104 protein-coding genes, 6 pseudogenes and 2 CRISPR repeat arrays (2 of these 112 only partly in view) are annotated in these 115,343 nt (G+C 67.2%); of the genes and pseudogenes, 38 read left to right on the top strand and 72 right to left on the bottom strand.

Annotated features, from left to right (window positions below):
- Positions 1 to 130: the final stretch of an erythromycin esterase family protein gene (locus OG405_RS04300; RefSeq protein WP_327150342.1), read on the top strand. 809 nt of this gene lie to the left of the window's left edge; 130 of the gene's 939 nt are visible here — the last part of the coding sequence; its start codon lies off the left edge, out of view; it ends in the stop codon at positions 128 to 130.
- A 33-nt stretch (positions 131 to 163) separates the two neighbouring features.
- On the opposite strand, the gene OG405_RS04295 is transcribed toward OG405_RS04300, so the two are convergent.
- The 4 genes from OG405_RS04295 to OG405_RS04280 all read right to left on the bottom strand — a co-directional run bounded on the left by OG405_RS04295 (position 164) and on the right by OG405_RS04280 (position 3,633).
- Positions 164 to 1,435 (bottom strand): MFS transporter, encoded by a 1,272-nt coding sequence (locus OG405_RS04295; RefSeq protein WP_327150341.1) that lies wholly within the window; start codon positions 1,433 to 1,435, stop codon positions 164 to 166.
- On the bottom strand, positions 1,432 to 1,623 hold the full coding sequence (locus tag OG405_RS04290; protein ID WP_327150340.1) for a hypothetical protein: 192 nt from the start codon (positions 1,621 to 1,623) through the stop codon (positions 1,432 to 1,434). The genes OG405_RS04295 and OG405_RS04290 overlap by 4 nt, the downstream gene beginning before the upstream one ends.
- Before the next feature lie 374 nt (positions 1,624 to 1,997).
- Complete coding sequence (locus OG405_RS04285; RefSeq protein WP_327150339.1) at positions 1,998 to 2,657, bottom strand: hypothetical protein; 660 nt, start codon at positions 2,655 to 2,657, stop codon at positions 1,998 to 2,000.
- A gap of 325 nt (positions 2,658 to 2,982) precedes the next feature.
- On the bottom strand, positions 2,983 to 3,633 hold the full coding sequence (locus OG405_RS04280) for a DsbA family oxidoreductase (protein ID WP_327152197.1): 651 nt from the start codon (positions 3,631 to 3,633) through the stop codon (positions 2,983 to 2,985).
- Positions 3,634 to 3,696: 63 nt separating this feature from the next.
- On the opposite strand from OG405_RS04280, the gene OG405_RS04275 reads away from it, so the two are divergent.
- From OG405_RS04275 to OG405_RS04250, 6 genes and pseudogenes are all read left to right on the top strand, one after another.
- Positions 3,697 to 4,092, top strand: a complete 396-nt coding sequence (locus tag OG405_RS04275) for a winged helix-turn-helix transcriptional regulator (protein WP_327150338.1) — start codon at positions 3,697 to 3,699, stop codon at positions 4,090 to 4,092.
- 94 nt (positions 4,093 to 4,186) lie between these two features.
- A complete protein-coding gene (locus OG405_RS04270) occupies positions 4,187 to 4,726 on the top strand; it encodes a hypothetical protein (RefSeq protein ID WP_327150337.1) in 540 nt (179 codons plus the stop codon).
- A gap of 541 nt (positions 4,727 to 5,267) precedes the next feature.
- Positions 5,268 to 5,582 (top strand): hypothetical protein, encoded by a 315-nt coding sequence (locus tag OG405_RS04265; RefSeq protein WP_327150336.1) that lies wholly within the window; start codon positions 5,268 to 5,270, stop codon positions 5,580 to 5,582.
- 179 nt (positions 5,583 to 5,761) lie between these two features.
- A pseudogene (locus tag OG405_RS29120) lies at positions 5,762 to 6,424 on the top strand (IS982 family transposase); the annotation flags it as partial.
- Between the two features lie 38 nt (positions 6,425 to 6,462).
- The gene (locus OG405_RS04255) at positions 6,463 to 6,876 is read left to right on the top strand and encodes an Imm10 family immunity protein (protein WP_327150334.1); all 414 of its coding nucleotides are present in this window, start codon (positions 6,463 to 6,465) and stop codon (positions 6,874 to 6,876) included.
- A 576-nt stretch (positions 6,877 to 7,452) separates the two neighbouring features.
- Positions 7,453 to 8,034, top strand: coding sequence for a TetR/AcrR family transcriptional regulator (locus OG405_RS04250; RefSeq protein ID WP_327150333.1), 582 nt, complete (start codon positions 7,453 to 7,455; stop codon positions 8,032 to 8,034).
- Between the two features lie 11 nt (positions 8,035 to 8,045).
- Here OG405_RS04250 and OG405_RS04245 read toward each other — a convergent pair.
- Positions 8,046 to 8,578: pseudogene (locus tag OG405_RS04245) on the bottom strand (dihydrofolate reductase family protein); the annotation flags it as partial.
- A gap of 325 nt (positions 8,579 to 8,903) precedes the next feature.
- Between OG405_RS04245 and OG405_RS04240 the strand changes: the two are divergent.
- A complete protein-coding gene (locus OG405_RS04240) occupies positions 8,904 to 10,373 on the top strand; it encodes a glycosyltransferase family 39 protein (RefSeq protein WP_327150332.1) in 1,470 nt (489 codons plus the stop codon).
- Positions 10,374 to 10,586: 213 nt separating this feature from the next.
- Here OG405_RS04240 and ilvC read toward each other — a convergent pair whose 3' ends face one another.
- From ilvC to OG405_RS04225, 3 genes are all read right to left on the bottom strand, one after another.
- The gene (gene ilvC / locus OG405_RS04235) at positions 10,587 to 11,588 is read right to left on the bottom strand and encodes a ketol-acid reductoisomerase (RefSeq protein WP_327150331.1); all 1,002 of its coding nucleotides are present in this window, start codon (positions 11,586 to 11,588) and stop codon (positions 10,587 to 10,589) included.
- Between the two features lie 114 nt (positions 11,589 to 11,702).
- Complete coding sequence (ilvN, locus tag OG405_RS04230) at positions 11,703 to 12,206, bottom strand: acetolactate synthase small subunit (RefSeq protein WP_058856806.1); 504 nt, start codon at positions 12,204 to 12,206, stop codon at positions 11,703 to 11,705.
- A complete protein-coding gene (locus OG405_RS04225) occupies positions 12,203 to 14,122 on the bottom strand; it encodes an acetolactate synthase large subunit (RefSeq protein ID WP_327150330.1) in 1,920 nt (639 codons plus the stop codon). Before OG405_RS04225 ends, ilvN begins: the two co-directional genes overlap by 4 nt.
- Positions 14,123 to 14,513: 391 nt before the next feature.
- Between OG405_RS04225 and OG405_RS04220 the strand changes: the two genes are divergently transcribed.
- Both OG405_RS04220 and ilvD read left to right on the top strand, forming a co-directional pair.
- Positions 14,514 to 15,104: a PH domain-containing protein gene (locus tag OG405_RS04220; RefSeq protein ID WP_327150329.1), complete on the top strand. Its 591-nt coding sequence runs from the start codon at positions 14,514 to 14,516 to the stop codon at positions 15,102 to 15,104.
- A gap of 97 nt (positions 15,105 to 15,201) precedes the next feature.
- Positions 15,202 to 17,043 (top strand): dihydroxy-acid dehydratase, encoded by a 1,842-nt coding sequence (gene ilvD, locus OG405_RS04215; protein ID WP_327150328.1) that lies wholly within the window; start codon positions 15,202 to 15,204, stop codon positions 17,041 to 17,043.
- 76 nt (positions 17,044 to 17,119) lie between these two features.
- Here ilvD and OG405_RS04210 read toward each other — a convergent pair whose 3' ends face one another.
- A complete protein-coding gene (locus OG405_RS04210) occupies positions 17,120 to 17,983 on the bottom strand; it encodes a DoxX family protein (RefSeq protein ID WP_327150327.1) in 864 nt (287 codons plus the stop codon).
- A gap of 169 nt (positions 17,984 to 18,152) precedes the next feature.
- On the opposite strand from OG405_RS04210, the gene OG405_RS04205 reads away from it, so the two are divergent.
- Positions 18,153 to 19,259: a PQQ-dependent sugar dehydrogenase gene (locus OG405_RS04205; protein WP_327150326.1), complete on the top strand. Its 1,107-nt coding sequence runs from the start codon at positions 18,153 to 18,155 to the stop codon at positions 19,257 to 19,259.
- 332 nt (positions 19,260 to 19,591) lie between these two features.
- Here OG405_RS04205 and OG405_RS04200 read toward each other — a convergent pair whose 3' ends face one another.
- Positions 19,592 to 20,275 carry a class I SAM-dependent methyltransferase gene (locus tag OG405_RS04200; RefSeq protein WP_327150325.1) on the bottom strand — a complete coding sequence of 228 codons (684 nt, stop codon included), beginning with the start codon at positions 20,273 to 20,275 and terminating at the stop codon, positions 19,592 to 19,594.
- A gap of 61 nt (positions 20,276 to 20,336) precedes the next feature.
- On the opposite strand from OG405_RS04200, the gene OG405_RS04195 reads away from it, so the two are divergent.
- A complete protein-coding gene (locus OG405_RS04195; protein WP_327150324.1) occupies positions 20,337 to 20,972 on the top strand; it encodes a TetR/AcrR family transcriptional regulator in 636 nt (211 codons plus the stop codon).
- A gap of 351 nt (positions 20,973 to 21,323) precedes the next feature.
- On the opposite strand, the pseudogene OG405_RS04190 reads toward OG405_RS04195, so the two are convergent.
- The 9 genes and pseudogenes from OG405_RS04190 to OG405_RS04150 form a co-directional block, all read right to left on the bottom strand.
- Positions 21,324 to 21,964: pseudogene (locus OG405_RS04190) on the bottom strand (GyrI-like domain-containing protein).
- Positions 21,942 to 22,481 (bottom strand): PadR family transcriptional regulator, encoded by a 540-nt coding sequence (locus OG405_RS04185; RefSeq protein ID WP_327150323.1) that lies wholly within the window; start codon positions 22,479 to 22,481, stop codon positions 21,942 to 21,944. Before OG405_RS04185 ends, OG405_RS04190 begins: the two are co-directional and overlap by 23 nt.
- A 128-nt stretch (positions 22,482 to 22,609) precedes the next feature.
- Positions 22,610 to 24,118 carry an Asp-tRNA(Asn)/Glu-tRNA(Gln) amidotransferase subunit GatB gene (gatB, locus tag OG405_RS04180; protein WP_327150322.1) on the bottom strand — a complete coding sequence of 503 codons (1,509 nt, stop codon included), beginning with the start codon at positions 24,116 to 24,118 and terminating at the stop codon, positions 22,610 to 22,612.
- A 43-nt stretch (positions 24,119 to 24,161) separates the two neighbouring features.
- The gene (locus OG405_RS04175) at positions 24,162 to 25,547 is read right to left on the bottom strand and encodes an alpha/beta hydrolase family protein (RefSeq protein WP_327150321.1); all 1,386 of its coding nucleotides are present in this window, start codon (positions 25,545 to 25,547) and stop codon (positions 24,162 to 24,164) included.
- A 120-nt stretch (positions 25,548 to 25,667) separates the two neighbouring features.
- The gene (locus OG405_RS04170) at positions 25,668 to 26,702 is read right to left on the bottom strand and encodes an ATP-dependent 6-phosphofructokinase (protein WP_327150320.1); all 1,035 of its coding nucleotides are present in this window, start codon (positions 26,700 to 26,702) and stop codon (positions 25,668 to 25,670) included.
- 88 nt (positions 26,703 to 26,790) lie between these two features.
- A complete protein-coding gene (locus OG405_RS04165; RefSeq protein ID WP_327150319.1) occupies positions 26,791 to 27,705 on the bottom strand; it encodes a hypothetical protein in 915 nt (304 codons plus the stop codon).
- A 134-nt stretch (positions 27,706 to 27,839) separates the two neighbouring features.
- Positions 27,840 to 29,999: a protein kinase domain-containing protein gene (locus OG405_RS29115; RefSeq protein ID WP_442790658.1), complete on the bottom strand. Its 2,160-nt coding sequence runs from the start codon at positions 29,997 to 29,999 to the stop codon at positions 27,840 to 27,842.
- A 63-nt stretch (positions 30,000 to 30,062) separates the two neighbouring features.
- The gene (locus OG405_RS04155; RefSeq protein ID WP_327152196.1) at positions 30,063 to 30,713 is read right to left on the bottom strand and encodes a response regulator transcription factor; all 651 of its coding nucleotides are present in this window, start codon (positions 30,711 to 30,713) and stop codon (positions 30,063 to 30,065) included.
- A gap of 195 nt (positions 30,714 to 30,908) precedes the next feature.
- Positions 30,909 to 32,399, bottom strand: a complete 1,491-nt coding sequence (locus OG405_RS04150) for a sensor histidine kinase (protein WP_327150318.1) — start codon at positions 32,397 to 32,399, stop codon at positions 30,909 to 30,911.
- A 192-nt stretch (positions 32,400 to 32,591) separates the two neighbouring features.
- Here OG405_RS04150 and OG405_RS04145 point away from each other — a divergent pair, with 192 nt between their 5' ends.
- Positions 32,592 to 32,897: a hypothetical protein gene (locus OG405_RS04145; RefSeq protein ID WP_327150317.1), complete on the top strand. Its 306-nt coding sequence runs from the start codon at positions 32,592 to 32,594 to the stop codon at positions 32,895 to 32,897.
- Positions 32,898 to 32,971: 74 nt separating this feature from the next.
- On the opposite strand, the gene OG405_RS04140 is transcribed toward OG405_RS04145, so the two are convergent.
- From OG405_RS04140 to OG405_RS04130, 3 genes are all read right to left on the bottom strand, one after another.
- A complete protein-coding gene (locus OG405_RS04140; RefSeq protein ID WP_327150316.1) occupies positions 32,972 to 34,984 on the bottom strand; it encodes a serine/threonine-protein kinase in 2,013 nt (670 codons plus the stop codon).
- Positions 34,985 to 35,091: 107 nt separating this feature from the next.
- Positions 35,092 to 35,754: a response regulator gene (locus OG405_RS04135; RefSeq protein WP_039825978.1), complete on the bottom strand. Its 663-nt coding sequence runs from the start codon at positions 35,752 to 35,754 to the stop codon at positions 35,092 to 35,094.
- Positions 35,755 to 35,875: 121 nt separating this feature from the next.
- Entirely contained in the window at positions 35,876 to 37,117 is a 1,242-nt protein-coding gene (locus OG405_RS04130; RefSeq protein ID WP_327150315.1) for a sensor histidine kinase, read from the bottom strand.
- A gap of 166 nt (positions 37,118 to 37,283) precedes the next feature.
- On the opposite strand from OG405_RS04130, the gene OG405_RS04125 reads away from it, so the two are divergent.
- The 4 genes from OG405_RS04125 (at position 37,284) to OG405_RS04110 (ending at position 41,047) form a co-directional block, all read left to right on the top strand.
- Positions 37,284 to 38,018, top strand: a complete 735-nt coding sequence (locus OG405_RS04125) for a hypothetical protein (RefSeq protein ID WP_327150314.1) — start codon at positions 37,284 to 37,286, stop codon at positions 38,016 to 38,018.
- Entirely contained in the window at positions 38,011 to 39,450 is a 1,440-nt protein-coding gene (locus OG405_RS04120) for an alpha/beta-hydrolase family protein (RefSeq protein ID WP_327150313.1), read from the top strand. Before OG405_RS04125 ends, OG405_RS04120 begins: the two co-directional genes overlap by 8 nt.
- 125 nt (positions 39,451 to 39,575) lie before the next feature.
- Positions 39,576 to 40,562, top strand: coding sequence for a hypothetical protein (locus tag OG405_RS04115; protein ID WP_327150312.1), 987 nt, complete (start codon positions 39,576 to 39,578; stop codon positions 40,560 to 40,562).
- A gap of 41 nt (positions 40,563 to 40,603) precedes the next feature.
- Positions 40,604 to 41,047, top strand: coding sequence for an SRPBCC domain-containing protein (locus OG405_RS04110; protein ID WP_327150311.1), 444 nt, complete (start codon positions 40,604 to 40,606; stop codon positions 41,045 to 41,047).
- A gap of 159 nt (positions 41,048 to 41,206) precedes the next feature.
- Here OG405_RS04110 and gatA read toward each other — a convergent pair whose 3' ends face one another.
- Together gatA and gatC are read right to left on the bottom strand one after the other, a co-directional pair.
- Positions 41,207 to 42,685, bottom strand: a complete 1,479-nt coding sequence (gene gatA, locus OG405_RS04105; RefSeq protein ID WP_327150310.1) for an Asp-tRNA(Asn)/Glu-tRNA(Gln) amidotransferase subunit GatA — start codon at positions 42,683 to 42,685, stop codon at positions 41,207 to 41,209.
- Positions 42,682 to 42,981 carry an Asp-tRNA(Asn)/Glu-tRNA(Gln) amidotransferase subunit GatC gene (gene gatC, locus OG405_RS04100; protein WP_327150309.1) on the bottom strand — a complete coding sequence of 100 codons (300 nt, stop codon included), beginning with the start codon at positions 42,979 to 42,981 and terminating at the stop codon, positions 42,682 to 42,684. The genes gatA and gatC overlap by 4 nt, the downstream gene beginning before the upstream one ends.
- 326 nt (positions 42,982 to 43,307) lie before the next feature.
- Between gatC and OG405_RS04095 the strand changes: the two genes are divergently transcribed.
- Positions 43,308 to 43,958 carry an amino acid-binding protein gene (locus OG405_RS04095; protein WP_327150308.1) on the top strand — a complete coding sequence of 217 codons (651 nt, stop codon included), beginning with the start codon at positions 43,308 to 43,310 and terminating at the stop codon, positions 43,956 to 43,958.
- Positions 43,959 to 44,013: 55 nt separating this feature from the next.
- Here the strand turns inward: OG405_RS04095 and OG405_RS04090 are convergent, their stop codons facing one another.
- The gene (locus tag OG405_RS04090) at positions 44,014 to 44,349 is read right to left on the bottom strand and encodes a hypothetical protein (protein ID WP_327150307.1); all 336 of its coding nucleotides are present in this window, start codon (positions 44,347 to 44,349) and stop codon (positions 44,014 to 44,016) included.
- A gap of 289 nt (positions 44,350 to 44,638) precedes the next feature.
- On the opposite strand from OG405_RS04090, the gene OG405_RS04085 reads away from it, so the two are divergent.
- Positions 44,639 to 44,842: a hypothetical protein gene (locus OG405_RS04085; protein WP_327150306.1), complete on the top strand. Its 204-nt coding sequence runs from the start codon at positions 44,639 to 44,641 to the stop codon at positions 44,840 to 44,842.
- A 46-nt stretch (positions 44,843 to 44,888) separates the two neighbouring features.
- On the opposite strand, the gene OG405_RS04080 is transcribed toward OG405_RS04085, so the two are convergent.
- The 13 genes from OG405_RS04080 to cas3 all read right to left on the bottom strand — a co-directional run bounded on the left by OG405_RS04080 (position 44,889) and on the right by cas3 (position 65,233).
- A complete protein-coding gene (locus OG405_RS04080; protein WP_327150305.1) occupies positions 44,889 to 46,136 on the bottom strand; it encodes an AAA family ATPase in 1,248 nt (415 codons plus the stop codon).
- A gap of 70 nt (positions 46,137 to 46,206) precedes the next feature.
- Entirely contained in the window at positions 46,207 to 48,351 is a 2,145-nt protein-coding gene (ligA, locus tag OG405_RS04075; RefSeq protein WP_327150304.1) for an NAD-dependent DNA ligase LigA, read from the bottom strand.
- A gap of 261 nt (positions 48,352 to 48,612) precedes the next feature.
- Positions 48,613 to 49,644, bottom strand: coding sequence for a methionine synthase (locus OG405_RS04070; protein WP_327152195.1), 1,032 nt, complete (start codon positions 49,642 to 49,644; stop codon positions 48,613 to 48,615).
- A complete protein-coding gene (gene mnmA, locus OG405_RS04065) occupies positions 49,644 to 50,744 on the bottom strand; it encodes a tRNA 2-thiouridine(34) synthase MnmA (protein WP_327150303.1) in 1,101 nt (366 codons plus the stop codon). The genes OG405_RS04070 and mnmA overlap by 1 nt, the downstream gene beginning before the upstream one ends.
- A gap of 3 nt (positions 50,745 to 50,747) precedes the next feature.
- The gene (locus OG405_RS04060) at positions 50,748 to 51,974 is read right to left on the bottom strand and encodes a cysteine desulfurase family protein (RefSeq protein WP_327150302.1); all 1,227 of its coding nucleotides are present in this window, start codon (positions 51,972 to 51,974) and stop codon (positions 50,748 to 50,750) included.
- A gap of 565 nt (positions 51,975 to 52,539) precedes the next feature.
- Positions 52,540 to 52,885: a CRISPR direct-repeat array (repeat unit 28 nt; unit sequence GGACCATCCCCGCGCGTGCGGGGCCGAC).
- A gap of 75 nt (positions 52,886 to 52,960) precedes the next feature.
- Positions 52,961 to 55,917: a CRISPR direct-repeat array (repeat unit 28 nt; unit sequence GGACCATCCCCGCGCGTGCGGGGCCGAC).
- Between the two features lie 6 nt (positions 55,918 to 55,923).
- The gene (cas2e, locus tag OG405_RS04055; protein WP_327152194.1) at positions 55,924 to 56,271 is read right to left on the bottom strand and encodes a type I-E CRISPR-associated endoribonuclease Cas2e; all 348 of its coding nucleotides are present in this window, start codon (positions 56,269 to 56,271) and stop codon (positions 55,924 to 55,926) included.
- Positions 56,272 to 56,335: 64 nt separating this feature from the next.
- On the bottom strand, positions 56,336 to 57,340 hold the full coding sequence (gene cas1e / locus OG405_RS04050) for a type I-E CRISPR-associated endonuclease Cas1e (RefSeq protein WP_327150301.1): 1,005 nt from the start codon (positions 57,338 to 57,340) through the stop codon (positions 56,336 to 56,338).
- Between the two features lies 1 nt (position 57,341).
- Positions 57,342 to 58,124 (bottom strand): type I-E CRISPR-associated protein Cas6/Cse3/CasE, encoded by a 783-nt coding sequence (gene cas6e, locus OG405_RS04045; RefSeq protein ID WP_327150300.1) that lies wholly within the window; start codon positions 58,122 to 58,124, stop codon positions 57,342 to 57,344.
- 10 nt (positions 58,125 to 58,134) lie between these two features.
- Positions 58,135 to 58,941: a type I-E CRISPR-associated protein Cas5/CasD gene (gene cas5e, locus OG405_RS04040; RefSeq protein WP_327150299.1), complete on the bottom strand. Its 807-nt coding sequence runs from the start codon at positions 58,939 to 58,941 to the stop codon at positions 58,135 to 58,137.
- Entirely contained in the window at positions 58,938 to 60,071 is a 1,134-nt protein-coding gene (gene cas7e / locus OG405_RS04035; RefSeq protein WP_327150298.1) for a type I-E CRISPR-associated protein Cas7/Cse4/CasC, read from the bottom strand. Before cas7e ends, cas5e begins: the two co-directional genes overlap by 4 nt.
- A gap of 49 nt (positions 60,072 to 60,120) precedes the next feature.
- On the bottom strand, positions 60,121 to 60,684 hold the full coding sequence (gene casB / locus OG405_RS04030; RefSeq protein WP_327150297.1) for a type I-E CRISPR-associated protein Cse2/CasB: 564 nt from the start codon (positions 60,682 to 60,684) through the stop codon (positions 60,121 to 60,123).
- A 4-nt stretch (positions 60,685 to 60,688) separates the two neighbouring features.
- Positions 60,689 to 62,416, bottom strand: a complete 1,728-nt coding sequence (casA, locus tag OG405_RS04025; RefSeq protein ID WP_327150296.1) for a type I-E CRISPR-associated protein Cse1/CasA — start codon at positions 62,414 to 62,416, stop codon at positions 60,689 to 60,691.
- Between the two features lie 108 nt (positions 62,417 to 62,524).
- Positions 62,525 to 65,233 (bottom strand): CRISPR-associated helicase Cas3', encoded by a 2,709-nt coding sequence (gene cas3 / locus OG405_RS04020; protein ID WP_327150295.1) that lies wholly within the window; start codon positions 65,231 to 65,233, stop codon positions 62,525 to 62,527.
- 562 nt (positions 65,234 to 65,795) lie between these two features.
- Here cas3 and OG405_RS04015 point away from each other — a divergent pair.
- From OG405_RS04015 to OG405_RS04005, 3 genes are all read left to right on the top strand, one after another.
- Entirely contained in the window at positions 65,796 to 66,116 is a 321-nt protein-coding gene (locus OG405_RS04015) for a transposase (RefSeq protein ID WP_327150294.1), read from the top strand.
- The gene (locus OG405_RS04010) at positions 66,116 to 66,964 is read left to right on the top strand and encodes an IS3 family transposase (RefSeq protein WP_327150293.1); all 849 of its coding nucleotides are present in this window, start codon (positions 66,116 to 66,118) and stop codon (positions 66,962 to 66,964) included. The genes OG405_RS04015 and OG405_RS04010 overlap by 1 nt, the downstream gene beginning before the upstream one ends.
- A 213-nt stretch (positions 66,965 to 67,177) precedes the next feature.
- Positions 67,178 to 68,266: an IS630 family transposase gene (locus OG405_RS04005; protein ID WP_327150292.1), complete on the top strand. Its 1,089-nt coding sequence runs from the start codon at positions 67,178 to 67,180 to the stop codon at positions 68,264 to 68,266.
- On the opposite strand, the gene OG405_RS04000 is transcribed toward OG405_RS04005, so the two are convergent.
- From OG405_RS04000 to OG405_RS03990, 4 genes and pseudogenes are all read right to left on the bottom strand, one after another.
- Complete coding sequence (locus OG405_RS04000; RefSeq protein ID WP_327150291.1) at positions 68,249 to 68,500, bottom strand: IS3 family transposase; 252 nt, start codon at positions 68,498 to 68,500, stop codon at positions 68,249 to 68,251. The two genes, OG405_RS04005 and OG405_RS04000, sit on opposite strands and share 18 nt — an antisense overlap.
- 31 nt (positions 68,501 to 68,531) lie before the next feature.
- Positions 68,532 to 68,855 carry a DDE-type integrase/transposase/recombinase gene (locus OG405_RS03995; RefSeq protein ID WP_327150290.1) on the bottom strand — a complete coding sequence of 108 codons (324 nt, stop codon included), beginning with the start codon at positions 68,853 to 68,855 and terminating at the stop codon, positions 68,532 to 68,534.
- Positions 68,856 to 68,914: 59 nt separating this feature from the next.
- Positions 68,915 to 69,049 (bottom strand): annotated as a pseudogene (locus OG405_RS29110) (IS3 family transposase); the annotation flags it as partial.
- A 101-nt stretch (positions 69,050 to 69,150) separates the two neighbouring features.
- Positions 69,151 to 69,453, bottom strand: a complete 303-nt coding sequence (locus OG405_RS03990; RefSeq protein ID WP_327150289.1) for a transposase — start codon at positions 69,451 to 69,453, stop codon at positions 69,151 to 69,153.
- A 706-nt stretch (positions 69,454 to 70,159) separates the two neighbouring features.
- On the opposite strand from OG405_RS03990, the gene OG405_RS03985 reads away from it, so the two are divergent.
- Together OG405_RS03985 and OG405_RS03980 are read left to right on the top strand one after the other, a co-directional pair.
- Positions 70,160 to 71,497, top strand: a complete 1,338-nt coding sequence (locus tag OG405_RS03985) for a competence protein CoiA family protein (protein WP_327150288.1) — start codon at positions 70,160 to 70,162, stop codon at positions 71,495 to 71,497.
- Positions 71,498 to 73,873: 2,376 nt separating this feature from the next.
- On the top strand, positions 73,874 to 74,401 hold the full coding sequence (locus tag OG405_RS03980; RefSeq protein WP_327150287.1) for a CAP family protein: 528 nt from the start codon (positions 73,874 to 73,876) through the stop codon (positions 74,399 to 74,401).
- 91 nt (positions 74,402 to 74,492) lie between these two features.
- Here the strand turns inward: OG405_RS03980 and OG405_RS03975 are convergent, their stop codons facing one another.
- The 6 genes from OG405_RS03975 to OG405_RS03950 all read right to left on the bottom strand — a co-directional run bounded on the left by OG405_RS03975 (position 74,493) and on the right by OG405_RS03950 (position 79,194).
- On the bottom strand, positions 74,493 to 74,894 hold the full coding sequence (locus OG405_RS03975; protein ID WP_327150286.1) for a hypothetical protein: 402 nt from the start codon (positions 74,892 to 74,894) through the stop codon (positions 74,493 to 74,495).
- Entirely contained in the window at positions 74,894 to 75,667 is a 774-nt protein-coding gene (locus tag OG405_RS03970; protein WP_327150285.1) for an SDR family oxidoreductase, read from the bottom strand. Before OG405_RS03970 ends, OG405_RS03975 begins: the two co-directional genes overlap by 1 nt.
- A 32-nt stretch (positions 75,668 to 75,699) precedes the next feature.
- On the bottom strand, positions 75,700 to 77,196 hold the full coding sequence (locus tag OG405_RS03965; protein WP_327150284.1) for an RNA polymerase sigma-70 factor: 1,497 nt from the start codon (positions 77,194 to 77,196) through the stop codon (positions 75,700 to 75,702).
- A gap of 28 nt (positions 77,197 to 77,224) precedes the next feature.
- A complete protein-coding gene (locus OG405_RS03960) occupies positions 77,225 to 77,572 on the bottom strand; it encodes a response regulator transcription factor (protein WP_327150283.1) in 348 nt (115 codons plus the stop codon).
- A 123-nt stretch (positions 77,573 to 77,695) separates the two neighbouring features.
- Positions 77,696 to 78,439, bottom strand: coding sequence for a hypothetical protein (locus tag OG405_RS03955; protein WP_327150282.1), 744 nt, complete (start codon positions 78,437 to 78,439; stop codon positions 77,696 to 77,698).
- Entirely contained in the window at positions 78,436 to 79,194 is a 759-nt protein-coding gene (locus tag OG405_RS03950) for a FadR/GntR family transcriptional regulator (RefSeq protein WP_327150281.1), read from the bottom strand. Before OG405_RS03950 ends, OG405_RS03955 begins: the two co-directional genes overlap by 4 nt.
- A gap of 341 nt (positions 79,195 to 79,535) precedes the next feature.
- Here OG405_RS03950 and OG405_RS03945 point away from each other — a divergent pair, with 341 nt between their 5' ends.
- The gene (locus tag OG405_RS03945; RefSeq protein ID WP_327150280.1) at positions 79,536 to 79,769 is read left to right on the top strand and encodes a hypothetical protein; all 234 of its coding nucleotides are present in this window, start codon (positions 79,536 to 79,538) and stop codon (positions 79,767 to 79,769) included.
- 323 nt (positions 79,770 to 80,092) lie between these two features.
- Here the strand turns inward: OG405_RS03945 and OG405_RS03940 are convergent, their stop codons facing one another.
- The 4 genes and pseudogenes from OG405_RS03940 to OG405_RS03925 form a co-directional block, all read right to left on the bottom strand.
- Positions 80,093 to 80,479: a hypothetical protein gene (locus OG405_RS03940; protein WP_327150279.1), complete on the bottom strand. Its 387-nt coding sequence runs from the start codon at positions 80,477 to 80,479 to the stop codon at positions 80,093 to 80,095.
- 153 nt (positions 80,480 to 80,632) lie between these two features.
- Positions 80,633 to 80,821, bottom strand: a pseudogene (locus OG405_RS29105) (hypothetical protein); the annotation flags it as partial.
- A 130-nt stretch (positions 80,822 to 80,951) separates the two neighbouring features.
- Positions 80,952 to 81,821 (bottom strand): phosphatidylinositol mannoside acyltransferase, encoded by an 870-nt coding sequence (locus OG405_RS03930; RefSeq protein WP_327152193.1) that lies wholly within the window; start codon positions 81,819 to 81,821, stop codon positions 80,952 to 80,954.
- Complete coding sequence (locus tag OG405_RS03925) at positions 81,818 to 81,964, bottom strand: hypothetical protein (protein ID WP_327150277.1); 147 nt, start codon at positions 81,962 to 81,964, stop codon at positions 81,818 to 81,820. Before OG405_RS03925 ends, OG405_RS03930 begins: the two co-directional genes overlap by 4 nt.
- A 516-nt stretch (positions 81,965 to 82,480) precedes the next feature.
- Between OG405_RS03925 and OG405_RS03920 the strand changes: the two genes are divergently transcribed.
- Positions 82,481 to 83,062, top strand: a complete 582-nt coding sequence (locus OG405_RS03920) for a hypothetical protein (protein ID WP_327150276.1) — start codon at positions 82,481 to 82,483, stop codon at positions 83,060 to 83,062.
- 107 nt (positions 83,063 to 83,169) lie between these two features.
- Here OG405_RS03920 and OG405_RS03915 read toward each other — a convergent pair whose 3' ends face one another.
- From OG405_RS03915 to OG405_RS03905, 3 genes are all read right to left on the bottom strand, one after another.
- Positions 83,170 to 84,108 carry a lysophospholipid acyltransferase family protein gene (locus OG405_RS03915; RefSeq protein ID WP_327150275.1) on the bottom strand — a complete coding sequence of 313 codons (939 nt, stop codon included), beginning with the start codon at positions 84,106 to 84,108 and terminating at the stop codon, positions 83,170 to 83,172.
- A gap of 4 nt (positions 84,109 to 84,112) precedes the next feature.
- Positions 84,113 to 84,940, bottom strand: a complete 828-nt coding sequence (locus tag OG405_RS03910) for a GNAT family N-acetyltransferase (RefSeq protein ID WP_327150274.1) — start codon at positions 84,938 to 84,940, stop codon at positions 84,113 to 84,115.
- 297 nt (positions 84,941 to 85,237) lie between these two features.
- Positions 85,238 to 86,542, bottom strand: coding sequence for an NAD(P)/FAD-dependent oxidoreductase (locus OG405_RS03905; protein WP_327150273.1), 1,305 nt, complete (start codon positions 86,540 to 86,542; stop codon positions 85,238 to 85,240).
- A gap of 111 nt (positions 86,543 to 86,653) precedes the next feature.
- Here OG405_RS03905 and OG405_RS03900 point away from each other — a divergent pair, with 111 nt between their 5' ends.
- The gene (locus OG405_RS03900) at positions 86,654 to 87,511 is read left to right on the top strand and encodes a LysR family transcriptional regulator (RefSeq protein WP_327150272.1); all 858 of its coding nucleotides are present in this window, start codon (positions 86,654 to 86,656) and stop codon (positions 87,509 to 87,511) included.
- Between the two features lie 37 nt (positions 87,512 to 87,548).
- On the opposite strand, the gene OG405_RS03895 is transcribed toward OG405_RS03900, so the two are convergent.
- The 3 genes and pseudogenes from OG405_RS03895 to OG405_RS03885 form a co-directional block, all read right to left on the bottom strand.
- Positions 87,549 to 87,872 (bottom strand): hypothetical protein, encoded by a 324-nt coding sequence (locus OG405_RS03895; protein ID WP_327150271.1) that lies wholly within the window; start codon positions 87,870 to 87,872, stop codon positions 87,549 to 87,551.
- A gap of 144 nt (positions 87,873 to 88,016) precedes the next feature.
- Positions 88,017 to 88,523 carry a hypothetical protein gene (locus OG405_RS03890; RefSeq protein ID WP_327150270.1) on the bottom strand — a complete coding sequence of 169 codons (507 nt, stop codon included), beginning with the start codon at positions 88,521 to 88,523 and terminating at the stop codon, positions 88,017 to 88,019.
- Positions 88,524 to 88,821: 298 nt separating this feature from the next.
- Positions 88,822 to 89,547 (bottom strand): annotated as a pseudogene (locus OG405_RS03885) (AraC family transcriptional regulator); the annotation flags it as partial.
- 139 nt (positions 89,548 to 89,686) lie between these two features.
- Here OG405_RS03885 and OG405_RS03880 point away from each other — a divergent pair.
- Positions 89,687 to 90,808: an MFS transporter gene (locus tag OG405_RS03880; RefSeq protein WP_442790720.1), complete on the top strand. Its 1,122-nt coding sequence runs from the start codon at positions 89,687 to 89,689 to the stop codon at positions 90,806 to 90,808.
- 56 nt (positions 90,809 to 90,864) lie between these two features.
- A complete protein-coding gene (locus tag OG405_RS03875; protein WP_327150269.1) occupies positions 90,865 to 91,659 on the top strand; it encodes an alpha/beta fold hydrolase in 795 nt (264 codons plus the stop codon).
- Positions 91,660 to 91,730: 71 nt separating this feature from the next.
- Here the strand turns inward: OG405_RS03875 and OG405_RS03870 are convergent, their stop codons facing one another.
- From OG405_RS03870 to OG405_RS03855, 4 genes are all read right to left on the bottom strand, one after another.
- On the bottom strand, positions 91,731 to 92,042 hold the full coding sequence (locus tag OG405_RS03870; RefSeq protein WP_327150268.1) for a helix-turn-helix domain-containing protein: 312 nt from the start codon (positions 92,040 to 92,042) through the stop codon (positions 91,731 to 91,733).
- Positions 92,035 to 92,406, bottom strand: a complete 372-nt coding sequence (locus OG405_RS03865) for a type II toxin-antitoxin system RelE/ParE family toxin (RefSeq protein ID WP_327150267.1) — start codon at positions 92,404 to 92,406, stop codon at positions 92,035 to 92,037. Before OG405_RS03865 ends, OG405_RS03870 begins: the two co-directional genes overlap by 8 nt.
- Before the next feature lie 133 nt (positions 92,407 to 92,539).
- Positions 92,540 to 93,496 (bottom strand): electron transfer flavoprotein subunit alpha/FixB family protein, encoded by a 957-nt coding sequence (locus tag OG405_RS03860; protein WP_327150266.1) that lies wholly within the window; start codon positions 93,494 to 93,496, stop codon positions 92,540 to 92,542.
- Positions 93,497 to 93,533: 37 nt separating this feature from the next.
- Positions 93,534 to 94,319 (bottom strand): electron transfer flavoprotein subunit beta/FixA family protein, encoded by a 786-nt coding sequence (locus OG405_RS03855; RefSeq protein WP_327150265.1) that lies wholly within the window; start codon positions 94,317 to 94,319, stop codon positions 93,534 to 93,536.
- A 195-nt stretch (positions 94,320 to 94,514) separates the two neighbouring features.
- Here OG405_RS03855 and OG405_RS03850 point away from each other — a divergent pair, with 195 nt between their 5' ends.
- From OG405_RS03850 to OG405_RS03840, 3 genes are read left to right on the top strand one after another with little or no spacing between them, the layout of a single operon-like run.
- Entirely contained in the window at positions 94,515 to 95,300 is a 786-nt protein-coding gene (locus tag OG405_RS03850) for a class I SAM-dependent methyltransferase (protein ID WP_327150264.1), read from the top strand.
- Complete coding sequence (locus OG405_RS03845) at positions 95,297 to 96,835, top strand: glycoside hydrolase family 57 protein (protein WP_327150263.1); 1,539 nt, start codon at positions 95,297 to 95,299, stop codon at positions 96,833 to 96,835. The genes OG405_RS03850 and OG405_RS03845 overlap by 4 nt, the downstream gene beginning before the upstream one ends.
- The gene (locus OG405_RS03840) at positions 96,832 to 98,085 is read left to right on the top strand and encodes a glycosyltransferase family 4 protein (RefSeq protein ID WP_327150262.1); all 1,254 of its coding nucleotides are present in this window, start codon (positions 96,832 to 96,834) and stop codon (positions 98,083 to 98,085) included. Before OG405_RS03845 ends, OG405_RS03840 begins: the two co-directional genes overlap by 4 nt.
- 116 nt (positions 98,086 to 98,201) lie before the next feature.
- On the opposite strand, the gene OG405_RS03835 is transcribed toward OG405_RS03840, so the two are convergent.
- Entirely contained in the window at positions 98,202 to 99,512 is a 1,311-nt protein-coding gene (locus tag OG405_RS03835) for an outer membrane protein assembly factor BamB family protein (RefSeq protein WP_327150261.1), read from the bottom strand.
- A 139-nt stretch (positions 99,513 to 99,651) separates the two neighbouring features.
- On the opposite strand from OG405_RS03835, the gene OG405_RS03830 reads away from it, so the two are divergent.
- A complete protein-coding gene (locus tag OG405_RS03830; protein WP_327150260.1) occupies positions 99,652 to 100,401 on the top strand; it encodes an acyltransferase in 750 nt (249 codons plus the stop codon).
- A 9-nt stretch (positions 100,402 to 100,410) separates the two neighbouring features.
- Here OG405_RS03830 and OG405_RS03825 read toward each other — a convergent pair whose 3' ends face one another.
- On the bottom strand, positions 100,411 to 100,959 hold the full coding sequence (locus OG405_RS03825) for a DUF1697 domain-containing protein (RefSeq protein ID WP_327150259.1): 549 nt from the start codon (positions 100,957 to 100,959) through the stop codon (positions 100,411 to 100,413).
- 176 nt (positions 100,960 to 101,135) lie between these two features.
- On the opposite strand from OG405_RS03825, the gene OG405_RS03820 reads away from it, so the two are divergent.
- Positions 101,136 to 101,351, top strand: coding sequence for a hypothetical protein (locus OG405_RS03820; RefSeq protein WP_327150258.1), 216 nt, complete (start codon positions 101,136 to 101,138; stop codon positions 101,349 to 101,351).
- Positions 101,352 to 102,010: 659 nt separating this feature from the next.
- Positions 102,011 to 102,754, top strand: coding sequence for a hypothetical protein (locus OG405_RS03815; protein ID WP_327150257.1), 744 nt, complete (start codon positions 102,011 to 102,013; stop codon positions 102,752 to 102,754).
- Between the two features lie 85 nt (positions 102,755 to 102,839).
- Here the strand turns inward: OG405_RS03815 and OG405_RS03810 are convergent, their stop codons facing one another.
- The 8 genes from OG405_RS03810 to ctaD form a co-directional block, all read right to left on the bottom strand.
- Positions 102,840 to 104,111 (bottom strand): class I SAM-dependent methyltransferase, encoded by a 1,272-nt coding sequence (locus OG405_RS03810; RefSeq protein WP_327150256.1) that lies wholly within the window; start codon positions 104,109 to 104,111, stop codon positions 102,840 to 102,842.
- A complete protein-coding gene (locus tag OG405_RS03805; protein ID WP_327150255.1) occupies positions 104,111 to 105,091 on the bottom strand; it encodes a class I SAM-dependent methyltransferase in 981 nt (326 codons plus the stop codon). The genes OG405_RS03810 and OG405_RS03805 overlap by 1 nt, the downstream gene beginning before the upstream one ends.
- A 72-nt stretch (positions 105,092 to 105,163) precedes the next feature.
- A complete protein-coding gene (locus OG405_RS03800; protein ID WP_327150254.1) occupies positions 105,164 to 105,952 on the bottom strand; it encodes an enoyl-CoA hydratase-related protein in 789 nt (262 codons plus the stop codon).
- 11 nt (positions 105,953 to 105,963) lie between these two features.
- Positions 105,964 to 106,863, bottom strand: coding sequence for an NUDIX hydrolase (locus tag OG405_RS03795; RefSeq protein ID WP_442790657.1), 900 nt, complete (start codon positions 106,861 to 106,863; stop codon positions 105,964 to 105,966).
- A gap of 317 nt (positions 106,864 to 107,180) precedes the next feature.
- Positions 107,181 to 108,014: an ABC transporter ATP-binding protein gene (locus tag OG405_RS03790; RefSeq protein ID WP_327150253.1), complete on the bottom strand. Its 834-nt coding sequence runs from the start codon at positions 108,012 to 108,014 to the stop codon at positions 107,181 to 107,183.
- A 257-nt stretch (positions 108,015 to 108,271) separates the two neighbouring features.
- Positions 108,272 to 109,033, bottom strand: coding sequence for an aminoacyl-tRNA hydrolase (locus tag OG405_RS03785; protein ID WP_327152190.1), 762 nt, complete (start codon positions 109,031 to 109,033; stop codon positions 108,272 to 108,274).
- Between the two features lie 165 nt (positions 109,034 to 109,198).
- Positions 109,199 to 110,416, bottom strand: coding sequence for a phosphoserine phosphatase SerB (gene serB / locus OG405_RS03780; protein ID WP_327150252.1), 1,218 nt, complete (start codon positions 110,414 to 110,416; stop codon positions 109,199 to 109,201).
- Between the two features lie 766 nt (positions 110,417 to 111,182).
- Positions 111,183 to 112,922 (bottom strand): aa3-type cytochrome oxidase subunit I, encoded by a 1,740-nt coding sequence (gene ctaD / locus OG405_RS03775; protein WP_327150251.1) that lies wholly within the window; start codon positions 112,920 to 112,922, stop codon positions 111,183 to 111,185.
- Between the two features lie 302 nt (positions 112,923 to 113,224).
- On the opposite strand from ctaD, the gene OG405_RS03770 reads away from it, so the two are divergent.
- The 3 genes from OG405_RS03770 to nrdF all read left to right on the top strand — a co-directional run.
- Positions 113,225 to 114,316, top strand: a complete 1,092-nt coding sequence (locus OG405_RS03770; protein WP_327150250.1) for an ABC transporter substrate-binding protein — start codon at positions 113,225 to 113,227, stop codon at positions 114,314 to 114,316.
- 434 nt (positions 114,317 to 114,750) lie between these two features.
- Positions 114,751 to 114,972 carry a hypothetical protein gene (locus OG405_RS03760; protein ID WP_327150249.1) on the top strand — a complete coding sequence of 74 codons (222 nt, stop codon included), beginning with the start codon at positions 114,751 to 114,753 and terminating at the stop codon, positions 114,970 to 114,972.
- Between the two features lie 168 nt (positions 114,973 to 115,140).
- Positions 115,141 to 115,343 carry the beginning of a class 1b ribonucleoside-diphosphate reductase subunit beta gene (nrdF, locus tag OG405_RS03755; protein WP_327150248.1) on the top strand. The gene runs 760 nt beyond the window's last position, so the window shows 203 of its 963 coding nt (coding positions 1-203); its start codon is at positions 115,141 to 115,143; its stop codon lies beyond the right edge, outside the window.

The raw sequence follows: 115,343 nt of genomic DNA, 5'->3' as shown, positions 1-115,343 counted from the left end.
GCTGGTCGGCCCCGGCTACGACCCCGCCGATGACGCCGACCAATATCTGGCGGGCGGTTCGCTGGCGGAGTGGTTCGACGGTGTCGTTCACTGCCGGAAAGTGACCGGCGCTCACTGGCTTCATCAGTGACCTGGCCGATCATCTGCCCGCGTCGCAAGGCGATCAGCCACCGGCACACAGCCACTCGGGGGGTGCGGGACGGGGCGTCGTCGCGGCACGGCCCTCGACCCGCAGTAGCGGGGCGAGCAGGGCCGTCGCCACGGCGAGCACGGGAAGTATCAGCAGCGCGGCGCGCACACTACTGTGCTCGGCGACGAAGCCGACGAGGGGTGGGCCCGCCAGGAAGGCGAAGTAGCCGGTCGTGGAGACCGTGGCCACCGCGGTACCGGGCGAACCGGTGTGGAGCCGGCTGGCCGCGCTGACGACCAAGGGGAAGGACGCCGCGATCCCGAGGCCGACCAGCGCGAAGAAGACCACCGCCACCACCGGTTGGCCCGTCGCAAGCGTGACCACGGAACCCGCGGCGGTCAGCAGCGCGCCGACCCGGACGACCCGGACGGGGCCGGAGCGGTTGGCCGCCCGGTCGCCGCTCAGCCGTCCCACCGTCATGGCCAGGGCGAAGGCCACGTATCCCGCGCCCGCCAGGCCGGGCTCCGCGTCGAGCGAGTCGGCCAGATACACGCTGCCCCAGTCGGTCACCACCCCTTCGATGAGCAGCACACACAGGCCCAGGATGCTGAGCAGCAGCAGCCTGGGCGTGAAGCGGGAGGGGCGGGCGCGCGCAGGTTCCCGCTTCTGCCCGGGTTCGTGCTGGTGTGCGGAAGGCCGCAGTGCCGCCGCAGCCACCCCGGCCGCGAGCAGGGAGACCACAGCTGTGGCGGCGAACTGGGCGCGCGGCGTCACACCCCCTGCCGCCGCGAGCGTGCCGAGCAGTGCCCCGGCCAGAGCGCCCGCGCTGAACAGGGCGTGGAACGAGGAGATCCGCGTCCTGCCGCTGCTCCGCTCCAGGTCCACCGCGTGCGCGTTCATGGCCACGTCCAGCGCGCCGACCGCGCCGCCGAGCACGGCCAGGCTCACCAGGAGTTCGGGCAGCGAACGCGCCAGCCCCGGCAGCGCGATAGCCGCCGCGTACACCAGGACCGCGCTTCGAGCCACCGCCCGGCTGCCGAACCGGTTCACCAGCGCTCCGGCCGTGGGCATGGCGGGCACGGAACCCAGCGCGACACCGAGCAGGGCGAGTCCGAGCTGCCCGTCGGAGAGCTGGAGCTGCTCCTTGACCTGCGGGATGCGGGGCGCCCAACTCGCCAGGACGAGACCGTTGAGGAAGAACACCGCGTAGAGCGAGACGGCGCCGCTGCCTCGTCCGCTCTTCGGCGACGAGGTCTGCGGAGTCGACGGGGTCTGCGGAGTCGACGGGGTCTGCGGGGCGCTCACTGCGGCGAGGTGGATACGGGGGGTCGTACGCCGGCCCCTTCCGGCACCAGCTCCGGTGCCGAGGTCGCCGGGTGGGAGGGGGCGCAGTTGAACGCCTCCGCGTAGCGAACCCTCACCTGTTGTCCGCGATGCGCCGCCTGCTGCTTCGTCAGATTCCAGCCGGCCGCATTGAAGAAGATCAGGTGCATGTCCTGGACCGTATGAGTGCAACACGCAAAAGTGCAAGAGATATCGGGGGTCGAAGAAGTGGGCATGGGAGCGCTTCTCTATAGCTTGCTCGCCGAAGATCGTGCGTGTTCACCGTGAATGAAACGTTCTCGACTGGAACCCGACTGGGTTCGCGTGCTGGCGCGGTGAATAGCGACGGGTTCCAGCGAACTGGGGACTGCAACGCCGCCGAGGACGACGGCGGGACTGTGGGGCCGCTTCAGTCTCCGGTGCAAGATCCCAAACCGCGGCCATGGTCAGTAAGCGAACGACCCCTACTTCACGCCCAGCCCGCGCCGACAGAAGAGTTTCCGATTCTGACCTGCCCGCGGACGCGTCTCTGCCTTGACGGCGGCTAGCGCGATGTCATTGGGTGGTCTGGCACTCGAACCAGTCCGCCATCGAGGCAGAAGTGGTACCAGTCACCGCCGAGGTGGTGACCGTATTGGCCCACCTCGGGCGGTCCGCCGGGGAGATGAGCGAATCCTCCGCTCCCGTCCATACAGTTGTCCGAGCTGGGGCCGGTCATGAAGTAGATGCCATCGTTGTCGCGTTCCACCCTGTGGATGCGGTAGAGCCCGAGCCAGTCACCGTCGAACGTCCGCGGAGCGACACCACCACGCACCTGCCGTGCGGAATCGTCGAATGCGTGCGCCGAAACAGACCAACGCACAACCATCGGCAGGTTTGTGCTCCACGCGACCGCCGTGAGTGCGACCACCAGCGAGGGCGCAAGCAGGAGGCAGAGCTCACGTACTCCAAACCGCCGGGACCGGAACGACAGAGTCAAGTAGACGATGCCGCGGACGAGGTAGCAGAGCGCAACCACGAGAATTGCCAGCACGCTGATCAAGAACAATCTCAGCCCGGGCTCGGTGCCGCCAGGATTACTCGACCAGACGAGTATGCCCAGAGAGGGCACGACGATGCAGGAGAGCAGTAGATACCCGGGTGGCCGTGACCAGAATCGCCGCTTGTCCGGTCCGCCTGGAAGCTCGGGGTGAGTCGCGACCATGCCGGAAGCCTAACCAGTGCCCCCTTGCCGAATCCTCGACGGCGATCAACGGCCTGCGCGGAGGCCAGGGAAACCCCAGTCCCGCAATCCGCAACCCAACTCCGAACAATCGGAGCCACAGACCGTGGCGAGTCAGATTTCGGGCCGCAGGTCACCCGTTTCATCGACCGCAAAGTGCATGCGGAACAGACAGCGGTCGTCGGCAGCTTCTATGGGCCGCTGCATGAGGTTTCGGGCGAGCACGCTGTAGTCGACTGCGGTCTTTTCGCTGAGCCCGAACGCGATCCCGTTCCGCAGGGGCGAAGAAGGCAGCGTGGAGCTCGTGTCAGGCCTTGGCCGGCAGCACGGCGTCCTGTAGCCGCCCGAGGATGTCGGCGACGGAGAGAGCGCCGGAGACGGCTCGCCGTCCGGTGAAGGAGAAGCTGGGAACGCCGGTGACTCCGAGCCGGGCGGCGCGCCGCTCGTCGGCGCGCACGGAGTCGCCGAACCGGTCGCCGTCCAGCAGCGCCTTCACCTCCTCGGTGTCGAGCCCGGCCTCGCTGCCGAGCCGGACCAGCGTCTGCCGGTCGCCCAGGTAGGCCCCTTCGGCCGCGTATCCCCGCAGCAGTCGCTCGCGTACCGGCTCTCCGAGCGAGCGGTGCTCGCCGAAGTGGATGAGTCGGTGCGCATCGAAGGTGTTGACCGGCACCGCGTTCTCCAGGTGGTACTCCAGCCCCACCTCGGCGGCGAGCTGGGTGACCATCGCCATGCCCGCGGCGGCCTGCTCGGGAGACATGCCGAGGTCGCGCTGCATGCATTGGGGAATCGTCAGCCTGCCGTCCCGGGGCCCGTCGGGGTCCAGCTCGAAGCTCCGCCAGGTGACCGTGACGGAGTCGCGGTGCTCGAACCGCTCCAGGGCGGCCTCGAAGCGACGCTTGCCGATGTAGCACCAGGGGCAGACGACGTCGGACCAGATCTCCACAGTAATTTCGATCATGGACACCACGGTAGAGGGTCGGCTTTCTTTTCGTAAGGGCATACCTTGCGGTAAGCTACGGATGTGGACGCCAAAGCTGAGGTCAAGGACGGCAAAGCCGTCGCGATGAGCGACGCATTCACGGCGGACTGCCCGGCCCGCACGGTGCTGAACCATGTCAGCAGCCGCTGGGGCGTGCTGATTCTGGCCTCGTTGCAGGAGGGGCCGATGCGCTTCTACGTGCTGCGGGACAGGATCGGCGGCATCAGCGAGAAGATGCTGTCCCAGAATCTGCAGGTCTTCGTGCGGGACGGACTGATCGCCCGTGAGGTCGAACCCACGGTGCCGCCCCAGGTGACCTACTCGCTCACCCCCATCGGGCGTGAGCTGGCGATGACGCTCGGCGGTCTGGTCGAGTGGATCACGCACCGGATCGGGGACATCGTCGCCGCGCGCGAGCGTCACGACGAGGAGGAGTGAACCCGCCATGCGCCGCTCCGACTGGAACAGCGGCGCGCCGGGCAGAGACGATCGATGACCGGGCCGCATCCCGTATCTGGGTACGGCCCTTACCGTGAGGTCAGGCATCCTGGTCGGCATGCACGACTGGCCCGCACCCGACTCCGGCGAGGTACCGACACCGGAGTTGGTCGCCGCATGGGTGGCGCTCGACACTATCCGGTCCGAACGGATCCCGGTCTGGGCAGCGCACTGGCTCGTTCAGGGCCATGACGGTGAAGCGCTCAGGACCTTGGCTGGGTTGACCGGCACTGATACGCATGAGGTGCACGACACGCTTCCTGCGGCGTTGGCCGACTGCGCTGTAGTTGTCCCGGACTCGGATGCGGCCGCGGCCCGAGTGGCGTTCACCAAACTCGCGCGCATGCATGCCGATAACCGAGCCACCGAAAGATGGGTACTCGACAAAGTGTGCGAGATCGTCGACCGGTCCGGCTATGCCGACAGTGTCACCGCACTTCCGCTGGGCCAGATCTTTCATCTCCAGGACGAGTGGGGAGCGGGCTGGGGACGAACGGAACAGCAACTCACGTATGAGATCCAGAGGGCCTGCAGAGCTCAACTTGCCCCTGGTGACCAGACCAGCGATCACTGATCGACCGCTGTGTCGAATGCCGCGAAGTTTCAGCGGGGCGCTGCATCAGCGACCGCGCGATGGTTGCGTAGGCGAGCGCGGTCTTGTCGCTGAGTCCGAAAGTGTGCGCCAGATGTAGTGGATCGGCGCGAGACGCGAGTGACTCGCGAAGGACGCGGTCGGCGCGGATGTGTTCGAGCGCGATACCGAGCAATCCGAGGTGCCAGGTGAGGCAGTAGGCAGGTGATTGCTCCCTGTCGCTGGGCCGTTTCGGGCGGCCCGGGGTGCCGCGGTGGGTGGATCCGGTGCTCGTCGGTGTATGTGTCCGGGCCGGAGGAGATGGATATGGCCGGGGTCGCTGAGAATCGGCCCACCGTGAAGCTGGTCGCGCACTGCCGCCGGTGCCACGGCTGGTTGTTGTCGCCGCGCACGTCGGGCCTATCCATTCCGCGATCGAACGCGGTGAGAGAAGCCACCGTGACAGCGGCGGCAATGTGCCACGACGTTCGATCTGGGGGACGCGAATCGAACGAGGGCTGCTGACCGTGTCACGATCTCCGGCATGTTCGAAGAGAAACTCGATACGCTCTCAGAGATGTTGGCCGAGCACATGGCCAGGCCGTTTCCGCCCGGCTTCCGCGGCCTGAGCATCGAGGGCTGGGACATGGTGCTGCTCGACTCGGATGCCTACAGCTATGCCGCACGCGTCCTTGAAGGCCCACTCAACGAGCCTTATCACACGGGTCTGATGCGGATGACGGCGGTGTTCGAGAAGGTTCTCCCGGCGATCGAAGACGAGTACGCGACCACGTATTACACCCACGTCCGCGACATGGCCGTGCTGGCCGCCGAAGTCGCGACTTTGCGCGCGAAGTAGCCACCTGCCCGGAGGTTTCGGCAGGCTGAACGTCAGGGCCGAGGACCATCTGCGTGAAATGTTCCGGCAGCACCCGGTTGGGCTTCCGAGAGGCCGAGTGCCACGCCGACCGAGACGCTACCGCACATAGTTTCGTGAGTCGCCCGTGAAATCGGGGCAGTTGCGCCAGTTCAGAGGTTGAGTCCGCACATAACAAGCGACTCCGGAACGCGCTGGGTCTGGTCAAGCGGGTGATCCGGGTGCTGGCGCGGTCGAGTGATTTCTGGCTCGATGACTGCTGGATCGTGGACTCCACCCCGGTGCCGTGCGGGGCGTGCCGGCCCACGGTGAAGCGTTCGGAGGTGGTGCGGCTACTGCGCGTCGCACTCGCGGTTCTACTGGGGGCTGAAACTGTATCTGGTGTGCACCCCGACCGGGATGCCGATCCTGTGGGCTCTGGCCGGCCCTGAAATCGGTGAGCGCGAAGTGCTTTCGGCGATGCTGGAGGCCGATGCCGCGGTGCCGGGTGAGGGATGAGGGCATTCTGCTGATCTGTGACAAGGGTTGCGCGGGCCGGGAGTTCGAGACCCCGGTGGGTGAGTACGGGATCACCACGCTGCGGCCCTCGCGCAAGGACGAGAAGGCCCGCTACGGTGAACCGCTGTTGAAGAAGGTGCGTCAGCTGATCGAGTCGGTCGACGACACCCTCAAAGGCCAACTCGACCTGGAAGACCAGCGGACCCTCGTTTCAGGGTGTCGCGATCCGCGTCGCCCAGCGCGTGTTGGCGATGGCCACCGCGATCTGGCGCAACCACACCACCGGCGCACCCGTCACCCGGTCACTGATCGCCTACGGCCACTGACCGACCCTCGGATCAGGCGAGCATGCTAGAACACGTGCATGGTGTACAGGTTCACGGCGCTGGTTGTGTGCGGGCTCGATGATCCAGATATAGACGATTGCATGATGGCGGGCGTGGCGGAGTCGAATGACGAAGAGGGGTTCTCCTTGTTGTTCATGTGCGACTTCGATGAGCCCGACGAACAGGACGTGTCGCTGGGCATGGACACGCATTGCCTTGTTACGCCCGATCAGGGCACTGCCTACGGCTGCGTACGCGACGTGGAGCTGACCGACGACGTGCTTCGGGTGACCTTGGATCCCGAGTCGCTGGACGATCTCGGCCTGACCGATCCCGTTGTCGAGGCGTTGCTGCGTGCGCCGGCAGCGGACGTGGCACGCTTGCGGGAAGTGCTGCCGCGCATCCTGGTCTACGGACGCCCAGATACCCGGCCGCGACTGATCACTTCGTAGCAATTCGGCAGCGGAGATAGCGCCTCGATCTGCGACAATCGCACCACCGGCCAAACCCTCACCCGGTCACTCATCTCCTACAAACACTGACCGGACTTCGGACTTACTCATCTAGTTGGGGTCCCCGACTGGTGAGCTCGCGTATTCAACCGTCGCGCGAATTCTCGGACATCGGTCGGCGGCCGAGGCCCGTCCGTATCGGTGGATAGTCAGCATCCCGAACCATGGCCCGCGCGGCCGCTCAACGCACTGCCGATGCCGATGCCGATGCCGATGCGCGTGCATATCTGGTCCAGCGGTACCCCTCCGATGATTCGACAGGGTTCCATTTCAGCGTAAAACGGGTGCTTCGTGGACTACCGGCAGTTGTTCGTTGAGGTCAGCAAGAGGCCGGGCATGTATGGCCTCGACGGCTCCTTCGGACAGTTCGTTGCTTTCCTCAACTGTGACAAGGCAGGCTGGTGAGGGCTCGTCTCGGGTTGTCGACGGTTTCCAACCAGGGACTGTATCCATATCCGCCCGATTCTCGGCGGTTACCACCGGAACCCCCGCAACGTTGCGTTGTAATCTGAGCTCATGGACCAGTCAGCGGATCCGGGCGCAATCGGCCGGCCCCGGCGTGCCGAGGAGATCTTCGCGGCGGCCCTCGGACTTCTCGCCACCGAGGGATACGAGGGACTGACCATGGAGTCGGTCGCACTTCACGCAGGCGTCAACAAGACCACGCTCTACCGGTGGTGGAAGTCCAAGGACGAGGTACTCGCCGCTGCCCTGGCCGGCTCGGAACTGCTCGCTTTCCGGGTGCCCGATACCGGCAGTCTGCGCGGCGACCTGATCGAGACGACCCGCAGTATTCGCGACCTCCTCACCGATACTTCGACCGCCCCCATCGCGACCGCGGTGCTGGCGGCCTCGCCTCGGCGACCGTCACTGGCCGCGGTCGGGCGAATGTTCTTCGCGGACCGCGCCGCCCGCGAACATCCGATATTCCAGCGGGCGGTGGAACGCGGTGAACTCGACGCCGCGACCGACCCGCGGCTGGTCATGGATATGCTCGCGGGCGCGATCTGGTTCCGCCTGTTCCTGCGCGCCGAACCTGTCGAGGCAGCAGATATCGACGCAGCGGTGGATATGGTGCTCGGCGGCGTCACCCCGTAGCGCGGCGACGGCAGTGTCCGGCTCTCGATCAGCTCGAGATCGAAATCGTCGACACCCCGCAGGACGGGCTCCGCTCCGGTCCGCCCGGTGATCACCGGGAAGATCGTCACCTGCACCCGGTCGACCAGGCCGGCGGCCATCAGCGCCCAGTTCAGCGACAGGCTGCCGTGCGACCGCAACGGCACCTCGGACTCCGCCTCGAGCAGGGCGACGATATCGACAGCGTCCCCACTCGCGACGGTAGCGTCCGGCCAGTCGAGCGGTTCTTCCAAGGTGCTCGACACCACCGTCGCGGGCAGGTTCCGCATCCGGGTGACCCAGGGGTCGCCCCGGACTCCTTATCGACCGCGCCGAGCATTTCGACGAACTGCCGAAAGGTATCGGCGCCGAATACCATCCGCTGCTCGGCACCGAACAGTGCGAAACGGTGGCCGAGCAGTTCCGGGCCCTGTTTGCCCCAGTAGCCACCCCAGTCGCCGCCTTCGCCGTAAGAGCCGTAGCCGTAGAGGCTGGAGAAGACGTCGAAGGTGTAGGTAGCGGGCATGATGCTCTCCTCGGGTGCGGTTATCGGCTGTACCGACCGGGGACCGCGAAGAATCTCAACAGCGCCGGACTTCCGGAGTCCGCCCGCAATGCCAATCCGGAGAGGGCATCGCATCAGGATTTTTATCGGTATAGGCGTCGATTACACGCGGGCCCGACAGTAACCACCGAATTCGGCGGTGTCGGATTCCGGTCTTCATCCCAACGGATGAGAGCGGCGCGGCGGCGTCCCTCCCCGGTCGCGCCCGGAGCACACGCTACGGAGGATGCGCCGGACCTCGTCATGGCTCAGAATCTCAGGTGGTAGTTCAACAACGGAGGTCGATGTGCGCGCAGCGATACAGTCCCGGCCGGCCACCTCGGTGGTCTCCGAGTTCGCGGGCAAACCGGTGGGAATCGTCGCGGTCGTCGTCGCGCTCGCCCAGCTTGCCTGCAGCGCCATCGGCGGATATTGGTTCGACGAGGCCTACATGCTGGCGATCGGCCGGCACCACCTGGATTGGGGATCGGCCGACCAACCGCCTGTGGCCCCGGCGCTCGCCGCGCTGGCCGACTGGCTCGCCCCGGGTTCGCTGGTGGCGCTCCGCTTGCCCGCGGTGCTCGCGACCGCCGGCGCGGTCGTCGTCGTCGCCCTCATTGCCAGGGAATTCGGTGGTGACCGGCGCGCGCAGACGCTCGCCGCACTCGCCCAGGCCACGGCACTGTGGGTGACCATGGCCGGCCACTGGCTCACCCCGTACACCTTGGAGCCGGTGCAGTGGCTGCTGCTCATCTGGTTGCTGGTGCGATGGATTCGCGTACGCGAGGACCGATTGTTGCTCGCGATGGGGGTTGTCGCCGGTGTGGCCGCCGAAACCAAATTCCAGGTACTGCTGCTGTGCGTGGTTCTGCTGGTGACGGTGGCTGTCTTCGGGCCGCGTGATCTGCTGCGCCGGCCGCTGCTGTGGGTGGGTGCCGGGGTAGGCCTGCTCATCGCACTACCAACACTCTGGTGGCAGGCCGTCCACGGCTGGCCCCAGTTGCGTATGGGGACGGTGGTGGCCGCCGAGGCCGAGGCCCTGTACGCCGGCCGGCCGGGGGTGGCCGTATCGCTCATCGCCCTGGCCGGGTTCGCGGGCATGGTACCGGCCCTGTACGGGGTGTGGCGGCTGCTGCGCGCCGAAGAACTGCGGGCCTACCGTTTTCTGGGTGTGACCGCGGTAGTGCTCTACCTCGTCTTCGTCGTCACGATCGGCCGCCCCTACTACCTCGGCGGGCTCTACGGAGTGCTGTTCGCCGCGGGGACAGTGGGACTCCAGCAGCGCCAGGCGGCCGGTGGCCGCCTGGGCTGGGGACCCCGGATCGCCTACGGACTCGGAATCGCCACGGGCGTGGGCATGCTGGTCCTCTCGGCCGGTGCCGTGACACCCGACGTTCCTCGAGCGATCACCCACCGCACCGTTACCGCCTACGACACGCTACCGGCCGGCGAGCGCGAGACCACAGTCGTCCTCGGGCAGTCCTATATCTACGCCGCGTACCTCGACGTGCACTCCCCGGCCGGTGCGCTCCCGGCGGTCTACAGCACCAACCGCAGCTACGGCTATTTTCCGCCGCCGCCGGATTCCGCGCGCAACGTGCTCTACCTCGGTACGGCACCTGACGAACTCCGCGACCATTTCGAGTTGTGCGATGAACTGATCGACACCGACGCGGATCAGGACGACGAGGCGGACTACACGGTGTGGCTGTGCCGCGACCGGCGGGATTCGTGGCAGGAGCTGTGGCCGCGACTACGCCATCTCGATCTGTCGTGACGTCGATTCGGCATCACATACTGCGATCCGGCCGCCGCCGGGGACCGATTCTCTGGCGGCGGCGAGAGAATCGAGTGCGCCGGGTGTGACGCCGGACAGCACATCGCGTACCGCAGAGCTGCACAGGGCCGAGGACAAACCGACTCTGTCGGGACAATGCAGAAGGGTCCGTTCCTACTGTCGCGAACGGACCCTTCTGTGTGGTGGTGCAGGCTAGGCGGTTTCGGTGATCGGCCGGTCCACCCAGCTCATCAGATCGCGCAGCTTCTTACCGGTGACCTCGATCGGGTGCTCGGCGTTCTGCTTGCGCAGGCCCTCGAGCTCCTTGTTGCCACCCTCGACATTGGCGACCAGGCGCTTGACGAAGGTGCCGTCCTGGATGTCCTTGAGAATGTCCTGCATCCGCTTCTTGGTGTCGGCGTCGATAACCCGCGGACCCGACAGGTAGCCACCGAACTCAGCCGTGTCGGAGACCGAGTAGTTCATCCGGGCGATACCGCCCTCGTACATCAGGTCGACGATCAGCTTCAGCTCGTGCAGCACCTCGAAGTAGGCCATCTCCGGGGCGTAACCGGCCTCGACCATGACCTCGAAACCGGTCTTGACCAGTTCCTCGGTGCCGCCGCAGAGCACGGCCTGCTCACCGAAGAGGTCGGTTTCGGTCTCTTCCTTGAAGGTGGTCTTGATGACGCCGGCGCGGGTGCCGCCGATGCCCTTGGCGTACGACAGTGCCAGGGCCTGGCCCTCGCCCTTCGGGTCCTGCTCGATGGCGATCAGGGCGGGGACACCCTTGCCGTCGACGAACTGGCGGCGCACCAGGTGGCCGGGGCCCTTGGGGGCGACCATGCCGATGGTGATCTCGGCAGCCGGCTTGATCAGGCCGAAGTGGATATTGAGGCCGTGGCCGAAGAACAGGGCGTCGCCGTCCTTCAGGTTGGGCTCGATGTCATTGGTGAAGATCGACGCCTGGGCGGTGTCGGGGGCGAGCAGCATGATGAGGTCGGCCCACTCGGAAACCTCGGCGGGCGTACCGACGGTCAGCCCGGCCTCTTCGGCCTTGGCCCGCGACTTGGAGCCTTCCTTGAGGCCGATGCGGACCTCGACGCCGGAGTCGCGCAAGCTCAGCGAATGCGCGTGCCCCTGGCTGCCGTAACCGATCACCGCGACCTTGCGGCCCTGGATGATCGACAGGTCGGCATCGTCGTCATAGAACATCTCGACTGCCACTTGGTGGTATCCCTTCTGACTATTTCGTTACCCGCAACGCGCGGGAAACGGTAAAACGAGGCACGGAAGACGGGCCGGACGCGGGTGCGCCCGGCCGCGGGTTCAGCGGGTGGCGGTGATGGACTTCGGTCCGCGGCCCACGGCCACCACCCCGGATTGCACGATCTCCCGGATGCCGTACGGCTCGAGCATCCGCAGCAGCGCGTCGAGCTTGGACCGGGTGCCGGTCGCCTCGACGGTGAGCGCGTCGGGCGAGACGTCGATGACCTTGGCGCGGAACAGGTTGACCGATTCGATCACCTGGGTGCGCACACTGGCGTCGGCACGGACCTTCACCAGGATCAGTTCGCGGGCCACGGAGGTGTCCGGGTCCTGCTCGACGATCTTGATCACGTTCACCAGCTTGTTCAGCTGTTTGGTGACCTGTTCCAGCGGCAGATCGTCCACGGTGACCACGATGGTCATCCGAGAGATCTCCTTGACCTCGGTCGCCCCGACCGCGAGGGATTCGATATTGAAACCGCGGCGGGAGAACAGGCTGGCCACCCGGGCGAGCACGCCGGGCTTGTCCTCGACCAGGACGCTGAGGGTGTGGGTGGTGCTCATGATGGGTTCCCCTCGGCCTGCTCACGGTTCATGGCTTCGTGGATGACGGCGGGTTCGGCGGCCTGCTCATCCTCGTCGAACAGCGGCCGGATACCTCGGGCCGCCATGATCTCGTCGTTGCTGGTGCCGGAGGCGACCATCGGCCACACCTGGGCGTCCTTACCGACGATGAAATCGATCACCACGGGACGGTCGTCGATCGACTGGGCCTCACGGATCGCGGCCTCGACGTCTTCTTCCCTCTCCACCCGGATCCCGTGGCAGCCCAGCGCCTCCGCGAGCTTCACGAAATCGGGGATGCGCAGACCGTGGGTCTTGAGGTCGGTATTGGAGTAGCGCTGGTCGTAGAACAGGGTCTGCCACTGGCGGACCATGCCCAGGTTGCCGTTGTTGATCAGCGCGACCTTGATCGGCACACCCTCCACCGCGCAGGTGGCGAGTTCCTGATTGGTCATCTGGAAGCAGCCGTCACCGTCGACCGCCCACACCTCACGGTCGGGCTGACCCATCTTGGCGCCCATGGCGGCCGGCACCGCGTAACCCATGGTTCCAGCGCCGCCGGAGTTCAGCCAGGTGCGCGGCTTCTCGTACTTGATGAACTGGGCGGCCCACATCTGGTGCTGGCCGACGCCCGCGCAGTAGATCGCATCGGGCCCGGCCAGCCGCCCCAGGGTCTCGATGACGAATTCCGGCGACACCGATCCGTCGGCCGGCTTGGTCCAGCCGAGCGGGTAGGACTCACGGACACCGTCGAGGTAGACCCGCCAGGCGGTCAGGTCGAGTTCGAAACCGGCCGGGTCGGCGCGCAGGGTTTCGATGAGTTCGGTGATCACCTCGCGGCAGTCGCCGACGATCGGCACATCGGCGTGCCGGTTCTTGCCGATCTCGGCCGGGTCGATATCGGCATGGATGATCTTGGCGCTCGGTGCGAACGAATCCAGCCGACCGGTGACACGGTCGTCGAACCGGGCGCCGAGGGTGATCAGCAGATCCGACTTCTGCAGGGCGGCCACCGCGGCCACGGTGCCGTGCATACCCGGCATACCCATATTGAGTTCGTGGCTGTCGGGGAACGCACCGCGCGCCATCAGAGTGGTGACCACCGGGATACCGGTGAGTTCGGCGAGCTCGAGCAGTTCGGCCGACGCGTCCGACTTGATCACACCACCGCCGACGTAGAGCACGGGCTGAGCGGATTCGGCGATCAACCGGGCGGCCTCGCGCACCTGCTTACCGTGCGGTTTGGTGACCGGACGGTAGCCGGGCAGCCGCATCTCCGGCGGCCAGCTGAAGGTCGTCTGCTCCTGCAGCACATCTTTCGGGATATCGACCAGCACCACACCGGGTCTTCCGCTCGACGCCAGATAGAAGGCCTCGGCGAGGATGCGCGGGATATCGGCGGCGTCTTTGATCAGGAAGTTGTGCTTGGTGATCGGCATGGTGATGCCGGAGATATCGGCTTCCTGAAACGCGTCGGTACCGATCAGGCTGCGGCCGACCTGACCGGTGATCGCGACCATCGGCACCGAGTCCATCTGGGCGTCCGCGATCGGGGTCACCAGGTTGGTCGCGCCGGGGCCGGAAGTGGCCATACAGACGCCGACCTTGCCGGTGGCCTGGGCATACCCGGTGGCCGCGTGGCCCGCGCCCTGCTCGTGCCGCACGAGCACATGGCGCACTTTGGTGGAATCGAAGAGCGGATCGTAGAGCGGAAGGACAGCGCCACCCGGAATGCCGAATACGGTGTCGACGCCGAGCTCCTCGAGGGAGCGGACGACGGACTGCGCGCCGATGACCCGCTCGGGCGGGACCTGGCGGCGGTTCGCCGGGGTGGTCGGAGCGCCGGCGGGGGCCGGCGTATTCGAAGGCGCGGGCCTGCGGGCCGCGGGCCCGGGCCGGGTAGTTGGTGCGCTCACCGTCTTGGTTCCTTACTGCTTGTCGTTCACTGGTCCCGACATAAAAAAGCCCCCGACAGCCGGCGGCTGTTCGAGGGTGGCGCGTCGCAGTGCGAGCTGACGTATTCGACTCCGGATCGTCTGGCTCAGCGCTGGACGCGCCGGCCGATTACGAGCATCTCGTTTCGATTCACGCGCATGACGGTATGTGTGCGTGTGGTGCGGAGTCAAACAGCTGACCGCCGACTTCCCATTATGTGGGAAGGTAGCGGGTGCTCACGCCGGTCCACCATGATGCGAGGATGGTGAGGTGTCATCACCGCATCAGTCCGTGCCACCACCTGAATCGTCCCACAACCCCGCCGCCGCGGAGGTAACGGGTAGGGATTCGGCGCCGCCGGGACCGACGCGTGTGATCCGCACGACACGGCTGTCCTTCCTCGGCGTGTTCCTCCTGGCGATGTGCGTGTTCTTCCCCATCGTCGGCTGGCCCGGCGGACTTTTCTGGCTGGCGATCATCCCGATCGCGGCACTGGTCTGGATCGTGCGGACCCAGACCACCGTCTCCCCGCGCGGGCTGGATCTCCGGTCGGTGTTCTCGTCCCGGCATATCGACTGGGCACAGGTGCGGGGCCTCAGCATTCCCAAGCGCGGATTCGTACGGGCACACCTCGACGACGACACCGAGGTATCCCTGCCGGCCGTGAGCTACGACCGTTTGCGTGATCTGGTGGACGCCTCGGGTGGGCGTATCCCGGACCCGTTCGCGATTCCCGATCCGACCACAGCAGATTCTCCGGCCGCCGATTCCGCTGTCGGGGATTCCGCTGCCGGGGAAGCCGTCACCGACGATGCCGAAACCGGCGACTCCGCACCCGGCGCGGCCACGGCGAACACCGCCACCGATCGATCCGAGTCCGGCGACTCCGCCGCAACAGGCGCCAGCGCCCCGGCTCCGCGAGCTCCCGATACCGAAACCGGGTCCACTTCCGGGCGGGAGTAGCCTGAGGAATCGCCGATCGCACCGCACGCGCGGTCATCTGCTCGGGCGATACGGCGCAGTCGCATTCGTTCCGCCCGCGACCAGACCGAGGACACTCATGCCACCGCTTCGTTCCCGAACAACCACCATCGGCCGCAATGCCGCCGGCGCCCGCGCCCTGTGGCGGGCCACCGGTATGACCGACTCCGATTTCGGTAAGCCGATCGTCGCGATCGCCAACTCCTACACCCAGTTCGTGCCCGGGCACGTACACCTGAAGAACGTGGGCGACATCGTGGCCGCCGCGGTACGGGAAGCGGGTGGGGTACCGCGCGAATTCCACACCATCGCGGTGGACGACGGTATCGCCATGGGTCACGGCGGCATGCTCTACTCGCTGCCCAGCCGCGAGATCATCGCCGACTCGGTGGAATACATGGCGAACGCGCACACCGCCGACGCGCTGGTGTGCATCTCCAACTGCGACAAGATCACCCCCGGCATGCTGAATGCCGCCATGCGGTTGAACATCCCCGCGGTGTTCGTCTCCGGTGGACCGATGGAAGCCGGCAAGGCCGTGGTGGTGGGTGGTGTGGCCCAAGCACCCACCGACCTGATCACCGCCATATCGGCGAGCGCGAACTCCGCCGTGACCGACGAAGGGCTCGACGAGGTCGAGCGCAGTGCCTGCCCGACCTGCGGATCCTGCTCCGGCATGTTCACCGCGAACTCCATGAACTGCCTCACCGAGGCGCTGGGTCTGGCCCTGCCGGGCAACGGTTCCACGCTGGCCACCCACGCCGCGCGACGGGCGCTGTTCGAGCGGGCCGGCCGGGTGATCGTCGATATCGCGACCCGTTGGTACCGCGACGACGACGCGACGGTGCTGCCGCGCAATGTGGCGAACGACAAAGCCTTCCGCAATGCGATGGCCCTGGACGTCGCGATGGGCGGTTCGACCAATACCGTGCTGCACACCCTGGCCGCGGCCCAGGAGGGTGAGATCGACTTCGATCTGCACACCATCGAAACCATCAGCCGCAACGTGCCGACCCTGTCGAAGGTGGCGCCGAACTCCGACTATCACATGGAGGATGTGCACCGGGCCGGCGGGATTCCCGCCATCCTCGGTGAGCTGCGCCGGGCCGGGCTGTTGGAAACCGATGTGACGACGGTGCACAGCGCCACGGTGGACGAATGGCTCGATGCCTGGGATATCCGTTCGGGTAAGGCGTCGGCGGAAGCGCTCGAACTCTTCCACGCGGCGCCGGGCGGGGTGCGCACCACCGAACCGTTCTCGACCGATAACCGCTGGTCGTCACTGGATACCGATGCGGCGGGCGGTTGCATCCGCGATAGCGAACACGCCTATACCGTCGAAGGCGGGCTGGTGGTATTGCGCGGCAATATCGCGGTGGACGGCGCGGTGCTCAAGACCGCCGGTATCGACGAGGAACTGTTCTCCTTCGAGGGCCCGGCCGTCGTAGTGGAGTCCCAGGAGGAAGCCGTGTCGGTGATCCTGGGCAAGAAGATCCAGCCCGGCGATGTGCTCGTGGTGCGTTACGAGGGTCCGGCGGGTGGCCCGGGCATGCAGGAGATGCTGCACCCGACCGCGTTCCTCAAGGGCGCGGGTCTGGGTAAACAGTGCGCCCTGATCACCGACGGACGGTTCTCCGGTGGCACCTCGGGTCTGTCGATCGGCCATATCTCGCCGGAAGCGGCCAGTGGCGGCGTGATCGGCCTGGTGGAGAACGGTGACCGGATCCGCATCGATGTCGCGACCCGGGCTCTGGAGGTCCTCGTCGACGACACGGTTCTGGCGGAGCGCCGGTCCAAGATGGAAGCCCGCGAACGTCCGTGGCAGCCGCAGAACCGGGAACGGCCGGTCACCACCGCACTGCGTGCCTACGCCGCGCTGGCGACCTCGGCCGATAAGGGCGCGGTCCGGCACGTGCCGTGACCCCAGACGAAAAGGCGCCCCCTCGAATCCAAGATCTTCGGGATCCGAGGGGGCGCCTTCGCGGCTACCGGGCAGATCAGTCGAACGGACCGATACCGGTCAGCGGATTACCATCCTTGAGCCACCAATACGTGAGCACCGCGGCGGCTACGGCCAGCACGAATACCACGAACGAACCGACCCCCGGTCGCGTCGCCCAGCCACGCCCCCGGTCCAACGACCAGCGCCCCGGCCCCGTGAAGATTACGGCGACGGCCGCACCGGCGAGGATGCTCTCCATCTCCACCGCGCCCGGACCGGCCTTGTATTGGAAACCCGGATGCATACCCTGCTTCCAGAACCAGGCGTCCAGGATCACCGCGAGCACCGCGCCCGCGGCAAGCGGTGTGGCCAGGCCCAGGATCAGCAGTGCGCCACCGCCGACCTCGCCGGCGGTCACCATGGCGGCGGCGAGCGAGGGATGCTTCCAGCCGCTGCTCTCCATCATGGTCTTGGTGCCGTCGAGGCCGGGGCCGTGGAACCAGCCGGTCAGCTTCTGCAGGCCGTGGTAGAGGAAGGTGGCACCGACGACCAACCGGAGGATGAAGAGCCCGAAGTCGAGGGTGCCGCGGCGGCCGTCGCCGTCGCGGCGGCGCAGGCCCCTACTGGGCGGATTTCCGGCCGGCGGGATGCTGGCGTATTCGTAGGTGCTGTCGCGGCTCCCGGGGCCGCCGGACCCGACGGGTCCGGGAGTATCGGCCGGTGTGCCGCCTGTGGTCGCCGATGCGTTCACCGGGATCTCCTTGGTCATGGCCACTTTGGGGAACTGGCCGGTCGGGGAATCGTAGGGACTCCCGACCCCGCCCGCGGTAGTCGATACCGCGCGCTGCTCTCCGGTAGACAGATTCCCGGGCCCCGCGGCCTCGGGGGACGCGGACCCGTTTCTCGCCTTGGCACTCACTCCTCAACCCTAAGCCGCCGACCCTCCTGGCACCTGCTGAATCAGCGGCGTGTCCGCGCCACACCCGACCCATGTGTCACACACGGACAGGCCCGGACCGAACCGGCGCTTCCACTCACGGCGGGCCTCTGGGGCACGGCCGGCGCCATTTCCACTACGTTGGACGATTATGAGGTCGGTTGGCGCGCGGCGCGTGACGGTGGGGCTGGTACTCGGGGCGTTGGCGCTGAGTGGATGCGCCCGATTCGACGATTCCGCATCCAGTCCGTTCACCGAGGAGCCGACGCTGGACGGCGCGGAATTGGAGCCGACCAAACCCAAGCAGTCCGAGAGTTCCACCACCCGACCCAGCGGTCCGTGTATCGACCCCGATCCGGCCGTGGTGGTCAGCTGCCTCGACACCACCGGCGGGCTGATCGAAATGGGCGGATACGCGCTGGTGGCCGAACGCCGCACCGGGCGGATCCTGCAGGTCGCGCCGGAGCAGCAGCCGATCGAGGTGGCCAAGGTCGATGTCGATCCCGCGGGTGACGGCGGGTTGAGCGATATCGCGGTCTCCCCCACCTATCCCGAGGACGGGCTGATCTACGCCTATGTCACCACCGGCAGCGACAACCGGGTGGTGCGGGTCGCCGAGGGTGGCCCGGCGAAACCGGTCTTGACGGGAATCCCCAAGGGCACCACCGGTAATCGCGGCGCGATCGACTGGTCGAAACCCGATCAGATGCTGGTACTCACCGGCGATGCCGGCGATCCCGCGGCGGCATCCGATCCCGGGAGCAAGGCCGGGAAACTGTTGCGGGTGAACAACCCGAGCTCCAACGGCAACGCTCCTACGGAGGTCGCGGTGTCGGGAATCGGCTCGGCCGGCGATATCTGCCTCGGCGACGATCAGATCTGGATCACCGACCGCACCCCCACTATGGACCGCCTCCAGCGGCTGGGCCCAGACGGTGTGGTCACCACGGCGTGGACCTGGCCCGACCGTCCAGGAGCGGCCGGTTGTGCGGTGACGCCCGAGGGCGTGGCGATCGCGCTGACCGACGCGAAGGCACTCGCCATGGCCACACCGGACCCCAAGACTTTCGCGGTCACCGCACCTCCCAGCGTTTTCGTCGCGAACAAATACGGCCGCCTGCTCGGTGCGACACCCTCGATGGACGGGACGATCTGGGTGTCGACGGCGAACAAATCCGACGGCGGCCAGCCCACTCCGAACGACGACCGTGTAGTGCGCATCCCGCCTCCCACCGCCGGCGGTGGCGGCCCGGACTAGCGTTTCGCCGACCGGAGTGATGGAACGCCGAATCACGAAACCCGCGTTCCATTCGCACGCCAGGATCCTGCTCCGCAGGTCACCACCCCGGACCACCTGCACACGCCACGGCGTCAACCGCAGGATGCGTAGCTGCGGATCCTCGATTCCCTTCCAGAACTGGCCAAGCGAATATCCTGCCCCGGCGGGACTTGTCCGGGCAAGGCTGTTGAGCGCTGCGTGGCTCGCCACCGCGACTGCCTTCGCGCCACTGAACCTCATCCAACCGACCGAGCGAATCCACCCGAGCCGGCGCCGAGGGTTGATGGCGAGCCACTCACGCCTCCAACCGATTAGGAATCACTCGTCTCAGGTGCACGGCCCAGCGTAAACCAGAAGGTCGGGACCGGATTGGTACCCGGTATGACGTCGAGTAGTTCCCAGCCGGGGAACTTGGTGCGGAGCTCATCGGCGGTGACGCCCTCCGCCCATGAGGTGACCTCGGGCATCGGGTTGCCGACCGGCTCAGGACCGTAGCCGAACATCAGCAGTCGCGCTCCGGGGGCGGCGCGATCGGTGAGTCCGGCGGCGTAGGCGTCGCGGCGGTGCGGCGGGATCCCGCAGTAACAGCTCAGGTCGAAGAACAGGTCGAAGGGGCCGGGCACGTCCAGCTCGTCGAGGCGGGTGGCGTCGCCGTGCAGGACGCGTACCGCCGCTCCCGCTGCCGAGGCCTTTTCTCTGGCTTGAGCGACGGCGCTGTCGATCAGGTCGACGGCCGTCACTTCCCAGCCGTGCCGTGCGAGGTAGGTGGCGTTGGTGCCTGTGCCGCAACCGAGTTCGAGGGCGCGGCCCAGCGGCAGAGTGTCGTTTCCTTCTACCAGGGCGACCAGTTCCGGCGGCGTCACGCCGGTATCCCAGGGTGCCTTACCGGCGCTGTAGTACCTCTCCAATGCGTGGTAGACGGACTCCTCTTCCCGGTCTCGCTGCGTTGTGTTCGCGCCGAAGCCGGGCTTGCGGGTGGTGCCGGAATGGTCCATTGCTTCCTCCAACAAATTAGAGTCAAACTCTAGTGACTATATCTAGAGATACACTTGCAAGATGGAAAGCGTCAAGCCGGACAAGCGAGGCGAGCGTTCCCGACGCACGCGCGAAAAGATCGTCGACGCGGCTCGTGAGCTGTTCGTCGCGCAGGGCTACGGGGCGACGAACCTGCAGGAAATAGCGGATCGAGCGGGCGTAGCGGTTCAGACGGTGTACTTCGTCTTCCACAACAAGCGCACGCTGTTCAAGGACGTCGTCGATACGGCGATCGCCGGGGATGCCGAGCCGGTCGCGACTATGGATCGGGAGTGGTTTCGTGCCGCGTGCGCCGAGCCCACTGCGGCCGGGCAACTACGCGTGCACGTCCACGGCACCCGTGAGATCTTGGGCCGGGTCGCCCCGATCATGCCGCTGATCGCGGCTGCCGCGGCCACCGACCCGGAGATCGCCGCGCAATGGCCGGATGGCCCCGACCCGCGTTACACCGTGCAGTACTCAGCGGCCGAAGCCCTGGTCAGCAAGCCCGACGCCCGCCCCGGCCTCTCCGCCGGGATGGCGGCGGACCTGCTATTCGGCCTGCTCAGTCCGCAGCTCTACCTGATCTTCGTCCGCGACCGCGACTGGTCATCGCAGACGTGGGAAGAGTGGGCCGGCACCACCTTGATCTCCCAACTCTGCGCCGATCTCGGCTGATCGGGCGATCGTCCTGCGAATATCGACATCCAGAAACCGCCGCACCCCTGCTGCTGCGTGCCCTGGGAACCAAGCAGCATTCGACAGAGCCTCAGCACTCAGCGAGCCAGCCGGTGTCGGATGTAAGCCGGATGGGCCGCACCGACCTCGATGCGGCTCTCATCAAGACCGTTTGACGATCCGCGGACAGTCCCCAGCGAAGGCGAACTCCACAGCCACTGTCCCCGCTGCCAGGTCACGGCCCGCCGGCCGCCGCTCGAGCAGCGCGACCCTCGCAGTTCCCGGCCGACGGACGGTTCGGGGCGTTCATCACTGTGACGTCGCCGGCGGCAGCCGGCCGAGGCGATTGACTCAGGAAATCCGCGGGGCGACCGGTTGCCGGAGGATCGTGCGGAGTTTCTCCGGCGCGACCTTGCGAGGATCGCCGAGATAGATCTCGTGATGCCGGCCGGCCATCCGGAATCCGTTGTCCGGAACGAACTCGTGATGCATCCGGGCGAGCAGCTCGGCCTCGTCGTCGTAGGAGCCGATGTGCAGGGTCTGCACGCAGCGACCCTCCGACAACGTGGCCAGGCGTACCTCGAGCAGGCGTTGGGGATGGTCCTTGTCCGCGATCTGCGCGACCGCGGCCGCGAACATCTCCGGGCCGATCCAGTCGGGCACCATGATCATCAGAGTCCAGTCCCACGCGATTTATCACGTGACGCGGTGAAAGCATCCATATCCTCGGCCCACCACAGGCCTTCCAGCGGCATGACGACGTAGTCGCGGCCGAGATCGCGTTTGCTGGCGAACTTGAGTTTGTAGGCCAATGGGTAGAGCGCCTCGGTGGCGTGCGCGAAATCCGGATCGGTGTTCGGGTCGCCGTGCCCGTCGATCATGAGGTATCGCAGATCGGGCACGTCCACTACCTCGAACCGGCCCCGCGGGGCGCGGTATGCCGCGATCTGCTTCTTGAAGTCGGCCTTGTCAGTCGACGTGTCGTTCGCCATCGGATACCTGGGCCCGCTGCGCGAGCCACGACCTCTCTGCCTCCAGGAGGCTCAGGGAATAGGAGAAGACCTCGCGCGCCGGTAGCGGGAGAGGTGATTGTGCCGTCGCGGCGGCCTCGACCGCGGCGATACGCGCTTCGACCTGCTGCAGGCGACCGCGCAGTGCGCGCGCGTAGTCGGATGCGGCGAGCAACGGCAGGTTCGCGACGCCCACCAGGAAGGGGTTCGGCACCGGACGCAACTCCGTCACGAGCGCCAGCGCACCGCGCACCGCGGCCTCCTGCCCGGTGGCCGTGGCGTGGAATACCCGCCGGCCCTTCGCGGCCGCGGGTTCGTCGGGAACGTGGAGGAGGCCGCGTTTCTCCAGTTTGGTGAGCAGGTAGTAGATCGAGGAGAAACCGATCTCGGTCCATTGCCGTACGCCGCGCCGTTCGATGGCCTGCTCCAGGTCGTAGCCGTGCTGCGGGCGTTCGATGAGCAGACCCAGGACGATCAGTTCGGAGGGCGTGAGTTCCACGCCGCTATTCTAGCGCTAGAATAGCCGCGATGAACAGTCCGGCCGGTACACGAAGAAGAGCCGGAGTCACAAGGACTCCGGCTCTCTCCCGCCACCGGCGGGCAATCGAAGAGCTGGGCGAACTACCGCTACTCCGCGCAGGCGGCGAGTACCAGTTCCCGCACCCGGGCCGCGTCGGCCTGGCCACGCGTGGCCTTCATGACATCACCGACGATCTTGCCCGCGGCCTGCACCTTGCCGGACCGGATCTTGTCCGCGATATCGGGGTTGGTGGCCAGCGCCTTGTCGACCTCGGCCTGCAGGGCGCTGTCATCGCTGACCATGCCGAGACCCTTGGTCTCCACGATATGGGTCGGATCGCCCGCACCGTCGAGCACGAGATCGACCACCTGCTTGGCGACCTTGTTGTTCACCGTCTTGTTCTCGACCAGACCGATCACCTCCGCCACCTGCGCCGGCGTGATCGGCAGATCTTCGAGCTCGACACCGCGTTCATTGGCCTTCTCGGTGAGATAAGCGACCCACCAGGAACGTGCCTCCTTGGCGGGGGCGCCGGCGTCGACCGTGGCGATGATCAGGTCCAGCGCACCGGCGTTCACCAGATCGCGCATGACCTCGTCGGAAACACCCCAATCCGACTGGATACGCGCGCGGCGCAACCACGGATATTCGGGGAGGGTGCCGCGCAGCTGTTCCACCCACGCGGTATCCGGCGCGACCGGTTCCAGGTCGGGTTCGGGGAAATACCGGTAGTCCTCGGCGGTCTCCTTACGGCGGCCCGGCGAAGTGGAACCGCCGGCCTCGTGGAAGTGCCGGGTCTCCTGGATGATCTCACCGCCGCCTGCCAGCACCGCGGCCTGGCGGCGCATCTCGAACCGCACCGCGACCTCGACGCTCTTGAGCGAGTTCACGTTCTTGGTCTCGGTACGGGTACCGAAGACATCGGCACCGATCGGCATGAGCGAGACGTTGGCATCGCAGCGCAGCGAACCGTGTTCCATCCGGACATCGGAGACGTTCAGGGATTTCAGCAGATCGCGCAGCGCGGTCACATACGCGCGGGCGACCTCGGGCGCGCGGTCACCGGCGCCGGTGATGGGTTTGGTGACGATCTCGATGAGCGGCACCCCGGCCCGGTTGTAATCGAGCAGTGAATGACTCGCGCCGTGGATACGGCCGGTCGCACCGCCGACGTGCACCGATTTCCCGGTGTCCTCTTCCATATGAGCACGTTCGATCTCGACCCGGAAAATGGTGCCGTCGTCGAGCGGGACCTCGAGATAGCCTTCGGTCGCGATGGGCTCGTCGTATTGACTGATCTGGTAGTTCTTCGGCTGATCCGGGTAGAAGTAGTTCTTACGCGCGAACCGGCCCCACGGGGTGATGGAACAGTTGAGCGCCAGGCCGATCCGGATCGCCGATTCGACGGCCTGCTGATTGACCACCGGCAGCGAACCGGGCATGCCCAGGCATACCGGGCAGACCTGAGTGTTGGGATCCGCGCCGAACGTGGTCGGGCAACCGCAGAACATCTTGGTCGCGGTGTTCAGCTCGACATGGACCTCCATGCCCAGCACCGGCTCGTACCGGGTGAGGACCTCGGCGTAATCCATGAGTTCGACGGTGGGTGCGCTCATGGCCCACAGTGTATGCGTGCAGGTGCCACCCTTCGGTGGGCGGTCAGTCCACCGGAATCCGGTCTCCCAGCCAGCCGGTGATCGCATCGAGTGCCACCGGGTCGATGGTGGTCTCGATGGACTCGTACTCGGCCGGCAGACCGCTTCCCGCGGGTTGCATCAGATGGTTGAGTCCCTCCAGCACCGTGACCGTGGCCTCGGGATCGGCGCCCAGCAGATCGCGCATGGGTTGCTCGTTCTGCGCGGGCGGGACCTGGACATCCTTCGACCCGAAGAGCGCGAGCACCGGCATCCGCAGCGCCGACAACGCAGGAGCCGGATCGTAGGAGACCAGCGCGGCCATGTACGGAGTGTTCTGGCCGGTGATCTCCTCGGACGTGGCGCGCAGGTCCTTCGGCAACGTCCTGTTGTAGGTCTCCGACAGCCGCGCCGCCTTGGTGAGCTGACCGGCACGCAGCGCCGCGGTCCAGTCCCGCAGGAAGCCGAGATGGCGGTCGAGTTGTTCGGGAGAGGCTCCGGCACCGGCGAAAGTACGGCGGCCCTGCTCCAGGATGATATCGGTGCCCGGTACAGCGGGTCCGGCCATGAGGATAGTGAAGGCGACCCCGTTCTCCGGCCGGGCGGCGACGAGCGGGGCCAGATAGCCGCCCTCGGAATGCCCGAGCAGGCCGATCCGGTCCGGGTCGATCTCCGGGCGCTCACGCAGGAAACGCAGCCCGGCCTCGATGTCGCCGGCCAGATCTGCGTAGCTCGCCTGGTTCAGGTTTCCCCCGGTACCGCCGACCCCGCGATCGTCGGTGCGCAGGACCGCGTACCCCGCGCGGGTGAGCGTATCGGCCAGTAGCGAGAAGGGCTGATGCCCGGCGATCTCCTCGTTGCGGTCATGCGGCCCGCTGCCACCGATGAGTACGACGGTGGGTAGCGGTCCCGGCACGTCCGCGGGCCGGGTCAGGGTACCCGCCACCGTGACAGTGCCGCTCGGGTACGAAACATCCTCGGAAAGGTAGGGATACGGTGGCACCGGGAGTTGTGGGCGAGCCGGGGGGCCGACCGGCCGACGGTTGAGCCGCAGCCCGAAACTCCGCCCGGACTGGCGGAAATCGCCGACGATGGCATCGGCCGATTCGTCGAGCCGACCGGCGAATCGCGCGTCGCCAGGCACCTCCGGCACACCGAACTCCACCCGCTCGGGTTCGGCCACCACATCGTCGAGCACCCGCCCGGCAACCTGTTCCGCCGGGATATCTATGACCCCACTGCGCCGGCCGGTGAAATTCACCGCGACCACCAGCGGCGCCCCGGGGACCTCGATGGACCCGTGCCATTGCCCGCGCACCCGATCGTCGGCGGCGCCACCCGCGCAGCCGAAGACGACCGGGACGAGCACCGAAAGAACCGCAACCAGCAACACTCCCCTGCCATGGCGCATGGTCCGACTGTATCTCCGGGCTGTCGCCGGAACGGGGCGAAGCACCGTGGTAACGGTCGATTTCACCGAACGCGGGGCCCGAGAGCCCGCTGTCGCGCTGCCGACGAACCGGTGTGGTGCTCAGCCGAAGAAGGCCCGGGCCTCGTCGTAGCGGTCGGCCGGGACCCGTTTGAGCTGCTTCGTCGCCTCGTGCAATGGAACCAGCCCGATCTCGGTGCCGCGCAAGGCCACCATCTGACCGAAGTGCCCGGCGTGCACCGCTTCGGCGGCATGCAGGCCGAACCGGGTAGCCAGCACCCGGTCGTACGGGGAGGGGCTCCCACCGCGCTGCACATGCCCGAGCACCGTGGTCCGCACCTCTTTCCCGATCCGGCGCTCGATCTCCATGCCGAGTTGCTGGGCGACACCGGTGAACCGTTCGTGCCCGAATTCGTCGACCCCGCCCTCGCGCAGGGTGAACCCGGACTCCGGGGCGGGATGCGACCCTTCGGCGACCACACAGATGAAATGTTTGTCCCCGCGCTGGAAACGGCTCTTGATCAGGGCACAGACATCGGTCACGTCGAAGGGCTGTTCGGGGACCAGGGTCAGATGCGCGCCCGCCGCCATCCCGGCGTGCACGGCGATCCAGCCGGCATGGCGGCCCATGACCTCGATGAGCATCACCCGCTGATGCGATTCCGCCGTGGTGTGCAGGCGGTCGATGGCCTCGGTCGCGATGGACAGGGCGGTGTCGTGCCCGAAGGTGACATCGGTGCAGTCGATATCGTTGTCGATCGTCTTCGGGACGCCGACCACCGGGACGCCTTCTTCGGACAGCCAGCTGGCCGCGGTCAGCGTGCCCTCACCGCCGATCGGGATGAGCGCTTCGATGCCGTTGTCGTCGAGCGTCCGGCGGATCTGCCCGAGACCCGCGCGCAGCACATCCGGGTTGGTGCGCGCCGTACCGAGCATGGTGCCGCCCTTGGCGAGCAACCGGTCGGTGCGATCGTCGTTCTGGATCCGGACCTTGCGATCTTCCAGTAACCCGCGCCAGCCGTCCTCGAAGCCCACGATCGCGTCCCCGTAGCGGCCGTTCGCGGTGCGAACCACAGCACGGATCACCGCGTTCAGTCCCGGGCAGTCCCCACCTCCGGTCAGGATTCCGATGCGCATGGCGCCCATCTTGCCCGCTGTGGGACACCTTTGCCGCGTCGGGCCCGTGAATGTCCGGTAACGTCCGCGAACCGTACGCGGGGTGGCGCTACCGGGCCGGGCAGGAACCGCCGGTGAACTCGCCCAGATGCTGCGAGATCAGGCCCGCCATATCGTCGAGCAGGTTCATCCCATCGGAAAAGGTGCCCGAATCCGGTTGCGCGGCAAGCGCTATCGCGACCGATCCGCCGTTGGCGGGTACCAGGCCGAACTGCCGCACCAGGTAGGCGCCGCCGGCATCCGGACCCCATCCGCCCTTGAACTCGGCCGCCTCGAATACCGACCCCAGGCCCCACTGCTGGTTCGCGCTCACCGAACCCATCAGCTTCACGACCTTGTCCGACCCCGGAATACAAGGCAATTCGGCGGCGAACCGCACCTGATCGGCGAGCGACCAGTCGGACTGACCGAACGACGAATACTCCGAGCGCTTCGGTTTCTCCTCGACAACGGTGACGCTGTCACCGCCGTCACGCAAGACATCCTGTACCGACCGGGCGGCTTCCTGCGGGGTACCCAACGAGGACCAGAGACTGTCGGCAGCCGAGTTGTCCGAGGCGGTGATGGCGGCTGATGCCGCGTAGGTCTGGGCGCCGGGGCTCTTCCGCTCGGCGGCCAGCACCAGCGGGACCTTCATCGTCGACCAGGCAGGACCGGTGGTCCACTCACCGAAACCGACGAGCTGACGACCACCGACGGGCATGATCGCCAGACCCAGTTCCCCCCTCGCCGACTGTTCCAGCACCTGGAAATCCGCGGCCAGCGTGCCGGGAATTGTGATCGAGACATTGCCGCCCGGACCCTCGGCCGCCGCCTGGGTGATCGAGGTGGTCAGCGGACGTTTCTCGGGTTCGGAGCCGCAGGCCGGGACAAGTGCCGCCACGAGCAGACAGGCGGCGGCCGCGAGCACACGACGAACCAGTGAGAGTTCCCGTTTCTTATCGGCCGATACTTCTCTCCACATGGCTTTTGAGATCTCCCACAGTCCCGATGATTCGTACCCGGTCGGAAAACCGTACTCCATCGGCAACACCGGCCCGACCCGGATGAGCCCGCGAAATATCCGACCGGTGGCCGATTCCGGGGCTGGTCAGCAGATCAGTAGAGGTAGATGATCGCGTTGTTCCCACCCCGGCAGGTGACCAGACCGTCCTCGGCGACGCATTCGAGGGTGTAGGCCTGGCCGGTCACCGGGCTGGTGGCCTCCACGGAGACCGGATCGCCTTCGGCCGAGACCACGGAGGGGTCCAGGTAGGCCTGCCGGACCGCTTCGGCGAATTCACAACTGGTCACCGCGCTACCGGTTGCCGCCGAACCGTAGTCGTTGCGGCCGGTGGTCGACCCCGTGCAGGGTTGCGCGCCCGCGGGTAGATCCGAACGGGCGGTGGTGGTGGTCGGCGACGCGGAAGTAGTGGTGCGCGACGATGTGGTGGCAGACGGCCCGGTGCTCCGGTCGGCCGCGGAGTTCTGTTCGGCCGCCGTGGTGGTGGCGATATCGGCGGCTGCGGCGGATTCGCGGCCGCCGGAATCGCCGAGGAACTTGATACCCAGCACAGCGATGATGACCACCAGCGCGAACACCCCGCTGCCGATCAATATCGGTACGACCCTGGAACGTTCACCGGCGGAGGTGGCCTCGCGCTCTCGCGTGGTCGCGGCGTAACTGTCGCGATAGCCGGCCTCGTAGGCGGCCTCGTACGGGTCGGGCTGAGGCGAACCGGACTCGTCGGCCCGGTAACCGTACTGCTCGGAACCGTACTGCTCGGAACCGTACTGCTCGGAACCGTACTGCTCGGAACCGTACTGCTCGACGGGCGGCGCCTGGGGCGTGGGGGCGTCGTAGTGGGCGCCGGGCTCGTACACCGGGTATTGCTGGGCCGGCTGATAGGTACGGGTCGCCGCGTCCGCGGAATAAGCGACGGCCGGGGGCTCTTGATCCACCGGCTGGAAGACCCGGGTGGTCTCCTCGGCCTCCGGTATCGGGTACCCGGTGGTTCCACCGTAGATACGGGTCGCCTGATCGTGCGGGTAGAAATCCGCGGCCGGCATTCCCCCGGTCGCGGGCGCCGGATCCTCGTACTGTGACGGATCGGCGGCGGGGTGCAACTGCTCGTTCTGGTAGAGGTGTGCGTCCGGGAACGGCCGGATACCGCTGGACGGAGCCTCGGGATCCGCCGCCATCGTGGGATCGTCGGCCGAGAGCGGAGTGAACTCGAATTCGTCGGGCCGGACCGAGGTGGGGTCGCCGGGAATGATCGCGGGCAAGATGGTGGTGGAGTCCGGGGCATTGCCCTCGTCCTGCGGCATCCGGACGACCAGGGTGGGGATTCCACCGGTCGGCGGCCCGGACGGACCAGCACCACCTGGAATAGCGGCAGGTTCGCCGGAGTGCGGCTCGGGGCCGGCGGAGTGCGGCAGACGCGCCGGGGAGTTCAGGGCGGTGCGGGTGGCTACAGCTAGTTCACCTGCAGTAGCGAAACGCTCGTGCGGATCCTTGGCCATACCCCATGCGATCACATCGTCGAGCGCTGCCGGTAATCCGGTTCGCTGCACACTTGCCCGCGGTGGGGTTTCGGTCAGATGCGACCGGATCAGCACGCCCACACTGGTTGTCGCGAACGGGGTCGCTCCGGTGAGGCATTCGTGCAGCACACAGGCCAGCGAATAGATATCGGCGCGCGGGGTCACCGGACCGGTATCGAAGCGCTCCGGCGCCATATACGTATAGGAGCCGACCGCCACACCCGCCTGCGTGACTCCGGTATCGCTCTCGTGCCGGGCGATACCGAAATCGGCGAGATAGGCGAAATCGGCCGGAGTGACCAGGATATTCGCGGGTTTCACATCGCGGTGCACGAGCCCGCCCTCGTGCGCGGCGTCCAGCGCGGCGGCGATCTGCTCGACCACCGCGACCGCGCGCTGCGGACTCAGCGGACCGTCCGCCTGCAGGATCGCCCGCAGATCGGTGCCCTGCACCAGCCTCATATCGATGAACAACCGGCCCTCGATCACACCCCAGTCGTGGATGGGGATGATGTGCGGTTCGGCGAGCCGGGCGGCGGCCTGCGATTCCCGACGGAACCGGATCTGGTACTCGGGGTCACCGGCGAGCGCGTCGGAGAGCAACTTGAGCGCGACCACCCGCTCCTTGACGGTGTCGTAGGCCTCGTAGACCTCGCCCATCCCACCGCGACCCAGCAGCGAACGCAGCTCGTAGGGACCGAACCACCTACCGACTTCGGAGCCAGGCGCCTGCACCCGTCCATCCTCTCCACGTCGGGCACCGTCTCACCTGGGCGCGGATCGCACTCGGGCAGCCCGTCAAACCCTGGATTGTCCAGGGGAGACCACACCGTGGTCAAACGCGTAGACGATGGCCGCCGCGCGGTCGCGGACCCCCAGCTTCACGAAGATATGACCCACATGGGATTTCACGGTCACCTCGGAGATTCCGAGCGCGTGGGCTATCTCACTGTTGGCCCGGCCTCGGCCGATCAGCACCAGGACCTCGCGTTCCCGGGAGGTCAGTTCAGCGGCCGCGGTGGGCGCGGCCGGGGCGGCGGCCGTCCTGCGGTACGTGGACAGCACCCGGCCGGTGACGGCGGGATCGAGCCAGGCACCACCCGCGGCGACGGTGCGCACGGCACGGATCAGATCCTCGGCAGGTGAATCCTTGAGCAGGAATCCGGCCGCGCCCGCACGCAATGCGCCGGACAGGAGCTGATCGTCGTCGAAGGTGGTGAGTACGAGGACCGGCGGTTCGGGGGCGCGGGCGCGCAGCATGCGGGTGGCCTCGATACCACCGACCCGTTTCATCCGCAGGTCCATCAGCACGATGTCGGGGTTCTGCGCGGCAACCGCCGCGAGCACCTCGTCGCCGTCGGCGCATTCACTGATCCGGAACCCGTCACGGCGGCGCAGAATGCGTCGCAGCCCCCCGCGTACGAGTTCCTGATCGTCGGCGATCAGCACCTCGACCGCCCCCGGATCCGCACCGGCCCCCCCAATCAAGATTTCTCCCTCGGAGCGGGTTCATGCGGTCCGCGGAGGCCGCAGCGAAGGCGGAGGTATCGCATCATGATTTCTCCTCAGGCCGATGGTCGTCGTAGCACAGACTTGCCACGGGCCTGCCGGTTCGACACGACCGGCCCGCCCGTGCGGAGCCCCTCATATGGCGGGACGCGGTTCGTCGCCGGGGCTCGGATACGTAGGCGGGTCGTGGTCGGCGATGATCTCCGAAATCGGACAACGCAGCCGTTCCGGCCCGCCGGTGTCGGCGCGTTCCGGCCGATCGCCGAGAGGGAATTCGGCCCGCACGAGCCATCCGCCGGCTTCCGGGCCGATCCGGATACGGCCGCCCAGCCCGTCGGCGCGATGCCGCATCCCCGCGACCCCGGTACCGCGGCCGAGTTGTGTGGGCAGACCGCGCGGGACGGTGTTGCGCACACGTACGAGAGCCGATCCTTCGTCCATGGCCACACTCAGCTCCACCTCCGCACCCGGGGCGTGTTTGGCGATATTGGCCAGGGATTCCTGGCAGATGCGGTAGAGCGCCAGCCCGACCGCCGCCGACGCGATGGCCAGGTCACCGCTGAACCGCCGGTTCACCGTGAGACCGGCGTTGACGAAGTCGTCGACCAGCGCCGGAATATCGTCGGCGCCCGGTTCCACCCCGGCCGCCGCCGGCCCCGAATCCAGCAGGCCGACTGTGCGCCGGATATCGGCCATGGCCTGGCGGCCGAGCCGTTCGGCGTCGACGAGCGCGTCCGCCGCCTCGTCCACATCACGATCGGAGGTCAACGCGTGCCGGGCCGCCGTCACATGCAGCAGGGTCACGGTGAGCGAATGGGCGATCACATCGTGGACCTCCCGCGCGATCCGGTTGCGTTCGGCGGCCGCGGCCTGCGCGGCCCGCGCGCTCTGGTTCTCCCGTTCCTGGTAAAGGAACAGCCGCTGGTACTGCAGCATCACCCCGACCAGCCAGCCGAGGAGGATACCGAGCGCGTACATGGGGAACCCGGTGCGCAGGGAATGGTCACCCCACAGGGCCTGGCCGAGCAGGGAGAACGCGAGCAGTTCGGCCGCGGCCAGTACGGCCAGCGCGATACTCACCCGTTTCGGCGCGATCGCCGCGATTTCGGCGATCACCACCATCAGCACGAAGGGCGCGAAATCGGAGTCGACCGGCTGCACGAAGAACAGCGCCGCCGCGACCATGGTGGCGGCGACCAGCGGCAGCGGGCGCGGCACGATTCCGAACAGGATATAGGTCGGTACGGAGGCGAACAGCAGCGCCAGAGCGATCAACGGTAGCGCGGTCGGGAAGTACTCGTGCCGCTGCAGGCAGGCGACGACCCCGATGACCAGAAACGCCAGATCGGTGAACAGCACGACCTTGGGCGGATAGTCGAAGGGAAGTTCACGCAGCGGATAGGGCGCTCCGGGGAGCAACTTGCCCGCCCGATGCCACAGCCGCGCCCACCGCCCCGGCTCCGCCGGAACCGCGCCGGGTCCTCGAACCGCCGAATCCGTCGTGAACCGCGCGCTCGACTCGGCGGTACGCGGATCGGATCCGTCGCCGGACTCCCACGTACCGCCGTTCACCGACGGCGTACGGCCCGCCGCGGCGGCACCGACTGTGAGGTGGCTCTCAGTCACCTGTCCAGGGTAAGCACCCCGGGGGCCGGTCGGCATCCTGCTGTGGCCGGTTCCGGGCTCCGACCACGGTATGACCGTGATTCACGTCCACGGCACGACGATTTACCGGTCCCGGATTCGTAGCGTTGAACCCGAGGTCGCCGCACCATCAGGCCGGCGATTACCAGGCCCCGACCGGAAAGGGCTCGGATCATGTCTTGGGAAGATCAACATCTGCGCACCGAGATTCTGCACACCGTCCTCGGCCGTGCCGCCGGCGATCCGGCGCGCCCGGACCTCTTCGACGACATTCCCCACCTCGACCGTCTGTTCGGCGGCCCGCAGGGAGTACTCGCGGCGCTGCGCTATAGGTGGAACATTCATCTGGACGCCAAACTCGAGCTCGACCCGGGCCGCTGCTGGACCATCGAGGATGCCCGGCTCGAGCTGGCGACCGAGCAGCCCGTGCTGTACGCGGTGCTCTACGCGCGCACGGCGTCGCCGGTGCCGGTGTCCTGAACCGGACCGCGCGTACCGAACGAACATCCGTGGAAAGACGAACATCCGTGGAAAGACACGGGTGGCGACTGGGTTCACAGCGGGGCGTCCGACCACCACTGTTCGATATCGTTGCGGGCCTCGGTACCCCAGTAACGTACGAACAATAGCGAATTGCTGCGGGGCGAGTCGGTCCGGGAACCGAAGCCCACCACCATGTTCGCGGTGGACCGGCCGCGATCTCCGGGCTCCTCCCACAGATGGGCGGTATACGGTTCTCCGCTCTTGGCACCGGAGACCGAATCATGCGGGGGCAGACTCTCGATCACCTCCATGGTGTCCTCGACACCGGGGTAGGTGATGATCGTGTAATCGAGCTGGGTGGCTTCCAACGACCGCTGCCGGCAATCCCAGATCGATTCCCACGGACGGGTTTCCAGGACATCGTCGAACACCGGGACGACCTCCAGGATCGGAATCCGGTCGCCCGGCTCGTACCGGCTGCACATCGCTTCCTGGTAACCGAACCCGTCCAGCTCCGACCCCTGCGGTAGCAACGTGGAGAACAATCGCCGGGTCCGATCACCGGGTTCACCACCCGCCTGCTCGCCGGTACCGGATTCGCCCGCGCCGGAGGTACCGGCCGAGCCCCGCTCGAGGGTCGAGGGTCGCGTCGCGGCGGGTGCGCTGTCCGAAGCGGAATCGTGGTTACCCACGATCACCAGGACGGCCGCCACGATCACGGCCAGCACGATGAGCGGGACCAGGATCGCCACCGCGATCCACGGCGCCCGGCTGTGCTTCCGCAACTGCGCGCCCGGCACCGGATGGTAGCCCTGGTACTGCCCCGGCGCCGGATGCCGCGGCGCCGGGGTCCCCCCGGCCTGCTCGACCCCCACGCCCTGCACCACCCCGGACGTCCCGGTCTGTTCCACCCCCGGCCCGGGCCGGGTCGGGGCCCCGGATGCCACGACCGGCTGGGCTCCGGTGTGCGCGATATCCCCCGGGCCGACGGTCGCCCCGACCGGCGCGACACTCGCAGCACCCGTCCGTTCCACGGCCGGCCCGGCACCACCGGCCGACCGGCTCGGCGCACCCGGATACCCGCTGCCGGTATAGCCTCCGGTCACGCCTGCGTATGCGCCCGGTGGCGGCCCTGCGGGTGGCGGCGGGGATCCGGGTGCGACGGCCGGATAACCACCCGCCGCACCCGGATACACCGGGCCCGGGCCGCTCGCCTCGGTCGGCGGCGAATAGGTCTGAGTGGGTGCCGGTGCGGTGAGCGCCTGTGCGGCCGCCTTCGCGAACTCGACACAGGTGCGATATCGGTGGGCCGGATTCTTGGCCATCGCCTTCGCCAGTACCGGATCCAATCCCGGTGGCAGGCCACGTCGTTTCACCGCGAGCGGGGGCGGCGGCAGCTGCAGATTGCCGTGGATGATATCGGCGGGATTGGGCGAATCGAACGGTGCCATTCCGGTGAGCAGCCAATACAGCGCGCAGGCCAGCGAATACTGATCCGAACGACCGTCCATGTCGCCACCGGTCATCTGTTCCGGCGAGGCGAACGCGAGGGTGGCGGTGAACATACCGGTCTGGGTCAACCGGACCGTTTCCGCGCGCAATCGGGCCAGCCCGAAATCGGTGAGGAAAACGCGTTCACCCTGCCCGGGATTGGCGCGGGCGAGCAGAATATTGGACGGTTTCACATCGCGATGCAGAACCCCCATACCGTGCGCGTAATCGAGCGCGTCGGCCACACCGGCGATGATCTGCACCGCTTTCTCCGGTGCCAGCGCCAGTGGATTGACCGTACCGGCGTCGGCACCGTCGATGTACTGCATGCACATCCACAGATGGTCGCCCTCGGCGCCGCGGTCGTACACCGTGACGATGCTCGGATGGTCGAGGGCGGCGGCGAGATCGGCTTCCCGCTCGAACCGCGTGCGAATCGCGTCGTCGGCGAACAATTCCGGCTTGAGCAGCTTCAACGCGGTCTGTTTCCCCAGCCGGGGATGCCGGGCCAGATATACGGCGCCCATTCCGCCTTCACCGAGCAACCGCTCGACGATGAACCCGGCGAACACGTCACCGTTGTTGAGCAACACGACCCCCTTCAGGCGACCGACAGACTCGTGAGCCTACCGGGCACAGCCCGCCATTTCCCCCGTGACAACGGGAATCAGAGCACATCATGGAATGCCCGGCAGTCCGTTCAGCCGGGGGTGACCAACCCGGATTCGTAGGCCAGGACCACCGCCTGCGCGCGGTCGCGCAGATCCAATTTGGTGAAGACCTTGGACACATGTGTTTTCACCGTCTGTTCGGCAATGAACAACGCTGTGGCGATTTCGGTATTCGACATACCGCGGGCGACGAGTTCCAGGATCTCGCGCTCGCGCGGGGTCAGCGAGGCCAGTGCGGGTGCCGGAGCGCGCCGCGCGGCACGACGAGTGGTCACTTCCGCGATGAGCCGGCGGGTGACGGTCGGCGCGAGCAGTGCCTCCCCCGCGGCGACCACCCGCACCGCCCGCACCAGTTCCTCGGCCGGGGCGTCCTTGAGCAGGAACCCACTGGCGCCGATCCCGAGCGCCTCGTACACGTAGTCGTCGATATCGAAGGTGGTGAGCATGAGCACACGCACCGGCGGATCGAACCCGGCGCCCAGGATCGAACGTGCGGCGTCCAGCCCGTTCATCTCCGGCATACGAACATCCATCAGCACCACATCGGGCCGCAACCGCGCCGATTCGGCGACCGCCACTTTTCCGTTGGGCGCGTCGCCGACCACGCTGATATCGGGTTGGGCGGCGAGCAATGCGCCGAAGCCCTGCCGCACCATGGCCTGATCGTCGGCGATCAACACGGTTATTGCCACGGGCCCAGCTTAATTCCCGATCGAAACCTGAGTGCGTCGAGCGCCGGTCCGTGGAGTTCCACACCGGAGCCGGCGTCTTCGGTGGTGGTCTCCGGCACCGGCGCCGGGGCGCCGGTGCAGGTCAGCGGACGACCGAAGCTGCGGCGAGCGGCAGCGTCGATTCCGCGGCCGGTGTGAGCGGCAGGCGTGCGTGAACGCGGAAACCCCCGTCGGAGGTGGGAGCGGCGTCGAGCCGGCCGCCGACCGCGAGCGCACGCGCCTGCATTCCCGGGATACCGTGCCCGCCCGAACCTCCGGTTACCGCGCCGGTGCCCGCGCTGTTGGCCACGATGAGTTCGATGTCTCCGGCACAGGCGATCGTCACGCGCACCGGCGCGCCAGGGGCGTGCCGCCCGGTGTTGGCCAGTGATTCCTGGACGATCCGGTACAGCGCGGAACCGACGGTATCCGAGACCGCGGCCAGGGTCCCCTCGACCGACCAAGTGAGGTCCACTCCGGCGCGAGCCGCGCCGACGAACAACGCCTCCAGGTCGGTGGCGGTCGGCTGGGGCGTGTGCTCGGCCAGCTGACCGTCGCTGCGCAACACCCCCAGCAGGCCGCGGATCTCGTTGAGCGCCTCACGGGCGGTGGCCCCGATCGATTCGAATTCCGCGCGCGCCGCGTCGTTGACGCCCTCCACCCGGTAGGGCGCGGTCTGCGCCTGAACGACGACCAGCGACATATGGTGGGCGACCACATCGTGCAGGTCACGTGCGATCCGCGCCTTCTCCTCGAGGATGGTGCGGCGCGCCCGTTCCAGATCGCTCAGTTCGGTCTGCCGGTTCAGTTCGGACCGCGAGCGGATCAGCGACCGCACCAGCAGCGCGACGAAGACCAGCCCGCCCAGCGATACCGGCCAGGCCCACGGATCGGCGTCGATGCCCTCGGCCCCCAGCCCCGCGCCCAGCAGCAGCGCGGTGGCGCCCCACACCACCGCCACCAGTTGGAGCGGCGAGCGCAAGGACACCGCGAACACCAGGAAGTACAGCGCGACGATATGCACCACCTGGAACGGGATCTCCTCACCGGGCAGATTCGGAACGGCCAGCGCGATGAAAAGCGCCGACGCCGCCGATACCGCCCAGCCGAGTAGCGCGTTCACCCGCATCAGCAGAACCGGGAGCGCGGCGAACGCCGCGATCAGCGGTGCGATCGGCCAGGGCACATCGTGGGTGAGATGCAGGGTCGGCCACGCCACCGAGAACAGTGTCACCGCTGTGAGGACCGAGGCGGCGTCGAGCCACCAGCGCAGCCCCGGCCGGACGATCAGGCCCCAGATGCCCGGCCGCCGGCCCACCGGCTTCGCGATGCTCGTGTCGTTCATTCCCACGACACTAGGAACTCCGAGCCCGGCGCACCTCATACCGTGGGGTGAATTACGGTCGGTACCCCAGGGGTGGGCCCCTACCGCGGTAGGTTCCGGGGCGGGGGCCGAAACCCCTCCTGAGCGGGACGGCTGCGGCCGTCTCCCGTTCATAACGTCCTCGGACATGGCTGTCTCGAACAATGCCGTGCGCCACCGGGCCCGGACGTCACTGCAGACCGCGCGGCGCGCGGCGATCACCGCTGCCGGGCTCGCCGCGGCCGTATCGCTGTTGCCGGCGCCCGCCGCCGACGCCGCCGGGCCGGCGCATCGGCCCGCCCCCGCCGCGGCCGCGGTACGGGCGCTCACCGCACCGGGAACGAGTGCCGAGATCCCGGCGGATTTCCGGGCCGTCGCCGGATACATCCCGGCCCGCGCGGACGGAATGCTGGTCGCCCCGCACGGTTCGTGTTCCTCCCCGGTGCCGCTACCTGCCGAGTTCGACAGTGCCTGCAAAGCCCACGACCTCGGCTACGACCTGCTGCGTTACGCCGACCACACCGGCGCCCCGCTCGGCCCGTGGGCCCGGCGAGACCTGGACCACGCGCTCGCCGAACGGATGCGCACTGCCTGCGGCGGGCGGCCCGATCCACTACCCCGCACCCGTTGCGCCGCGATGGCCGAGGTGGCCGCGGCCGCCGTCGCTCTCAACTCGATGCGCCAGGACTACGGCGTGCCGGTCGTCGAGGATTTCCCGCTGGCCGACACCGTCACCGGGTGGCTACCGCGGCTCTGCGGCCTGCTCCTGCTCGCCCTCGCCTTGCTCGTACTGCTGCGCGGTCCGGTGGCCGCACCGCTGCTCCCGTCGGCACGGCGTCCGCTCCTCTCGTTCGCCACGATCCCCGGGGGTTCCCATGCCTGACAGCGTCACTGCCACCGCGCCCGGCCCGGTGACGGCGCGATCCCGAATGCGTACCCGGCTCGCTGCCGCCATCCGGTCCCGGTGGCCGGGGCACCTGCCACCCGTAGGGATCACCCTCGCCGTCACCGCGGGGACGATGGTCTCGCTGGCACCCGGTCTGCTACCCCGAACCGCCACCGCGCAATCCGTCCTCACCGCGCTGACCGTGGTCGTGACCCTGGGCTTCGCGTGGTCTGCCCGGTTCGTGGTCCGGCACACCGCCGGCCGCATCCCCCGGACGACGGTACGAACCCGCGCAGTGGTGTGCGGGACCGCTGCCGCCGGTGTCCTCGGCGCGGTGGTCTACGCCGGTCGCTGGCAGGACACGCTGCGGACCGCCATGGATGTCGCCCCGGCCGGACCGGGGTACTGGGCGTCGTGGGCATTCGGCGCGAGCCTGCTGTCCGCGGTGATCGTGACGGTCGTCCGCGGGTGCGGCCGGTTGCTGCGGCGGGCCGGTTGGTCCCGTGCCCTGGTGATGGCCGTGGTCGCGGGTCTGCCGATGGCGCTGTTCGCGGTGCCCGCCGCGGTGAGCTGGGGTGACCGGACCTATGCCGCCGCGAACGCCACCGCCGACCCGGGTCTGGTCCGGCCGGTCACGGTCACCCGGTCCGGCAGCGCCGAATCGATGGTGGGCTGGTCGACGCTGGGACGTGAGGGACAGCGATTCGTCACTGCCGGGCCGCCGGGCGCGGTCCGGGTCTACGTCGGGCTGCGCTCGGCGCCGGATCCGGCGGCGCGCGCCGCGCTGGCCGTCCGGGAACTGGACCGGGCCGGCGGGTTCGACCGCGCCCATCTGGTGATCGCGGTACCCACCGGATCGGGCTGGGTGGACGCGCGGGCGCTGCGCGGTTTCGGCGGGCGGTTCGGCGGGGACGTCGCGGTGGTCGCGTTGCAATATTCCTACGCGCCGAGCTGGGCCACTTTCGTATTCGGCCGCGACTCCGCGTCGACGTCGGCGCGCGTGCTGCTGGCCGCCGTCGAACAGCACATCGCCACCATGGCGGATCCGCCACGTCTGCATCTGTACGGCCAGAGCCTCGGCGCGATCGGCGGTAGCGCGGTGTTCGCCGGCGCGGCCGAGCAGAATCGCCGGGTGTGCTCGGCGCTATGGGCCGGGATGCCCGGCGGCGGGGGCCCCGAACCGGGCGCACGGACCGCGGTACTGGCCAATGCCTCCGATCCCGTCGTGCACTGGTCACTCGACCTGCTGTGGCGGCCGCCGGACCTCACCGCCGCCCGCCCCGACGCGCCGACCCCGCCCTGGCTGCCCGTGGCGAGTTTCGTGCAGACCACCGCGGACCTGCTCGGCGCTCTCGGCGCACCGCCGGGACACGGGCACCGCTACGACACCGACCAGGGCACAGCACTCCCCGGCTGCGACTCCGCGTAGGCGGCGGCGCCCTTTCCCGGCCGGTTTGCCGGTCGGATGCGGGCGGCGGTCCCGGTGACGCCGGGCACCGGGACCGATACCTGCCGTGCGTACCCACAGCCATCTACCGCTTAAGGTTTCCCACCATGGCTTCACCCCGTAATGACCACCCACGCCGGCCGCGGCGCCGGTTCCGGCGCGTATCGCTGCCGGCGTTCACCGGCGCCGCACTGTTCGGTCTGGTGATCACCGCAGTGCCGGCGCCGACTTCCGAGGCCGTCGGTATCGACGGTTCGGTCGCGGCGCCCGCCGGTCTGGCGGTGGTGGATCTGACCTCGGGTGACACGGTGGCGGACGCGGCGGGGGCCATACCCCGGGATTTCGTGACCTATATCGGTTACGAGCCGGTCGTCCGGCAGGGAGTGCTCGTTGCCCCCGACGGCAGTTGTTCGTCCCCGGTCGAGTTGCCGCCCGAGTTCGAAACGGCCTGTATGGCACACGACCTGGGATACGACCTGCTCCGTTACGCTGACCGCACCGGTGCCCCGCTCGGGCCGTGGGCCCGCCAGGCGCTGGACCGGACCCTGAGCACCAGGATGCATCGGGCCTGTGAAACGCATACCGAACCGGTGGTGCGCACCCGCTGCGAGACACTGGCCGGAATCGCGGCGACCGCGGTGGACCTGAATTCCCGGCGGCAACACTTCGGGGTCCCGGTGGTGGAGACGTTCAGCCAGGTGGCGGCCCATGCGGCGACCGAGCATCCGACCCGGCCGTGGTTGTTGCGCGCGACGGCACTCGGGGTGGCGGCGCTGGTCGCACTCGTCTTCGGTATCCGGCGGGTGCATCGGCGTATCCGGCGCACCACCGGCCCGGGTGGCCCCGTCCCGGCCGGGCCGGTCCGAGCCGGACGCGTACCGGCTCTACCTCGCCCGGTGATACCGGCTCTACCTCGCCCGGTGGTACCGGGTCTGCCCCGCCCGATGGTGGTACCGGGTCTGTTCTTGCCGCCTGCTCGGTGGTTGCCCGGTCTCGTGAACCGGGTGACGGGCGCCCCGGCCGAACCGGCATTACCGGTGGGCCCGCATTTGTCGCCGACGACCCCGCCGGCCCAGCCGACGCGCTCCGGCTGACCGCGGTTGACCCCAGGTGAAACACGTTCTAATTTGGGGATGTGCTTGTTGTGGACGATGTGGTCGAGGTGGACGCCCCCGCCGAGGTGCTGTGGTCGGTACTCACCGATTTCGACCGGTACGGCGACTGGAATCCGTTCATCAGCCGATGCCGGGCCGAACTCACGGTGGGCGCGCCGATCGATATGACGGTCCAGCAGCTCGCGCCCCGGCCGATCCGGATGCGCGAATGGATCCGCAGTGTGACCCCGGGTCAGGAGTTCAGCTACTCCATGAAGCCCATCCCGCTCTGCGCGCTCCGTAGCAAACGCGTACACACCCTGACTCCGCTGAGCGGTGACCGCACCCGCTACGAGTCCCATTTCGAACTCGACGGCTGGCTGTCCCCCGTGGTCGGGCTGCTGTTCGGCCGCGGCTTCGAACGAGGATTCCCCGGAATGACAACTGCGGTCGAGCGGAAAGCCGAGCGCCTGCACTCGCACTGATCCGAGGCCGACGGCGACGGCCGTTCCGGCTCGGCGGCCGGCCGCCCCCGCACGCACCTCACAGCGCAGGAACACCGATGGCGGTGACCCGGTCCCGGATCACCGCCATCGAATGTTTCGCACCGAACCCGCCGACTCACCGGCGGGCCCACGTTCGCGTCAGGCGATATCGCCGCGCGCCGCCTCGTAGGCCGCCCCGACCCGGTACAACCGGTCATCGGCCAGCGCGGGCGCCATGATCTGCAGACCGACCGGCATCCCGTCGTCCCCGCTCAGCCCGGACGGTACCGACATGGCCGGATGCCCGGCCAGGTTGGTGGGCAAGGTGCACAGGTCCGACAGGTACATGGCCAGCGGATCGTCGACCTTCTCACCCAGCTTCCACGGGGTGAACGGGCTCGTCGGCGAGACCAGCACGTCGACCTGCTCGTAGGCCTTGTCGAAATCACGCGCGATCAGAGTACGCACCTTGAGCGCCTGACCGTAGTACTCGTCGTAGTACCCCGCCGAGAGGGCGTAGGTGCCGATCATGATCCGCCGTTTGACCTCCGGACCGAATCCGGCGGCCCGGGTCGCGGCCATGACCTGCTCGGCGCTGTGGTTGCCGTCGTCGCCGACCCGCAGGCCGTAGCGCATGGCATCGAAACGGGCCAGGTTGGACGAGACCTCGCTGGGCAGGATCAGATAGTAGGAGGCCAGCGCGTATTCGAAATGCGGGCAGGACACCTCGACCACCTCGGCGCCGAGATCCTTCAGGACACCCACAGCGGCATCGAACGACGCGAGCACACCCTGCTGATAGCTGTCGGAATGCAGTTCCTTGACCACGCCGATCTTCACCCCGCGCAGATCACCGGATGCGCCCAGGCGCGCGGCATCGACCACCGCCGGCACCGCCACATCGCGGGAGGTGGAATCGCGCGGATCATGTCCGGCGATCACCTCGTGCAGCAGCGCGGTGTCCAGTACCGTCCGCCCGCACGGACCGCCCTGATCGAGCGAGGACGCGCAGGCGACGAGTCCGTACCGGGATACGGTCCCGTAGGTGGGTTTCGTACCGACGGTCGCGGTGACCGCGGCCGGTTGCCGGATCGAACCGCCGGTGTCGGTACCGATGGCCAGCGGCGCCTGGTAAGACGCGAGAGCCGCCGCCGAACCGCCGCCGGAGCCACCGGGGATACGAGTGGTGTCCCACGGGTTGCGGGTGGGCCCGTACGCGGAGTTCTCGGTGGACGAGCCCATCGCGAACTCGTCCATATTGGTCTTGCCCAGAATCGGGATACCGGCGGCGCGCAGACGAGTGGTCAGGGTGGCGTCGTAGGGCGCCACCCAGTCCTCGAGGATCTTCGACGCGCAGGTGGTGGGCATATCGGTCGTGGTGAACACGTCCTTGAGAGCCAGCGGCACCCCGGCCAGCGGTGAGGCCGGCGTTTTCCCGGCGGCGAGCGCGGTGTCCACCTCAGCCGCGGCTGCGAGCGCCTGCTCCCCCGCGACGTGCAGGAAGGCATGGTATTCGCCGTCCACCTCGGCGATCCGGTCCAGATGCGCCCGGGTCACCTCCACCGAGGACACCTCGCCGCCGTGGATCCGGGCCGCGAGATCGGCCGCGCCGAGCCGGGTCAGTTCGCTCGCGCTCATTCGCCCTCTCCCAGGATCTGCGGGACCAGGAAACGCTGGTCCTCGGCGGCGGGTGCCCCGGACAATGCCTGGCCCGGGGTGAGCCCGGGACGTACCTCGTCGGCGCGGGTCACGTTCGTCACCGGATCCGGCGACGAAGTGGCCGGAACATCGGCGGCGGCCACCTCGGAGATGGTCCGCACATGGCTGAGGATCGAATCCAGCTGTCCGGCGAACTGATCGAGTTCGTCCTCGGACAGGGCGAGCCGGGACAGCCGGGCGAGGTGTGCGACCTCGTCGCGGGAGATGGCGGTCACCGCGAACTCCTTTCGGCGATAGTGTGGACTGCGGATCACAAGCACCGAACAGCCTAATGGTGTGGCCGGACCGGCTCGCCCGGCAGCCCGTGCGGGCGGCCACCGAGACTCGGTGGACCGGTCCGCGGCACCCTGCCCCCGGCGTCGTGGCAGACCTCCCGCAAACTCACAGACAATTAGAAAGTTACGCATTTCACACCATTCGCCACCTGTGCGGGCCCGGCGGCGCGCACAATTCGAGTCGATAACCCTCGACAATGGGTGTAAGGATGGGCAGACCGGGTATCCGTTGATAGCCTCGGCCGCAGAAGGAAAGGGAAACGCACGTGTCTTATCTGCTCCGCGTGCAACTTCCGGATCGTCCGGGAAGCCTCGGGTCGCTAGCTGTAGCCCTGGGAACCGTCGGCGCCGACATCCTTTCACTGGATGTGGTCGAGCGCGGCGCGGGATTCGCGGTCGACGATCTGGTGGTGGAAATCGCCCCGAACGCACTTCCCGACACCCTGATCACCGCCGCGGAATCACTCGGCGACGTGCGTGTCGATTCCATCCGGCCCTACTCGGGGGTGCTCGACACCCATCGGGAACTCGAACTCATCGACAATGTCGCCAACGCCCGCGACGACCGGCTCCAGGTGCTGGTCGACGGTGCGCCGCGGGTTCTCCGGGTCGGCTGGAGCACGGTCCTCGATATGGGCGCCCAGGGCGCCTACCGGGTGGTCGGCAGTCCGAGCGCACCGCAGACCCAAGCGGCGTCGGTGCCATGGATGCCTCTGCAGAAACCGATCGCCCTCGACGGGAATGCCGGCTGGGTCCCCGAGATCTGGCGCGATATGGATACCAAACTGGCGGCAGCACCACTGGGACCGTCCAGTAAGGCCCTGCTGCTCGGCCGTCCCGGCGGACCGGATTTCCGCCCTTCGGAGATCGCGCGCCTGGGCTATCTCGCCGGGATCGTCGCCACCGTCCTGGGCTGACCGTCTTCGATCGGGCAGTAGTCCATGCTTCGCAAGTCCATGCTCCGCGCCGGGACTACTGCCGCGTACCCGGCTCCAGGATCCGCCACCTGTCCGGTTTACCCGGCGGGTAGGCGACGGTGAGCGTATCCCCGATCGACGGCCAGTACGCGGCATCCCAGACCATCCGCCCGTAGACCACCTTCCCCGGCTCGGACGGCCCGGACAGATTCCCGGTGACGGTGACGAACTGTTCGCCCAATGCCTCCGGTCGCGGGCTCACCCCTGTCAGGTAGAGCGAACCGATCTCCGCGTCTGCGGGCATGCGTCCACCCCGCCGCCCCCGGAACACCAGGACGAGCATTCCCGCGAGTGCGGCCACCATGATCGCCAGCATCGCCAGTTCGAACATTCCTCCATGCTAGGCCCCGGCGATACCGCAGTCGCCGAGACTCTCGGCAGCGGCGGTTCCCGGGCCGGGCGGCCCGCCGTGACGGGCCCACCGTGTACGGCGATCTCCCGGTGACTTCTACGCCCCGAATAGCCCTGCGGCGATGAAAATTCGGTCCTCGCCGCCGGTAACCATCACTTCTGCGAGACCGGACACCCCGCGCATGAGTCGTGCGGGACGGGGTATTTCACATCCACCGACATGGAAGGAAGCGAACGTCATGCCGGAATCTTCGATTCGAGCAGGTGCAATGGGTAGCCGAATAGCAAGCCTCGTAGTACTGGTCTGGTTCGTGGCGGGGATCATCGCCGCGTGGCAACGGGGATACTTCAATGATCCACCGGAGCAGTGCTCCCACTTCGCGACGCTGGCGGTGACCGTGGTGGCCGGTCCGCTCAACTACGTCGGCCTCAACCCGAAGATGGGATGTGCCCTTCCGGAACCCAGCAAGTAGACCGGTGACCCGGCCGCCGCGCCGCCGACGGCCGGGTTCCGCACACTCAGGACACCGTGAGTGTGCTGGTACCGGCCTCGGAGCGCCGGACTGCCCAGACACTGCTGCGGGTCCGCGCGGAACGGCCGTTACCACGATCCACCAACGCCCGGTCCCCGGTGGTGTACACCAGTTGCGCACCACGCGTATTGGTTTCCGGGTTCTGGAACAGCTGCACGAGACGGTCGGTCTCCTCCACCGTCGATCGCGCACCGATATCGTCGACCACGAGCACTTTCCCCGCGTCGAGAGCGTCGAGCAGTACCGGTAGCAACCGCAGCAGGGCCCGAGTCGCCGAGGATTCCTCGGCGAGGGTGAAAACCGGCTCCACACCGGTGTGCACCAGCCGCAGACCGACACCGCGCCGCGCCACCATGCGCGCGTAGAGCGCGTCGCGGGCATTGCGCATATTGGTCAGTTCGCGGCCGAGCTGAGTGGCGTTCACACCGCTGTCCTGTTCCAGTTGCGCGGCATAGGCCGCCGACCCGGCCGCCCGATCGATCTGTTCGCCCAGTACGGCGATATCGGCGTCGAGGTCGCGCAGATAGTCTGCGTAGCCCGGATCGTTCTGCGCGATGAGCAGATCGGTGATCCCCAGATCCGCGGATTGCAGCAGGGTCAGCAGGCGGGCGGCGTTCTCGGTGGAGCGCGACAGATGCGAGCCCAATCGCAGCTCCGTCGATTCGATATCACCGGTATCGGCCGGCACCTCGAGCATGGTCTCGAACCATCGGTAGGCCGGAACCAGCGCCTCCGAATACATCTGGCCCGCAAGACTCAGCAGCAGCGCGTTGGGTCGCACCAGCGGTACCAGCGCGGTGATCCCGAACCGCGCCGGTTCGAACATCGGCCCGACCCGGACGGTCTCCCCCTCACGTTCGAAGACGATCCGCTTACGGGACCGCGGATGGCAGTAGAGCCATTCGGCCGCGACATCGGCGGCGTCCAACCGGAAACCATAGGTGTAGGGAATACCTTCGGCGACGAATACCGCCTCGAAGTCGGTGGGTTGCCCGGGCAGCGCCAGGTGCGGGAACCGCACCGGACCGGCGTAGGGGTCCCAGCCGGTCACCGAGTTCAGTACCGCGTCCCGCATATGCCTCAGGGCGTCGACCAGATTCGATTTACCGGCGGCCGGACCACCGTGTATCGCGGTCACCGGCACAGCCACCGGCGTGGCCGCGCCGCGGGTCAACCGCAACTCCTGCAGATCGGCCAGCGATTTGTGGTTGGACACCCGAAAACTGCGCAACATTCCGCCATCCTGCCGTGTACGGTCCCGATGGCGCAGGACCGGGACTCCCCGGTCGTGTCCCGGCCGCGCGTTACTCCTCCGCTTCGCCCGCCACCGCGGCCGACGTCCGGACCGCCTCCGGACCGGATTCGAGCAGAACTCGGAAACCGTCCTCGTCCAGGATGGGAACGCCCAGTTCCTCGGCCTTGGCCGCCTTGGAACCGGGTGCGTCGCCGATCACCACGAACGCGGTCTTCTTCGAGACCGATCCGGCGGCCTTCCCGCCGCGCAACAGGATCGCCTCCTTGGCACCGTCGCGCGAGAAACCTTCCAGCGATCCGGTCACCACGATGGACAGGCCTTCCAGCGTGCGCGGGATGGATTCGTCGCGTTCGTCTTCCATCCGCACCCCGGCCGCACGCCATTTGTCCACGATGGCGCGATGCCAGTCGACGGCGAACCATTCGGCGACCGCGGTGGCGATGGTCGGCCCGACCCCCTCTGCATCGGCCAGCTCGTCCAGCGACGCGTGTTCGATCCGTTCCAGACTGCCGAATTCGGCCGCCAGCGCCCGGGCGGCGGTCGGCCCGACATGCCGGATCGACAGCCCGACCAGCACCCGCCACAGCGGCCGATCCTTCGCGGCGGCGAGATTGCCGATCAGCCGGCTACCGTTCGCCGAGAGGCTGCCGTTCTTGTTGACGAACAGCGCGACATCGCGCAACCGGTCGGCGTCGAGATCGAACAGATCGCCCTCGTCGGTGATCGCCCCGGCGTTCAACAGCGCGGCCGCCGCCTCGTACCCCAGCGCCTCGATATCGAAGGCGCCGCGACCGGCCACATGGAACACCCGCTCCCGCAACTGCGCGGGGCAGGTGCGCTGATTCGGGCAGCGGATATCGGCGTCGCCCTCTTTCTCATAGGCGAGTTCGGTCCCGCATTCGGGGCAGTGCGTCGGCATCACGAAGGCCCGCTCGTCGCCGGTGCGGGCGTCCACCACCGGACCCAGCACCTCCGGGATCACATCCCCGGCCTTACGGATGGTGACCGTATCCCCGATCAGCACCCCCTTGCGTACGACCTCGGCCGCGTTGTGCAGGGTCGCCATGGACACGGTCGAGCCGGCGATGGTGACCGGCTCCATCACCGCGAACGGGGTCACCCGGCCGGTCCGGCCGACGTTCACCGCGATATCACGCAGTTTCGTGGTGGCTTCCGCGGGCGGATACTTGTAGGCGATCGCCCACCGCGGTGCCCGCGAAGTCGAACCCAGCCGCCGCTGCAACGCCAGTTCGTCGACCTTCACCACCAGACCGTCGATCTCGTGCTCGATATCGTGGCGGTGCTCGGCCCAGTAGGAGATCCGTTCGAGTACGGCGTCGACACCCTGCACCAGCCGGGTGTGCGCGGAGACCGGTAGACCCCACGCCGCCAGCGCCCGATAGGCGTCGTGCTGGGATCTGGGCGTGAACCCCTCGGTACGACCGAGTCCGTGACAGATCATCCGCAACCGCCGCCGCGCGGTGACCGCCGGGTCCTTCTGCCGCAGCGACCCGGCCGCGGTATTGCGCGGGTTGGCGTAGGGCGGTTTGCCCTCGGCCACGATGGCCGCGTTCAGCGTTTCGAAATCCTCCAGCCGGAAGTACACCTCACCGCGCACTTCCAACAGGTCCGGTATCGGGAACTCGGTATCGGCGTTCAACTCCCGTGGGACGTCCTCGATGGTGCGGGCGTTGAGGGTGACGTCCTCACCGGTCCGCCCGTCGCCCCGGGTCGCGCCGCGCTCCAGTTTCCCGTCGCGGTACACCAGGTTCAACGCCACCCCGTCGATCTTCACCTCGCACAGATAGTGCAGATCCGGCCCGGTCTCCTCTTCGACCCGGGCCGCCCAGGCCCGCATATCCGGGGCGGAGAACGCGTTGTCCAGCGAGAGCATCCGCTCGAGATGGTCCACCGCCGTGAAATCGGTGGCGAACCCACCACCCACCAGCTGTGTCGGCGAATCCGGGGTACGCAGATCCGGGTACTGCTCCTCCAGCGCCAGCAACTGCTGGAAGAGTTCGTCGAATTCACCGTCGGAGACGATCGGCGCGTCCCGCACGTAGTAGCGGAACTGATGCTCGCGCACCGTATCGGCGAGCTCCTGCCAGCGCACCCGTTCCTCGCCGGCGGCCGGGGGCGGGGCGGCTTCGCCGGCTGCGTCGTCCCGTTCGGTGGGGCTCACGGTCTCACTCACATCTCGCACAGTAGTCCAGCCCACCGACACCCCAGGAGCACTGTAACCGCACGTCGCCCGGTATTCCCGGCGCTCCCGGACGAGCTTCGGACGGTCGGCGGAGCTCCGAACCGAGCCTTTCGGTCGCGCCGCAACGGGCGGGTCCTCAGCGTGACAGCCGTCGGTTACGCGGATGTCCATGACGGCGTGCTGACGGAAATATCCGCTCCGCGCGCGGCGCGCTTCTCGGTTGCCCGGACATTGCCGCCGAACCGACCTGCCTCACCCCGCGACAAGCGACTCCGGATCCTGCGCGAAGGCCTGCGCGGTCTGGTTGGCCAGACGCAGGGCATCGCGTGCCCAGCTCGCCGGGGCGCCGGCCAATCCGCACGCGGGGCTGACCGTCACCCGTCGCGCCAGTTCGGCGCGGGAAAATCCGAGTCGATCGACCAGGCGCGCGCCCGGTTCGGCGATCTCACGCCACGTCACCGGGGTGGCCGGTGCGGTGGTGGGAACGAGTCCGAGGATCAGGTGTTTGCCGTGGTCCAGCGCCTCGCCCAGTGCGTCCAGGCCCGCGGTGCCGGAGACCGTGGCGAGATCGAACCCCAGCGCGACCGCCGAGGTGCGGCCCAGGAAGGCCAGTGGCGGCGGGCTCGCACAACTGTGCACCACCGCGGGCACTCGCTGATGTCCGAGCACCGTATCGAGGATCGCCAGCGCTTCGGGCTCCGGTACCGCCGCGATCGTGTTCAGCACGCTCGCCCCGCGTAGCGAACCGGACAGCACCGCGCTCAGCGACGGTTCGTCGAGTTGCAGCACGACCTCGGCTTCGAGCCGCGCCGCGACCTCCGCGATATGGGTCGCCAAACCCTCGGCCAGCGATTCCGCCAGATCCCGAACAGCGCCCCGGTCGGTCAGTACCCGGTGCCCACCGGCCAGCTCCACCTGGGCGGCGAGTGTCAGCGGCCCGGCGGCCTGGACCTTCACCGTCCGCCCGGCTCCGCGCAGTCCGGCGTTCTCCCAGGCTTCCTGCAGCGCGTCCAGATCGGTGCGCAGCAGGTCGTTCGCGCGTCGTGAGGCCGAGCCGGGTCGGTCGGCCAGTCGGTATCCGCGCGGAGTGGTGTCCAAGCGCATATCCACAAGCAGTGCCGACGCGCGCCCGACCATATCCGCGCCCACCCCGCGGGCCGGCAGCTCCACCAGATGCGGCAGTTCGGTCAGTTCGCCCACGATCACGGCCGCGGCTTCCCGGGGATCGGTCCCCGGCCACGACCCGACCCCCGTCGCCGCCCCGGCCGGAAATCCGGCCGACATCATCGTGACGCGCCCGCCGGAGCAGTGCGCGCGGTCGCGGTGATGGTGCCGCTGCCGAGCACCGCGTCCCCGGCGGATTCGGGACGGTACAGGACCACGGCCTGGCCCCGCGCGACACCGCTGAGCGGTTCGTGCAGCCGTACCGTGAGCCCGTCGCCCACCGCCGCGGCGGTCGCGGGTGCGGTTCCACCGTGCGCCCGGACCTGCACGACACAATCGATCGGCTCCTCGGGAGCCGCGCCGCTGGTCCAGACCGCCCGATCGGCCTCGATCGACCACACCTGCAGATCGTCGGCGGACCCGACTCGGACCGTGCCCGAGTTCGGATCGATATCGGTGACGTAGCGGGGTTTGCCGTCGGGGCCGGGGCCCGGCAGGCCCAGACCCTTGCGCTGTCCGATGGTGAACCCGTGCACGCCCTCGTGCCGGCCCAGTTCCGCACCCGCGGAGTCCACGATGGCGCCGGGCCGGATACCGATCTTGGCGCCGAGGAAGGCGCGGGTGTCCCCGGAGGGGATGAAGCAGATGTCGTGGCTGTCCGGCTTGTCGGCGACGGCCAGACCACGGTCGGCGGCTTCGGCCCGGATCTGCGGCTTCGGGGTATCGCCCACTGGGAACATCGCCCGCGACAACTGTTCGGCGGTCAGCACCGCCAGGACATAGGACTGGTCCTTGTCCGCGTCCACCGCCCGGCGCAGCACACCGTCGGCCAGCCGGGCGTAGTGCCCGGTGACGACCGCGTCGAAGCCGAGCGCCACGGCACGATCGGCCAGAGCCGAGAACTTGATCTTCTCGTTACAACGCAGGCAGGGGTTGGGTGTCTCACCGGCCGCGTAGGACTCGACGAAATCGTCGATCACGTCCTCTTTGAAGCGATCCGCGAAGTCCCAGACGTAGAAGGGGATCCCGAGAACATCGGCCGCCCGGCGGGCGTCGCCCGCGTCCTCTTTCGAACAGCAGCCGCGCGATCCGGTGCGCAGGGCGCCGGGTGCGGTCGACAGTGCCAGATGCACTCCGACCACCTCGTGCCCGGCGTCGACGGCCCGCGCCGCCGCCACCGCGGAATCGACTCCACCACTCATCGCGGCGAGCACTCGCATACGCTACGCACCTCCTCTCGCATCGGCCAGACCCGCGGCCCTGGCTCGTTCCACCACCTGCGGCAACACTTCCAGTAATGCATTGATATCGGACCGCTGCGACGTATGTCCAAGGGAAAACCGGAGCGACCCGCGCGCCTCCCTGGCCCCCACGCCCATCGCGATCAGTACATGACTCGGCGAGGCCACTCCGGCGGTGCACGCCGAGCCGGTGGAACATTCGATTCCCGCGGCGTCCAGCAGCATCAGCAGCGAATCGCCCTCACAACCGGGGAACGTGAAATGGGCGTTACCCGGCAAGCGTCGTTCGTCGTGCGGGCCGTTGAGTACCGAGTCCGGGACCGCCTGCCGAACCCCTGCGATCAGTTCGTCGCGCAACGCGGCCAGCTCCCCGGCCCGGGCCGGCATCTCCAGCACGGTCTGCCGCAGCGCGGCGGCCAGCCCGGCCGCCGCCGCGACGTCGGAGGTGCCCGAGCGCAGGTCCCGCTCGTGACCGCCGCCGTGCAGCAGCGGCACACAGCCCACCTGCCGACCGAGCAGCAGAACGCCCACACCGTGCGGCCCACCCAGTTTGTGGGCAGCGAAACTCGCCGCCGCGAGCCCGCTGGCGGCGAAATCGATGGGTAACTGCGCCGCCGCCTGGACCGCGTCGCTGTGCATCGGCACTCCCGCGACCCGCGCGATCTCCGCGAGTTCCCGGATCGGCTGGATGGCACCGATCTCGTTGTTGGCCCACATCACGGTGACCAGTGCGACCTCGTCGGCGTGCTCGGCCAGCGCCTCGCGCAGTACCTCCGGAGGCACGATTCCGGCGGCGTCCACCGGCAACCAGGTGACCCGGGCGCCCTCGTGTCGCTCCAGCCACTCCACCGCGTCGAGGACCGCGTGATGTTCGGTGGCACCGGCCAGGATCCGGTTACATCGCGGGTCCGCGTCCCGACGGGCCCAATAGATGCCCTTGATCGCGAGGTTGTCGCTCTCGGTTCCGCCGGAGGCCAGGATGACCTCGGAGGGGCGCGCGCCCAGATCCGCGGCGATCGATTCCCGCGATTCCTCCAGCCGCCGTCGGGCCACCCGGCCCGATCCGTGCAGCGAGGACGCGTTTCCGGACAGCGCGAAGGCAGCGTTCATCGCCTCGATCGCGACGGGAAGTATCGGTGTGGTCGCCGCATGATCGAGGTAGACCGTCGTGGGCACACCGCTGACAGCACCCGGGAAAGCCGACTTCATGACCGACAAAGCCTATCCCACCGTTGACCTGGGCATCTTTGGGGTCTCCCCCCTCTTTCTACAATTTTTCTACAAATTCCACACGATTCATAACAGTGCAGGCACCACCGACATTCCTGGATTTACTTGCCCGGATGACAGAGATGGCGCCGGCATAACCGTGGCCTTGGACGCCACAGACTGTGCCGTCGGGCCAGATGGGCCCACCCCGGGAGCAGCGAGGTTGGAGCCGACTGACCAAGTGGGGTTTCCCATCCCGCTGGTGGAAGGGAAATGGCGTCTGTCACTCCGCACACCACGCCACGCGGAATACCCGGGGGGCACTGCCGGGGTTTATATGACCGGTGCCCACGGGGCGTCCTGGCCCTGTTCTGATTCCACCCTGGACGGATGCCGCCGTGGGTTTGGACCGGGCCGAACAGACCAAGGAGTGAATGAGCTTGGCACAGGCGCCAGAGACCCGGGCGGGCGTCCGCCGCTGGTAGTCCTCATGGTCGTTCGAGGTCCATACACGGAGTCGTCTCGTTGCGGTAGGTTCGCCGAGTAGTCACGTGTCACCGATGTCGGACCCTCCCCGCGCGTGCGGGGCCAACTACCTTCCGCGAACCTGGTCCGCCGGTAGAAGACGATCCAATGCTGGGACCATCCCCGCGCGTGCGGGGCCGACGAGCTCAGGCCGCAGCCGTCGCACCGGTGCCGCGGACCATCCCCGCGCGTGCGGGGCCGACACCAGGCCGTACTTCATCTTGTTCGGATCGGTAGGACCATCCCCGCCCGTGCGGGGCCGACGTGCACGACGACAAGATGCCCGGCGTCGACCGAGGACCATCCCCGCGCGTGCCGGGCCGACATCCTGCTCGGCGCGATGCTGGTCTACTCGGGTGGACCATCCCCGCGCGTACGGAGCCGACAAAATCAGACGACCCCGAACGTAACGCCAGTGCGGACCATCCCCGCGCGTGCGGGGCCGACGCCGTCTCCTCGTCCGGACCATCCCCGCGCGTGCGGAGCCGACTGGTGGACGGAGACGCGGGTCATGCGCCAGTAGGGACCATCCCCGCGCGTGCGGGGCCGACATCGGACTCGACGAAGAAGAACACTCCAAGTCGGGACCATCCCCGCGCGTGCGGGGCCGACCTGATCGCCGATCGTGCTGTCCATGGTCTGCCCGGACCATCCCCGCGCGTGCGGGGCCGACCACTCCGTTGCCGCGGCGTAGGCGATATCGGCCGGACCATCCCCGCGCGTGCGGGGCCGACTACTTGCCGATGCCGACACTCTTGTCGACAGGCGGACCATCCCCGCGCGTGCGGGGCCGACGGCCGAGGCGACGCAATCCGCGACGCGGTCTCTGGACCATCCCCGCGCGTGCGGGGCCGACTGCACCTCGTCTATTACACGAAGCTGCCAAGCCGGACCATCCCCGCGCGTGCGGGGCCGACTGCCTGCCCGCTCTCACCCTCACCACATTTCGAGGACCATCCCCGCGCGTGCGGGGCCGACGAGTCCAGCAGGGCCTCGCGCAAGCTTGGGGAAGGACCATCCCCGCGCGTGCGGGGCCGACTGGTGAGAACAGCGGTCTCATAAGCCGTATGTGGGACCATCCCCGCGCGTGCGGGGCCGACTTCTTCTCCCGATACCGCGCCAGCGCACGGCATGGACCATCCCCGCGCGTGCGGGGCCGACCGCGCCGACTGACCTTGCCGGGTATCGGAGTTCGGACCATCCCCGCGCGTGCGGGGCCGACGACTTAAGTGGGACGTGTCGCTCGTTGCGGGCTGGACCATCCCCGCGCGTGCGGGGCCGACGCGTCACGCAAACGCGAGTTCGGCGCACTGAAAGGACCATCCCCGCGCGTGCGGGGCCGACGACCCGGAGAACCGGCGCGGCTGGATCCCGTGCGGACCATCCCCGCGCGTGCGGGGCCGACGACGTTGGCCGCCGACCACATCGCCTGCATCGCGGACCATCCCCGCGCGTGCGGGGCCGACGAGACCGTGCGCCCGCTTCCTGGGCTCGCCGAAGGACCATCCCCGCGCGTGCGGGGCCGACCAACGGCAGCATGCCGACGCACTGCCAGGTGTCGGACCATCCCCGCGCGTGCGGGGCCGACCTCTACCCCGGGATGCGGGACCGCACACCGCCGGGACCATCCCCGCGCGTGCGGGGCCGACCACCGTGGACGAGGCGGGTACCGCCTATATCGAGGACCATCCCCGCGCGTGCGGGGCCGACGCCACCGGGCAAACCGCCGGTCAAGTGCACATAGGACCATCCCCGCGCGTGCGGGGCCGACGAGCACCCCCGCCCGGCGAGTGGCTGTGAGAGGGGACCATCCCCGCGCGTGCGGGGCCGACTACCCCCTGACTGACCGCGGCAACGTCGAGCGAGGACCATCCCCGCGCGTGCGGGGCCGACCAGGGTGCGCTTGATGATGTCCTCGCGGACCTCGGACCATCCCCGCGCGTGCGGGGCCGACCCCGGCGTGCGAGAGTTCGCCGGTATCACTCGTGGACCATCCCCGCGCGTGCGGGGCCGACACCGCTCCCATCACCCTGGCGCAGTTGCCCGACGGACCATCCCCGCGCGTGCGGGGCCGACCTGGCAACCCAAATTGCCAGTCGCACAAGGCATGGACCATCCCCGCGCGTGCGGGGCCGACACTCTGTCGCAACAGCAGATCGGCGAGTACCTGGGACCATCCCCGCGCGTGCGGGGCCGACCACACTGGCCGAGCAGGGTCGCCGCGTGCTGGCGGACCATCCCCGCGCGTGCGGGGCCGACACCCTGCGGGACGCTCGGGCCGAGGCCATCGAAGGACCATCCCCGCGCGTGCGGGGCCGACGCACCCTGTCACCCAATACATGCGCGCCAGCAGGGACCATCCCCGCGCGTGCGGGGCCGACGGTGCCCGCGCTGGTGCGGCCACGCTCGACGAGGGACCATCCCCGCGCGTGCGGGGCCGACATCCCCAGCTAAGAAACCAAGGGCACCGGCCAGGGACCATCCCCGCGCGTGCGGGGCCGACCGGCGGCGGGCGGTGCGGAATCAGCGGCCCGCCGGACCATCCCCGCGCGTGCGGGGCCGACATGGCGTGCTCGCGGTAGGCGACGTCAAATGGCGGACCATCCCCGCGCGTGCGGGGCCGACTCGAGGTAGTCGACCTTGAGCCAGTGCTGCGGAGGACCATCCCCGCGCGTGCGGGGCCGACGAAAAAGGGTCCTGACCTGGGGCGGCCTGTAACGGACCATCCCCGCGCGTGCGGGGCCGACGCAGTACGGGGACCGGAGCCGGGTGAATCCAGCGGACCATCCCCGCGCGTGCGGGGCCGACGCCGGGGCAGTCGGCGCAGGACTGGCATGAGCGGGACCATCCCCGCGCGTGCGGGGCCGACGGCCCAGTAGATGAGCCGGTTGTCGAGGTCCTGGGACCATCCCCGCGCGTGCGGGGCCGACTGCCTCGTCGATGACCACGATGACGAGTGGCCAGGACCATCCCCGCGCGTGCGGGGCCGACTGCCGAGCCAGACGTCGCCAGGTACGGCGGATCGGACCATCCCCGCGCGTGCGGGGCCGACGCCCTGGCTGTCCACGTACACAGGCTCGGCACCGGACCATCCCCGCGCGTGCGGGGCCGACATCGGGGAGGGCTCTTCCCATAAGCCCTGGTCGGGACCATCCCCGCGCGTGCGGGGCCGACTCGGTATCTCCGGGATGTCTCTGATAAGTGGGGGGACCATCCCCGCGCGTGCGGGGCCGACCGGCCCACGTCCCATCTCTCGGCTGCCCCGCATGGACCATCCCCGCGCGTGCGGGGCCGACTCGCTGAAAAAGGCCGAGGTCGACACCACTAACGGACCATCCCCGCGCGTGCGGGGCCGACCGAGCTCCAGTCAGGTGTCTCATCGCCGGAGAAGGACCATCCCCGCGCGTGCGGGGCCGACACTTCTCTACCTGCGTGTTTGTTCGCCAGTCGCGCCTTTTTCATTTACTTCGGTCAGCGCGCTGCTGTCAGCTGCGTGGCCTGGCCTGGATCCTGGTTCTGTTGGGTCTTGGAGGGAGTCTTTCCGGGGCGCGGTGGGTGTTCTTGGGCGGGCAGAGAGGAGTAGTCCGTCGAAGTCGGTAGGGCGCCAGCGGTCGCGGCCGGCAGTGCGGACGGCCCAGCCTTGTTCGTTGTTGGCGGGTTCGATCATGACGGCCTGGCCGTCGCGGACGCGGTCGGCGAGTAGTTCCCAGAGGCGTTCTCGTACACGTCGGCTGGGTTTTCCGACGAAGACACCGGCATTTACTTCGACCATCCATCGGGTGAGATGGCCACGAAGGCCTGGCGCGACAGCGATGAGGACGATGACTGTCACAGGTTCACCATTCGACCTGGGTTTCGATTTCGGGTCCGATGATGGTGAGCTGTTGCTCGCCGAAACTGGGTTGCATGAGGTCGGCTTCCTTGTCTGCCCAGTTGGTGCCGCCATCGACGGCGCCGACTTTCTCATCCCACAATTGCGGTCCGGAGGGATCATCCTCGGCCCCGGTGGCGTCGAGCAGTGTTCGGACGTCGTTGACGACCCGTGGAAGCAGTTGTCGCTCGGCAATGAGGTCGCGGAGTCCCAGTCGGGCGTCGCGTTCTTCGGTGAGTTCGTCAGCGATGAGGTCGAATGCGAGGGGGATGGTGTATTCGGCCTTGTACAGGTCGGCGATGTCGAGGACGAACGACATCGCCGATCCGGTGTGGACGAATCCGAGGCCGGGGCTGGCTCCGAGACCGACGATGACGGCGTGGCAGATTCCGTACAGGGCGGCGTTCGCGGCGGAGAGAACCCGGTTGAGGTCGTCGCCGGTGGCGTGGGCGTCGCCGGCGACGTATTTGCGGCCTTGCCAAGTGATGCCGGTTCGCGAGGCATGCTCGCGATAGATGCGTCGGATGCGAGTTCCTTCGCGGCCGCGGAGCTGCTGCATGGTCAGGTCGCTGACGTTCTCGCCGGGGAACCGCATCGAATACATGGCGCGGGCGACTTTCAGCCGTTCTTTGGGCCGGGTTACCAGGTGTGCCTGCTGCATCAAGAGTCCGGCGCCGCGGGACGGACCGATCCCCGCGGCGTACATGCGTACTCCTTGTTGCCCGATCCAGCAGATTGTGGTGCCCGAATCGGCGAGGAGTGCCGCGGCGGCATGGGTGATGCGGGTGCCGGGCCCCAGCAGCATGGCCGCGACCAGCGCTGCGGGGACACGAACGGTTTCCTTCTTGTTGATCACCACCACGGCGTTCTCGTCGCGGTCGATATGGGATCGTTCGACGTAGACCGTGGATATGCGGTCTTGGAGTCGGTGCAGATCGTGGGGGTGGGCTTTCCACCAGATGTCGGGCATGTCAGGCCGAGGGAATCGGTGCGAGAGTGAGCAGCCCACATCCATATGCTTTGGAAGGTCCGATACCGGCGAGGAGGGTGGCGGTGAACCGCTCGCGGTCGGTGATCTCCAGGTGGCCCTCGAAGGTAGCGGTGTGGATTGTGACCCGAGACCTTCCCATGTTGTCTCGATCGGGGTGCCCGAAATTCAGTCGTTGACGCGCGCTGATCAGGATTTCGGGCGCGGACTCGTCCAGCTCGATTCCAGGCAGCTGCGGTTCGAACTCGGTGGAGGGGATCTGGAAACCCCACTTCTGTGTCCGGTCCAGGAACCAGGACAGTTGCGCCGCTGCTGTCCGGTGGCCGAGCCGCAGTGACCTTGTCCGGGGTCGCTGCGCTTCAGCCTGTTGCGCTTGGGCTTCGGCCCGGGCAACCTGGGCTGCTGTGCTTTTCAGCGGGGTTTTGGTGTTCTGTACTGGGCTTGCGGTGACGCGGAAGGCGTAGCGGTGTCCACTGTCGAGCTTGTCCAGGAGGCGACGGTAATCGGCGATGTCGGCGTGTTCACCGTCGGCTCCGGGCCAGCCGGCGTTCTCGATCAGGTGAGACCAGTCGGGCTTTGTCTGAGTCAGCGCGTACAGCAACGGCCGGTGTGGATTGTCGGTGTCCAGTCGCCACAGGATGCGCTCACCGGTGGCATCGCCGGGGACTCCGTGCAGGACGGCGCTGTGCATGGCGCGGGGGTTGGCGAGCAGTTTCCGGCTCTGCGCCCGCAGTGGGTTGATGCGGATGCGTGAGAGGTAGGTCATGGGGCGCCTTTCACCAGTCCAGGAGGGAGAACGGATCGTGGCCGACCGGTGGCACGCTGCTGCCGGTCTCGGCGGCGTCGGGCTCGGGGAATCCGGTCGGGATCTGCACGGTGGTGTGTCGCACGCGGCGCTGCATATACCTGCGATCGTGAAGGCCGAAGGTGATGGGCACATCCTGGCGGGTTTCGCCGCCAGCGGGATCGTCGATGGTGACCGGCAGATGCACGAAAGCTGGTTTGGTGCCGCGCAGGTGGCCGGCGCGGGCTGCTGTGTTGGCCTGCCATGGGTGCGAGGACAGTGCGGTGAGCAGTTCCGAGGCGGGTGTGCCTGCCAGGATCGGTTGGGTGGGCGGGCAGCTACGCCGTCCGAGTGCCAGTGGGAAAGCCGGCCGCTTGACCGCCGCAGCCAGTTCGCGGACGGTATCGGGTGGACCGGCGAGCCCGACCAGAAACGCAGCGTCTTGTAGGTAGTAGCGGTGCGTGACGTGGGTGTATTTCGCTGGTGTGGTGGGCCGTTGGATCCCTTTCGCGTTGACTCCGCTTTGTTTCAGCGGCTGTCCGCGGTAGTCGGAGACGGTGTGGAAGTCGCGGAGCAAGGTGCCGGGCTGGTCGGTGCGTACTCCCATGGCGAGTCCGGTCAGGGTGCTGAGATCGGCGCCGCGCTCGAGGCCGAGTGCTGCGGCGAGGAGGCCGACGACTCCGGATTTTGTCGGTTCGGTCCGGGTTTCGCGGCGGTTGAATTTACTGTTCTCGCCCCAGGACTGTAGAGGTGCGGCCAAGCGGAGCAGCAGGATCGAGGTGTCGGTGGATGCGGTCATCGGCTCAGGTATCCGCGCAACTGTTCGAGCAGTCCTTGGCGAAGTTCGGTGATTGTTACCGCGGCGCCGAAGGCGGTTTCCAGGTCTTTCTCGGTTTCGGGGCCGAAGGCGTGCGCGAACGCGGCGTGAGCGGGTTTGTCGCCCCACATTTCGATGCTGCGTCGCTGTTCTTCGGCCAGCGCGCGGGCGGAGCGTTCGGCGATGCCGCCTCGAGGTGCGGAGATCGGATTCTCGAATGCCGAGACGAGGTTGACGGGTTGGTCCTCCCGGACGACGACCGCGACCAGGGAGGGCAGGGTGCGGTGGGCGAAGGAGTTGCCGTAGCCGGTGGGCATGGAGCGGGCGAAGCTGTCGACGAAGATGTCGATCGCTTCGAGCACAGCGTCCGGTTCGCCGAGGTTGTGGTGTAGCTGGTCGAGTCCGATGCTGGCGTACCGGTAGAGGGTGGCGGAGTTGAAGCCGATCGAGCCGATCATTCCGGCGGCAGGGTCGGCATCGTTCTCGTTCGCATCGTCGACGGCGGTGTAATAGTCGAACTCGGCTTCAACCGCGTGTGTGGAGATGGCATGTGCCACCTGAGCTGCAGCGTCGACGTTGAGGGCGGGAATATCGGCGACCATGCGTCCGAACAGAGCGACGTCTATGGGGTGGTTCTGAGTGAACTGGTCGGCGACCGGCAGGTCCTTCATAGCCTTCTCGAGCGCTTGGTCGTCGAGCGCGGCGAGTTCGTCTGCTCTATCTGCGACGAGGTCGACCACTGCATCGAGTTGGCGGTTGCCAACGAACAGCAGGTAGGCGGTGTTGCCTGCTTTCTTCCCCGCGGCGATGCCGACCGGGGCAAGAACGGCAGTGCCGAGGCGTGCTGCCTTCTCGGAATCGAGAGAGGTACGTGCCTTGAGTCGTTTGGCCAGTTCGGCTGCGACCTTGCGAGTGCGGGTCCCGAGGTCTTGCTTGGGGATACGGTCTTCGAATCGCATCCGTGCTGCCCGCTTCCAGGCTTGCGAGGACACGCGGGAACGACGGACGCCGCCGTAGACGGCTTCCTTCGGGTTTCCCTGGTCGTCGCGATTGAGGTTGGCCGGCGGAACAGTCTGCAGAATGTGTATATCGATGCGTACATGCTGAGCCATGTCAAGTGCGTCCTTTGGTCTGAGTTGATGTGCGGCAGAGGTGTCTCGGTCAGCCGGTGGTGGACTCGGCGGGCTTTTCCCACCGTTGATAGCCCCGTGCCCAGGCTTTTCGGACGCGCTGCCGCCCGTCGGGCCAGTGCCAATCGTCGAGGTCGCGGAGCAGTCGGTCGTAGTCCAGCCCTTGTTTGACATCGCGGAGTTGCGTGACCAGCCCGCGTAACTGGTAGGTCAGCGTCGACACCGAAGTGGAGCTCACCATCGCTGATACACGGCGGTCCACCGCGTCGGAGCTGTACTTCTCGTGACCACGCAAGACCCGCAGGGCGAAGCCGAGGCCGACACCAGGAACGTGCATCAGGGTCTTCTGGGACTGTTGATGCAACCCGAACAACGCCAGTGCGGCATGTTCGGCGTGCTGGTCGGCAGTCACGCCCCCAAAGCGTTCCTGCTTTTCGTTGTCGTCGGGCGCGATGGTGTAGAACGGCCACATCTTGGGAACTGTCAACGTTTCACGGCCGAGACCTGACCGCAACGCGGCAAGATGTTCGCCAGGCGGCAGCTCCTGCTTTGCAGTGCCTTCGCGGATGAACCTGTTCCAATATTTCTGAGCCATATATCTATTCCTCCTCGTGCGGCCGATTGCGCAGAGCGGATGCTCGGCCGAGGGTGTCGTTGACCGAGGTGTGAAACCGGTTCGCCGCCAGTCCGAGTTTGTAGTGGTGTTCCTTGCTGCCCGATTTCTCGCTGCGGCCGTTGAACGCGGCTGCGGGGAGGGCGAACAGCGGTTCAGCGCAGCGATGAACCGCGTCGAAGGCCATCAGCTCCCATGCCTCGCGTCCGCGGGTAAGTTTGTCCTCATCACGGGAGTCCGCCGTTACGCCTGCCAGGAGTCGCCGGACCACTGGGTCGAGGGCGGTGAGTAGCTGCTCTCCCGGCCGCATCCCCTTGTTCCACGGGATCGGGGCGGCGCCCACGGATCGGCGCAGGTCGGCGGAGAGGTGGTTGATCGCGTTGACCAGCTGTTCGGCCTGCATCGCGGCGTCTATGACCACCTCGTAGGCCAGCCCCTTACCTCGCAGGGATGCCACAGGCACCGACACGACGTCATGGATCAGTTCCTCGATCACCGCGGACTGGTTGCCGTACACGATGCCGAAGGTCTCTACCTGCAGCGGATAGTCGACATCGATGATGCCCTCGGCGTCCAAACCTGCGATCTGATCGATCAGCTCACTGGTCTGCGCCGCGCCGTTCTCCTTCTCCAGGGCCAGCAGCGCGTCCAGTCCGCGCCAGGCCGCCTTGCCCGCCGTGTGCCGCAACGGACGTAGCGGAGCGGCACCGGTCCGTTTATCGGGCTTGTCCTTCCGCCACGCGGTATGGGTTTCCCATACCGGCACACCAACGCTGAACCGGTCCCCCGCGGACACCACCACTCGTGAGACAACGAGACCAGCCTGGGCGGATTCGGCCATCAGCCGGATCCGCCGTGACTGCCACGTCCACAGGTCCAGCACGCTCTCCGGTGCGCGAATCTTCCACTGCGGACCGAGAGGATCTTTCGCCCAATGCGGGGTGCCCAGTCGCTTCTGAATACCGATCGGGGTGTTCAGAAGCAAAGTGTCGTAGAGAGTTCGCCCGACCGGCATCACCACACCCAGCTGTCCCAGCGGGCCCGTGGGGTTTCCCGACGTTTTGCCCGTTTTCTCAGCATTCGGGTCACCGATTACACCGGTTTTGATGGCCGCGGTGTCCCAGCATTGCGTATGCAGCAACCAGCGCACGGCGGCATCGAGCGACAATGGCAGGGCGTCGGCCTCGGTCCGTGTCGCGAACAACGGGACGTTGTTACCCGAGGGCGCTGTGGCCACCAGCAACGCAGCCCCCTTGGTTTCACCTTTCTTCGTCCGAAGACCAGCGACCTGGCCGAACGGATGCACCGGATGCAGTACGTCGAACCGGTCGCCATACTCAGCCAGATACGCGTCGAGCGCCTCGACCTCAGCGGCATCGAAGCATCCGCGGTCGAATCGCTGCCCCCACTCTTGTCGAGACCGCGGCGACCCGAGCGCATGCAGCACGATCGGCAGCAGCAGTTGACGCAAGATCGCCGGCAGCATTGTCGGCACCTCCACATCGATGCTGACGATCCGATGGCTGTCCACCAACGCGCGCCACACCGGAAGCGCCTCGACAGAACCGTCGTCGAACCTGCAGGGCAACAGCGGAACTACCCGAATCAAGTCGCCTTCATTCACGCTCTCATCCATTCGATAAGGAACAATGTTTAAGGTGTTTCCGGAGCGTACTTCACTCGCTTGTCCGGCGGTATGGAAAACTAGAGTCATACCTTCCGGTTTGTTCCGGCAGGTATGGTCCAGAACAGTGTTTGGACTCCCAGTCGGCCCCGCAGCGGCGGGGAGTGGCGCGGTGACGTATTTTCTGTACTCACCGCGTCACTCGACACGTAGGCCGAGTTTTTCTTCGTAACGAACCTTGGCCTCGCCGACCCTCGCCCGGCTGTCGCGGTCGAGGACCAACGCACGGCTGTAGCGCAGCCATGGGTGATCCCGCCATCCGTCCAGCGTTCTCAGCGACTCCATTCCAGATCGGGTAAGTCGCGTCGGCAGCCGAAGTGTCCCGCCGAGAACGTCGTCGAGAACCTCGGCATCGACCTCACCGTTCGGCCCGAGCCGGCGCCCGTTCTCGGCTCGGTAACCGTGGTCGTCCTGCCGTACCAGGATCACTTCGATCGATTCTTCGCCGTCACGGACGCGGACGTCATCGTCCTTGACGTACTCCCCGCGGTGCAGGCCCTCCAACGTCGGGTACTCGTGCTCGCCGAGCCGGGTCAGCACGAACTGTGCCGCCGTGTCGGCCCGCTTCTGTTGATCGGCGATCCATGACTGCGACGCGTCCGCGACTTCGGATGCCCATGCCTGAGGGGTCCTCACCTGCCCGTCGTAGGCGGCGACTACCAGCTCGGGGACCTGGGCAGGAACCTTCCAGCCTTCTCCTTCGGCCTGCAGGACTGCTGCCGCGCTGCAAAGTAGTGGGTATCGCCCATAGATCGCTTCGCTGCCACCGTCGAACTGCGGTGGACCGTCTCCGCGGGGGGTGAAGCCGGTGACTATCACGGTCGGCTCACGCAGCCCCGGGGGACGGATGACTCCGTCGTGGCGGTGCATGCGTCCGATCCGTTGCAGCAATAAGTCCATCGGCGCCAGATCAGTAATCAGCAGGTCAGCGTCCACGTCGAACGATTGTTCCGCGATCTGAGTGGCAACCACGATGGACAGAGGTCGTTGCACCCCATCTTTTTTCGGGCCCAGAACATTGAGACATTCCTCAGTCACCGTGGCGCGCTCACGGATGTGCATCCGCGCGTGCAGCAGCCGCACTGCAGACCCGAACACAGACGTCAGCTCCTCGTAGACCTGCTGGGCCCGGTCGACCGTGTTGCGGATGATCAGCACGCAACCACCCTCGGCCAGGCGATCGCGCAGCAGCTCGGTGATCGACCTTCCTTCCTCGAACACCTGGACGTTGACCCGCAGGGGTTCTGCCCGCCAGGCCGGTGCAGCGGCCTGCTCGACCACCGGGCTACCCGAAGTGTCCGCCCACGCCGTGGTCACCCTCGGATACCCCGGTTCCGCCTCGACCACGATCCGCTCGAGTTCCTCGGCGCCGCGGGCACCGGCCAGGTAAGCACTGAGGAGCCGCTCGCGTTGCTGCGGCGGCAACGTAGCCGACAACAGGATGACCGGAACTCCGGCCTGGCCGAGCCAGCGCAGCCCCTCCACGAGGAACTCCGACATGTACACGTCGGCCGCATGCACCTCGTCGAGAATGACGACCTTCCCCGCCAACCCGGCCATACGTAGCATCACATGCTTGGTCCGCGTCGCCGCCAGCAACAATTGATCGATCGTGCCGACCACGAAGGGCGCCAGCAATCCTCGTTTCGCTCCGAGGAACCATTCGGCCGGCACCGTACGGACCGGCCTCTCCCACGTACACGGGTCGAACTCCGCACAGCCATAAGGATCATCGAGCCCGAACTCGTCCTCACCCACACTCGCGAACTCCGCATCCCCACCCTGAGCGGATTCGACAAGCCCTCGCCACTCCGCGTTGAAGCGACGCTTGCCGTGCAGCAACGCAACCCCGGCCGCAACATCGGCGTTTACCTTCTCCACCCATGCCCGCACTTGCGTGAACATCGGGTCACTTGTCGCCTGGGTGGGCATCCCCACGAACACCCCGTCGAACCCGAACCGCGCCGCCAGCACCTCCGCACACAGCAACGCCGTCCTCGTCTTACCTTCCCCCATAGGCGCCTCCACGACCATCAACCCAGGACGCGCCATACGCGCCGCACACTCGATCGCCACACGCTGCGACGCTCGCGGTAGAGCACCGAATCGCGACTCGAAATCGTCGGCCGAAGGCTCCGGAATCCGGCCCCATCCGCGAGCCAGGCCGATTGCTTCCCATGCCTTCTCAGCTCTCGCGCGTGCCCCTTTGACGTTGACCTGGTCCAAACGATCAAGGCCCGGGAAGTGCTCCCCACTTGCGATCCAATCGGCCATAATGATGAACCCGCTCAACGCCAACTGCAGCGCTCGCGACGGCACAACCCGCGGCTCCAAATCAAAAAGCTCGCCACACCCCAGCGCCCGGGTATACACCGCAAGCAACGCTCGCTGAGCCTTCGGCCAATCACCCGTACCCCGCAACTCAGGCTCACGACGCCGACCAGGCCCCAAATCCCCCAGCGATGGAAACTGCCCGTGATGCCCGGCCACCAACGGCCACACCCAGTCTCGCTGCTCAGCACCCCACCCGGCCTCCTGAAGCAGGCTCTCCAGCACCCTCGCCCCGGCCTTCTCGTGCCTCCACCGCCGTGCTTTGACCGCGCGCTCATCCCAACCCAACCCCACGCTGCGAACCGCAGCGGCACCGTGACGGTCCACGGACTGAAACGCGGGCGTCGCCTTGCCCAGATCGTGCACACCACATAGCCATACGAACAACCGTCGACCCGCATCAACACCGCCGGCAACCAGTGACACTTGATGACGGACCGACTCCGCCAAGTACCTATCCCAGATCAACTCTGCAACAGCTGCCGTATCCAGCAGATGCGAAAGCAACAGATTCACCGTGCCACCAGCACGACCAGCAGACTTCCCCCAAATAGCGCCCAACCATGCTTCTTCGGAGCCAGACAAGTCTGGGCACCCAGCCGACCTCACATCCCCATCCACAGTCATGGCGCCACCATAAAAAGACCCACCGACACAACCAGCGGCTGACACACCGCCGGTCGCACCCCTATGCCCCGACATCAGTCATCGACAGCTGGATTTCGTCGCCACCGCTCCGTGCCGCCGGTCACGGAATAGCACTGGACTCCGGAGCCCTTCTTAGCGAACCAAGATCAACATGTGGTGCTATGAAGGGCTATATGCACCCTCTGCAGAGCGTTCCAGCAACCATCTATCCATAGTCCCGACGAAGTGAATGAAAAACACCACCCAGCACGAAAATGGCCAGTTCAGGAAGTGTCGGCCCCGCACGCGCGGGGATGGTCCTGTGCATGCCGCGTCACCGAGAACGACCAGCCCGTCGGCCTCGCACGCGCGGGGATGGTCCACTGAGGCTCACCCCGGGTAGTGGACACCGAGTTAGCAGGATCGTTGATCCTGCGGAAGGATGTCTGCTGTGTCTCGGAAACGTCGGTCGTTCACGACCGAGTACAAGGTCGAGGCTGCTCATCGGGTGATCGATTCCGGTCGCACGGTCGCCGAGGTCTCCCGCGAACTCGGCGTGCACGAGAGCCTGCTGGGCCGGTGGGTCGCCGATGAACGCCGCCGCGTCGAAGCGGCCGCGGTGCATCGTGAACAGCCGCTATCCGGTGCCGAGCGGGCGGAGTTGCTGCGGTTACGCAAACAGGTAGCTGAGCAGGACAAAGATATCGCGTTCTTGAAAAAAGCCTCGGCGTACTTTGCCGCGATGCAGCAGAACCGGCCCGGTTCGAGCTGATGGCAGAGTGCGCCGCCCCCAACAGTTTCACCAGCGGTGGCGGTGAGGACGTCGCGCGGATGGCGCGGCTGCTGAAGGTGTCGCGGTCAGGCTATTACCAGTATCGGAAACGCTGCCGGTCGACGTCTTTGACGCCTGCCGCGCAGCGCCGTGCCGATCTGGCGGTCAAGATCGTGGCGCATCACCGGGAGTCCGCCGGCACCTACGGTGCGCCGCGGATCACCGCTGATCTGCGGGAGGCCGGGGAGAGGGTCACCGAGAAGACCGTCGCCAAGATCATGGCTCAGGTCGGGATCGAGGGGATCAGCCCGCGCACCTTCAAAGTCGTGACCACGGTGGTCGACCCGCGGGCGTCGTTCCCGCCGGATCTGGTCGGTCGCCGGTTCGACCAGGGCCGTCTCGACGCGGTCTGGACGAGCGATATCACCTATCTGACCTGCGGAGAAGGTGATATGTATTTGTGCGCGATCAAGGATGAGCATTCCAAGCGGGTGCTGGGCTGGTCGGTGGCCGACCATATGCGCACCGAGCTGGTCACCGATACCCTGGACAAGGCGATCGCCGCACGCGGCGGCCACGGCCGCGGAACTGTTTTACATGCGGACCGCGGCAGTCAATACACTGCGTCGGCCATGGCAGCGGCCTGCCATCGGCATGGCCTGCACCGGTCGATGGGTGCCACCGGGATCTGCTGGGACAACGCCGGCGCGGAATCGCTGTGGTCGACGTTCAAACACGAACACTACTACCGGCATACCTACTTGACGAAGACCGAACTCGTTGCCGCGCGGTTGACAAATGGATGCACTGGTACAACACTCGGCGCCGTCACTCCACGATCGGGATGATCAGCCCGATCGCTTATGAACAATCACTCTTCGCGGCTGTTACAGCTGCTTGATCCCGTGTCCACCATTCGGGGTGAACCTCATCCCCCGCATTGCTGGAGAGCGGGGTAATCAGGTTCTAGTGCCTCGTCCAGATAGGTTGCGCCGGTATTCCGGGGTGTCGGTTTGATCGTGTGCTTGCCGACGGCGATGCTGCCCGTGGAGGTGGTGTCGATGGCCCGGAAACCAGAAGTATTCGTGCGGGAGGTGTCCCCGGAAGAGGGACGCCGACTGCAGAAGATCACCAAAACCAGCAAACAGCCGATCAGGACCCGACGCGCGATCGTGGTGATGGCCTCAGCGCAACATCAACCCGTTCCGGCGATAGCGAGGCTGATGCAGGTCTCGGAAGCCTATGTGCGGCAAGTGATCCACGACTTCAACGAACGGGGGTTCGAAGCATTGGACCCAAAATGGAGCGGGGGCAGACCGCCGAAGACCGATCGGGCGACGCGTGAACGTATCGCCTGCATCGCCCGGTGCTGCCCCCGCGACCTCGGCTATCCGTTCTCGACGTGGAGCCTGTCGAAACTCCGAGACATGCTGGCCACCAGCAAAATCGCTGATATCAGCCGCGAAACCTTACGCACGATCCTGCGCGAGCAGGGCGTGTCCTGGCAGGCCACCAAGACCTGGAAAGCAGGCACCGACCCCGACTTCACCACCAAGATGAACCGCATCCTGGACCTCTACGACCACCCACCCGCCGACGGGCGAGTGATCTGTGTCGACGAGTTCGGGCCGTTGAACCTGCAACCCCGCCCCGGGCGCGGCTGGTTCCCGGCCCGCAAGCCGCGCCGGCTGCGGGCGACCTACCACCGCGACCACGGAGTGCGGCATCTACTCGGGGCGTTGGACCTGGCCACCGGCCGTATTCACTACCGGATCCGGGACCGCAAACGATGGATCGAGTTTCTGGCCTTCCTGAAAACACTGCGGGCCCGCTGGCCCGGCGAGAAGCTGTACGTCATCGCCGACAACTTCTCCCCGCACAAACGGGCCGAAGTTCGGGACTGGGCCGCGGCCAACAACGTGGAGTTGGTGTTCCTGCCGACCTATTCGTCCTGGCTGAACTGGATCGAATCGGAACTCGCCGCGTTGCGGTACTTCGCCCTCAACGGCACCGACCACCACAGCCACAACGAACAAGACGCCGCGATCGGCGCCTACATCCGCTGGCACAACCAGCACGCCCGACCCAAACGAGACTTCGCCGTCAACTCCACAATCCGGCGCCCCGATTACCTATCCAACGTTGCTTGACGAGGCACTAGCCGGAACCGGGTGATGGTAGCTCGCTTCGAACTCGTCCGGTGATCGCCAACCCAGCTTCTTCTGGATGCGCTGGCTGTTGTACCAGCCATCGATGTATGCGAACAGGGCGTTCTCGGCCTCGTCCCGGGTCCGCCAGGCTCGGCGATAGACCAGTTCGGTCTTCAATGTGGAGAAGAAGTTCTCCATCAGCGCATTGTCGTAGCTGTCGCCGACCGAGCCCATCGACTGGGCGATCCCGTTGTCGGCCAGCCGGTTAGCGAACCGGATCGCTGTGTAGGTCGAGCCCCCTGTCGCTGTGGTGTATCAGTTCGCCATCGCGGATGTCGCGGCTCCAGACTGCGAACTCGAGTGCACCCAGCACCAGTTCGGTGTCGCAGCGGTCTGAGGTTTTCCAGCCCACGATCCGGTTGGAGAATGCGTCCCGCACCGCTGCCAGCCAGAACGTGCCCTGACCACAGGGGATCCTGGTCGCGTCAGCCACCCACAGCCGATTCGGCCGATCCGCGGTGAAGACTGCTCGACCAGATCCGGTGCCGGCGCCGCCCGCGGATCGGTTCGTGTCGAGGCGATGCGCCACCGTTTCCGCAGGAAAGCGCCCTGCAACCCGGCGCCACGCATCACCCGCTCCACCCTTTTGCGGCCCACCGAGACACCGCGGCGGGCAAGCATCGCATGCACTCGCGGAGAACCATGGGTGCCGGCGGAGCTGGTATGGATATCGACGATCTCAGCCAGCAAGGCTTCGTCGGCGATCTGCCGAGCCGAAGGCACGTCGAGGCGTTTGCACCACCAGTAGTAGGTCGACGAGGCGATCCCGAGCACCCGCAATACGAGCTCGACCGGGTGCCGGCTGTCCTTGACGAACCGCACGATCACCTCCGGGTCTGGCCGAGCTCCGAGGCGAAATACGCACTCGCCGACCGCAGAATGTCGTTGACCCGCTCCAACTCGGCGACCTGTTTACGCAGCCGCTTGTTCTCCTCGGCCAGATCGGTCGATGCTGGTTCCGATCGCTGGCCACTGGTGTCGGCTTGGCGGATCCAATTCCGCAAGGCCTCGTGATGCACGCCCAACTGCTGGGCGAGTTTGCGGATCGTCGGTTTCGGGTCCGACTCCAGATACAGTCGGACTGCTCGGGCCTTCAGCTCGTCCGGGTATTTCTTCGGTGCTGCCACGCGGGGCTCCTTCCTGGTCCTACCGGACCATGCTCAGAGCCCTCCAAGGGAAAGCGGGGGAACCTCACCACACGCCAGAAGTGGCCGACAGAACCAACACTAGGATCAACAACCATCGTGCGCCACAGAAAACCAGCGCTTGATCCTCTCGATCAATATCGTCTACCGTTCGATGTGATCGAACACACCGAATCGGTAAATCTGCCGCACTGAGGGATTCAAGTCCTACCCTGCGCCCGATATCCTGACTCATCCGCCAACTTCCGCACCCCAGCCTCGAAAGCGCGCTCCCTCCGGCACCCTGCACCCATGGCGGCCAGCTTCGCCCCGCCCGGTGACGATGGCCGAGGGCGAGAAGTGGGGCTTGATGAGCAGTCGATGTTTGGGTCGGCCCCACAGGGCTACGTGATCCTCGATCAGGGTTGCGAGCTCCGCGGCGGTGTTGTCAGATGGAAAGTTGTCGAAGATGTTGCACAACAGTTTTTCTCGACAGACGCCTCGCACCGCCGTAACCTGGAGCCAGGCCGCACAGCACCCACTCAAACCTTCACACCCACTCGGCGCCCATACCCATACAGATACTTCAGCCGTTCCAGGCTCCTTGAACTGAACTCAGCCGAACCCCTTCTTTCTCGAATAGAGCGGCCCTGCGTAGCCTTCCCGCGTCTGCCGGAGGGCTCATCGTCTATTCGACAGGGGTGTCCGAGTGGGTTTCTCCGACCAGCTCACCGTCGCGCTCGATCTCTCGTGCGGGCAGTACGTCTGCGCGCCGACAGATCCCGCCGACCCGCACGTACACGACTTCAGGCGCAAAAGCCTCGTCGGTGACAGGTCGCTGGTATGCGCGGCCTGTTTCACCGAGTTCGGCAAAGAAGTGCCCGTGGTGGTCCGCGCCCGCGTGGGCGGGCAGCGCCGACCGCACTTCGCCCATCCACCCGGGTTCGCGCCCGTCGGCGGCCGGCATCATCCTGAGACGCTGTGGCATCTGACCGGCAAGGCAGTGCTGGCCGAGTGGGCTCTCCGTCAGCCGGGGGTGGTCGAAGCCGATACCGAGGTGTGGTTGCCCCGCCGAGAACGCCGCGCCGATGTCCGCGTCGTATTCGCCGACCGCCGGGAAGTAGCTCTCGAAGTCCAAGGGGGGCCGCTGACCGATGCGGAGTGGAGCCAAAGACATCACGACTACCGACGCAACGGAGTCGTCGATGTCTGGTTCTGGCATCCCACCAGCCGTCCGCACTGGATCGTGCTCAGCGATCCCGACAGCCGTCAACACCTGTGGACATTGGACCCCGCCCAGCGGTCCGCTTCCGTGATGGTCGGAGCACCGCACCGAACCCTATGGCCAGAACCGCCGACCGAGGATAATCCCACCCACCGGGTACCGCACCTGCCGCCGTGCGTCTACGACGAGTTGCTCGCGCACCCGTGCCGACTAGACGATCTCACCTTGACCCCGCGCGGTCTCGCGATCCCCAGCCAGCTGCACCAGTCATTGACAGACGCGCTACACCACGAACGTGAACTCCTGCGAACACGTCGACGCCATCGCCTCAACCAGCACCATCATCCCACTCCCGCGACCGACCCGGTGCACATTGATCCCTCCCGGACCTCCAGTCCCGTCCCGAATGTGGTGGTGGTGGGCATTACTGGGCGCCCACCCATCGCCGACCCTGAGGCGCTCGCTCACTTGCGCTGGGTCCGGCTCCAGAACAGGTTTGTGAAGAACGGCCATCTCCCGGCATACACCGACGCCCCTCAATTCCGGCGAATCCGGAATGTTCGGCAACCGCTCACCTGCGTCAACTGCAGCCACACGCTCTCGCCAGACACTGCTCCTGGAGAAATCCCGAGCTGCCCACCGGCGCTCCAGATCGGCAACTACCAGCCACCAGCAACCAGGCGACCTGCCGCTCCTCTACACGATCCAGCAACACCATCGAACAGTTCGCGAGCCGCGTCAGCGATCACAGGCGATCGGGCTCATATTCATCGGGTCAACCGGCAGAAGGTTCCGGACACCGACCAGCTGCTGCTGTTCTGACATGTGCTCATTGCGCCGGGCGGGCGCAGGCAGCTTATATATCGAACCCGGCACTGACGCCCAGCACCGCCGACGCACCCTGTACCCGGCAACTGCCCGACGGCCGATACGAAGCGCGTCGGCGGTGGGGACGATCTCGACAACACTTACAGCTCAATCGCAGCAGCAGAACCGCCTCGGCATGGCACACTGATCACACCACCAGGCCGCCCACAACGACCCGGGACAAGCCATGGAACCGGACTAACCAGCACAGATTCCGGCGGAGTACATAACCCGCCAGTCGACCCAAATTATCGCCAACGGGCACCCCGATGACCGGGCCGACAGTATCAACACACCCGGCAGCGCCTTCCCTTACCCGTTCCCGCTTCGGGACAACCGGATGCTGCAGTACCTGATCCACAAGGCCCAGGAGATGGAACCCGTGGAAGGACGACCGCCCTATCTCTGGCTGGCTGTACACGCCTGGTACGAAGGCGCACTACAGACTGCCGGACCTACCCGACCTGCCACAATGACCCCCGGCCTCGGAAATACACCCGGATCAGGTCGCACTGCTTCACTGGCAGGACGACGGCAGAACCATCGTCAACACCATTTCGGGACCAAACCGGGGGGTAAACGGGGGGTTGGTCAAAATAAAACAGGTCAGGCCCGGTACTAGACCGGGCCTGACCTGGGGTTTCAGGTGGAGCTAAGGGGACTCGAACCCCTGACCCCCACACACCCATTCCGGTGCGGCGCGCCCATACCTCATGCTGGCCATCTTGTGAAGTCCGGCCGACAGCAGTGCGATCTGGGGGTTGTGGCGATGCGCAGGAGCTCACGGCGGGTTGGGCTCGAGTTGGCGGCTGTTCTGGCCGGTCGCCGCGAGTAGTGCTGGTGTGATGCCTACCGATCCAGCGCCGGCTGCCGAACCAGAAGCGCGCCGACCCTAACTGGAAACGGCCTACCTGGAACCGGCGGCCGGGCGGGTGGCGGCGTCCGGCTCGGGCACCGCGGTCAGGAACACCGGTTGCGGAGCATCGGCCGGCATCGAGTATGGCTCGGGTTCGGCCGGGACGTGACTGAACAGTCCAGCATTGTCGTCGTACATGTTCGTGCTCCGATCTTCGGTGTGCGCTGCCGGTGGAAGTCGCGCGGCAGGCAGGGTCGAGATGCGCGTCCCGTGGCGGTCTGACCGGCCAGCGGTCCGGGCCTTCCGGGGATACCATCCGAACCCGAGGCCGCTCCGCGCCGGACTGCCGAGTGGAGCAACCCATCGCCTGGAGGTAGCGGGACTGCGGCAGTTCGAAAGAGGTCCTGTCGGGTTCGGCAGCCGATCAGCTGCTCGACGGTGTCCTCACCATCGTAGTCCCCTCCGCCCCTGCCGCACGCCTCCCGGTCGAAAATCCGGGCCGCGACCGCGTCGTCGGTGCACGCGCCGCTTCACTCCACCGATCACGCCGGGCTTCTGCCTGGCGAGACCGCGGCACGCGCGGTCAGCCAGCCCACTCGATCGTCGCAATCGTCAGATCGGACACGAATCCACCATGACCAAGGCGTTTTCCCGGTTGACCTTGCTTTGCGTGTCCAACCGAGTACCGGTACCTGTGACGAACGACCGCCAAGTCGCGCCCAGCCGGTTGGAAATTTGACCCGCCCGGACAGCACCCCCTGGGCGCCCCGCCGGTTCCGCCTGTTGCCCGGTGCGCGGCGCTACAAATTTTCTACAAATTTCACACGGGTCAGGATGGGAAGTCAGGGGCACGAAGGAACAGCGTCGGGACCCACAAAGTGCCATCTAACTGCGCAAACAGGGAAATCATGGGAAATATTGGGCGACGTCGGGGACCTGCGGAAACGCTGTGCCGACTTCATGACCGACAAAGCCTATCCCACCGTTGACCTGCACATCCGTGGGGTCTACCCCCGCTTTCTACGATTTTTCTACGATTTGCACGCGATTCACAACCGTGCAGGCACCACCGACATTCCCAGATCCATGCCCGGTAGGGAACTCGGTGCCGGACATATCCTCTCCCCCACGCGATGTACCGGCGGAATCCGGCCCCAGTGCCGCGAAACTGTGATCGATGCCCCACCGGGCATCCTCATCGAGGGGCGGCCGCCCTCACGGTTCCCCGCGCCGAGGCGCCGGCGGGACACCACTGGCGGGTTTCGACGTAGCCGCGCCGATCTCCGGTGGGGATCGCGAGGTGACAAAACCGATCCAGGCGCCGGTGGTGGTGCGGGGGACCAGCGTCTCCGGGGCTGCTTCGGCCAGCGAAACTCGAGTATGCTCACCTGATCCCGAAACACTCACGATCTGTGGGGTTTCGAGGTCCGTGTGGTTCTTTTCTGTTGTGTCCTGCTCTGTTTCGGGAGGTCGTCGTGCGTGTCGGTCGGTTGGTATCGGTTATTGCGACGGTGATGCTGGCCGCGCTCGTCACCGGCGGCGGCCCCGCCGCCGGACAGAGCGATTACGCGCAGACCGGGCTCACCCTGCACAACCGATACCGGGCCGAGCACGGTTCCCCGGCAATGACCTCGACCCAGGACCTGAACAACCGGGCCCAGCAATGCGCGAAGTACTACGCCGCCAAGCGAGCGATCGATCACAGCTGCCCCCACAAGAACGGAGCCGGGGAGAACCTCGTCGGGGGAGAGGGCAGCTGGGACGCTGTCCCCTTTGTCGAGATGGGCACGAAGATGTGGTACGACGAGATCAAGAACTACGACTTCGACAAGCCCGGGTTCGGCATGACAACGGGTCATTTCACGCAGTTGGTGTGGAAGGCCAGTACCCGACTCGGTATCGGTTACGCCTCGGAGGGCGGCTGGACGGTCGTCGTCGGTCTCTACAACCCAGCCGGCAACGTAGAGGGGCAGTTCCCCCAGAACGTGGCACGCCCGCGCTGAGCCGGGCGCCCGACAGCTACTACGCTGCCTCGCCCCGAGGTCTCCCAACTGCTGAATCTCCGCGGTCCGAGCCGGGCCGGCCGACACCACGTCACGTCCGCGAGGGCGACACGGTCCGAAATGCGAGCACGAGCAGACCTGCCGACAGCAGGACCGCGAGACCGAGCAGCGCGAGCAGTATCGCCGCGGTCCGGGGCGCGAGGTGACCGACCATGGCCACATGGATGAGGAAGTGCGGAACGGCCCAGACCGAGTACATGACCAGAGCGGTGCGGGTCAGCCAGGGACTCATGCGGATTGTGGCCGCGCCCAGGACCACGAAGCTGGCCAGCGTCATCGCGCCGTAGTCACGCATCAGATGTTCGTTGTAGGCCATGCCCATACCGACCACTTCGAGCGCGAAGAAGCTCGCCGGGAAGAACAGCGCCCACACGCCGACGCCCAGCTGAGTCGCGGTGAGGAACCCCAGGCCCGCACGAAGCCACCCGTACATCACCGGACCCCTTCCCGCTCGCCGCGCTCGGCGAGAAATTCTTCGAAGGTGATCCGCCCGTCCGCCCGTTCCGGCGTGAGCTGCAGGCCCGCACGGAAGTCCCGGATTGCCTTGCCGGGCAAAGGTACCGCCCACACCGGCCTGCGGCGGCCGACGGCCCGCAGGTACGTACGGGCCAGGTCGGTGGCCGCACGTATCTGCGGACCGCCCAGATCCGGAATGCGTTGCCTCGCGGGACCCTCCGTGATCGCGACCAGCCGACCGGCCACCTCGGTGACATCGATCGGCTGGAAGTACACCTTCGACGGCATCGCGGTGAACGGCAATGCCCGCTGGGCGTCGCAGATCTCGGCGATCAGATCGTGGAATTGAGTTGTCCGCAGGATGGTCCACGGCAGCCCGGACCGCTGGATCAGGGCTTCGCACTCTGCTTTCGCGCGGTAATAGCCGAGCGCGTGGTCGTCGATACCGACGATCGACAGGTACACCAGGTGCGGCCGGCCCGACGCCTGGGCGGCCTCGATCAGGGCACGGGTCGCGGTCACATCACCGCGCCCGTTGGTCGTGGCCAAATGGATGACCAGATCGATACCATCGACCGCGTCGGCCAGCCCGCTGCCGGTGCGCAGGTCGCCGACCACCCAGTGGTGCGCCGCCGACTCACGTTCCGAATGGGTCAATACCCGCACTTCATGGCCCACGTCGAGCAACTGTGGCACCAGCACCCGCCCGAGCCGACCGGTACCGCCGGTGACCAGTATCCGTTTTGTCATCTGTTCCTCCGTAGTGGCCGACGCGCCTTGCACTACCAGGAACCGGACAGCTCCCCCGAATGTGACAGCCGATCGGCCTGCGCACCGAGGAACCGAAGCTTGTCCGGGTTGGCGACGATCCGGATACAGCTGATCCGACCGTCCACGATCTCTGGGACCAACACTCCGACCAGCATCGACCCATTCCGGGCCAACACCGCGGGCATGCCGTTCACTTCCCGCACCGCGAGGGTGAGACCCTCGCCGTACCGGCGCGTGGCGGTGGCCAAGTACCGGGCCACCTTGTCGGCGCCACGTACCGGCAGCCGGGCGACAGCCGAGGCGCCACCGCCGTCGGCCACCGATATGACATCGTCGGCCAGCATGCGCTCCAGACCCGCGAGGTCACCGCTGCGGGCGGCGTCGAGGAACCGCTCGACCAGGGCCCTGGTGCCGGAGGAGTCGGCCATCTCCAGTGACAGGTCGGCGGCAGCAACCCTCTTGCGCGCACGACTGTGCAACTGGCGGCAGTTCGCCGGCGACAGCTCGATCAACTCGGCCACCTCACGATGGCTGTACCCGAAGGCCTCACGCAGCACGAACACTGCACGCTCCTGCGGCGTGAGCCGCTCGGCGAGCACGAGAAAGCCCAGCGAAACGGTGTCGCGCTGCTCGACCGCTTCCAAGGGGCCCAGCGCGCTGTCGGGGGTCATCACCGGTTCCGGCAACCACTGCCCGACATACCGTTCACGCCGACTGGCCGCCGAACCCAGACGGTTCCAGCACAGGTTGGTGGTGACCTTCACCAACCATGCAGCCGGATCCTGGACCATGCCGGGTTCGGTGCCGTGCCATCGCAGAAAAGCGTCTTGAACGATATCTTCGGCGTCCGTGGCAGACCCGAGCATCCGGTACGCCAGCCCGAATATCCGTGACCGCTGTCGCTCGAACTCGGCGACGGCCACCGATTTCGAACTCTCCGGTGGGCAACTCATTGTCGGCGTCTCATCGTCGACATCCCCGACGGCGCTACCGATGTCCTCGGCCACCGCGCACCCACCGTCCGTCCTCGGCGTATTCCACTTACCGCGACACCTGGCCGCGGTGCCCGATGCTACTCGCCGTGGAACCGCCCGGACCAGGCTGCACCACCGGAACCTTCGTCCACTCGACGGAGTCATCCGCAGGTCGCCCCTCATCCCATGTTCGATGTGCCCTACCCGGGGGCGCGATGAAGGCGGGAACCGGGCCGGAGGCTCGATATCGGGAGAAGTATCGAGGTATTCGTCGAGTTCGGGCTCGACCCGCTCCGCGTGGTCCCTGGTGTCGCGCCGGAGCCGTGCCAGTTCAGTGAGTTCCATGCCGCTGCGGGCCGGGCGTTCCGCACCTGTGGCCCGAGCGGCGGCGGGCCCCGCGGCCGAAGCACCGTCTTCCAGGATGTGGCCGAACTGGTCGACCTTCTGCTCGCCGAGCCGTCCCGCCAGCGCGGTGCGCCGCCCCGACACCGACGCCGGACTCACCGCCGCCCACGACTGTTGCGACCACACCATCCGCGCCGCCGCCCGCCGGGGCCCGGTATTACGGGCCGATCCCGAGTTCTGTGAAGACGCGGTTCAGAAGTTCACTGCATCGGAACGGTTTGCGCAGGTAACCGCAGGCACCGGCCGCCATGACCGTGGCGATCTCGCCGGGGTCGGTTTCGGTCGACACGATCATCACCGGCACCGCAACCGGATTCCGCAACAGTCGGCACACTTCCGCACCGGACAGATCCGGCAGCCTCGATTCGAGCAGCACCAGGCCGGGACTCCAGTGCTGCGCGATCTCTACCGCCGCGTAACCGTTGGCGCAATGAACAACATCGAACCCGATACCTGTCAGGACGAGGACCATCATCTCGGCAGTTGAAGGGGACTCCTCCACCACCAGGATCCTCGAACCGGCACCGCCCGGTCGCGAGCCGGAAATTTCGCCACGGACATGGCGCCGAAGACCTGTCGTTGGCTGCCGCATGTTCATAGTTCGCCTCGGTTCGAACCTCCGGACCCGTTACGAACGCCGCGCCGAGCCTCTCTGCGGTAACAGCGACCACGGGAGCGCATCGACGGGCACTCCGTCGGACCGATCACCACGACCGATCCTGGATCCCGGTGGAAACTCCGGATCGACACCCAAGATCACGCGACCTTCACTGTTGACCAAGGTGGCCCGCGGGTTCGAGGCCCGAAACGCCGGAAGCAGGGCCTTCTCCATCGCGGCGACCGGAACATCGGCGCCGGCGACTCCGAGAAATTCGCCCGGTACGGACTCGACCGGGATCGTGAACGTGCACACGTACTGGTCGGAGCACGCGAAATCGATGCGGGGTCCTTCTACCCAACGTCGCCGGCGATCACGTGGAATTACGTACCAGTCCAAGAGGGTGTAGTCGTAGAAATACTCGCTCTGAGGGTTCAATTCCAGCATGTGGCGTTGCGGTCCGCGCACCGCATCGGACAGCCACCATTCAAGGAATAGGGGGCGGTCGGCAAGCACGCCGTCGGCCATGATCACCCCGGTCCCATCGAACAGCTCTCCGCGCACCCCGAGTTCCGCGACGATCATCTCACGAAGCGACGCGAGGTCGGCGGACCGGACGGCAGGCCGTCGCTCATCGGTGAGGTCGTTCCACAGATCCCGCAACGCGGTCCCGATGGTTGTCAGAGACAGGTAGATCTCATCGGCGAACTCGGCTACTACCCGAGCGAGCGATTCGATACTTTTAGGGGCGAGGAAATTATCGGGGCCACTCATCGATCATCGAGCTCCAGCCGTAGGGCGACGAGGCGGCGGATACGGGATTCCGCATTCGATTCTGCCAGTTCGCGTGCCCGAATGTCGTCTTCTCTCTCGATGGCGTCCACCAGGCGCCGCTGGTCGCCGGCCTCCGCGACCGGGTCCAGCCGCAGCTGCGGCAGCCACAGCAGTCCCGACAGCTCGGTCTGCAGGCCCACCTGGGAGCGCGTCAGCCGGGTCGATTGCGCGGTCACCGCCATCTCGATGTGGAAACGGCTGTCGACCCGTCGCGCGCCGGCCGGTTCCGCGCTCGCCCGCAACCTGTCCGCCAGGCTGCGCAGTCGTGCGATGTCGGCTTGTAGGCCGCGGCGAGCGGCGAACACTGCGACCGCGCCCGAGACCGCGAACTGCACATCGCCGAGGTCTCGCAATTCCGCCGAACTCACCCGCCGAAGCCGGACCAGCGAAGTGTGTTCGAACGCCTCTGCCGAGGCACAGATGAAACTGCCGCCGCCGCGCCCCCGCGTGGTACGGACGACTCCCTGTTCCCGGAGCACGGCCAACGCTTCCCGGAGGGTCATCGTCGATACACCCAACTGGTCGGCCAGATCGGTCTCGTTCGGCAATCGCTGACCATCGGTCATGACTCCGAGTCCGACGGCAGCCGATAGCCGCGCTACCACGGCATCGGTTCTCGGCCCACCGCCCTCGAGCGGTGAGAGCACGGCGCTGAGCGCGGACAGGCCGGCGCTTTCCTGCTGGGACAGCGACAACGCAGCTCCTCGGGTGAGAGTACGGACACCCATTTTAGACCGGAAGACTTGAACCATGAACAAATAGGTTTAGGGACACGCAACCTGCACCAAGCAGCGAAAACCCCTTGAACTATGGAATTAGATGTAATAGCTTCATCGATGGACCACTCGTCCTGACATCTTCGGAGCACGTAACGATCGGAGAAGGAGCGCCTTGTGTGCAACAACCTGCACTGCCCTCGCGGCCGGGTCCGTCTTCGTGCCGGATCGCCGACGCGAACAGCCCCTCCTCCGCCCAGTGAATCCGGAGGCCGGCCGCGGCTCGACAGACCGAACCGATCCGGGGCACAGGTGCCTCGATGAGGGTTGATCTGCACCGGACAGAAGTCGACGGATTACATGCGATGTGGCATGTGGCTCAACACCACCAGGTGACGATCAGGGGCGTGGAAAGCGCGTCGGACTCCTCCTGTGTCCTACGCTTCGACGCCGGGAACTATCCCGACCTCGCATCAGCGCGAGAACTCCATCCGGAACTGGCCCGATTGTGGGACGCGGTCCGCCACGAATTCTGGCGCAATCTCCTCCGGTAACCGTCGCCGCACGCTGGTAGGCCCGCCAGGAGAATTTGAGCAGAGAGTCCCTACCCGCCGACGCCATAGGTCGCTCACGCTATCGACGGGCCAACAACGCAATCATCCATTCCCGAGACTCCGGGAGTCCGGCGGGCCGGTGCTACCGCTCGGAGTGGATACTGCGGCGTGCTGGTGGCAAACCTCGGGAGGACCACCATGACCGGGCAATCGCAGCCGTGCGATAGCCGCCCAGGACAGTTTCCCGTGGGCTGCGAAGTTTGTGCGCAACGGTAGCTCCACCTGCTGCGTCGGCGTGCTACCGGTGAGTCTCGCGGGCCTCGCTACGTCGCGGCCGCAGTGACGCCCACAGCCTCGGGCTCGGAGGCGGATCTGCGCAGGCGGCCGACGATCAACCCGGTCGCCGCGAGGGCACCGGCGATTGGCCATTCGACCGCTCCCACCACAGCGAGCGCACCGAGACCACCGTAGTAGAGATAGCGGGTGGGCAGGGACAGCTCGACCGGCCCCGCTTTCATCGTGATGCCCTGACCGGGGATAGCGACCCTGGCGTCGAGGAAAGGCAACGCCAACGTGGCCGCGGGTACGGTCTCGGTGGTTGGCTGCCCGTCCGGTCTCTGCCGGGGCCCGGCGGGCTTCTTGCGGGCCGATTCGCCCGTGCCGGTCGCTGCGGTCCGGCCGGTGCTGTTCGCTTTACCGGGTGAAGGCATGGAACACGATCCTCTCGTCGTCGAGAACTAACAGTTCCGGGCCGCCCCGGCGGACGCCGAAGGAGCCTGACAGCGGGCGTGAACATGATCGATGATCGCGCCCGGAGGGGTGGAGGGCAACAGTTCGACACGGGCAATCAGTTGCTCGGTGCGCCGGGTGAACCACGCTGGGGAGAGCACGACCATCGCGGTGGCGGCGGTGACCGCCGTGAGCACACCGGCCCAGGCCACCGGACCCAGCGGCGTGCACCCGAAGAACTGGCTGATACCCGATGTCTCGACGACGGCCACGAGCACTGCCGCACTACCGACCGCGGTGGCCACTACGAGCGGATCGTCACGCGGTCAGCGCTGATTCGATTCATTCCCCGCAGCGGACCCGAGCCCAGCACACCTGCCTATCGGCGTCACCGTCGAGCGCGTGCACCGAGACACCGGTGCGCAGGTCGACACCCGCGTCGCGCTGCGGCGGTCATCCATCCGGCCAGAGGCGCTGCAACATATGCCAATCAGCGGGATGGGCGGCGATACCCGCCGCGAAGCTGTCGGCCAGGGCCTGGGTGGCTTCCCGGACCCCGTGGGAGGTATCGATCGGGTCGCCGACCGAGAAACCCCACCCGGTCGGGGTGAACCAGCAGTGCACCGGCAGCAGGGGTGCGCCTGTGTCGATGGCCAGCCGGGCCGGGCCGGCCGGCATCTGTGCCGGTTCACCGAAGAACGTGACCGCCACGCCACGTCCGGAGAGATCACGCTCGCCGAGCAGACAGACCAGCCCGCCGTTGCGCAGGCGGGCTGTGAGCTGATCGAACGGTGGTGTTTCGGCTCCGGTGAGCGGGATGATCTCGAACCCCAAGCCCTCTCGGAAGCGCACGAAGCGACGGAACAGCGACTCGGGCCGGAGTCGCTCGGCGACCACGGTGGGCGTACCCACCCGCTGCACGAGCCAGACTCCGGCCAGGTCCCAGTTGCCGCTGTGCGGCAGCGCGATCACCACACCGCGGCCCGCGGCGTAGGCGTCGCGGATACGGTTCAGGCCGGTGGCCGAGGCTTCGATGGTGTCGGCGAGCTCTCGCGGATCCATCGAGGGCAGCCGGAACGCCTCCCGCCAATACCTGGCGTAGGAGCGCAGACTCGCCCGCATCAGTTCCTCTGGAACTTCCTCGGGCGGGACCCCGATCACCCGGGCGAGATTACGGCGTAACCGGCGGGGCCCGCCGTCGCGTCGGACGACCCGGTCGGCTCCGGCATCGAACAGGCGAACCGCCCACCGGTTCGGCAGAGCACGGACAAGACGCCAGCCCGCCGCGTAGCCGAGGTCCTGTGCCCGGCCGGGCATCGCTATCTGGCGCCGGCGTCGGGTGTCGAGGAGGCGTCCGGTTCGGGCGTGGCGGTCAGGAATACCGGTTGCGGCGCATCGGCCGATATCGAGTACGGCTCGGGCTCAGCGGGGATGTGGCTGAACAGTCCAGGGTTGTCGTCGTGCATATTCGTGCTCCGATCTTCGGTGTGCGCTGCCGGTGAAAGTCGCGGCAAGCAGTGTCGAGATGCGCGGTCCCGCGCGGTCGGACCGACCGGCGGTCCGGGCAATACGGGGATACCCATCCGAACCCGGGGCCACTCCGCGCGGACTGCCGAGTGGAGCTTCCCACCGACTCGGCGGCGAGGGACTGCGGCAGTTCGAAAGAGATCCTGTCGGATTCGGCAGCCGAACGGCTGCTCGACGGTGTTCGTCACCACCGTAGTCGTATCTACCGCCGCTTGTGTGCTCCCGGTGGGAATCCGCGCCGCGACCTCGACACATCCATTGTGTCACCTCTGTGTCACCTCGAGTCTGTGCCACCTCGAGCTCGCCCCGCTGCGCCGATCACCCCGCTTGACACCTACCTATTGAACGTGCCGTTATTCAGCGGTACGGTGAGTGACGTATCAATAAAGCACTCCAAACAGTGCGAGCGCCCCGGAATAACCGCCCCGGGGGTGTGACCGAGTGAGGACCCACCGATGAACCGAAACCACGAACAGCGCGCCCGCCGTCTCGCGGCGCGGATCGCCGCGCTCGCAGTCATCACCCTCGCCCCACTGGCGGTCACCGCCGGCCCCGCCCTCGCCGGCCCCGCCGACGCGGTCCAGGTCAGCGATTCCCCCGATTCCAGCGACAGCTTCGGCGATAGCTTCGGCTGGGATGACAACGGCTGGGATGACAACGACCACCAGGCCGGGAACGGCTGGGGTAACGACGGCGATTTCGGCTGGGACGACAACGGCCACTACGGCTACAAGGACCACCACCGGCAGGATTACGACGGCTGGGATGATCACCTCAACAGCGGCGGCAACCAGTATCCCGACCGCGATTCACCCGGCGGCCGGGGCCGCGACTACGACCAGCCCGCCGATTGGGACCGCGAGAGCCCGCGTGGCGGCGGGGGCGCGGGTGCGCCCCCGAACTGGAACGTGCCCAACCCGTACATCCCGCCACCCCCGCCGAGCCTGTTTCCCCAAGTCCAGTTGCCGGTGTTCCCTCAGCTGCCCTTCGCACTGCCGGGGATCCCGCCCCTTCCCGGGACCGGCAGCGCTCGCTGATACGGCAAACAAGTAGCCGTCAGATAACGGCACATACATGAGCGAGTCGATATTCAACAGCAGAACGGCCGGGTCCGCTCGGTGGACCCGGCCGTAAACCACTGCTGTCAGCCCGTCGCGACCGCCGCTTCCGTCAACTGCCGGCCCGCGGCGGCGAGCACCGCGTGCGCGGCATCCGAGAGCTCCTCCGCCCGCACCGCCCGCTCACAACGGCGCGCCAGATCCTTGCGATCGGTACCGGCCTGTTCGACCGGAGCGAGGACGATCTCGGCGGTCAGATTCCGGGCGCGCAGCACCCGCACGATCGAATCGATGAGCGTGTCGTCACCGACGAAACCCGGGACAGTGGACCGGTTGCCGTGCACATCCAGGTATCGCAGCCGGACCGGCTGCACCGGGGTGGCGGTATCCACCGCGGCCTGGAACAGCGCGGGCCGCAGCGTCCCGTAGGCACGACCACACCAGGTGGTGCCCTCCGGGAAGAATCCGATCCGTTCGCCGGCGGCGAGCCGTCGCCCGACCTGCGCCACCACATTCGGCAGTCGGCGCAGCCGTTCTCGTTCGATCGGGACGACCCGCATCACCCGCGCGAGTTTCCCGAGCAGCGGCCATTCGATCAGATCCGCCCGCGCCACGAACGCGAGCGGCTGCACCGCGGCGAGCACGACGATATCCGTCCACCCGATATGCCCACAGGCGACCAGCACCCCGGCGCCCGGTTCGGCGTACCTCGGCCCGATCGCCGCGGTCCCCGCTCGCCGGTCCACCACCCGCAACCGGATACCGCAGGCACGCAGCAGAGTCCGCGCGAACCGCCGCTGCACCCCGGAGCGCCGGGACGCCGGTGTGACGATATGGACGAAGGGATAGCCGAGCAGCACCGATATCGCGCCGACCGCCCGGAGCCCGGCCCGCACGACACCGATCTCGGGACGTTGCCGCACACAGCCGGTCCCGCAGGGACTCACCGGCATCCAGGAATGCGGGGCCGGCGAGTCCGCCACAACGGCGGGTGCTCGCTGCACCGGTCGGGTGGCGATCTCCATCACATCACCGCCCGCCGTCGAAATTCGCGGCGGCGCCGCGTAACCGATCCAGATAGCGGGTGTTGATGGTGTCGAGCCCCAGCAACACCACGAAATCGGCGACGGCGAAATCCGGATCGTGCGCGGGCTCTCCGCAGATCTCGGCGCCGAGCCGCAGATAGCCGTTGAGCAGCGGCGGCAGTTTCGGGCGGGCGGGGGCGGGCAGATCGTCCAGCACCACACCGTCGACCACGACGGGCCGGTACGGGCGCACCCGCTTGTCCGGCGCGCAGGCATGTCTACCGAGCAGAAGGTCACGCACCCCGCGAACATTGACTCCGGCCGGTTCGGCGGGGGTGTTCTGCATGGGCACCGACGCGCATCCCATCACCCGGTCGTAGCCGGTGAGCTGGATGTAGTGCAGGATTCCGGCCCACATGAGAGTGAGGACCGAGCCGTTGCGATGGTCGGGGACCACGCACGCGCGCCCCATCTCCACGACCCGCATATCTCCCGGACCGAGGTTCGCGAGATCGAATTCGGTGGCTGTGTAGTACCCACCGGCCCCGGCGACCTTGTCCGGCGGCAACATCCGGTAGCAACCGACGAACTCGCCCGTGGCCTCGTCGCGGACCAGCAGGTGGTCGCAGTGCTCGTCGAACCTGTCCGCGTCCAGGCCCGTACCGTCGTCGGGGATCGAGAACCCCGGTTCGCCGGCGAATACGTTGTACCGCAACCGCTGCGCCGCGATGCGATGGTCGGTGTCGGAGGAAACGATGAGGGTGTATCGGGACCGGTGATCCTCGCCGGCGGCCGGTCGAGCCGGAGCCGTCAGCACGGACGTAATAGCCATAACGCCAAGCAGGCCAGTCCGACACTGCGCCGGGGCGTCCGTGGCGTGTCGCGGGCATGCCGGTTCGGTTAACGAGACGTAGGTCACACCAGACGTTCACCGGGCGGCCTCCGCGCGTTCGCGGAAACACCGGAAACGGCACCGGAATCGGGCCGGCCGCAACCTGGCATTCGCCGCCGCCCGGGCATACGCCGTGGGCGGACCCCGCTCGACCGGGCCCGCCCACGTGCTACGCCGACTTCTGCCTGCGCCGCGGACCTGCCCACTCTGTCGATAGGGCCGGCCCACCCGGACCCGTCAGGCGACGAATCGTTCGGGTTCGCGCACCCGTTCCAGATGCTGGCGGTCCACTTCCTGGAACCCGGGCCGCCCGGTGCCGATGAAGGCCACCAGCCACGACAGGACCGCGGCGAACCGGTTCCGGAAGCCCACCAGGTAGAACAGGTGCACGGCCAGCCAGATGAACCAAGCGAACACACCGCGGAAGGTGACCTTGTCGTTCAGCTTGGTCACCGCGCTGAACCGGCTGATCACCGCCATGCTGCCCTTGTCCCAGTACACGAACGGGGTTCCCGGGTGCGTATCGCGGCTGATGATGTCGGCTGCGTGCCGGCCCTCCTGCATCGCTACGGGCGACTGGCCGGGGTAGCCGTTGAGCGAGGTCATATCGCCGATCGCGTAGATATCGGCATAGCCGCCCACGGTGAGATCGGGATTGATGAGCAGGCGCCCGGCGCGATCGGTTTCACAGCCGGTGGCCGCGGCCAGCAGCTTCGCGAAACCGCCGGCCTGCACACCCGCCGACCATACGATGGTCTCGGCCTCGATCTGCCGCTGGCTGCCGTCTTTGTCCTTGACCGTGACCTGCCCGTCCTCGATATCGGTGACGAAGGTGCCGAGCAGGACGTCGACTCCGCTGCGGGTCAGCGTTTTCTTCGCATACTCCGATAGCCCGCCACCGAACGGCGGTAGAACAGCGCCGGCGCCCTCGACCAGGGTCACCGAGACTTCCTCGTGGTAGTACCGCTTGGCCAGTTCTTTCAGCTGGCCCGCGACCTCCACACCGGTGGCCCCCGCGCCGACGACCACGAACGAGAGCAGCCGGCGGCGGGTTTCCTCGTCGGCCTTGCCCGCTTCGCGGAAGACTCGCTCGATCTGGGCCCGCAGCAGCTTCGCGTCGTCGATGGTTTTGAGCGAATAGGTCTTGTCGGCGAAGTCGTCGCGTCCGAAATACGACTGGCTCGCGCCGGTGGCCGCGATCAACGATCCGTAGCGGATCTGCCGGGTCTCGGCACCGGTGCGGTAGGTCAGGACGGCGGCGTCGGGCTCGATCGCGGTGACCTCACCCTGGCGGACATCCGCCTCCTTGTGCCGGCGCAGGATGTTCGCGATCGGGGGTGCGATCTCGGCGGACGCCAACACCCCGGTGGCGACCTGATACAGCAGCGGCTGGAACAGGTGTTCCGGCGTGCTCGAGATCAGGACATAATCCACTCCCGCCTTGGCCAATTGTTTGGCCGCGGCGAGTCCGCCGAACCCCGAACCGATGATCACGACATCCGCGTATTCCACACCGGCGCCGATTTCACTGACCTTGTGCATGACAGCCTCCTTCACTCATTAGGAACCGTCATCCGTAAGGGAGATATTTCAGGGTTCAGGGCGCATAATTGAGATGACTCTTATCTGATCTGATCATGAATGGAGATCGCGGTGGAACTACGCCAGCTCACGTACTACGTCGCAGTGTGCGAGGAGCTCAGCTTCAGCCGCGCGGCCGTCCGGTGCTTCATCTCACAGTCGGCGATCAGCCATCAGATCGCCCGGCTCGAGCACGACCTGGGCGTGCAACTCTTCGAGCGTTCGACCCGATCGGTCGTCCCCACCGACGCGAGCACAAGATTACTACCGCTGGCCAAGCAGATGCTAGGTCTGGAATCGGCCATCCGCGCCTCGATCCGCACCACCGGTCCCCGGATCCGGCTCGCCGCGAATATGTCGTTCGCCACCCGATCGCTGTCGGCCATCGCCGGTGCCCGCGACCAGCATCCGGGCGCGGAGATCGAATTCGTCATCAAACCCTTCCGCCAGCGCGTCGCCGCCGTCGCGGACGGCGATTGCGATCTGGCGTTGATCCGCGGCAGCGTGCAGCAGGCCGGCCTGATGGTCGAGCAGCTATGGGTGGAAGACCTCACCCTCGCCACCGCCCCCACGCATCCGCTGGCCGGTCGCACCGATGTGACCCTCGCCGAGCTCAGCGCATACCCGCTACTCCTGCCGCCGGAGTCCGAGCAGTTCCTCCTACACAACGTCATCCGGACCGCGTTCGCCGACCTCCCCACCGGCCCCACCTTCGGCCCGCCCATTCCACCGGACCACACCGCGACCATGGAGTTGATCAACCACCCCGACGCCTGGACAGTCCTCTACGCCAACAGCTCCACCGAAGGCATCGCGGCGCTTCCGCTGGTCGACCACCGCCTCCGTATCCCGGTCTCCGCCGTCCTGCGGGCCGACACCAGACGCACCCCCATCCTCGACTCGCTCCTCGAAGGGCTGCACTGCGCCTGACCGTGATGTCCAGCGGCGCTACTCGCCGGTCTCGGCGTCAACCGCAGCAGAACGGATCGTCGCAGGGCCGGCCGACCTCACTGCCGTAGACCCCCAGATGCCGAATCGGAGCGAGAGCCGATTCCGCGACAGCCGGATCCAGCCCCGGTGCCGACCACGGCGCGAGCCGGCCCCAACCGGCCGGCACCCGCTCGATGTCGTAGCGAGCGACCCCATCGATGAACAGTGTCCACAGACAGTGATCGGGAAAAGGGTTGGCGCGCAACACCCACCAGTGCCCGTCCACCTCGGCGGCCAACGGGAATCGCGGATTGCCGGTACTGCGCCATTCGGGCCGCGCCGACTCTTCCGGACGCATCATCCCGCCTCCCCTGTTTCGAGCAGATCACACCCCACGAGCGGGAGCACCGAACGGCCATTTCGGCGAGCTCGCGGACCATCCGCGTATCCGCCGGACCAGGTCCCAGTCCGCCGGGGCTGCCGGAGGCCCCGTTCGATCGAACGGTCACCCCCCGATATCGTCGGCGCGCGGGCGGCCGGACAACGGGGGCAGCCGCCTCTTCCCGCAGACGAGTTCACGCGCGAGGGCCTCGTAGGATATGTAGGCGCGGGCCAATTGGCGGCGATTCGGAGCCTGTGGCCCGTCCAATACGAACCGGTCGAAGGAAATCGTGTACAGATGTGCCATACGACCGAAAACCGCGCCCAGCCCCTCGTAATGTTCCATCGCACCGATATCGGGTTCGCCGAGTACGCGATGGGCTTCCAGATCTATGGCGAGAATATGCCGTTGGACGTCTTCCCAGATCTCGATGAACGGATCCTCGGCCGGATCCAATTCCGGCCGATCCGAGCCGAGCTCATCAGGCGACCAGGTCACCACCACATCTTCCCAGCTCGGACGGGCCGCAGCCAAGCGTCGATGCGCGTCCACCAGGCCCGCCACGGACACCAGTAGCGGACAGTCGAATTCACCTCCCGCGGCACCGGATCCGGCTACCCGGGCGAACACCGTCGATACGATTCGACTGTCCGGCAATGGGCCGAACCCCCTGCGGCCGTGCACAGCTCCCCATTTCTCGCCGACGAATACCACCGGCTGTCGGCGCGCACAGCATAGCCAATTCTCGCGCCGATGACATCCGCTTCCGCAATCGATCATGAATCGGAAACAGCTCTGCGGCAATCTATTTGGAATAGACCGAATAAGAAGCACGCACGTTTCCACGATCAGGAACGGAAGCATCCCCGCGATCCGACACCATCACCTCGCCGCCGGCCCACGACTCCGGAATCCGCCCGCGCCGTGAGCTACCAGGGGTGTGCCCGAGGGCATGCCGGTAGACATCGATGAAGGCGCTGGGTGAGGCCCAGCCACAGCGACCGGCGACCGCGGTCACGGAATACCCCTCGGCCAGCATGCGCACCGCTCGGTGCAGGCGGAGATGGGTGCGCCACTGCGGGTAGGTCATGGCGAACTCGGTGCGGAACAATCGGGTGAGAGTCCGTTCCCCGGCACCCACCCGCCGGCCGAGTGCGGCCAGCGTCCAGGTGGTCTCCAGATCCCGCTCGACGAGCGCGCACACGTCGCGGAGACGTTCGTCGCGCGCGACGGGCAGCGGCAGGTGCTCGCGCGGCATCCGGTCCAGCTGATCGAGCAGGACCTGCCGCAATCGACCGAGCTCCCCCGCGGGCAGATCATCCGGCGCGGAGCAGGTGATGATCAGTTCACGGACCAGCGCGGAGGTCGCGAGAACCGCCGGCGCCGCGCGATCACCGCGCTCTTCGAGTGGAAACGCGATGCAGTGGAATCGGGTCGGGCCGAAGAAATGATGTTCGTGCCGGTGGCCCGCCGGAATCCAGATGGCCCGATCCGGGGGCGCGATCCAGGTCCCGTCGTCGGTGCGGACCTCCGCGGCCCCGCCGCTGCAGTAGATCAGCTGATGGTCGGGATGGCGGTGGGTATCGATATGTGATCCGCCCTGCAGATCCCGCACCCGGGTAGGAGTGGGAATCGTATGGCTGGTTATCGACATATCTCGGCATATTATCGGAAGAAGTGACCGCCGGGAATTCATACGCTGATCGTCGAACGACGACCAGGAGGTTCCGTCCGTGGACACCCCGACAACGACCCCCGCCGCCGCCACCGACCCGGGCACGATGTGGAACCGCATGCGGCACTGGGTGTTCGCGCACGCGGTGGACGATTTCTATCAGGGCCTGGTGCCCGCGAGCATCCCTTTCTTCGTCCTCGAACGCGGCTACAGCTATGTCGCGGCGTCCGGTCTCGCCCTGGCGGCCGCACTGGGCAGTTCGCTGCCCCAGCCGCTGCTCGGAGTCCTCGTCGACCGCCGCCGGCTGCTGTGGCTGGCCCCGGCCGGGCTGCTGGTGGCCGGCGCCGGGGCCGGACTCGCGGGCCTGGCACCCGCCTACCCGATGGTGTGGCTGCTGATCCTGATCTCCGGAATCGGTATCGCCGCCTTCCATCCCGCCGCCGGCCGCGATGCCCGCCTCGCCGCCGCGGACAGCACCGTCGCCATGAGTTACTTCGCGGCGGGCGGGAGCGTCGGCTTCTTTCTCGCACCCGCCCTGGCCACCCCCCTGCTCTCGTCGTGGGGTGTCGGCGCCACTGCGTTCTTCGTCCCGCCCGCGGTACTCATGGCGTTCGTCCTGTGGCGGCATCAGTCGCGGCACACCGATCACGGCACGCCGACCGGTCTCACCACCGGTCGCGATCGGTGGGGCCCGTTCCTCCTGCTCACAGTGGTCTCGGTCATCCGCTCGATCCTGTTTCTCGGAATGAACACTTTCATCGCGCTCTACTGGATCGGGTATTTGGGGGCCGGCCACGTCATGGGCGGGGTGGCGCTCACCGCGTTCCTGATCGGTGGGGTGGCGGGCACCTTGGCCGGTGGGCGCATCGCGGACCGGATCGGTATGCGGTCCACCGTACGGCTCGGCAGTCTCGTCGCGATTCCGGCATTGATCGGATTACGGCTGGTCGAGGACCCGCGCCTCGCCCTGATACTGGTGACTCTGGCCGGTGTGGCCGCCAATATGCCCTTCGCGGTTCTGGTGAAACTGGGGCAGGATTACCTCCCGGCCCGCCCCGGCACCGCCGCGGGTGTCACCCTCGGAATCGCGGTGAGCGCGGGCGGCCTGTTCATGCCACTTCTGGGTCGGCTCGCCGATCACCACGGACCGCAGGCCGCACTGACCGCACTGTGCTTCGTCCCGGCAGTGGCCGCGGCGCTCGCCTTCCTGTTGCCCCCTCCCGACAGCACCGACCGCTGACCGGACAACCGTCGGCCGCACGGCCGCATCGGAGCACAGATCATTCGGAGGTTCTCATGTTCACCTATCTGGGCCACGACGGCCATCCGCTGCGCGCGGAAGCCCGAGGCGACGGACCGACGATGGTGCTCCTGCACGGCGGCGGGCCGGACCATCGCAGTCTGCTCCCGCTCGCGGATCGGCTGGCCGATTCCTACCGCACAGTGCTCCCGGATATTCGCGGGTACGGACAGTCGCGGTGCCCGGACCCGGCCGCCCACACCTGGTCCCGTTATGTCGAGGACGTGACGGCACTGCTGGATCATCTCGGCGCGGAACGGGTGGTGCTGGCCGGGATGGGAATCGGATCGACCATCACCGCCCGGGCGGCGATCGCGTACCCGGATCGCTTCGACGCCGCGATCCTCATCAGCTTGGAGGACATCGAGGACGACGCGGCCAAACAAGCCGAGACCGCCTTCCTGGACGCCTTCGCCGAGACCGTACGCACCCACGGAATAGAGGCGGCCTGGGCGCCGGTCCTGCCGGAGCTCGCACCGGCGATCGGGACATTGGTCCGGGACGCGATCGGACGCAGCGACCCGGCCAGTATCGCGGCCGCGGCCGCCATCGGCCGTGATCGCGCATTCCGCACGCCCGCCGACCTCGCGGCGCTGACGGTACCGACCCTGGTGATCCCCGGAATCGACCACCGTCACCCCGCACGGTTCGCCGAGGAGATCGCCGCGATCCTGCCGAACGGGCGTCTCCACACCGGCGTCCTCACCGAGCAGGTCGACACCATCGACGACCTGACCGCGGCGCTGGCGCCCGCGGTACGGGGATTCCTCGACGAGACCGTCGGACTCTGAGAACACAGCTGTACCCCCGGCCGGAGCACGGCTGTGTTCTCACAACGCGAGCCCGGGCGTTGTGCGCACCTTCAGGCTGCCTCCGGCTTTTCGAATCTGGCGACGAACCGGAGTTCCAGTGCGTACGCCAAACGCTCCAACATACCGATGGTCGGGGTCCCGCCCCCGGATTCGAGCCGCGAGACATCCGGCTGGTGCAATCCCGCACGCTCGGCCACCTCGGTCTGGGTGAGCCCGAGCTCCAAGCGGCGCTCTCGAATTGTGGTGGCGAACTCTATTGCGAGCCGGGCCTCTTCGCGACCGGCCTCGTATTCCGCTCTATTGAAATCGGCACGCGCTGCCCGCTCCCGCCGCAACTCGTCCATGGCCCCGTGCTCAGCCATCGCTGTTCACCTCTCTATCGAAACTGGATCGGGCATGGTCGTGTTCCGCTTCGCAAACCTTACGCAAAAGCTTTGCCCGCTCGATCTCGGCGGATTCTCGCATCCGCGTTTTGCGGAACACTGTCAACAAAATGACCCGGCGCGCCGGCGCGAGCCAGTATGTAACTCGCATTTCCCTTGGATGCAAGTGGAAACGGAGCTCGCGGACCTTCTCTCCGAGATTCCGAGACCACGGTTCTCCCAGAGTTTCCGCATGCTCGGCGAGCATGCCCACGTATGTGTCGACGCGACCGAAATCACGATCCGTCAGCGACCGCAGCCAATCGGCCACTTCGGGCTCCACCTCGATCTCGTACAGCGGCATAATATCGATCCTATATAGGATCGATATTATATGCGAGCGATCGAGCGGACTGCACGACGAACACAGCTGTGCCCCGGCCGGAGGACCCGGCCGGGGCACAGCCACGACTGCCCGCGGAACAAGCCGCGAATGGTCAGCCCTTGTGCTTCTTGACCTCTTCGGTCAGCTGCGGGGCGACATTGAACAGGTCGCCCACGATGCCGTAGTCGGCGATCTCGAAAATCGGAGCTTCCTCGTCCTTGTTGACCGCGATGATGGTCTTGGACGTCTGCATACCGGCCCGGTGCTGGATGGCGCCGGAGATACCCAGGGCGACGTACAGCTGCGGGGAGACCGTCTTACCGGTCTGACCCACCTGGAACTGGCCCGGGTAGTACCCCGAGTCGACCGCGGCACGGGAGGCACCGACGGCCGCGCCGAGCGAATCGGCGAGCGCCTCGACCACGGAGAAGTTGTCGGCCGAACCGACACCGCGGCCACCCGATACGACAATGTTCGCCTCGGTGAGTTCCGGACGGTCACCGGCCACGACGGGTTCGCGGCTGGTGACCTTGACGACGCCTTCTTCCTGCGCGGGGACCTCGACGGTGACCTTCTCACCGGCACCGGCCGAGGGCTTGGCCTCGATCGAACCCGGGCGGATCGAGATCACCGGGACATCGCCGGTGGCCTTGGCATCGACGGTGAACGCGCCACCGAAGATGCTGTGCACAGCCGTACCGTCGGCCTGCACATCGATGACGTCGACCAGCAGGCCCGACCCGATACGGGCGGCGAGCCGGCCGGAGACCTCTTTGCCTTCCGCGGTCGCGGCGACCAGGACGGCGGCCGGGGAGGCGGATTCGACGAGGCCGGCCAGGATATCGACCTTCGGGGTGACCAGGTAGCCGTCCACATCATCGGATTCGGCGATATAGATCTTGGCGGCGCCGGCGGCGGCCAGCGCATCGGCCAATTTGTCGCCCGTACCGGCCGGGCCGGTCACCACGGCGGCCGGCTCACCGAGAGCGGCGGCGGCGCTCAGCAGTTCGGTGCTGACCTTCTTGACCGCACCGTCGGCGTGCTCGACGAGCACAAGTACTTCTGCCATTTCTCTCTTCTCCTAGAAGTCGCTGCGGGTGCGGGTCTCAGATGATCTTCTGGCCGACCAGATACTGGGCGATCTTGGTGCCGCCGTCGCCCTCGTCGGAGATCTTCTCGCCCGCGGTACGCGGCGGCTTCGGGGTGGACGCGGTGACGGAGCTGCCCGCGTTCGCGACACCCACGGTCGACGGGTCGATACCCAGATCTTCCAGGGTGAAAGTCTGCACTTCCTTCTTCTTCGCGGCCATGATGCCCTTGAAGGAGGGGAAGCGCGGCTCGTTGATCTTCTCGGTCACGCTCACGATGGCCGGCAGTGTGGCCTCCAGCTTGAAGACACCGTCGTCGGTTTCCCGCTCGCCGGTGATCTTCTCGCCGTCGACGGTGAGCTTGCGCAGGTGGGTGAGCTGCGGGATGCCCAGATATTCGGCGATGATGGCCGGGACGGCGCCGGAGCGTCCGTCGGTGGCCTCGTTGCCTGCGATGACGAGTTCGACACCCTCGACCTGGCCCAGCGCACCGGCCAGCACCCACGCGGTCTGCACCGTGTCGGAGCCGTGGATGGCCGGATCGTTGATGTGGATGGCCTTGTCGGCGCCCATGGACAGCGCCTTGCGGATGGCCTCGGTGGCCCGGTCCGGACCGGCGGCCAGCACGGTGACCTCGCCACCCTGGGCCTCCTTGATCAGGAGGGCTTCCTCGACGGCGCGCTCGTTGATCTCGTCGAGCACCGCGTCGGCGGCTTCACGGTCGAGGGTGAAGTCACCGTCGGTCAGCTTGCGCTCGGACCAGGTATCGGGCACCTGCTTGATGAGTACGACGATATTAGGCATCGGTCTTCGTCGACCTCCTGTTCTGGTTACCTGTATTGGCGGTCGCACGATCTCCAGCGGCCGTACGTCCATGTGAGTAGCTCAGGCCGAGACATTACCCTACGTTAAGTTACTCGTGGGTAACTTATGCTGCGGGCCGCCGCGAGGGGCCACCGGGCGTCTCCCGTACCGGGCCGTACCAGTAACCTCGTCGCAATGAGCGAGGCTGTGATTCCCGCCGCACCGGCCACCGAGGAAGTACTGGAACCGCTGCCGTTGACCGGCGAGCGGACGGTGCCGGGCATCGCGGAGGAGAACTACTGGTTCCGCCGGCACGAGATCGTCTACGACCGGCTGCTGTCGCGGTGCGCGGACAAGGTGGTCCTCGAGGCGGGCTCGGGCGAGGGATACGGCGCCGATATGATCGCAGGAGTCGCGAAGGCGGTCGTGGGCTTGGACTACGACCGCAGCGCCGCGGTTCACGTGCGGACCCGCTATCCGGCCGTACACATGATCCGCGGCAATCTCGCCGCACTGCCCCTGCCAGAAGCGGCAGTGGACGCGGTGGTCAATTTCCAAGTGATCGAACACCTCTGGGACCAGGCAGAGTTCCTGCGCGAATGCCTGCGGGTCCTGCGCCCCGGCGGGGAACTGCTCATCAGTACCCCGAATCGGATCACCTTCTCACCCGGGCGCGATACCCCGCTCAATCCCTTCCACACCCGTGAGCTCAACGCCGCCGAACTCACCGAGCTCCTCGAAGAGGCCGGGTTCCGGGTCGAACTGATGACCGGCGTGCACCACGGACCGAATCTGCGGGCCCTCGACACCAAACACGGCGGTTCGTTCATCGCCGCGCAGATCGAACGCGCCCTGGCCGGTGAGCCCTGGCCCGCCGAACTCACCGCCGACGTAGCGGGGATCACGATCGACGATTTCGCGCTGACCCCCGAAACCATCGATGCCAGTCTCGATCTCGTGGCGCTCGCGGTGAAGCCTTGAGTGGCAAGCGAACTCACGAGATACCCGGACAGTTCACGCTCGTCCTGCACTCCCATCTGCCCTGGCTGGCCCATCACGGACGGTGGCCGGTCGGCGAGGAATGGCTCTATCAGTCCTGGGCCGCGTCGTATCTGCCGGTCGTCGAGGTCCTGCGCACGCTGGCGGCCGAGGGCCGTTCACATCTGCTGACCCTCGGGATCACCCCGGTCCTGGCCGCCCAGCTCGACGACCCACATTCTCTCGCCGGTATGCACCACTGGCTGGGCAACTGGCAGTTGCGAGCGGACGAGGCAGCGAAATCCGGAAACCGCGCGTTGGGTGCGCACGAACACCGGCTGGCAGCCGCGGCATTGGCCGAATTCGAGCAGCAGTGGCGCCACGGCGCCGCACCCGTGTGGCGGCAGCTACTCGACGGCGATGTCATCGAACTCCTCGGCGGCCCGCTGGCCCATCCGTTCCAGCCACTGCTCGACGACCGGCTGCGCGAGTTCCAGCTCCGCGAGGGCCTCACCGACTCCCGCCTGCGCTGGGGGCATACTCCGGCCGGGATCTGGGCGCCGGAATGCGGGTTCACCCCCGGAATGGAGCAGGGCTACGCGGACGCCGGTGTGACGCATTTCATGGTCGACGGGCCCGCGCTACGCGGCGATACGGCCCTCGGCCGCCCGGTACACGATTCGCCGGTGCTGGCGTTCGGCCGCGATCTCACGGTCAGCTACCGGGTGTGGTCGCCGAAATCGGGCTATCCGGGCAACGCCGTGTACCGGGATTTCCACCATTACGACCACGCCACCGGTCTCAAACCCGCCCGGGTCACCGGCAAAACCGTGGCCGGCCCGGACAAGGCGCCCTACGATCCCGGCCTCGCCGCGGCGCAGATCGGCCGCGACGTCGACGATTTCGTGCAGACGGTGCGGGAACGGCTGATCAGCGAATCCGAGCGGATCGGGCGCCCGGCGCTCGTGGTCGCCGCATTCGACACCGAGTTGTACGGGCACTGGTGGCACGAGGGGCCGCAGTGGCTGGCGCAGGTGCTGCGGGCGCTACCGGAAGCCGGGATCACCGTCGGCACCCTGGCCGATGCGCGTGACCGCGGTTTCGTCGGAGAACCGGTGCCACTCGCCGATTCGTCGTGGGGTTCGGGCAAGGACTGGCGGGTCTGGGCGGGCGACCGGGTACGCGATCTGGTGGATCTGAACTCCGAGATCGTCCGGCTGGCGCTGGACACCACAGCCAAGATGCGCGCCGGAGCTCCGACCGGCCGCGATCCGGTGGCCGACCAATTGCTGCGGGAAGCGATCCTGGCGGTGTCGAGCGACTGGGCGTTCATGGTCAGCAAGGATTCTGCCGCCGATTATGCCCGCGACCGGGCCCATCAACACGCGCACGCGGTCCGCGAGATCGCCGGAGCCGTCGAAGCGGGACAACTCGGCAGAGCGCGGGATCTGGCGGCAGGATGGGCGGTGGCCGACGGAGTGTTCCCGGCCCTGGACGCGCGTAGGCTACGCGTCACCCCTGCAGAAGGACCTCGATGAAAATCTTGATGGTGTCGTGGGAGTACCCCCCGGTGGTCGTCGGCGGGCTGGGCAGACATGTCCACCACCTGGCGACATCACTGGCCGCGGCCGGTCACGAAGTGGTGGTACTGGCACGGCGGCCCACCGGTACCAGTCCGGCCACCCACCCCACTCATTCGTTCGTCGCCGAAGGGGTCCTGGTGGTGGCGGTGGCCGAGGATCCGCCGATCTTCGATTTCGGCGAGGATATGCTCGCCTGGACCCTGGCCATGGGGCATGCGATGGTGCGCGCCGGTATCGCACTGGACAAACCGGGTATCGGCGAGGGCTGGACCCCCGATGTGGTGCACGCGCACGACTGGCTGGTGGCCCATCCCTCGATCGCGCTGGCCGAGTACTACGACGTGCCGCTGGTATCCACGATCCACGCCACCGAAGCCGGCCGGCACAGCGGCTGGGTCGCGGGCCGGGTGAACCGGCAGGTGCATTCGGTGGAGTGGTGGCTGGCCAACGAATCGGATGCGCTGATCACCTGTTCCACCTCGATGAAGGACGAGGTCGAGCGACTCTACCGGCCCGACCGGGTGCCGGTCCATGTGATCCGGAACGGAATCGACGTGGGGGCGTGGACATTCCGCACCCGCTCGCCACGAAGCGGCCCCCCACGACTGCTCTATGTGGGACGCCTCGAATACGAGAAGGGTGTACAGGACGCGATCGCCGCGCTGCCCCGGATCCGCCGAGCCCATCCCGGGACAGTACTGACCGTAGCCGGGGTCGGGACCCAGTTCGAATGGCTACGTGAACGCACCCGGACGCACAGGGTGGCGCGGGCGGTGCACTTCGCGGGCCAGCTCGACCACACCGAACTCCTCGGCTGGCTGCACGGCGCCGACGCGATCGTACTGCCGAGCCGCTACGAGCCCTTCGGGATCGTCGCCCTCGAGGCGGCCGCGGCCGGAACTCCGCTGGTCACCTCGACCGCCGGCGGTCTGGGCGAGGCCGTGATCGACGGTGTCACCGGAGCCTCGTTCGAGCCCGCCGATGTGAACGGGCTGGTGGACGCGACGATCTCGGTACTCGACGATCCCGCCGCCGCTCAGGACCGCGCGTTCGCCGCCCGGGAGCGATTGACCGCGGATTTCGCCTGGGATGTGGTGGCGGCCGAAACCGCCGGGATCTATTCCGACGCGAAGCGCCGGGTGCGTAACCCGCTGGGCCGTCCGGTGATCGTGGAACGCCCGCTGCCGGAGCGGGATCCGAAGTAACTCGGCGGGTCGCATCGACGCGACAGCGACCCGCTGCCCGGCATCGGATAATCCATCTCCGGCGGGGCCGGACTATTGCCGCACATCCGGCGGGGCCGGACTATTGCCACGCAGTATCAATCGTTCTCCGCGAAGGCGAAGATCTCGCCGATCCGGGTGGCGACCACGACCTCTCCGTCGGCACCGACCGCGGTACCGGTGGTGGTGCCCTGGCCTCCCGGCAGGACGTCCGAGTCCAGGGTGGCGCCCGTGCGGGTGTCGAAAGTGACGAGGTTCAGTCCCGTGCCGATCGCGGCGGTGACGTAACCGGTGTCCCCCGCGGTCTGCACCGGGAGGCCGCGCAACGCGAGATCCTTACGCTCCCAGACCCTTTCGAAACTGGCGCCGGTATCCTGGAGCGCGATCAGGTAGCCGTTGTCACCGGCGGGGATGATCAGGCCGTCGTCGGAGACCGAGATACCGCGGCGCGGCTCCCAGTCCAGTTGCGCCTCCCATTTCGGGGTCCCGTCGGTCGCGTTCACCGCGATCAGGCGTTTGCTGTTGTCGCCGATGTAGAGGGTCGCGCCGTCGGCGGAAAGCGCCGGATCGGTGGCACTACCGTCGGCCAGGATCTCCCGGCTCCACTCCTGCTCGACCTTCCCGTCGGCGTAGCGCAGCGCTACCAGGGCGGCCCTGGCCTCGCCCGGTTTGCGGACCGTCGCATAGATCCGCCCGCTGTCGATATCCATGGCCGCGACGGTCGCGACCGCACAATCCGGGCCACCGGTACGGCAGTCGTCGAGACCGGCACCGGCAGGTGGCCAGTCCAGATTCGGCGACTGCAGGAAATCGGGTTGCGGCAGCAGCTGCTGGGTGGGCGCCATCCGCCTACCGGTCTGCCGTTCGAGCACATCGACCTGGCCCGACTGGGTGATCACCAGCAGATGTCCGTCCCCGGTGAACTGCATCCCGATCGGGACGCCCGCCACCGGCGTACGCCAGCGCGGCTGACCGAGGAAATTATTCGATTCCACCCCGCTGTCGAGACCCGCGTACACATTGTTCGCCCCGTCGAGCAGGGTGGGCGAATAGACGGCGTTGGGGCCCAGTGGATTACAGAAGCGTTTACGCCCGGTGCGCATCTGGTAGGAGAAGACATCGCACTGCGCGTCGGTGCGACTGGTGACGAAGATCTGCCCCTCCGATCCCACCGTCGGCGGCTGCACGATCGGCCCACCGACCGGCCGCGACCACTGCAGACTCAACGCCCGTGAGCCGGTCACCGGGGTGGTACCGCTGTTACGGCTCTCGTGCCCGGGAGCGGGCCAGCCCAGCCCCCGGCCGACGGTGATGTCGTCGACATCGGTTCCGCACGCGGTGAGCACCCCCAGGGCGGCCACCGCCGCCGTAAGCCAGGACACGGTCCGTATGCCGCTGCCGATACGCACCTGCTGGTCTCCTCCGTCGTCCTGTCTCCCCGGGCCCACGTGTGTGTGAGATTAACGGAAGGGTATAGGCCGGGGTCCCCGAGCACGAAAGTAGGCTGTTCGGCAGTACTGGCAGCACAGAATCCGAGGAGAGACGAACGTGTCGAGCATGTGGGGCGCACCGTTGCGCACGCGTTGGCAGGGCTCCCGGCGGCGTGACCGGCGGCAGGCCCGGTTCCTCACTCTCGATTCGCTGCGCTGGGTGCTGACCAATCGCGCCTATACGCCCTGGTACCTGGTCCGCTACTACCGGCTGCTCAAGTTCCGGCTCGCCAACCCGCATGTGATCCTGCGCGGCATGGTGTTCCTGGGGCGCAATGTGGAGATCCACGCGACCCCCGAGCTGGGCCGGCTCGAGATCGGGCGCTGGGTACACATCGGTGACGGGAACGCCATCCGCTGCCACGAGGGCTCGCTGCGGATCGGCGACAAGGTGGTCTTCGGTAAGGACAATGTCGTCAACACCTACCTCGATATCGAGATCGGTGAATCCACCCTGGTCGCCGACTGGTGCTACATCACCGACTTCGACCACCGGATGGACGACATCACCCTGCCCATCAAGGACCAGGGCATCGTGAAGAGCCCGGTCCGGATCGGCCCGGACACCTGGATCGCCGCCAAGGTCACCGTGCTGCGCGAGACCCGGGTCGGCCGCGGCTGCGTACTCGGGGCGCACGCGGTGGTCAAGGGCGAGATCCCGGATTACAGCATCGCGGTCGGCGCACCGGCGCGGGTGGTGAAGAACCGGAAGTCGACCTGGGAAGCCGGGGCCGCCGAGCGCGCGGCCCGCGACGCGGCGCTGGCCGATATCGCGCGGAAGAAGAACGGGGTTACCCAGGAGGCCTGAGCGTACCGCCTACTTCACCGCATCGATCTTCTTGACGACCCGCTGCACGGTGAGCCATGTGCGGGTCGTGATGTCCTTGCCGTAGGCACGCTCGAGCCAGGCCATGAAATTCGGCGTCTTCGGCGTGCTGTTGTCGATCACCGTGAGGAAGACCCGGGCCGCCTCGTCGTAGCCGATGACCTCGGTGAGCGGATCACCGTCGGTCGGCGCGACGGGCGGGGCCTCGCCGGTTCTCTTGAAGAAGGTCGCCGTGAGGTAGGTGCCACGACCGTGGGTGTAACCGGCGAACGGATCGCGATCGAGCAGATCCCGCAGCTCGGCCTCGCTACGGATGATCGTGCCGCCCGGAATTCCGAGTTCGGCGTTCAGGGCCTCCTGGATCCGATCTTCGAGTTCGGCGATATCCGTATCCGCCGCGCCGAAGACGATATTGCCGCTGGACAGCACCGAGGCCACCGCATGGAATCCGAGGCCGGTGAATACGCCGCGCAATTTATCGTTGCTCATATTCGGATTGCTGGGCATGATCCCCCGCAGCAGCGCGGCGTACATCGTCATGAGGCGACCGTACCCCGGCCCGCCGACACCGCCGGCCGACCCGCTCTCGCTGTCCACCGGCCGAGGGATCGGACCGCCCGGAGAACCGGGGGCAGGGCACGTCGGGGCTGTGCCACGAGCGCGAACTCCACTAGCCTCACAGCTGATCCGTACCGCCCGATCGGAAAGAAGTAGCCATGCGTCATGTTCTCCGGGTCGGCCTCCTCGTATCGGCCCTCCTGACGGCCCCGCTCGCCACCGCGGCCACCTCCTCGGCCTTGCCGCTCGAACCACGGTCCTCGGCCGTCGAGCGGCAGGCACCCGAGAGCGTCGGTCTCGTGTGCACCATGCAGTACCCTCCCACTCCCCTCTGCTGGTTGTCGTCGTTGTCGGCCTCGGGGCCGCAGGCCTGACGACTACCCGCGGACCGCACCTCGCCTGCCCGCGAACCATTCGCGCACCACCGTTTCACATTTCCTTTTCCGCAGAGCCCAACAGCACCGACATAATTACCTAAGATGGCAGTACTGATCGATATCTTCGGCCGGCTCGCCCAGCTCACGCCGGGGTGACCCGGGGGCGTCCTCGAGGTACCGGAAATCGATATGCCGGGTATCGATACCGAGCCGGGAGGGCGATGCCTGTAGAAGTCCGAAATTGCATGGGCTGGAGCCGATCACCGGGGTGTTGATCGAGCAGTTGGTCCAGCGGCCGGCGGGCCGGAGCCGGTCGCTGCCGGTGGTGGTGGCGGTCGGACCGCCGGGCAGCGGGAAAACCGTTCTGCTGCACGCTCTGGCGCAGCGCTGCGCGAAACTCCCGCTCGCCCATATCGATCTGGGCCAGGGCGAGCGAGCCCCGCGAGAGGTATTCGGCGAACTCGCGTTCGAATTGGGCAGGCATCGGCGGCAATTCGGGCGGATGGCATTCCCGCAGTTGTGGCTGTGCCTGGTGGCGGTGGGGAGCACACTGCATATGCAGGAAGACAATCGCCGTGCGTCACTCCGGAATTTGCGCGATGTCATCTCCAGTGCGCAGCCGATGGAGGCGCGCAGTAACACGTGCCAACCGGATCATGGTCATCCGCGACGACAATCAGGTGGACCACTACGGCCGCACCCTCGCCGCGGCCTTCACCGCGCGCTTTCACGACGATCCGCAGCGGCTCGTCGAGAGACCGGAAACATACGATTCCGGCGTCAGCACAGCGGCCAGCACCTTCCGCCGAATGCTGCCGAATATCTGCCAGAACGCCCCGGACACCATCTATTTCGCGGGCCGGGCGGGCCACGCGCTCGGCTTCCTGACCGCGCTGGCCGAACGCAACTGCCGGACACCGATCCGGATACTCACCGCCGACGATATGGCCGGCCGCCGCCTCGACGGCAGTCCGGCCGGGATCGCGCTGGAAACCGGGGTATCGGTGCTGTATACGGGGCAGGTGCATCCGCAGGCCTGGAGCGACGATCCGGATCGGTTCAGTCCGAGCGCCCTCGGACAGTTCGCGGACGATTGTGCGGGAGATGTCTGCTTTCGCGCATTCTCCGAGGACGGCAACCTGGAGGACTTCGCCGCCATCATGGAATACGATGCCGCCGGTACCGCTGTCGAGGCGATCCGGCGGGCGGCCGAATACGCCGGCCCCATCGTGGCGCCGGGTCAGGTGGTGCAGGAGATGAAACAGATGCACGGGGCCACCGCGATCCTCGGGGCGAGCGGACGGCTCGATTTCGACGAGAACGGGCTGCCGATCAACAAGACCATTCCCATCTTGGAAACCAAGGTCGGGGAGCCGACAGCGTATGTAGGGCTGCCGTGAGGGCGTACCGGGTCCCGGATGAACGCCCGGTCCCGGCCGGAAAACCTCACCCTGCTCGCCGTGGAAAGCTGCGCTGATCCTCCACTCAGGGGCGCGAAGGCTCACACAGGAAGACAGTGGCCGCGCTGCCGATACGCGTGATCACGAGCGTATAGGGCCGGGATCCGGTGAGCTTCAGCCGTCGCCGCAGGACATCGGGATCGATATCGACACCGCGGACCAGGATTTCCAGCCGGCCGCAGTCGCGGCGGCGCAATTCGGCCCGCAACACCTTCTCGCGCAGGACGCAGCGGTCGAGAATGCGGAAACCGCGCACACCGTCGGGAAGCCGGTCACCGGTCAGGTAGGCGATACGCGGATCCAGCTGCCACAGACCGTGGCGGGCACCGTAATGGCGGACCAGTCCGGCGCGGACAACGGCACCGTCGGGGTCGACGATCCACTCTCCCGGGTCCCGCTCCGGGATCTCGTCCGGATCGGCATCGGTGAGAGTGGATATCGCCCCCGCCGAGGTGAGGACGGTGGCACGGCGGGCGATGCCTGCTTCGCGCAGTCCCGCCGACCACAGGCATGCTTCCCGGACGCCCCCGTCCAGCGAGACGACCTCGACCTCGCCGTCCCAGTCCAACCGGTCGAAATCCAGTCCGGGAGCGCATTTCACGACCAGATCACGACCTGCGTACGCCGAGAGCAGATCCGGTAGCGGCGGTTGCAGCGCGGCCGGATCGTGGGTGCGCTTTCCGTCCGCTCGGCGCCCCGGATCGGCGACGACGACCGTGCCGGAGGTACACGGGGCCAGCGCGTCGGCACGCACCAGCTGTATTTTCTGCCCCGCCTTCGGCGGGTCGGGGCTGTGTTCGATTGCGGCGCCGCGGGGTCGGGGCCCTCGAGACCCCGCTGTCAGGGAGCCGGCACAGATTGGGTTCGGGGACGGGCGGATCAGGTTGTAGTGGGCAATGGCCAGCCGCACCGGGTCCAGATCGCTGCCGACCACCCGCGGGCACACCCGGGCCAGTTCGGCCAGCTCCGCACCTATCGAGCAGGTCACATCGTGGACATCGCGGCCGGCCAACCGGCGGGCGCGATGCCGGGCGACCAGCGTGGGAGTGGCCTGCTGTAGCGCTTCGTCGGTCAGCAGCCAGTCCTGCGCACCGGACAGTTTGCCCGCCGCCCGGCGACGCAGGCGCACGGTTTCGATCAATGCGGGCGCGCGATCACCGTAGGTCCGCCGAACCAGCGCCACATCGCGCAGCTGCGACGCGGCGGTGAGATCCAGTTCGGCGACCGCGGCCAGTGCCGCCGACCCGGCCACCGAACCCAGATAGGCGATATCGCCCGGGGCGAAGCTGTAGCCCACTATTTCGCGGCGGCGGCCGGTTTCACTCCGGTGATCATGGCGTTGTAGAAGAACTGCCGCGGCACCACCCGGCGCATCACGTTCTCGTCCACCCAGCTCAGCCCGATCCACGCGCGGTACATCGCCATCCGATAGCCGATTGTCAGCTTCTCGTCCGGCACAGCCGACTCGAACGTACGTACCGGCCACCCCCACAGGGCGGCGGCGAATTCCTCGGTATGCGCGGCCACGTCCACCGCGCCGGCCGAGCGCGCCATATCCTCGAGCTGAGCCGGATCGAAAGTGTGCAGATCGACCACGGCCTCCAGCGCGGCGGCACGCGACGATTCGTCCAGTTCTTCCTGGGGTCGGCGCCAGTCCCGCAGGAAGGGGAGTTTGGTGAGGGCGGTCGTCGCCTTCCAGGTGATGTTGCCGAGGTTGCGGGCGTACACATTGCCGATGGTGGTGGGTTCACCGGCGAAGACGAAACGGCCTCCCGGTTTGAGCACCCGCAGGCATTCCCGTAGCGACTGTTCCACATCCGGGATGTGGTGCAGGACGGCGTGCCCGACGACGAGATCGAAGGTGTCGTCCTCGTAGGGAATCGTCTCGGCGTCCGCGACCCGGCCGTCCACATCCAGGCCCAGGTGCTCGGCGTTGCGCAGCGCGACCTTCACCATGCCGGGCGACAGATCGGTGACCGAACCGCTCTTCGCGATACCGGACTGCATCAGGTTCAGCAGGAAGAAACCGGTCCCGCAGCCCAGCTCCAGGGCACGGTCGTACGGCAGTTCCGCATCGGTGCCGACCGCGGCGTCGAACCGGCCACGGGCGTAGTCGATACAGCGTTCGTCATAGGAGATCGACCATTTGTCGTCGTAGGTCTCGGCTTCCCAGTCGTGGTAGAGCACCTGGGCGAGCTTGGTGTCCTCGAATGCTGCTTCGACTTCCGCGGCGGTGGCGTGCGGATGTGGCGCGGGGTCGTCGGGGCGTACCGTCATGGTCGGAAAGCCTATCCTTTGCCTCCCGCTCGACCGATACCACCGGGTAGGTTCGGGTGGCCTCCGACTCGTTCAGCGCCCGGTGAACGCCGCCGACCCCGGCCCGTCGCGCAGGTAGGAGCGGGTTCCGATGCGCTGATCCTCGGTGCTGAACAGCTGAGCCCATTCGGTGCGGGCTCGTTCGTGACCGTGCGGCCCCGCCTCGAACACCGCCTTCGCCGCGGCCAGCGCCCGCGCCGGGCCGTCGACGAACCGGCGCGCCCATTCGATCGCCACCCCCAGCACATCGTCGGGTGCGACGACCTGATCGACCAGGCCCAGCCGCGCGGCCTCGTCCGGTTCGACGAAACGGCCGCTGTACACCAGATCCTTGGCCGGCCCGGGGCCGATCAGCAGCGATAACCGCCGGATGCCGGCGAGTGGGATCAGACCGGCATCGATCTGCGGGAAACCGAGCTTCACATTGTCGCCGACGATCCGCCGGTCGGCGCCCAACGCCAACTCCAGACCCGCTCCGAGGGCGTATCCGCTGATCGCGGCGACCGTGGGCTGCGGGACCGCGGCGAGACAGCTCAGCGCGGCCTGTAGGTCGGCGGCCATCGCGCCGGCCTGTTCGGCCGGGAGCTCGGCGAGTTCGGCCAGATCGTCACCGGCGCAGAACACCCGCTCGTCCCCGTAGACCACTAGCGCGGCGATCTCCGGATCGGCACCGCACGCGGTGGCCGCGTCGGCGATCTCCCGGATCAGCTGGGTATCGAACAGATTCATCGGCGGGCGGGCGATACGCAGCACCGCCACACCACGCCCGGACCCGCTCGCTTCGTCGGACCCGAGCCGGGACAGGGATACGAATTCCGCCATGGACGGTTACGCTACCGGCCGTCCGCGACGCCGCCCGCATTCCCCGAGCCGCCGAGCAGCGCCGGATCGGTATCGCGCATCCCTTTCGACCCGACCAGCCGGGACGGATCCGGCAGATCCGCGAAGTAACGCATGTTGTCCGGGAACTGCAGCAGTTTCTTGCCGTCGGCCTCACCGAATTCCGGCTGGATCGGATCGATCTGTGGTTCGGCCGCCAGGATCTGCGCGGTATCCCGGTAATCGGCCAGCGAGGTCAGCTGCGACCAGGTGGGTGGCAGCAGCACATGCTCACCGGCTTTCCAGGTGTCCAGTGCGGCGGCCGGCGTGGACCACTGCACCAGATCGGTTTCCGTGGTCGCGCCGTCGGCCAATTGTCCCTCGGGCAGCACCGCCACGAAGAAGTTGGTGTCGTAGCGACGACGTTCCACCGTCGGTGTGATCCAGCGCGACCACGGCCGCAGCAGATCGGCGCGCAGCACCAGCTGCCGTGCGGCGAGGAACTCCGCCAGCGTCAGATCCCGGCCTTCGATCCGCTCCCGCTCCGCGCGATACCCGCCCGTATCGGCGACAACCGTGTCCGCGGTAAGACCGGCCAGCAGTACCCCGCACTCCTCGAAGGTCTCCCGTACCGCCGCGCAGACCAGCGCCTTCGCCCGTGCGTCGGACACGCCTAATCGCTCGCCCCACCACCGCGGCGGCGGCCCGGCCCATTCGATGGCCACCGCGGCGTCCACCGGATCCACCCGCCCGCCCGGAAAAGCGGTCATCCCCGCGGCGAACTCCATGGCCCCCGCCCGCCGCTGCAGGAACACCTCCGGACCCGTCGCACCGTCCCGCACCAGCATCACGGTCGAGGCATCCTTGGCTTCGGGCACCCCGGCATCCGGATCCGGCACAGTCGTCTCACTCACCCTTCGCACACTAGCCGTGTTGCCGGCGTGCCGACCCCTGCGGGTCTCAGCGAGCCCACCACCGTCCGACCGGCCGACCCTCTCCTCACCCCTGGCCGACCAGCTTCTGGCCCCGACCGAACCCACATCGGATCCTCCCCCCGAACAACCGCACCCCCCGCGCCGAGTCTTACGAGGCCCACAAAGGTCGAGGCCCGTCCCGCCGCTGCGCCCTCGAAAGCGCATGCGCCGAAGGCGCGAGTCTCGAGGGCGCAGCGGCGGGACCCCCCGGGGCCTCGACCCGCGCCGCCGCAGGCGGCGCCGAATAAACACAGCCCCTACCGCGACCGGTGCCGCCCGAGCCGCCGCGCCCGCCGGGCGAAGAATCGCCCGTCGATCCGGTCCAGCGCGATGGACTGCCGGAACGCCTCACTCAAATTCTCGGCCGTCAGCACATCGTCGATCAGGCCCTGCTTGACGATTTCCCCCTCGCTGATCAGCATGCAGTGCGTGAAGCCCGGCGGGATCTCCTCGACGTGATGAGTGACCAGCACCAGCGCCGGAGCGTCGGGATCGGCGGCCAGATCACCGAGGCTCTCCACCAGTTCCTCGCGGCCACCCAGATCCACGCCGGCGGCCGGTTCGTCCAGCAGGAGCAGTTCCGGGTCGGTCATGAGAGCGCGAGCGATCAGGACCCGTTTGCGTTCGCCTTCCGACAGCGTGCCGTAGGTGCGGTCCAGAAGATGTTCGGCGCCCAGGCTTTCCAGCATGTCGATCGCGCGGTCGGTATCGACCTCGTCGTATTTCTCGCGCCAGCGGCCGAGTACCGCGTATCCGGCCGACACCACCAGATCGGCGACCCGCTCTTCCTGCGGGATGCGCGCCGCCAGCGCCGCCGACGACAGCCCGATCCGCGGCCGCAGTTCGCTGACGTTCGTTTTGCCGAGCCGTTCACCGAGCACATAGGCGGCGCCGTAGGAGGGGTGGGTTTCGGCCGCCGCGATCTGCAGCAACGAGGTCTTACCGGCTCCGTTGGGGCCCAGCACGACCCAGCGTTCGTCGAGTTCTACCTGCCAGGTCACCGGGCCCACGAGGGTGTGCCCGTTGCGGCGGATGGAAACGTTGGTGAAATCGATGAGCAGATCTGGATCGGGGTGCGCCACGCGCTCCATCTTGTCTCGAGGCGAACACGATCGCGGCACCGGGCACCCGCGATTCGCCGGAGCACCAGCCGGGCCCCGAGCCAGAGGATGCCCGAGTCCGCCGTATGCGATGAACGGGACCGGCGGCCGGAAACGAGAACACCTCGACGTCCGCGGCCGCCGCGTGGTCGCGGACGGAGGTGGGTCGGGAGTCGTACCGGCCGCCACCACCGATCCCCATGAGGTGTCGCCTTCGGGTGGGTGACGACGTGAACCGTGCTCGCCTGCTACCAATGGTCCGGCCGCGCGGGCCGGGTGGCGATCACGGTGGTGGAGCCGGGTGCGACCTCGGTGAAACCGGCGTCACGTACGGCGGTCGCGGCGCTGCGGGTGACAGCGGCGCGCAGCATCTGCCATTGATCGGGGCCGGCCTCACGGACCGCGCAGGCGAATCCACGCTGTGCCCAGGTCCGGGCCTGTTCCACCGGCAGCGCACCGGCGAAGAGCATGCTCGCGTGCCCTACCTGCGCCGCGGCTTTACCGACTGTCATACCCAGTTCGGCGTTCACCCAGAACACCGGGACGTCCAGTGGCACCGGCCCGGGATCGTCGGATTCGAGGTCGGTACCGCCGATCTGGAGTCGCCGGATCCGGGCGTCGACCGCACCCACGGGGCTCGGTACCAGGGCCCGCACCAGGGCGCCCCCGCTCTCGACGGTCACTCCGGGGACCTCGTTCGCGGCCGCCCACTGAGCGCCGCGCGCCCGCCGGGCGACCTTCCGGATCCGCGACCGCTTCCAGGCCAGATACCGCTCCTCCCAGTCCCCTTCGAAACCGACCCGCGGATCCAGGCAGAGCGCGACCGCCGCGGCCGCCGCGGCGGCGAGCACATCACTGCGCGCGGGTGGATCGGTTTTGGGGAGGTGCAGCACCATCTGCATCGCTTGCACCTGTGCGGGATCCTCGGGATCGCCCAGACCCCCGTATCCCGCGGCGAGTTCGTCGTGGCGCTCGGAAAATCCCGGCTCCGTGCAGAACTCAGGATCCATGCCATCCTCGTAGTCCGGATCCGCATCAATGTAGTGACCGTTCGCCGCCACATCCGTCACGCCGCTATCCGGCATTTCACCAACCCTCCCAGCACCCGAGCAACACCGGACGACAGCCTACCCACGCGCCGCCGTATATCCCCCCGCGGCGCCGGAAAGCACAACTCACCCCAGTGGAACCCGGCGCAGCAGGCCGTCTTCGGCGTCGGCGGCTTCGACCTCGTCCCGGGTCACACCCAGGATGAACAGCACGGCATCCAGATAGGGATGGGAGAGCGCGGTATCGGCGACCTCGCGCAATGCCGGTTTGGCATTGAAGGCCACGCCCAGCCCTGCCGCGTTCAACATATCGATATCGTTGGCGCCGTCGCCCACCGCGACCGTCTGCTCCATCGGCACCCCGGCGTCCGCCGCGAACGCCCGCAGCGCGGTCGCCTTGTACGCGCGGTCCACGATCTGCCCGACCACCCGGCCGGTGAGTTTCCCATCGACGACTTCCAGCACATTGGCCTGGACGAAATCGAGGTCCAGCTCGCGCGCGAGCGGGTCGATCACCTGCCGGAAACCGCCGGAGACCACACCGCACCGGAAACCGAGCCGCTTGAGCGTCCGGATGGTGGTCCGGGCGCCGGGCGTGAGTTCGATGGTCGCCGCCACCGCGCCGATCACCGATTCGTCCAGCCCCGCCAGGGTCGCCACCCGCTGCCGCAGCGATTCCTCGAAATCGATCTCCCCGCGCATCGCCGCCTCGGTGACCTGCCGGACCTGTCCCTCGACCCCGGCGTGAGCTGCCAGCATCTCGATCACCTCACCCTGGATCAGGGTGGAATCCACATCGAAGACGATCAGCCGTTTGGCCCGGCGCGCCAACCCGGCCCGTTCCACCGCGATATCGACCCGTTCGATGACCGCCACATCCGCCAGCGCGGTCCGCAACCGCGAATCGGTATCCCCATCATGGTCGGGGGCGGTCACCATCAACTCCATCCCCGTCACCGGGTAGTCGGCGATCCCGCGGATCGTATCGATATTCGCCCCGAGCCCGGCCAGCTCCCGGGATACGGCACTGAACGCCCGCGCCGTCACCGGCGAGCCCAGCACCACCACGGCGTGTGTGGACACCGGGGCCCGCGCGACCTCGGGATCGATATCGATGTCCACCTGCATACCGACGGTGTTCATCGCCTCTTCGAGCTCGTCCTGCAACGACTCGGGGTCGGCGGGACAACTGATCAGCACCCCCAGGGTGAGCCGGCCGCGGATCACGACCTGCTCGATATCGAGCAGACTCACCCGACGCCGCGACATGGCCGTCAGCAGAACCGACGTCACACCGGGACGGTCGGGCCCGGTAACGGTGACCAGCACGGTGGTCTCGGCCACAAAACACCCCTATCTTCGGCGCCACCTCCGGCGGCGCAAGTCGGGGCCTCGTGACCCCGGGTTGTGTTTATTTGCCCCGCCTTCGGCGGGGCTGTCGGGGCCCTATTAACCCCGGTTCTTCACTCCTGCGCTCAGTCGCTGCGCTCCATCGCTTCGTCGCTCCAGAACCGGGGCGGGCCCCGACCACGGATGCCGACCATTCGGAAGGAGCGCCACGCTGCGCACGATCGCGGGGCCCACGGGCCTGCCCACAACAATGTAAGTACACGACCCACCCCACCGGCCGACGCCCCCTGGACACCGACCCCCGTAGCAACCGTGAAGACCAACCCCACCACCTCACCACACCCCCACCCACTCACCACACAACTCCAGCCACTCACCACGCAACTCCAGCCACCCGCCCGCAACGCAACCCAGTGAGTCGAGTTTTACGAGACACCCAAAGGGTTGAGGCCGTCTCGCCGTTCAGGCCTCGAAAGCGCATGCGCGAAGCGCGAGTCTCGAGGCCTGAACGGCGAGACTTCAGGGCCTCAACCCCCGCGCGCGCCAGCGCGCCGAAAACACAGCACCTTCACGAACAAGCTCACCTCTCCTACACCAGCAAGCCCGCACCCCACCTACACCAACAACCCACCCTGACCCGACGAACAAGCCCACCCTTACTCGTGAGCGAACAAACCCACCCCGCACCACCCGACCCCCCGAAACACCTGTGCACCCGCCGACCGAAATCGACAGGTGCACAGGAACGAGGCAGGTCCCGCTAGGACTTGACCAGCGTCTCCTCGTCATGGTGTCTGGCCCCGCCGGTGAATCCGACGTGCGCTTCCTTGCGCATCCGTTCGACCATATGCGGATAGTGCAGTTCGAAGGCGGGTCGTTCCGAGCGGATCCGCGGCAGTTCGTAGAAATTGTGCCGCGGCGGCGGGCAGCTGGTGGCCCATTCCAGGGAGTTGCCGTAACCCCACGGGTCGTCCACGGTGACCACCTCGCCGTAGCGGTAGCTCTTGAAGACGTTCCACAGGAACGGCAGCATCGAGGCGCCGAGGATGAAGGCGCCGATGGTGGAGACGGTGTTCAGCGTGGTGAACCCGTCACCGGCCTGGTAGTCGGCGTAGCGGCGGGGCATACCTTCGGCGCCCAGCCAGTGCTGCACCAGGAAGGTGAGGTGGAAGCCGAGGAACGTGGTCCAGAAGTGCCATTTGCCGAGGCGTTCGTCCAGCATCCGGCCGGTCATCTTCGGGAACCAGAAGTAGATGCCGGCGTAGGTGGCGAACACGATGGTGCCGAAGAGCACGTAGTGGAAGTGCGCCACCACGAAGTAGGAGTCGGTGACATGGAAGTCCAGCGGCGGGCTGGCCAGGATGACACCGGACAGACCACCGAAGAGGAAGGTGACGAGGAAGCCCACCGAGAACAACATCGGTGATTCGAACGTCAATTGCCCCTTCCACATGGTGCCGATCCAGTTGAAGAACTTCACGCCGGTCGGGACCGCGATCAGGAAGGTCATGAACGAGAAGTAGGGCAGCAGCACCGCGCCGGTGGCGTACATGTGGTGCGCCCACACCGCGATGGACAGGGCCGCGATACCCAGGGTCGCGTAGACCAGGGTGGTGTAGCCGAAGATCGGTTTACGGCTGAACACGGGGAAGATCTCGGAGACGATGCCGAAGAACGGCAGCGCGATGATGTAGACCTCGGGGTGTCCGAAGAACCAGAACAGGTGCTGGTAGAGCAGGATGCCGCCGGTGCCCGGATCGTAGATGTGGCCACCCAGGTGCCGGTCGTAGGCCAGACCCATCAGGGCGGCGGTCAGCAGCGGGAAGGCCAGCAGGACGAGCACGCTGGTGACGGCGATGTTCCAGGTGAAGATCGGCATCCGGAACATGGTCATACCCGGAGCGCGCAGGCAGACCACGGTCGTCAGCATGTTCACACCGCCGAGGATGGTGCCCAGACCGGAGACGGCCAGGCCCATGATCCACAGGTCGGTGCCCACGCCCGGCGAGTGCAGGATGTCGGTGAGCGGCACGTAAGCCGTCCAGCCGAAGTCCGCGGCACCGCCCGGGGTGATGAAACCGGCGGTCGCCATGGTGGCGCCGAACGCGTACAGCCAGTAGCTGAAGGCGTTGAGGCGCGGGAAGGCGACGTCGGGGGCGCCGATCTGCAACGGCAGGATGATGTTGGCGAAGCCGAACACGATCGCGGTGGCGTAGAACAGCAGCATGATCGTGCCGTGCATGGTGAACAGCTGATTGAACTGCTCAGGCGAGAGGAACTGCAGACCCGGGCGCGCGAGTTCACCGCGCATCATCAGCGCCATCAGGCCACCGATGAGGAAGAACGCCATCGAGGTGGTCAGATACATGACACCCAGGACCTTCGGGTCCGTGGTGGTCACCATCTTGACTATGAACGACCCCTTCGGCCCTGTTCGCGCCGGAAATGGCCGAGTCGCTTCCACCCCCTGTGGGATTGGCTTGGGCTCTACGGCAGTCACTGATCCTCCTGAAGGTGCCTTTAGGGTCGCTCCGCAGGCTCCACTGTTTTTGCCCGCCGCCCGGTGCACGGGGCGGCCAACGGTTAGCTTGCGCTTCTCGAATCGTAAACCGTCCGCCCAGCCCGGGTCGTCCGGGTCCTACTCTGTGTCGTACTCGAGGTCGAGGGGCACTCGTTCCGCCTCGTCCGGCCTGCGCCGGGCGAGGCTGCCGGGTGGTGGTGGTAGCCCTTCCGCGGAGCCTGCGCGGTCGGCCGTCAACGCTGGCGCGCGTCGAATCACAGTGGGCATGTACCCTTCCCGGCATGCCGGTGAGCCCCGCTGTCCATATTCCAGCCGCGCGTGACCCCCGGATCTCCGTGCGGACCGGCCGGCTCGGCCGGTTCCTGGGCGTCGTGCTCGCCTGCACCGCGCTGGCGGTGTCCGCGTGCGCGAGTCATCCCGATGATTCGGCCTCGATCATCCGCACCACGACGAATGTCGCCGGTGCGGGCGTGGTCGGTATCGAACGCGACACCACCCAGGCTTGCGCACTGCCCACCGCGCCCGATCCGGCCGAGGGTTCCACTCGCACGATCCGGCATGGGTCCGGCGAGTCGCGGGTTCCGGCGGATCCGCAGCGGATCGTGGTGCTGGGCACTTCCGCGCTCGATGCGACATGTGCGGTCGGGTTGTGGGAGCGAGTGGTCGGCGCGACCACCGTCGCGGGTCCGGCGCCGCAGCCGGGCTATCTGGGTTACGGGGTGCTGGAAGTCCCGGGTGTCGGGTTCGCCGCCGACCCGGATCCGGCGCTCATCGCGCAACTGGACCCGGATCTGATCGTCGGCGAGATGCCCGCGGGCCGGGCGAGCTACGCCGCGCTCAGCGAGATCGCCCCGACGGTGCTGGTCGGCGATGAGCCGAACTGGGAGCGGCAGTTCACTGCTTTCGCGGGTGCCATGGGCCGCCATGGGGCGGGCGAGGCGGCACTGGCGACCTATCACAGCGACGCCGCCTTGACCGGTGCTTCCATCAACGCCCGGTTCGCTCAGGCGTCGATAGTGCGGTTCACTGCGGAGAGCAGCGAGTATCTGGGCTCCGAGACCTTCGCGGCGCAGATCCTCGCCGATACCGGCGCCGGACGTCCGACCGCGCAGCGCGAGACCTCCGGCCCGATCGACGAATCCGATCCGGTGGCCGCCGAGGGCGATCTGATCTATGTGATGTTCGCGGGCACGGATGGGCAGGAGCACGGCGAATCCGTGATGCGTTCGGACCCGTGGGAGAAACTCGGCGCGGTGGGCGACAACCGCTTGTTCCTCGTCGACGACGCGCTCTGGCACACCACCGGCCCGACGGCGGCGCGCGCGATCCTCACCGATATCCGGGAAACCCTCAACGCCTACGTCATGGACTGAGACGTCCCGGGATCGACCCGATCCGCGTCCACCCAGGCATTGAGCGCTCGACCGTGTCTGCCGTTGCCGCATCGTCTCGCCCGGGTCGTGCCGGTCCACAGAAGACTCACAGTGCGGCTCCAGAAATACGCCAGACAACTTTCCTAACGTGGTGGTCACCCCATCGAGAAGAGGTGCGCAACGTGCGGAAACCACCATCACAACCGCGAACGGAACTCGGGCACGAACACGATCTCGGGCTCGCCCACGATATGTCGGCGATGCTGTCCCGCCGGCGGGCGCTGTGGCTCATGGGCGCGGTGGGTACCGAACGGCAGTCCGATCCCCCGGCAGCGGATCCCGGGGATCGGCGAACACCGGTCCGCAACCGGAAATCAACCGTTCCGAGACACTGTTTCCGCAGGTAAAAGGCCATATCGGCGTACCGTCGAAGTATGGGCGGCAATGCTGCGGGTGAGCGCTCACTCGGCACCCGGCTGAGTATCGGGATCGTCATCGGCCTGGCGATCGGGATACCACTCGGCCTGGTCGTGCTCGGCAATCTGGCGCTCGGTGTCGGACTGGGTATCGGCTTCGGCCTCGCGTTCGGTCTCGCCATGGCGCCGTCGGGCGAGGAAAAATCCGACGGCCACCGGAAACCGCCCACCGACGACTGAAGTACGCTCGGCGCCTGCGGTCCTGGTGCGCCGAAAATCCCCGCTCCCTAGCGCATTAGACGCGCGAAACACAAGTTGTGGTGTCGCTCGGCGATTCAACCCCCAAGGGGTAGTGTTACGGCACGCGCAGGGCAGTCGTCGGATTCTCGGGAAGGGTGTGGAAGCAACATGAAGCTCATCGATCGGGTTTCGGCCATCAACTGGAATCGGGTACCCGACGAGAAAGACGCCGAGGTCTGGGATCGGCTCACCGGTAACTTCTGGCTGCCGGAGAAGGTCCCGGTGTCCAACGACATTCCGTCCTGGAACACCCTCACCCCCGACGAGAAACAGCTCACCATGCGGGTGTTCACCGGCCTCACCCTGCTGGA

This window comes from Nocardia sp. NBC_01329 (genome assembly GCF_035956715.1).
GTDB lineage: Bacteria > Actinomycetota > Actinomycetes > Mycobacteriales > Mycobacteriaceae > Nocardia.
The sequence above is the reverse complement of the archived record's forward strand: the minus strand, read 5'-3'. Positions and strand labels throughout refer to the sequence as shown.

Bases quoted from the DNA above. Each gene is read 5' to 3' on its own strand.
- OG405_RS04290 (WP_327150340.1), bottom strand. From the start codon at position 1,623: ATGCACCTGATCTTCTTCAATGCGGCCGGCTGGAATCTGACGAAGCAG.
- OG405_RS04285 (WP_327150339.1), bottom strand. From the start codon at position 2,657: ATGGTCGCGACTCACCCCGAGCTTCCAGGCGGACCGGACAAGCGGCGA.
- OG405_RS04280 (WP_327152197.1), bottom strand. From the start codon at position 3,633: ATGATCGAAATTACTGTGGAGATCTGGTCCGACGTCGTCTGCCCCTGG.
- OG405_RS04265 (WP_327150336.1), top strand. From the start codon at position 5,268: ATGTTCGAAGAGAAACTCGATACGCTCTCAGAGATGTTGGCCGAGCAC.
- OG405_RS04255 (WP_327150334.1), top strand. From the start codon at position 6,463: ATGGTGTACAGGTTCACGGCGCTGGTTGTGTGCGGGCTCGATGATCCA.
- OG405_RS04250 (WP_327150333.1), top strand. From the start codon at position 7,453: ATGGACCAGTCAGCGGATCCGGGCGCAATCGGCCGGCCCCGGCGTGCC.
- ilvC (WP_327150331.1), bottom strand. From the start codon at position 11,588: ATGTTCTATGACGACGATGCCGACCTGTCGATCATCCAGGGCCGCAAG.
- ilvN (WP_058856806.1), bottom strand. From the start codon at position 12,206: ATGAGCACCACCCACACCCTCAGCGTCCTGGTCGAGGACAAGCCCGGC.
- ilvD (WP_327150328.1), top strand. From the start codon at position 15,202: ATGCCACCGCTTCGTTCCCGAACAACCACCATCGGCCGCAATGCCGCC.
- OG405_RS04205 (WP_327150326.1), top strand. From the start codon at position 18,153: ATGAGGTCGGTTGGCGCGCGGCGCGTGACGGTGGGGCTGGTACTCGGG.
- OG405_RS04200 (WP_327150325.1), bottom strand. From the start codon at position 20,275: ATGGACCATTCCGGCACCACCCGCAAGCCCGGCTTCGGCGCGAACACA.
- OG405_RS04195 (WP_327150324.1), top strand. From the start codon at position 20,337: ATGGAAAGCGTCAAGCCGGACAAGCGAGGCGAGCGTTCCCGACGCACG.
- gatB (WP_327150322.1), bottom strand. From the start codon at position 24,118: ATGAGCGCACCCACCGTCGAACTCATGGATTACGCCGAGGTCCTCACC.
- OG405_RS04175 (WP_327150321.1), bottom strand. From the start codon at position 25,547: ATGCGCCATGGCAGGGGAGTGTTGCTGGTTGCGGTTCTTTCGGTGCTC.
- OG405_RS04170 (WP_327150320.1), bottom strand. From the start codon at position 26,702: ATGCGCATCGGAATCCTGACCGGAGGTGGGGACTGCCCGGGACTGAAC.
- OG405_RS04165 (WP_327150319.1), bottom strand. From the start codon at position 27,705: ATGTGGAGAGAAGTATCGGCCGATAAGAAACGGGAACTCTCACTGGTT.
- OG405_RS04145 (WP_327150317.1), top strand. From the start codon at position 32,592: ATGTCTTGGGAAGATCAACATCTGCGCACCGAGATTCTGCACACCGTC.
- OG405_RS04130 (WP_327150315.1), bottom strand. From the start codon at position 37,117: ATGAACGACACGAGCATCGCGAAGCCGGTGGGCCGGCGGCCGGGCATC.
- OG405_RS04125 (WP_327150314.1), top strand. From the start codon at position 37,284: ATGGCTGTCTCGAACAATGCCGTGCGCCACCGGGCCCGGACGTCACTG.
- OG405_RS04120 (WP_327150313.1), top strand. From the start codon at position 38,011: ATGCCTGACAGCGTCACTGCCACCGCGCCCGGCCCGGTGACGGCGCGA.
- OG405_RS04115 (WP_327150312.1), top strand. From the start codon at position 39,576: ATGGCTTCACCCCGTAATGACCACCCACGCCGGCCGCGGCGCCGGTTC.
- gatA (WP_327150310.1), bottom strand. From the start codon at position 42,685: ATGAGCGCGAGCGAACTGACCCGGCTCGGCGCGGCCGATCTCGCGGCC.
- OG405_RS04090 (WP_327150307.1), bottom strand. From the start codon at position 44,349: ATGTTCGAACTGGCGATGCTGGCGATCATGGTGGCCGCACTCGCGGGA.
- OG405_RS04085 (WP_327150306.1), top strand. From the start codon at position 44,639: ATGGGTAGCCGAATAGCAAGCCTCGTAGTACTGGTCTGGTTCGTGGCG.
- OG405_RS04080 (WP_327150305.1), bottom strand. From the start codon at position 46,136: ATGTTGCGCAGTTTTCGGGTGTCCAACCACAAATCGCTGGCCGATCTG.
- OG405_RS04070 (WP_327152195.1), bottom strand. From the start codon at position 49,644: ATGTCGGCCGGATTTCCGGCCGGGGCGGCGACGGGGGTCGGGTCGTGG.
- mnmA (WP_327150303.1), bottom strand. From the start codon at position 50,744: ATGCGAGTGCTCGCCGCGATGAGTGGTGGAGTCGATTCCGCGGTGGCG.
- OG405_RS04060 (WP_327150302.1), bottom strand. From the start codon at position 51,974: ATGAAGTCGGCTTTCCCGGGTGCTGTCAGCGGTGTGCCCACGACGGTC.
- cas2e (WP_327152194.1), bottom strand. From the start codon at position 56,271: ATGGTCGAAGTAAATGCCGGTGTCTTCGTCGGAAAACCCAGCCGACGT.
- cas1e (WP_327150301.1), bottom strand. From the start codon at position 57,340: ATGCCCGACATCTGGTGGAAAGCCCACCCCCACGATCTGCACCGACTC.
- cas6e (WP_327150300.1), bottom strand. From the start codon at position 58,124: ATGACCTACCTCTCACGCATCCGCATCAACCCACTGCGGGCGCAGAGC.
- cas5e (WP_327150299.1), bottom strand. From the start codon at position 58,941: ATGACCGCATCCACCGACACCTCGATCCTGCTGCTCCGCTTGGCCGCA.
- cas7e (WP_327150298.1), bottom strand. From the start codon at position 60,071: ATGGCTCAGCATGTACGCATCGATATACACATTCTGCAGACTGTTCCG.
- casB (WP_327150297.1), bottom strand. From the start codon at position 60,684: ATGGCTCAGAAATATTGGAACAGGTTCATCCGCGAAGGCACTGCAAAG.
- casA (WP_327150296.1), bottom strand. From the start codon at position 62,416: ATGACTCTAGTTTTCCATACCGCCGGACAAGCGAGTGAAGTACGCTCC.
- OG405_RS04010 (WP_327150293.1), top strand. From the start codon at position 66,116: ATGGCAGAGTGCGCCGCCCCCAACAGTTTCACCAGCGGTGGCGGTGAG.
- OG405_RS04005 (WP_327150292.1), top strand. From the start codon at position 67,178: ATGGCCCGGAAACCAGAAGTATTCGTGCGGGAGGTGTCCCCGGAAGAG.
- OG405_RS04000 (WP_327150291.1), bottom strand. From the start codon at position 68,500: ATGGGCTCGGTCGGCGACAGCTACGACAATGCGCTGATGGAGAACTTC.
- OG405_RS03975 (WP_327150286.1), bottom strand. From the start codon at position 74,894: ATGTACGGGTGGCTTCGTGCGGGCCTGGGGTTCCTCACCGCGACTCAG.
- OG405_RS03970 (WP_327150285.1), bottom strand. From the start codon at position 75,667: ATGACAAAACGGATACTGGTCACCGGCGGTACCGGTCGGCTCGGGCGG.
- OG405_RS03965 (WP_327150284.1), bottom strand. From the start codon at position 77,196: ATGGTGTGGTCGCAACAGTCGTGGGCGGCGGTGAGTCCGGCGTCGGTG.
- OG405_RS03955 (WP_327150282.1), bottom strand. From the start codon at position 78,439: ATGAGTGGCCCCGATAATTTCCTCGCCCCTAAAAGTATCGAATCGCTC.
- OG405_RS03945 (WP_327150280.1), top strand. From the start codon at position 79,536: ATGAGGGTTGATCTGCACCGGACAGAAGTCGACGGATTACATGCGATG.
- OG405_RS03940 (WP_327150279.1), bottom strand. From the start codon at position 80,479: ATGCCTTCACCCGGTAAAGCGAACAGCACCGGCCGGACCGCAGCGACC.
- OG405_RS03925 (WP_327150277.1), bottom strand. From the start codon at position 81,964: ATGCACGACGACAACCCTGGACTGTTCAGCCACATCCCCGCTGAGCCC.
- OG405_RS03920 (WP_327150276.1), top strand. From the start codon at position 82,481: ATGAACCGAAACCACGAACAGCGCGCCCGCCGTCTCGCGGCGCGGATC.
- OG405_RS03915 (WP_327150275.1), bottom strand. From the start codon at position 84,108: ATGGAGATCGCCACCCGACCGGTGCAGCGAGCACCCGCCGTTGTGGCG.
- OG405_RS03910 (WP_327150274.1), bottom strand. From the start codon at position 84,940: ATGGCTATTACGTCCGTGCTGACGGCTCCGGCTCGACCGGCCGCCGGC.
- OG405_RS03905 (WP_327150273.1), bottom strand. From the start codon at position 86,542: ATGCACAAGGTCAGTGAAATCGGCGCCGGTGTGGAATACGCGGATGTC.
- OG405_RS03895 (WP_327150271.1), bottom strand. From the start codon at position 87,872: ATGATGCGTCCGGAAGAGTCGGCGCGGCCCGAATGGCGCAGTACCGGC.
- OG405_RS03880 (WP_442790720.1), top strand. From the start codon at position 89,687: ATGCGGCACTGGGTGTTCGCGCACGCGGTGGACGATTTCTATCAGGGC.
- OG405_RS03875 (WP_327150269.1), top strand. From the start codon at position 90,865: ATGTTCACCTATCTGGGCCACGACGGCCATCCGCTGCGCGCGGAAGCC.
- OG405_RS03870 (WP_327150268.1), bottom strand. From the start codon at position 92,042: ATGGCTGAGCACGGGGCCATGGACGAGTTGCGGCGGGAGCGGGCAGCG.
- OG405_RS03865 (WP_327150267.1), bottom strand. From the start codon at position 92,406: ATGCCGCTGTACGAGATCGAGGTGGAGCCCGAAGTGGCCGATTGGCTG.
- OG405_RS03860 (WP_327150266.1), bottom strand. From the start codon at position 93,496: ATGGCAGAAGTACTTGTGCTCGTCGAGCACGCCGACGGTGCGGTCAAG.
- OG405_RS03855 (WP_327150265.1), bottom strand. From the start codon at position 94,319: ATGCCTAATATCGTCGTACTCATCAAGCAGGTGCCCGATACCTGGTCC.
- OG405_RS03850 (WP_327150264.1), top strand. From the start codon at position 94,515: ATGAGCGAGGCTGTGATTCCCGCCGCACCGGCCACCGAGGAAGTACTG.
- OG405_RS03840 (WP_327150262.1), top strand. From the start codon at position 96,832: ATGAAAATCTTGATGGTGTCGTGGGAGTACCCCCCGGTGGTCGTCGGC.
- OG405_RS03825 (WP_327150259.1), bottom strand. From the start codon at position 100,959: ATGACGATGTACGCCGCGCTGCTGCGGGGGATCATGCCCAGCAATCCG.
- OG405_RS03820 (WP_327150258.1), top strand. From the start codon at position 101,136: ATGCGTCATGTTCTCCGGGTCGGCCTCCTCGTATCGGCCCTCCTGACG.
- OG405_RS03815 (WP_327150257.1), top strand. From the start codon at position 102,011: ATGGTCATCCGCGACGACAATCAGGTGGACCACTACGGCCGCACCCTC.
- OG405_RS03805 (WP_327150255.1), bottom strand. From the start codon at position 105,091: ATGACGGTACGCCCCGACGACCCCGCGCCACATCCGCACGCCACCGCC.
- OG405_RS03800 (WP_327150254.1), bottom strand. From the start codon at position 105,952: ATGGCGGAATTCGTATCCCTGTCCCGGCTCGGGTCCGACGAAGCGAGC.
- OG405_RS03790 (WP_327150253.1), bottom strand. From the start codon at position 108,014: ATGGAGCGCGTGGCGCACCCCGATCCAGATCTGCTCATCGATTTCACC.
- OG405_RS03785 (WP_327152190.1), bottom strand. From the start codon at position 109,033: ATGGATCCTGAGTTCTGCACGGAGCCGGGATTTTCCGAGCGCCACGAC.
- OG405_RS03770 (WP_327150250.1), top strand. From the start codon at position 113,225: ATGCCGGTGAGCCCCGCTGTCCATATTCCAGCCGCGCGTGACCCCCGG.
- OG405_RS03760 (WP_327150249.1), top strand. From the start codon at position 114,751: ATGGGCGGCAATGCTGCGGGTGAGCGCTCACTCGGCACCCGGCTGAGT.